Here is a 115,343-nt window from a genome sequence, read left to right as displayed (position 1 = left end):
TGGGTCATCAGCCGGTAGCGTTCGCGCAGCCGATGGCGCAGCGCCATCGCCAGCAGATTGAGCGACAGAATAATTGTCACCAGCAGCAGCGCCGTGGCGTAGACCAGCGGGCGATCCGCCTCGACGTTGGGGCTCTGAAAAGCGAGATCGTAAATCTGAAAGCCGAGGTGCATAAATTTGCGGTCAAGATGCAGCCAGGGAAAGACCGCGTCGACCGGCAGTTCCGGCACCATCTTCACCACCCCCACCAGCATGAGCGGCGCGGTCTCACCCGCCGCGCGCGCCACCGCCAGAATCAGGCCGGTCAGCATCGCCGGCAGCGCCATTGGCAGCACCACATGCCATAGCGTCTCCGCCTGGGTGGCGCCCAGCGCCAGCGAGCCCTGGCGCAGCGAGTCGGGGATGCGCGACAGCCCCTCTTCGGTGGCGACGATCACCACCGGCAGCGTCAGCAGCGCCAGCGTCAGCGACGCCCACAGCAGCCCCGGCGTGCCGAAGGTGGGATTGGGCAACGAGCGGGAAAAGAAGAGCTGATCGAGCGTGCCGCCTGCCAGCCAGACGAAAAAGCCCAGCCCGAACACGCCATAGACGATCGACGGTACGCCCGCCAGATTGACCACTGCAATGCGCACCAGCCGCGTCAGGGCGTTGCGCCCGGCATATTCATGCAGCCAGATGGCGGCGATAACGCCCAACGGCATCACCACCAGCGACATCAGCAGCACCATCAGCACGGTGCCGAAAATCGCCGGAAAGGCGCCGCTGTCGCTCTCGCCGTCTGCGGGCGAATCGCTGACGAAATGCCAGATCTGACGCAGCGTATGGGCCAGTTTTTGCTGCGCGTTCATGGCGTTAGGACGCCAGGCTTCGACCACCTGGGCCAGCGGAATGGCGTGCTCGCGATGTTGTGCGTCGCGCAGGATCACCACGTCACGCTGGCTCTCGCGCTGCAGGTCGGCCAGCCGGCTGCTGAGGCGGGCGAAGCGCCGCTGCAACGCCGCCTGGTTCGCCTCAAACTCCGACAGCGCGCGCGTATCAAACTGCTGCTGCTGCCGCAGCCGATCGGCGCGCGCATCCAGCGCCGCCAGTTGATCGTTGAGCCGCGTCAGTTCGACATGGCGAATGCGATTAATTTTATGCAGCATTTCACGCACCTGCCCCAACCGCTGATGCAGGAGCGCGTCGGGATTGCGCGCCGTCAGCGCCTCATTATCTTCGCGCAGGCCGACAAACCAGCCGTAGGCGTTGCCGCCGCTACGCCGCTGCAGCACCATCACCTCTTTCGGCTGGCTGACCGCGAGCGCCTCGCGCGCATAGATTACGCGGAAATCGGGTGCGTCCCAGTCGCGGTTGCCGGTTTTGATCAGGTAGCGGTGAACCTGGCTGACCGACGGTAGCGCCTCATCTTTCGCCGCAGGCGCGGGAAAGTGCGGCTGATGCTCCAGGGTTTCGCCCAGCAGCGCCGTGGTCTGATCTTCCGGCTGCGTCATCTGGTAGAGGTCGACGCGCTGCGGCCAGAAGGCGCGCATGCCCTGCCACGCCAGCAGCGCTATCAGCAGGGTGAAGGCCAGCAGGCAGACAGCGACCGCGCCTGCGGTCAGCCAGCGCCAGCGGTCGTTTTGTCGCATCGTCTTCATGCCTGGCCCTCATGCTGCCCGTATCGCTGGCGCAGGCGCTGGCGGATCAGCTCGGCCAGCGTGTTGATGATCAGGGTAAAGATCAGCAGCATCAGCGCGCTGAGGAAGAGTATTCGGTAGTGTGCGCTGCCTGCCGCGGCTTCCGGCATCTCGATGGCAATATTGGCGGAAAGCGCGCGCAGCCCGGAAAAGAGACCGCCCTGACTCTGCGGCGTGTTGCCGGTGGCCATCAGCACAATCATGGTTTCGCCGACCGCACGGCCAAAGCCGATCATCAGCGCGGCAAAAATTCCCGGCGACGCCCCCGGCAGCACCACGCGCGTAAGGGTTTGCCACGGCGTGGCGCCCAGCGCCAGCGATCCCTGCCCCAGCGCCGCAGGTACGCTGAACAGCGCATCCTCCGACAGGGTGAAAATCAGCGGCACCAGCGCGAAGCCCATCGCCAGCCCGGCCACCAGCAGGTTGCGCTGCTCGTAGTGCGGCAGCCACTCTGCGGCGTCGCGCATCAGAAAAGTCGGGACGATCAGCGTGCCCAGCGTCACAACCAGCAGCAGCGGGAGCAGCAGCATCACCTCGCGTCCCGGCTGACGCCAGCGCGGCGGCAGATGTCGGCTAAGCGCGCCGCAGATAAGCAGCGTGGCCGCCAGCGTCAGCGGCAGCAGCAAGACCCCGAGCAGCGCCTGGCTGATATGCGGCGCCAGCCAGAGTCCGGCGATAAGCCCGATCACCACGCTGGGCAGCGCGCCCATCATCTCAATCGCTGGCTTGACCCAGCGGCGCAGTCCCGGCGCCATAAACCAGGCGGTGTACATCGCGGCCGCCAGCGCCAGCGGCGTGGCGAACAGCAGCGACAGCGCCGCCGCTTTCAGCGTGCCGATGACCATCGGCATCAGGCTGAACTTAGCCTGATAGCTGTCTGCGGCGTTGGTGGACTGCCAGACCCAGTCCGGCGCGGGATAGTTCTCGTACCAGATTTTTTGCCAGAAGCTGCGCCAGCTGACGTCCGGCCAGGGGTTATCGATACGCAATACCTGCCAGCTTCCGGCACGCTCCAGCAGCAGCGCGTCGCCGCGCGGCGAGAAGGCCGCGCGCGTAACGCCAGGTGCCAGCTGTCGCTGCAGGATCGGGCCGGGCTGCTTGCTGGCGAACAGCTTCAGCGCGCCGTCAGGTTCCAGGGTGGCGAAAACGCGGCGCTGCGGCTCCGTGATGATAGCCGCGGTCGGGCTGCTGCCGACGAAGGTGCGAATTTCATGCAGCCGCGCGCCTTCCGCGCCGGTAATAGCAAACCACTGCGTTACGCCGCGTTCATCCTGAATGAGCAGGCTCCGCCCGCCAGCCAGCAGATGCAGGCTGCGCGGCGGCTGCGCCAGGGTTAAGGTTTCGCGCAGGGTCGCGCGCTCGTCGTCGAGCTGCCAGACGCGCAGCACATTGCCTTCGCTGGCATAAAGCAGATCGCCCTGCGGCGAGAGCAGCAAATGGTCGGCATGCGTCTGCGGTAGATCGATCAACCGCGGCGCCTGCTGAGAGGCCAGCGTCAGGACGCTGAGGCCCTGCTCGGTCAGCACGCCAATACGCCATTGGTTTTCATTCAGTGTCGCCAGCGCCATCGTTTCCACCGCGCCGCCAGGCAGGCTCAAAGGCGTATCGCCAAGCGGAAAGCGCCAGTCGCCCTCTGCAGGCTGCAGCAGCAGCAGTCCGCTTTGCGTGCTCAGCAACAGCGTGCGACCATCGGCGCTGCTCACCGCCTGCTGCGGCGTCGGACGCAGCATCAGCGGCGTTTCGGCAGGCTGACCGTTCAGCGGAATAAAGCGCGCCGTGCCGTCGCGTCCGATACGCCAGCCCCGATCGCCCTGATTACCGATTATCAGCGCCGGCTGACTGTCCCACAGCTGCTGTGTGGCCTGGGTATGAAGGCCCGGCGCGGCGAACAGCGGCAGGACCACCCAGATTAACCAGAAAAAGAGCAGCAGCATCAGCAGCAGAATAGCGATGCCGCAGGCGGTGACCATGCGCCGCGTAAAGCGATCGATAGCGCGGCGACGGCGGTCGCTGAAGTTGACGGGAATATGCTTTAGGCTCATGCGGCTCTGAATGCGATCGGTATTAAGCCGCTATGTTGCCCGTAGCTGGTTGATAAGACAACTATTGACGTTGGACAAGGTTGCCATACTCTCGCCATAATGATGATGGACACTGGTTCTTTAAGTCCTGCGAACGCGATATGGAGTCAGAATGGGTCAGGAAAAGCTGTATATAGAAAAAGAATTAAGCTGGTTATCCTTCAACGAGCGCGTTTTACAGGAAGCGGCCGATAAAACCAACCCGCTGATCGAACGTATGCGTTTTCTGGGGATCTATTCCAATAACCTTGATGAATTTTACAAGGTACGCTTTGCCGATCTGAAACGCCGCATCCTGATCGGTGAGGAGCAGGGTTCGCCGGGCCTGCCGCGCCATCTGCTGAAGAAAATTCAACAGCGCGTGATGAAGTCGGAACAGGAATTCGATGGTCTCTATAACGAACTGCTGCTGGAGCTGGCGCGCAATCAAATCTTCTTGATTAACGAACGTCAGCTTTCCGCCAATCAGCAGGTGTGGCTGCGCCACTATTTCAAACATGAGTTACGCCAGCACATCACGCCGATTCTGATTAATCACGACACCGATCTCACCGAATTCCTGAAGGATGACTACACCTATCTGGCGGTAGAGATCATTCGCGGCGACGATATTCGCTATGCGCTGCTGGAGATCCCATCCGATAAGGTGCCGCGCTTCGTTAACCTGCCGGCTGAATCGCCGCGCCGCCGCAAGCCAATGATTCTGCTGGACAATATTCTGCGCTACTGTCTCGACGATATCTTTAAAGGCTTCTTCGATTACGATGCGCTGAACGCCTACTCGATGAAGATGACGCGCGACGCGGAATACGATCTGGTGACGGAGATGGAGTCGAGCCTGCTGGAGCTGATGTCCTCCAGCCTGAAGCAGCGACTGACCGCCGAGCCGGTGCGCTTCGTCTATCAGCGCGATATGCCGGACGCCATGGTGGAGCTGCTGCGGAATAAGCTGACCATCTCCAACTACGACTCTATCGTGCCAGGCGGCCGCTACCATAACTTCAAAGATTTTATCGGCTTCCCGGACGTCGGCAAAAGCAACCTGGTGAACCGGCCGCTGCCGCAGATCCGTCACATCGGCTTTGACGGCTTCCGCAACGGTTTCGACGCCATTCGCGACCGCGATATTCTGCTCTACTACCCCTACCACACCTTTGAGCATGTGCTGGAGCTACTTCGTCAGGCTTCCTTCGACCCAAGCGTGCTGGCGATTAAAATCAACATCTATCGCGTGGCGAAGCGCTCGCGCATCATGGATGCGATGATACACGCCGCCTATAACGGCAAAAAAGTTACCGTGGTGGTGGAGCTGCAGGCGCGCTTCGACGAAGAGGCCAATATTTCGTGGGCTAAGCGCTTAACCGAAGCGGGCGTGCACGTTATTTTCTCCGCACCGGGCCTGAAAATCCACGCCAAGCTGTTCCTGATCTCGCGCCGGGAAGGCGACGAAGTGGTGCGCTACGCCCATATCGGCACCGGCAACTTCAATGAGAAAACCGCGCGCCTCTATACCGACTACTCGCTGCTGACTGCCGATGCGCGCATCACCAATGAAGTGCGCCGGGTGTTTAACTTTATCGAGAACCCCTATCGCCCGGTAAGCTTCGAGCACCTGATGGTTTCGCCGCAAAACTCGCGCCAGATGCTCTATCAGCTGGTTGATGCGGAAATCGCCAATGCGCAGCAGGGTCGCCCGAGTGGGATTACGCTGAAAATTAACAACCTGGTGGATAACGGTCTGGTCGATCGCCTCTACGCGGCGTCGGGCGCTGGCGTGAAGGTAAATCTGCTGGTGCGCGGCATGTGCTCGCTGATCCCTGACTTGCCCGGCATCAGTGAAAATATCCGCGTGATCAGTATTGTTGACCGCTATCTTGAGCACGATCGCGTCTATATTTTCGAGAATGGCGGTGACAAAAAAGTCTTCCTTTCCTCCGCTGACTGGATGACGCGCAACATCGATCATCGCATCGAAGTGGCGGTATCGATCCTCGATCCACGCGTGAAGCAACGCATTCTGGACATTATCGCTATTCTGTTTAGTGATACGGTGAAAGCGCGTATCGTTGATAAAGAGTTGGGGAACCGCTATGTTCCGCGCGGCAATCGTCGTAAGGTCCGCTCTCAACTGGCGATTTATGATTACATCAAGAAACTGGAACAGCCTGAATAATCTATGCCCATTTCCCATAAAAGTACGCCGAGGCCGCAAGAGTTTGCGGCAATCGATCTCGGCTCAAACAGCTTTCATATGGTCATCGCGCGCGTGGTCGACGGCGCTATGCAGGTGCTTGGCCGTCTGAAGCAGCGCGTGCATCTGGCTGACGGTCTCGACAGCAAAAATCGCCTGAGCGAAGAGGCGATGGAACGCGGGCTGAGCTGCCTGGCGCTGTTTGCCGAGCGGTTGCAGGGCTTTAGCCCCAGCAACGTCACCATTGTCGGCACGCACACGCTGCGTCAGGCGGTGAATGCGGAAGAGTTCCTGCAGCGCGCGGCCGAGGTGATCCCCTACCCTATCGAGGTGATTTCCGGCCATGAAGAGGCGCGCCTGATTTTTATGGGCGTCGAACATACCCAGCCGGAAAAAGGCCGCAAGCTGGTGATCGACATCGGCGGCGGATCGACTGAACTGGTGATCGGCGAGAACTTCGAACCGCAGCTGGTTGAGAGCCGCCGCATGGGCTGCGTCAGTTTCGCCCAGCTCTACTTCCCAAACGGCGAGATAAGCCGCGAAAACTTCCGCCGCGCGCGTCTGGCGGCGACGCAAAAGCTGGAGACGCTGGCGTGGCAGTATCGCCTGCACGGCTGGCAGTACGCGCTTGGCGCATCGGGCACCATTAAAGCGGCGTGCGAAGTGCTGCTGGCGATGGGCGAGAAAGAGAAGATGATCACGCCGGAGCGGCTGGACAGGCTTTACGACGAGGTGATGAAGCATAAATCCTTCAGCGCGCTGAGCCTGCCGGGTCTTTCTGAAGAGCGTAAATCGGTATTCGTGCCGGGTCTGGCGATTATCTGCGGCGTGTTCGATGCGCTGGCGATCCGCGAGCTGCGCCTCTCGGACGGCGCGCTGCGCGAAGGCGTGCTTTACGAGATGGAGGGCCGCTTTCGCCATCAGGATATTCGCAGCCGAACGGCGCAGAGCCTGGCGAACCACTACGCGATTGATAACGACCAGGCACGTCGCGTGCTGGATACCACCGATCAGCTCTATCTGCAGTGGCGCGATCAAAATCCTAAGCTGGCGAACCCGCAGCTGGCGGCGCTGCTGAGGTGGGCGGCGATGCTGCATGAAGTGGGCCTCACCATCAACCACAGCGGCATGCAGCGCCACTCCGCCTATATCCTGCAAAACACCAATTTGCCTGGCTTTAACCAGGATCAGCAAACGCTGCTGGCGGCGCTGGTACGCTTTCATCGCAAAGCCGTCAAGGTCGAGGATCTGCCGCGCGTGACGCTGTTTAAGAAAAAACAGTTTCTGCCGCTGCTGTTCCTGCTGCGCCTTGGCACCTTACTCAACAATCAGCGTCAGGCGACGACGCGTCCCGACTCGCTTAAGCTGACCACCGATGACGGCCACTGGACGCTGACGTTCCCGGCGGGCTATTTCAGCCAGAATAATCTGGTGCAGCTCGATCTGGAGCGTGAGCAGACCTACTGGACTGAGGTCACCGGCTGGAAGCTGATGCTGGAAGAAGAAGCCTGAGGAGATGGGCGCCTGCGCCCATCTGCTAAAAGCGAACCATGATCAAAGAAAACTATTTTGCCGAAACCTATGGCCTGACGCCGACCCACTCTGAAGTGCTGGCGGCGCTGCCGCATCTGAATCCAGGCAAAGCGCTGGATCTCGGCTGCGGCAACGGCCGCAACAGCCTGTTTCTGAGTCAGAACGGCTTTGACGTCACCGCCTGGGATCACAACCCCGCCAGCCTGGCGCGTCTTCAGCAAATCGCCGTGCAGGAAGGAATTTCCACTATCCATACCGAGCAGCGCGACCTCAACCAGACGCGTTTTAACGGCGGCTACACTTTCGTGCTCTCCACCGTGGTGATGATGTTCCTGCAGCCGGAAACCATTCCGCAACTGATTGCCGATATGCAGGCGAGCACGGTAAGAGACGGGCATAATCTGATTGTCGCGGCGATGAGCACTGACGATTATCCCTGCCCGCTGGCGTTTCCCTTTACCTTTAAATCGGGCGAGCTGAGCCACTACTACCGCAACTGGCACATCCTGAAATATAACGAACATGTTGGCCAGCTTCACAAGCGCGACGAGCAGGGCAACCGTATCAGCTGCCGCTTCGCCACGCTGCTGGCGCAAAAAGCCAGCCTGTAAAGCCGGGGCTGCGCACGCAGCCCTTTTAGCCTGCTCTTTTTTTTATCATTGATTGATTTTGACGCAGCAATATGACTAAATGTTGCCATCGCCCAACAGGGTCATTACAGGAAACAGCTCGCGTGAACAGCGCCATCCCTTCCCGAAGACGTGCCAAAACCAGTTCCTTTACCCGGATCGTTTTACTGATTAGCTTTATTATTCTCTTTAGCCGCCTGATTTTTATCCTGCCAGCCGCTTTTGAACATCATCAGCAGAAAAAAGCTGCGCCGGACGCCGCCCCGTTGAGCACCGCGATTCGCGACAGCCGCTAACCTTTTATCTCCTCTGCCTCTTCCCGCTAAACGCAGTCTAAACCGCGTCTTTTTTTGCGTCCTTTTGCGAGGCTAAACGCTACACTTCGTGCTGTAACTTTCAGACACAAAGGACTCGTTATGTCTGCCTCGCATACTCAACGTTTAAGTGAAATTCGTCATCGCATTCTGACGCTGCTGCTCAGTGAGCCAGATCTGGTGGACGCGCTGCTGGAGAAATCCGGCGATCGCAGCCCTGAACAGCAACGTGAAAATGCGACACATCAGGCTATCCTGGAGCAGGATATCGCTCAGCTGCACGCAGCGGATTTAGCCGATATTCTTGAAGCGCTGCCGGAAGAGGCGCGCCAGGCGCTGTGGCGGCTGGTCCCTGTCGCGAAACGCGGCCATGTGCTGGTAGAAGCGTCGGAAACCGTCTGGGCCAGCCTGACGGAAGGGATGAGCGATCGCGACATTCTGCGCGCCATCGAGCCGCTCGATATTGATGACCAGGTGTGGCTGGCGCGCTACCTGCCGCGCGATCTGACGGGGCGTCTGCTCGCCTCGCTGGAGCCAGGCCAGCGCGCGCGCGTGCTCAGCGTGGTCGATTTCGATCGCGATCGCGTCGGGCGCATTATGGATTTCAATATCCTGACGGTACGCGCCGACGTCACGCTGGCAACGGTGCAGCGCTATTTGCGCCACCGAAAAAGCATGCCGAACGGCACAGACAAGATTTTCATTACCGACGATAACAATCTGCTGCTGGGCGAGCTCTCACTGACCGATATTCTGCTTAACAAGCCGAAAAAACGCGTCGAGGAGGTGATGAACACCTCGCCCACCACCTTCCAGCTCAACGACAAGGCCGAAGACGCAGCAGGCGCTTTTGAGCGCTATAACCTTATCTCCGCCGCGGTCATCGACGCTAAAGGCAAGCTGATCGGACGCGTCACCATTGAGGACGTGGTCGACCTGGTCAACGAAGAGAATGAGAGCAATATTCGCCGCATGGGCGGCATCAGTCAGGAAGAGGATGTGTTCGCGCCGGTGCGCAAAGCGGTGCGCCGCCGCTGGGCCTGGCTGGCGATCAATCTCTGCACCGCCTTTATCGCGTCGCGCGTTATCGGTTTGTTTGAAGATACCATCTCGCAGCTGGTGGCACTGGCGACGCTGATGCCGATTGTCGCTGGCATCGGCGGCAACACCGGCAACCAGACCATTACCATGATTGTGCGCGCGCTGGCGCTGCATCAGGTCGAGCCGGGCAACTTCTCGTTTCTGATTGCGCGCGAGCTGGGCGTGGCGCTGCTTAACGGCCTGTTCTGGGGCGGCACCATGGGGCTGATCACCTGGCTGATGTATGACAATCTGGAACTGGGCGGCGTCATGATGCTGGCGATGGTGCTGAATTTGCTGCTGGCGGCGCTAATGGGCGTCTTGATCCCGTTGATCATGACCAAACTGAAGCGCGACCCGGCAGTAGGCTCCAGCGTACTGATTACCGCCATTACCGATACCGGCGGCTTCTTTATTTTCCTCGGTCTGGCGACGCTGTTTCTGCTGCATCACTGATTGCCGACCTCAGCGCCGGCGGCGAGGCAGTGCGCATAGCGCTGCATCGCCTGCTGCAGGTTGAGCCGCAGCGTTACCTGCGCCAGATCGCGCGTCCCGGCTGGAATAGCGTAGCTGCCGCGCTGCTCCAGCCATTCCAGCACGTCCGCCAGGTGCCAGAGCGCGGTTTTGCCGTCGTGTACCGGCGGTGGAAAATGTGGGCTGTGGTTCAGCATCAGCTTGCGCATATTCTGGCGGGAAACGCCGATAATGTCGGCCACGTCGGTCAGGCCGACAAAGTCGGGCGCCGCTTCGATAAGCTGCACGTCCGGCACCGCGCTCTGCACGTCCTTGATAGCGCTCAGCACCGCCCGCTTTGCGCTGGAGGCGTCACGCGTAAACTCCAGCGCCACTTTTCCCGGCACTCCTAGCCCTGGCAGCGCATCGTCGCAGCCCGCGTCGATGAGCCGCTGGAGCAGCTGCTCTTCCGGCAAAAGCGGTTTTGGCAGCTGAAAACGCAGCGTAAAGATATATTCCATGTTGGCTCCTTAATGCAGTTTGCGCACCGCAATGCACTTGTCGACCACCCGCCGCAGCGCACGCGCATGGTTAAAGGCGCTGCGCGGCGTGCTCCAGATGATGCTGATGCAAAACTCTCCGCAGCGGCATGCCGCCGAATGCATAGGGCAATACATTTTGCCCCAGCCATGGTGTGCCATCGTCACTATCTGCCATCCGTAGGCTTCGGCATGACGCAGCGCCGCCTCAATCTCTTTGTCTGGATGCCGTCTTCTTTCCATTTTGTCTGCACCTTACGCCAAACTCATCAGGTTGTCAATCGACAACCACGACAATCAATTCTGCCTGAGCAGCAGGATGCCTCAAACTCTTTTACAGAGGGGAATTGCATGGAAAATCATGGAAGAGGCGCCGCAAAAAATGTTATGCAGAGGCGTGTGCCGCGCCCTACACTTCCTTAAAACCCAAGGAGAAAAGCATGTTTAAACCCGATGATTTTGTGCAGTCTAAAACCGGCGGCCCGAAGATGCTGGTACTGCGCGTGGAAGGCGAAACGTTGTGGTGCGCGCGCGTCGATGACGCCACGAAAAAAGAGATCGAGGTAAAGGCGGACAGCGTCAACCTCTACCATGAAGAGGGCGATTTCGGCGTTTGCTGACGCCTGCGCCGGGCGTTAGCCCGGCGGGTTATCCTGCTGCACGTTGTCGCCGCCGATGCCGCCAATAAACGGCAGACGCAGGCGCAGCGGCGTAAAATCCACGCCCATATTCAGACCCAGCACATTCAGCTCAAAGCCCTCCTCCGCGCCGAGCGTTACGCCGGCGACGCCCAGTACGGAAACCTGAATGCCGCGCCCCGATGGCGGCAGGCCAACCGGACGCCACAGCGGCCGATAATCTTTGCCGAGCGCGTTAGCGGGCATATCGAGTTTCAGTGCCGGCACTTCACGTCCGATATGGGCGAGAAAGGTGTTGCTGTTCGGTCCCGGCCAGGCGTGATAGGTATTCGGCCAGGGATAGGAGCGGATCGCCGCCTCGATGCGCGGGATCATCGCCTGCGCCGCCTCGCCGCGATGCTCCACCAGCAGACGCGGTTTCGCCCCATACCAGTAGCCGTCTGGCAGATTGCTGTTGCGCCGCACTTTATCGCCGCTGCCCCAGCTGATCACTTCATAGCGGCTGTAGCGCGTCTCGCCTGCGCGCTTGAAGATAATCCACGGATGCACCGCCACCGCTCCTTTCCAGCCGTAGGTGGGCGCGGCGTAGACCTGCACGATCGCCTGCGAAGCAAAACGCTGCGGATCGGGCGCCAGGCCGGCGGAGTCGCGTCGCGCCGACCACCAGCCGCCCTGCCCGCCGGAGAGGTCGCCGTGGCGGGTCGCCTGCGCCAGGCTGGCGCCCAGCGACAGCAGGATCACCAGCAGAATGCAGAGGCTCACAGCCTTGAGTGGCAGCATAGATATGTCCTGGAGTGAACAGCGGAAAGAAAATCGCCAGCCTCTCTGACGACAGGCTGGCGAGGAATTAATCAACGCGCTTCAGTGTAAGCGGAAAGGTTATTCCCACTCAATGGTCGCCGGCGGCTTGCCGCTGATATCGTATACCACGCGGGAGATACCGTTGACTTCGTTGATGATGCGGTTAGAGACGCGGCCGAGGAAATCATACGGCAGATGCGCCCAGTGCGCGGTCATAAAGTCGATGGTCTCGACGGCGCGCAGCGAAACAACCCAGTCATATTTACGACCGTCGCCCATCACGCCCACGGAGCGCACCGGCAGGAAGACGGTGAACGCCTGGCTCACTTTGTTATAGAGATCCGCTTTGCGCAGCTCTTCAATAAAGATCGCATCGGCGCGACGCAGCAGATCGCAATACTCTTTCTTCACTTCGCCCAGCACGCGCACACCGAGGCCTGGGCCCGGGAACGGATGGCGATAGAGCATATCGTACGGCAGCCCCAGCTCCAGGCCGATCTTACGCACTTCATCTTTGAACAGCTCTTTCAGCGGCTCGACGAGGCCCAGCTTCATCTCTTTCGGCAGGCCGCCCACGTTGTGGTGGGATTTGATCACGTGCGCTTTGCCGGTCGCAGAGGCGGCGGACTCGATCACGTCTGGATAGATGGTGCCCTGCGCCAGCCATTTCACGTCGGTCAGCTTGCTCGCCTCTTCGTCGAACACTTCAACGAATACGCGGCCGATGATTTTACGCTTGGCTTCCGGATCGTTTTCGCCCGCCAGCGCGTCGAGGAAGCGCGCCTCCGCCGGAACGTGAACGATATTGAGGCCGAAGTGATCGCCGAACATATCCAGCACCTGCTCCGCCTCGTTCAGACGCAGCAGACCGTTGTCGACGAAGACGCAGATCAGACGATCGCCGATGGCGCGGTGCAGCAGCATTGCGGTCACGGAGGAGTCCACGCCACCCGACAGGCCGAGAATGACTTTATCGTTGCCGATTTGCTCACGCAGACGTTCGACCGCATCTTCGATAATTTTGGCCGGCGTCCACAGCGCTTCGCATTCGCAGATGTCGAGCACGAAACGCTCCAGCATGCGCAGACCCTGGCGCGTATGCGTGACTTCCGGATGGAACTGCACGCCGTAGAAACGCTTCTCTTCGTTCGCCATGATGGCGAACGGACAGGTTTCGGTGCTGGCGACGGTGACGAAGTCGGACGGAATCGCGGTCACTTTATCGCCGTGGCTCATCCAGACGTCGAGCAGCGGTTTGCCTGCGGCGCTGATGGCGTCTTCGATGTCACGGATCAGCGCGCTCGGGGTCAGCACTTCCACCTGCGCATAACCGAACTCGCGCTCGTTAGAACCTTCGACTTTGCCGCCCAGCTGCATCGCCATGGTCTGCATGCCGTAGCAGACGCCGAGCACCGGTACGCCTGCGTTAAAGACATACTCCGGCGCGCGCGGGCTGTTGAGTTCGGTGGTGCTTTCCGGGCCGCCGGAAAGGATGATGCCGTTCGGGTTGAACTGGCGGATCTGCTCTTCGGTGACATCCCATGCCCAGAGTTCGCAGTACACGCCCAGCTCGCGGACGCGGCGCGCGACCAGCTGCGTGTATTGAGAACCAAAATCGAGAATCAGAATGCGATGCTTATGAATATTTTCCGTCGTCATTGAGGCGTTTCCAGAGCGGGTAACTTGATAATGAAAGCGCCCGGCTGATGCCGGGCGATAAATCTCAGGGGATCAGGATCCCATACGGTAGTTCGGTGACTCTTTGGTGATAGTCACATCGTGCACGTGGCTTTCGTTGATGCCGGCGCCGCTGATGCGGACGAACTCCGCTTTGGTGCGCAGATCGTCGATAGTCTGGCAGCCGGTCAGGCCCATACAGGAGCGCAGGCCGCCCATCTGCTGGTGAACGATCTCTTTCAGGCGGCCTTTATAGGCAACGCGGCCTTCGATGCCTTCAGGCACCAGTTTGTCAGCGGCGTTATCGCTCTGGAAATAGCGGTCGGATGAGCCTTTGGACATCGCGCCCAGCGACCCCATGCCGCGGTAGGATTTGAAAGCGCGGCCCTGATAGAGCTCGATTTCACCCGGCGACTCTTCCGTACCGGCTAGCATGGAGCCAACCATGACGGCAGCTGCGCCCGCGGCGATCGCTTTGGCGATGTCGCCGGAGAAACGGATACCGCCGTCGGCGATAACCGGGATGCCGGTGCCTTCCAGCGCTTCGACCGCGTCGGAAACGGCAGTGATCTGCGGCACACCTACGCCGGTGACGATACGGGTTGTACAGATAGAGCCCGGACCGATGCCGACTTTCACCGCGCTTACGCCCGCTTCCGCCAGTGCCCGTGCGCCTGCGCCGGTCGCGACGTTGCCGCCGATGATCTCCAGGTCAGGATATTTTGCGCGGGTCTCGCGGATGCGCTGCAGCACGCCTTCTGAGTGACCGTGCGATGAGTCGATCAGCAGCACGTCAACGCCCGCGGCGACCAGCGCGTCAACGCGCTCTTCATTGCCCGCGCCTGCGCCCACTGCCGCGCCAACGCGCAGACGGCCCTGCGCATCTTTACAGGCGTTCGGCTTACGTTCTGCTTTCTGGAAGTCTTTAACGGTGATCATGCCAAGCAGATGGAAGCTGTCGTCCACCACCAGCGCTTTCTCGACGCGTTTTTCGTGCATTCTCTGCAGCACGACGTCACGCGCCTCACCCTCTTTCACCGTGACCAGACGTTCTTTTGGCGTCATAACGGCAGTAACCGGCTGCGCCAGGTCGGTAACGAAGCGCACGTCGCGTCCGGTGATGATGCCGACCAGCTCGTTGCTTTCATTCACGACCGGATAGCCCGCAAAACCGTTGCGCTCGGTCAGGGCTTTGACTTCCGCCAGCGTCGTGGTCGGCAGGACGGTTTGCGGTTCGGTTACCACGCCGCTTTCATGCTTCTTCACCTTGCGAACTTCATCCGCCTGGCGCTCAATCGACATGTTTTTGTGGATAAAGCCCAGACCGCCTTCCTGCGCCAGCGCAATAGCCAGGCCCGCTTCGGTTACAGTGTCCATAGCGGCGGAGAGCATCGGGATGTTGAGACGAATGTTTTTCGTCAGCTGAGTGCTGAGATCGGCCGTGTTAGGCAGAACGGTGGAGTGAGCAGGAACGAGCAGAACGTCGTCGAAAGTAAGGGCTTCTTTAGCGATTCTTAGCATGGCAATATCTCAACCTGGGGTGAATGAGAACAGATAAAATATTGCCGCGGCATTATACAGGCCGTAATCGTTTGCCTCCAGCATTATTTTAGAAAAAGTCTTGATCCTCGCCAACAGCCATGTAGTATCGGTTAATTAACCCTCTGATTTACTATTTGATCTCCATCACATGTCGCTACCCCCGATCGCCAATGTTTTTACCGTCAGCCGCCTGAATACGACGGTGCGTCAGCTTCTGGAACAGGAGATGGGCTCGGTGTGGCTGAGCGCGGAGATCTCCAACTTTTCTCAGCCCGCCTCGGGCCACTGGTACTTCACGCTGAAGGATGACGGCGCGCAGGTGCGCTGCGCGATGTTCCGCAATAGCAACCGCCGTGTCACCTTCCGTCCGCAGCACGGCCAGCAAATCCTGGTGCGCGCCACCATCACGCTTTATGAGCCGCGCGGCGACTATCAGCTGATTATCGAAAGCATGCATCCGGCGGGCGAAGGGGCGCTGCAGCAGCAGTTCGAGCTGCTCAAGGCGAAGCTGACGAGCGAAGGGCTGTTCGACCAGCAGCATAAACAGCCGCTGCCCGAGCCGGCGAAACAGGTCGGCGTGATCACCTCTGCGACCGGCGCGGCGCTGCATGATGTGCTGCGCGTGCTGCACCGCCGCGATCCTTCGCTGCCGGTGATTATCTATCCTACACCGGTCCAGGGCGCCGACGCGCCGGCCGCTATCGTGCGCGCGATTGAGCTGGCGAACCAGCGCGCAGAGTGCGACGTGCTGATCGTCGGCCGCGGCGGCGGCTCGCTGGAAGATCTCTGGAGCTTCAACGAAGAGCGCGTCGCGCGCGCTATTTTCGCCAGCCGTATTCCGGTGGTGAGCGCCGTCGGCCATGAAACTGACGTCACCATCGCTGATTTCGTCGCCGACCTGCGTGCGCCGACGCCGTCCGCCGCAGCTGAAATCGTGAGCAGAAATCAGACGGAACTGCTGCGACAGTTGCTCTCACAGCAACAACGGCTGGAAATGGCGATGGATTACTATCTGGCGCAGCAACAGCGCCGCTTCTCCCGTCTCGATCATCGCCTGCAGCAGCAGCATCCGCAGCTTCGCCTGGCGCGTCAGCAGACCGCCCTGTTCCGCCTGCAGCAGCGGCTGAACGAGGCGATGGAAAACCGGCTACGTCAGAGCCTGCGGCAGCAGGATCGGCTTTCTCAGCGTCTTGCCGCGCATCAGCCGCAGCCGCGGCTGTTTCAGGCACAGCGCCAGCTGGAGCAGATGCGCTATCGCCTGCAGCAGAGCATGGAGAAGATGCTTAACCGCGACAGACAGCGCTTTGCAACCCTTGCCGCGCAGCTGGAAGGCGTCAGCCCGCTGGCGACGCTGGCGCGCGGCTTCAGCGTGACGACCGATAGCAGCGGCCAGGTGGTGAAAAAAACCGCCCAGCTGCAGAGCGGCGATACCCTGCGCACGCGTCTCGACGATGGCTGGGTGGAAAGCCAGGTGACCAGCCTGCTGCCGGAAAAAAAACGCCGCCGTAAAACCGCTTCCTGAACAAAGACTATACTTTTTGGCACATTACTTGTGCCAAGGAGTCGGGTATGTCTTACAGCGTTATCCCCCCTTATATCTTGCGTAACATTGTGACCCACGGTTCCAGCCATCAGCAGGACTATGCGCGCCGCACGCTGATGCACGTTCAGCATCTGATGGCGGAGAACTGGCAAAAGCCGGTCGCGCCGCAGACGGCGACGGGCGGCCATGTCGAGCGCGAAATCTTTGACGCGAAAAACACGCAGAACCTGCCGGGCGAGCTGCTGCGCAGCGAGGGTCAGCCTGACACCGGCGATGTCGCCGCCCGGGAAGCCTGGGATTATCTTGGCGTAACCTATGATTTCTTCTGGCAAACCTATCAGCGTAACTCCCTCGACAATCAGGGGCTGAAGCTACTCGGCACCGTCCATTACGGCAAGGCGTATCAAAACGCCTTCTGGAACGGACAGCAGATGGTGTTCGGCGACGGCGACGGCGAAATCTTTAACCGCTTTACTATCGCCATCGACGTGGTAGCGCACGAGCTGGCGCACGGCGTGACCGAGACAGAAGCCGGATTGATCTATTTCGAACAGGCGGGCGCGCTAAACGAGTCGCTCTCAGACGTCTTCGGCTCGCTGGTTAAGCAGTTCCATCTGAAGCAGAGCGCGGACAAAGCTGACTGGATTATCGGCGAAGGTCTGCTGGCGAGCGGTATTAACGGACGCGGGCTGCGCTCGATGGCGGAGCCGGGCACCGCCTATGACGATCCGATGCTGGGCAAGGATCCGCAGCCTGCGCATATGGATCACTATATTAAGACGCGTGAAGACAACGGCGGCGTGCATCTGAATTCCGGCATACCCAACCGCGCCTTTTACCTGGCGGCGAAAGCGCTGGGCGGCTATGCCTGGGAGCAGGCGGGTCAGGCCTGGTACGACACGGTGTGCGACAAATCGCTGCCGCAGGACGCCGATTTCAGCACCTTTGCGCAGCTGACCATTCAGCACGGGGAACGCCGCTTTAACCGTTCAGTGGCGCAGTCGATCGAACAGGCGTGGAAGGAGGTTGGCGTGCCATGAGTTCTCTTCCCGAGCTGACCGACGACGCGGTGATTGAAGTCGAGCGCGAAGGCGGACTGGCCTTTATTCCCGGCCTGCGCGGCGCGCGACGTTTCGCGCTGGCTCAGCTGCCGCAGCCGCAAAAGCAGCGCGTCTGTCAGGTTCTGGAACAGGCGCTGCCGCTGGGCGAACCTGAAGATAAAGCGCCAGAGATCGGGCGTAGCGATCAGCGCTACTTCCGCATTCAGATCAGCTACGCCACGCACCGCGAAGTCGGCACTATCGTCTTGTTGATTCCGGAGCAGGTGGCGCCGCCGGAGCTGGAAGCGCTCTGGCGCGACGGCGACGAGCCGACGCAATAAAAAAGGCCGCCGCAGAGAGGGCGGCCTTATGAAGGCGCTTCAGGCCTGTCCAGTCAACAGCCGGTAAAGGCGGGGATCATTCCCCGCCTTCCGGTTGCTACTTACCAGATTCGTAAGCCATCGAAGCAGCCACCTCGCGCTGGTTGTCCCGGTAGCGGATTTCACACAGCGATTTCCGCGTCAGCCAGGTAAAGATTAAAAGTGTGAGACACACCAGTAATACGCAACAAACCAGCGTTAGCTGTGGCAATTTCATGGTCACTCCTCCTTGCGCAGAGCGCGGTAAGAGGCTACCCTGCTGTTGTTGGGACAGTTGGGCAGCCTCGTGGGTTAATGAAAATTAACTACGGGGCTTTCTCTTTTCTGCCTCACAACCAGCTTGCCGATCGCTCAAGGCAGAAACCTCAAGCGCCGCCGCGATTATACTCGCTCCTACCCCCTGCCCAACCGCCGTGCCGCGACTTAGCGACCTGCTTCCCAAACGCTTTTTGCAATTGCCGCCACGCTTACACTTTATTGTGCGCCAAATAAAAAACCCCACGCCGGAGCGCAGGGTTTTGTCAATAACGCTTCGCCGTTACGGCAGCGCGTAGGCAATAACGTAATCGCCGCGATCCGGCGACTGACGCGCGCCGCCTGCGGAGATCAAGATGTACTGTTTACCGTTTTTCGGCGAAACATAGCTGATCGGACCGCCCTGGCTACCGACAGGCAGACGGGCTTTCCATACCTCTTTACCCGTAGAGCTGTCGAAAGCGCGCAGATAGTAGTCCTGCGTACCGGCGATAAACACCAGTCCGCCCTGCGTTGCCAGCGTACCGCCCAGCGTCGGCATGCCGATCGGCATCTGCGCGTGCATTTTAATCCCGAATGGACCGGTATCCTGCACCGTGCCGACCGGCACCTGCCAGACGATTTTACGCGTCTTCATATCGATCGCCGACAGCGTGCCGAACGGCGGCGCCTGGCAAGGAATGCCCAGCGGCGACATAAAGCGGTTTTTGTTAACCGCGTACGGCGTGCCTTTCAGCGGCACCGCGCCCATGCCGGTATTGATCGCTTCGCCGCCGTTGCTGCCGCGGGAGATGTTGCTGGTATCTGCCGGGATCATCTGCACCCACAGGCCGAGACGCATATCGTTGACGAACATGTACTGGTTGTTCGGATCGAACGACATGCTGCCCCAGTTCATGCCGCCGAGCGAGCCCGGGAAGCTGAGCGACTTGTCGGTATCCGGCACGGTGAAGAGGCCGTTGTAACGCATCGATTTAAAGGCGATGCGGCACGCCAGCTGATCGAACGGCGTTGCGCCCCACATGTCGGACTCGGTCAGCGTCTGGTTGCCAATCTGCGGCATCTCGGTCGAATGCGGCTGCGTTTTCGTGTACTGCTCGTTCGGGATATGGCCCTGCGGCATCGGCAGCTCTTCGACTTTTGTCAGCGGCTTGCCGGTTTCGCGATCCAGCACGAAGATCATGCCGGTTTTCCCGCCGATAACCACCGCCGGTTTGGTGGTGCCATCCTTCATCGGGAAATCGACCAGGCTCGGCTGCATCGGCAGGTCGAAGTCCCACAGATCGTTATGCACGGTCTGGTAGACCCACTTCTCTTTGCCCGTGGTCGCATCCAGCGCCAGCACGGAGGCGCCATATTTATGGTCCAGTTCGGTGCGGTTTGCGCCCCACAGATCCACTGAGGAGCTGCCCATCGGGATGAATACCGTGTTCATCGCCGGATCGTATGACATCGGCGCCCAGGAGTTCGGGGTGCTGCGTTTGTAATCCTGGCCCGGCATCAGCACGGCGTTCGGATCGACATTGCCTGGGTCAAACGCCCAGCGCTGTTTACCGGTGATCACATCGAAACCGCGCAGCACGCCGCCCGGCATATCTGTCTGGACGTTATCCGCGACGCGTCCGCCCACCACCACCGTGGTGCCTGCCAGCGTCGGCGCTGACGTCAGCTGATATTTCGGATCCTGCGCTTCGCCCAGCCCCTCTTTCAAATTGACCACGCCGTGGTCGCCGAAGTTTTCGCAGAACTCGCCGTTGTCGGCGTTAATCGCAATCAGACGCGCGTCGATGGTGTTCATCAGAATACGACGCTGGCAGGTATCGCCTGCCGCCAGGCTAACTGCCGGTACCGGCGTCGAGCCAGGCTTGCTCGGCTGAGTCAGCGGTTTGGTGGCGTCAAAGTAGGCCAGCCCGCGGCAGCGCGGCCAGACTTCCGCTTTCGCGTTGATTTCGCGTTTCCAGATCTGCTTGCCGCTGTCCGCTTCCACCGCAATTACGTTGTTGTGCGGCGTACAGAGGTAGATCGTGTTGCCAATCTGCAGCGGCGTTTGCTGATCTTCCGCTCCGTTGCCGGTCGGGCTGATCGGCGTATCGCCAGTGTGGAAGGTCCAGGCTACTTTGAGATCTTTTACGTTATCGCGCGTGATCTGGTCGATAGCGGCAAAGCGGTCGCCGCCCGGCGTGCGGCCATAGTTATTCCAGTCCTGCTGCGGCTTGCTCTTATCGACCGGGATCAGCGGCAGCGCTTTGCCGGTAAAGGCCACGGTGGGATGCGGCTGGAACATCTGCACCAGCGTGCCGACCATACCGACGGCGATCACCGCTGACAGCACGTAAGAGACCTTCGCCAGCGAGGATTTACCTTCGCGCTTGCGCAGCGCAGGCCAGGTCAGAAATGCCAGCAGCATCAGACCCGACGGCACCATCAGGCGCGATACCAGCGGCCAGAAAGACCAGCCCGCGTCCGCCAGCGCCCAAATCAGCGTGCCGACGAAGACCAATATAAACAGCACGACGGCGGAGGACTTGCGACGGACGAACTGGATCGCCGACAGCAGCATCACGATGCCTGCAATCAGGAAATACCAGCTACCGCCCAGCGCGACCAGCTTGCCGCCGCCAATTGCAAAGAACAGGCCGATGGCCAGCAGCACCAGCCCCAGCAAAATCGACCAGATACCCAACCCTTTGCCGGATCGGGAGGATGTTTCAGCCATAACACTTACTCTCCTGAAAAAATAAAGCCACCGCGCCTCAGCCTTCTGAAGCGTGACGACGTCTGATGCGTCGGATATCGCTTTATTTTGATGCGTAATGGTACGGACCTGTGTCCGGGATGCAGGCATTGTGAGCAAGGTGACAATGAGGTGTGGTCGCGCCCGTCACAATACGGGGCGGGATTGTACCACCTGGTACATTGTGAGGTGAACATTTATAACGGGCTGTATACGCAGCAATAGCATTTTTGCTACAAACTTAGGGTTAACACGTGCCCAGGCACAGGCCTGACGTTAAGCGTAGAAGTAACCCAATGCGTAAATGGCGCGCCGTCTGTTTGCCGCCGCCGAAAACAACAAAGGGACCTTTCGGTCCCTTCGGTTTAACGCTTGTTCTTCTTCAGATGCGAAAGCAGGCGCTTACGCTTGCGCTGCTGCGTCGGCGTCAGAAGGTTGCGCTTGCCCGCAAAGGGGTTATCCCCCTCTTTGAACTGAATGCGAATCGGCGTGCCCATCACGTTAAGCGAACGACGGAAGTAGTTCATCAGATAGCGCTTGTAGGAGTCGGGCAAATCTTTCACCTGGTTGCCGTGTATCACCACGATCGGCGGGTTGTAACCGCCGGCATGCGCATACTTCAGCTTCACGCGACGACCACGCACCAGCGGCGGCTGATGGTCTTCGGCGGCCATGTTCATGATGCGCGTCAGCATAGAGGTGTTAACGCGTTTGGTTGAGCAGTCGTAGGCTTCGGTAACCGATTCGAACAGGTTGCCAACGCCGCTGCCGTGCAGCGCAGAGATAAAGTGCACGCGAGCAAAGTCGATAAAGCCGAGACGATAGTCCAGCGTCTCTTTGACCTCGTCTTTAATTTCCTGCGTCAGCCCGTCCCACTTGTTCACCACGATCACCAGCGAACGACCGCTGTTGAGAATAAAGCCGAGCAGCGACAGATCCTGATCGGAGATGCCTTCGCGCGCGTCGATCACCAGCAATACGACGTTGGCATCTTCAATCGCCTGCAGGGTTTTAATGACCGAGAATTTCTCTACCGTATCGGTGATTTTGCCGCGCTTACGCACGCCCGCGGTATCAATCAGGATATATTCCCGGTCGTCGCGCTGCATCGGAATATAGATGCTGTCGCGCGTGGTGCCCGGCATATCGTAAACCACCACGCGATCTTCGCCGAGAATACGGTTGGTCAGCGTCGATTTGCCGACGTTAGGACGACCGACGATAGCCAGCTTAATCGGCAGCCCGGTCGGATCGAACGCCTCTTCTTCCTCTTCTTCCGGTGCTTCACCGCTCTCTTGCGCCGCCAGCGCCGCCCAGTAGGCTTCGTTCTCGTCCTCTTCCGTCACTTCGCGCGGATCGATTTCGTCCATCCACGGCAGCAAAGCGGTTTCCAGCAGGCTGGTTACGCCGCGACCGTGCGATGCTGCGATAGCGTGGATCTCGCCCAGACCCAGCGAATAGAAGTCGACAACCGCTGAATCGGGATCGAGGCCGTCAGTTTTATTCGCCACCAGGAACGTCGGCTTCTGGCGTGAACGGATATGGTTAGCGATCTGCTTGTCTGCCGGCATCACGCCCGCGCGCGCATCGACCATAAACAGCACCACGTCCGCCTCTTCAATCGCCAGCAGCGACTGTTCAGCCATACGCGTTTCGACGCCCTCTTCAGTGCCGTCGATACCGCCAGTATCAATAACAATAAATTCGCGCCCTTCCACTTCGGCGCGACCATATTTGCGATCGCGTGTCAGTCCAGGAAAATCCGCCACCAGCGCATCACGAGTGCGCGTTAAGCGGTTAAACAGCGTGGATTTCCCCACATTGGGACGCCCAACCAGCGCGACCACAGGTATCATAACAGTGCCTCAATAAAAAAATTAATCGCCCGAATGGCGTGATTATAACGGTTTTAACCGCCGGGTTCAGGCTGAAGGCGCTAAGAATATCATGCCTGACTAAAAACGAAACGGCTCCTGACGCGTCAGGAGCCGTTAAACGGAAAGCAAATCCGGTGGCGCGTTAACGCGTAATCGCGTAAACCTCGCCGCCCTTAGCCTGAATGATCAGCTTGTCGCTGGCAACAACCGGCTCGCTCTGGAAGCCATCGCTGTCGACTTTCTGCTGCGCCACGAAACGACCGTCCGAAGTATTAATCCAGTGCAGATAGCCTTCGCTGTCGCCTACCACCAGATAGCCGTTATAGAGCACCGGCGCAGTCAGGTTGCGGTGCAGCAGATCGCTTTGACGCCAGATGGCAACGCCGCCGTCAGCGTTCAGCGCGATTACGCGGTCATCCTGATCCACCAGATAGATGCGGCCAGCATCGACAATCAGATCTTTCACGCCGCCGATTTCACGCTTCCACAGGATTTGGCCGGAGCGCAGGTCGAGCGCGGTCAGATTGCCGTTATACGCCAGCGCGTAAACCACGCCATTGACGATAACCGGCGTCGTATCGACGTCGTTCAGGCGATCGATTTCGGTCGCGCCGCTCGGCTGGGAGATACGCTGCTGCCAGATAAGCTGGCCCTGATTCATAATAACCGCGCTAACGCGGCCGTTATCGCCGCCGACGATTGCGCCGCCGAACGCGGTCGCGGGTGCAGATTCGCCGCGCAGCGACAGCGCAGGCATGTCGAGGTTAACGCTCCACTTCACTACGCCGCTGTTTTGATCCAGCCCCTGCAACATGCCGTTGCTGGTATGCACCAGCACCAGGCCGTCGCTCACCACCGGACGCGACAGCGCTTCGCCAGCGACTTTGGTCTGCCAGGCGATGCTGCCGTCGCTGCTGTTCAGAGCGAACAGCTGGCCGCGCTCGCTGCCGATATAAATGTGCTCGCCCGCTGCGGTCACGCCGCCAGAGAGCAGGGCCGAAATATTTTTCGAGAAGAAGCCGGTTTTCTCAGAGAGATCGACTTTCCATTTTTCTTTGCCGTTGGAGGCGTCCAGCGCTTTGACTACGCCGAAACGATCCGCCGCAAATACGGTATTGTCCTGCCAGGCCGGATGCAGGTTAGAGTAGAAATCGCCAATGCCGTCACCGACCGACGTGCTCCACACTTCCTGGGGAGTAAACTGGTTTTCCACCTTTGGCAGCGGGGCCATTTTCACTACATCTTCTTCGCCGCTGAACAGCGAACAACCGCTGAGCAAAGTGACTGAAATCAGTCCTGGCAGCAGGTATTTACGTAATTCCATGCGCTCTCTCTTGACTGGCTTAGCTTAAGTTATTCATCTTCATCTGCATCATTTGCTTCAGCGCCGGAGAAGCGTCTGACTCGACGCCTTTGCTCCACGCATCGCGCGCGCCCTGCTTGTCGCCTTTGCTCAGCAGCGCTTCGCCGCGAATATCCGCCACAATGGCTGTCCAGCCATCGCCCTTGACAGCATCGAGGGTTTTAAGGGCGGCATCCGCCTGATTTTGTTGCAGTTGAATGCGCGCCAGCCGCAGGTTGATAACCGCCTGCAGATTGGCATCTTTGGTATTCTTCAGACCGTTTTCCAGCAGGGAAGACGCTTTATCGAGCTGGTTGGCGTCGACATACTGCTTAGCCGCATCCAGCGCCGCCAGCGCGCCGTAGGTATTGCTGTTTTCGCTGACGAATTTCGCTACCGTATCCAGCGTGGCTGGCCGATCGGCTTTCATGGCGCTGGTCACTTGCTGATACTGGGCCGAAAGCGCTTTTGACGAGCCCTCTTCATGGCTGGCCCAGTAGCGCCAGCCGCCAAGCGCGGCAATACCGATAATCACGCCGACCGCCAGCGCCTTGCCGTTACTGGCAAAAAAGCGACGTAGCGCGTCAACCTGCTCGTTTTCATTGCTATAAACTTCCACGCGATCCCTCTCCTTTCTCTGGTTGGTGCCGTGCCACGCTTACTTCAGCAGCGTGCGCAATGCAGCAGCAGCCTCTGTCTGCGCCAGCGTTTGCTGATCGCCGCTGCGCAGATCTTTAACCACAACCTGACCGGCCTTCACTTCGTCCTCGCCGACTACCAGCGCGACGCGAGCGCCCCACTTGTCGGCGCGAGCAAACTGCTTCTTAAAGTTGCCGCCGCCGAAGTTGGTCATCAGCTTCAGTTCCGGCGCCTCATCGCGCAGTTTTTCCGCCAGCTGCATCGCAGCGGACTGAACGCCCTGGCCCGAAGCGATAACATAGACATCAACAACGCGCGTCGGTTCAAATTCAGGATTTACCGCCTGCACCAGCAGCACCAGGCGCTCCAGGCCCATGGCGAAACCGACCGCTGGCGTAGCACGGCCGCCCAGCTGCTCGACCAGACCGTCGTAGCGGCCGCCGCCGCACACCGTGCCCTGCGCGCCGAGGCTCTCGGTCACCCATTCGAAAACGGTGCGGTTGTAGTAGTCGAGGCCGCGCACCAGGCGCTGGTTGATGCGATAGGCGATACCGGCATCATCCAGCAGGGCGCACAGCCCCTGGAAATGCTGGCGCGATTCGTCGTCGAGATGATCCATCAGCTGCGGCGCGTCGTTAAGCAGCGTCTGCACGTCGGGATTTTTGCTGTCGAGCACGCGCAGCGGATTGGTGTACATGCGGCGCTTGCTGTCTTCATCCAGCGTCTCTTTGTGCTGCTCGAGGAACGCCACCAGCGCTTCGCGGTAGTTGGCGCGTGCCTCCAGTGACCCGATGGAGTTGAGCTCCAGACGCACGTGGCCGGCGATGCCCAATACCTTCCACCAGCGGGCCGTCAGCATAATCAGCTCGGCGTCCACGTCCGGCCCCTGCAGGCCAAACACCTCAGCGCCCAGCTGGTGGAACTGACGGTAGCGTCCTTTCTGCGGACGCTCGTAGCGGAACATGGGTCCCATGTACCACAGACGCTGCTCCTGATTGTAGAGCAGGCCATGTTCGATGCCGGCGCGCACGCAGCCTGCGGTGCCTTCGGGACGCAGCGTCAGGCTTTCACCGTTGCGGTCGTCAAAGGTGTACATCTCTTTTTCGACCACATCGGTGACTTCGCCGATGGCGCGTTTAAACAGCGGAGTCTGCTCGACGATCGGCATGCGAATTTCGCTGTAGCCGTAGCTGGCCAGCACCTGCTTGAGCGACCCTTCGATGCGTTGCCAGAGAGCCGTATCCGCCGGCAGGTAGTCGTTCATGCCGCGGATAGCTTGAATATTCTTCGCCACGTTAAAATCTCTTAATGCAAAAAAACCTGTCCGGCATCATACCTTATGAGGATGAAACCGCACAGGTTCATTGAACAAAGTCGCGCTGGCTGCGCCGACGCTTAGTTTTCCAGCTGCTGAACGTTGATGCGACGATTTTCGTCCAGCATGGTCGCTTTGGCGCGGATGCGCGCTTCCAGCTGGTCGATCATATCGTCGTTGTCGAGACGATCGCGCTGGCGTACGCCATCTTCATAGAAGCCGCTTTTCTTGTTGCCGCCGGTGACGCCCAGCGTCGATACCGTTGCTTCGCCAGGACCGTTCACCACGCAGCCGATAATCGAGACGTCCATCGGCGTAATGATATCTTCCAGCCGCTGTTCAAGCGCGTTAACCGTGCCGATAACGTCGAACTCCTGACGCGAACAGGTCGGGCAGGCGATAAAGTTGATGCCGCGCGCGCGAATGCGCAGCGACTTCAGAATGTCGAAGCCGACCTTCACCTCTTCGATCGGATCGGCCGCCAGCGAAATACGCAGCGTATCGCCGATCCCTTCTGAGAGCAGCAGCCCCAGGCCGATCGCCGATTTCACCGCGCCGGCGCGCGCGCCGCCCGCCTCGGTAATGCCGAGGTGCAGCGGCTGGTCGATCTGCTTCGCCAGCAGGCGATAAGATTCGACGGCCAGGAAGACGTCTGACGCTTTGACGCTCACTTTGAACTGATCGAAGTTAAGACGATCGAGATGATCGACGTGGCGCATCGCCGACTCCAGCAGCGCCTGTGGCGTCGGCTCACCGTACTTCTCCTGCAGATCTTTTTCCAGCGAGCCAGCATTCACGCCGATACGGATCGGAATATTGTGGTCGCGCGCGCAGTCCACCACCTGGCGGATACGCTCATTATTGCCGATGTTGCCTGGGTTGATACGGAGACAGTCGACGCCATATTCGGCGACTTTCAGCGCGATGCGGTAGTCAAAATGGATATCGGCTACCAGCGGCACGTTAACGCGCTGCTTGATGAGCTTAAAGGCTTCGGCGGCATCCATGGTCGGCACGGAGACGCGGACGATATCGACGCCGACGCGCTCAAGCGCTTTGATCTGATTGACCGTCGCCTCTACGTCGGTTGTGCGGGTATTGGTCATCGACTGGACGGCGATAGGCGCGCCGTCGCCGACAGGCACCTTGCCGACATAAATCCGGGTCGATTTACGACGGATAATGGGTGCTTCGTTATGCATATTCTTTCTCCACAATTGCCCCGGGCGCGATGCAGCGTTATTGCGCACCCAACGTCAGGCGAGCAACCTGGTTATTACGGATAAAACGACTTAAATCAACCGGCTGGTTCTGATATTGCACCTGCACCGCTCTCGGTGCGCCGATTTTCAGGCGATAGGGCGCAGTGCCGGAAAGGCTGAGTTTACCACCGCTGCGTTGCATTCCGCTGAAGAGTTTTTTACCGGTGGCGTCGCTCACTTCCAGCCAGCAGTCGGCGTTGAAATTCATGACCACGGTATTAGGATCGGCAGCCGCTTCACCCACGGCGGCGGCGCTGGTCGGCAGCTGACCGGCAGTGGCCGACGGGCTGGCCGCGTTATCGACCGGCGCCTGGCTCGGCGATATCACGGCGCTGTTCGCCGCAGTGGCGGCCGGCGCCGCGCTGTTCGCGGCGCTCTGCGCGGGCGCGGTGCTGGACGGCTGGCTGGCGGCAGGGGCCGCCGCGCTGGCGTCCGCGCTATTAGTTTCGTCTGGCGCAGCAGGTGCCGCCGTCTCGTCGCTGGCGCCGCCGTCGAGCGGAATAGACTGGCTCGCGTCGCCGCTGCTGCCGTTTTGATCGGCCATAGAAACCAGATCCTCCTGCGACGCCTTATGGTTTTGCCACCACCAGGCGCCGGTCAGGCCCACCACCACGAAGAGCACCAGCCAGGTGAAGATCATCAGCCAGCCGTCGCGCTTCTTGCGGCGTTTGCCCAGCGAGAAGTGCTGCATCGGTTCGATTTTGGCCGCACGCACCGGCGTCTGCTTCGCCATCATCGGCAGCAGTTCCTCTTCAGGAATGTGCACCAGACGCGCATAGGAGCGAATGTATCCACGCAAAAAGGTCGACGCCAGATCGGCAGGCGCTTTGTCCTCTTCGATATCGCGTACGGTCGTAAGTTTCAGGCACAGGCGTTCAGCCACGTTTTGCTGAGTCAGCCCCATTTTCTCACGGGCCAGACGCAGGCGTTCGCCTGTGGAATGTACTGCAGAGTTGTCTTGAGTGGCTTCAGTATTCATTAGCTAAATAACGCTGGTACTGTATCGATTGTGGAAAACTTCGCGCCAACCGGTCGCCATAACGTGTAACGTCAGCAGCGTTTCCCTGTTGCGCGGCGAAACGTATCTGTAACTCTAAGCTGCGCGCCGTAGCAGGCAGATATTGCTGATAAAGCTCTATTAACAGTAGAGCACGCGCCGGGGAGAGGAGCCGTTGTTTTTCCGCCTCGTCCAGCAGAGCGTCGCCTTTCGCGCGATCCGCCTTCAGCGCCTGACTCAGCGCCGCTCGCGCGGCCAGCGTCTCGTCTGCCTGAAGATAGCAATACCCCGACAGTTCCCACGCATCGATGCGCGCTTCATTTTCCGATGCGCTCATCGCCTGCTTAAACTGTTGATGCGCTTCGTCATACTGCCCTAAAGCGCAGAGAAACGCACCGTAATTGTTAGCAACAAAGCCATTTGCCGGTGCCAGCCGCTGCGCCTGCTGGTAGCTGCGCGCCGCCTCATTGCGACGGCCCTGTTTCTCCGCCAGGCGCGCCAGCGCCAGGGCCATTCGATAGTCGCGGGGCGCGGCGGCCTGCGCTCGCTGGAAATTGCGGCGCGCGCTGGCGTAATCCTCCGCCGCCAGATAGTGCATTCCCAGCGCCAGACGCGTTTCGGCCGCGCCGGAATGCGGCGGCTGGCTGACACACCCGGTTACAACAATCAGGGCCAGCAGGCTGGCCGGTAATCCTTTACCCATTTCGTTCTCCTGGTCGCAGAGAGATTGCGTGGCAGCAGCCTGCCACGCGTTGCGACCCGGTCAAACCGATCTGTCCCCGGTTTCAGAGCGCCTTCACAGATATGGCTTCGCCCGCCATTTTTTTACGCAGGGTACGCTTGGTGCGGTCGATCACGTCGCCCGCCAGCTGACCGCAGGCTGCATCGATATCGTCTCCGCGCGTTTTACGCACGATAGTGGTAAAGCCATATTCCATCAATACTTTGGCAAAACGGTCAACGCGGCTGTTGGAGCTACGGCCATAGGGCGCGCCCGGGAAGGGGTTCCAGGGAATCAGGTTGATCTTGCTCGGCGTATCTTTCAACAGCGCCGCCAGCTCGTGCGCATCGTCGGTGCTGTCGTTCACGTGGTCCAGCATCACATATTCGATGGTAACCCTTCCCTGATTGGCGTTCGACTTCGCCAGATAGCGCTTCACCGCACCGAGGAACATCTCAATGTTGTACTTTTTGTTAATCGGCACGATATCGTCACGCAGCCTGTCGTTCGGCGCATGCAGCGAAATCGCCAGCGCCACGTCGATCATATCGCCAAGCTTATCCAGGGCTGGCACTACGCCTGAGGTTGACAGGGTAACGCGACGCTTTGAGAGGCCGAAACCGAAGTCGTCCAGCATAATCTCCATCGCTGGCACCACGTTGTTGAGGTTAAGCAGCGGCTCGCCCATGCCCATCATCACCACGTTGGTGATAGGACGCTGGCCGGTGACTTTGGCGGCGCCGATGATTTTCGCCGCGCGCCATACCTGGCCGATAATCTCGGAGACGCGCAGGTTGCGGTTAAAGCCCTGCTGCGCCGTTGAGCAGAACTTGCACTCCAGCGCGCAGCCCACCTGCGAAGAGACGCAGAGCGTGGCGCGATCGTCTTCCGGAATATAGACGGTTTCCACCAGCTGATCGCCGACGCGTATCGCCCATTTAATGGTGCCGTCGCTGGAGCGCATCTCTTCCGCCACTTCCGGCGCGCGGATTTCCGCGATCTGGCTCAGTTTGCCGCGCAGCACCTTGTTGATGTCGGTCATCTGCTCGAAATCGTCGCAGCAGTAGTGATACATCCACTTCATCACCTGATCGGCGCGAAACGGCTTTTCGCCCATCGAGAGAAAGAGCTCGCGCATCTGCTGGCGGTTGAGATCGAGCAGGTTAATTTTTTCGCTTTTGGGGGCAACAGCAACGGGGGAAGCGGACGACGGCGTCACAATCAGTTCGGACATAATGTTCTCTGGCCTCGTTATTACACGTTATGGCTCTGGTTAAGGATAGAAAAAAAAGACGCCCTTGCTGAGACAAGCTCAACAAGGGCGCGATATTGTACAACATCTGCGGTGTGATGCCAGGGTAGAGGGCGACGCGTTAGCGAGAAATTTGTAAAGCGCGCGCGCTGCCTGGCCTCGACGCGATTAACGCGTGCGCGGGCAGATCTCGTTTTCGCCGAAGAAGTAGGCGATTTCACGCGCGGCAGACTCAGCGGAGTCAGAACCGTGGGTGGCGTTTTCGGTGAAGCTGTCGGCGTAGTCAGCGCGCAGCGTGCCAGCCAGCGCGTTCGCCGGGTTGGTCGCGCCCATCAGATCGCGGTGACGCTGAACGGCGTTTTCGCCTTCCAGCACAGATACCACAACCGGACCAGAAGTCATGAACTCGACCAGACCGTCGAAGAACGGCTTACCCTGGTGCTCAGCGTAGAAACCTTCCGCCTGCTCTTTGCTCAGCTGCAGCATTTTAGCGCCAACGATTTTGAAGCCAGCGCTCTCAAAACGGTTATAGATGGCGCCAATTACGTTTTTAGCAACGGCGTTTGGTTTAATGATGGAGAAGGTACGTTCGATTGCCATGTTGACCTCTGTCTTTAGCATCCTGAAGAAACCGGGAACCCGCTCCCGGTAAGAAAACGCGCCGATTATAGGGAGATCAACGGGCGTTGCCTATTAGCTATCGTATGATTTATTGAAAATTATTGATATTTGTCGATGCAGGCAGGCAAATAATGTGCATTGCGCCGCTTTCAGTCGCGGATAAAAGAGACAGCGGCCAGATCTCCCGCCTCATCCATGACCACCAGCTGGCAGGGGCCGGCATCGCGCAACGCCAGCTGTACGCGGCTCTTCTCCTCGCCCTGTTCTACCGGCTCGCCGTTTAAAAACCACCAGCGACGCTCGCCCTGTCCGCCCTGCACCGCCACCGGCACCATCAGCACGGCCTTGCCGGGCAGCGGCTGCAGATGCTGACCGTTGATGACGCCGGTTATCACCATCGGCGCCGCATTGCCCTGGCGCAGCGGCGGACAGGCGTCATCAACCGGCGGCAAACGCTGCGCGCGCTGCTCGCTGCTGGGCAGCCAGGGCTCCAGCGGCAGCGGCCACAGCAGCCGTTCGCGGCTCTGGGCGCCGGGGCAGTCCGCCGCCACCCGCCTTCCCTGCGCGTTTTGCCAGTAGCGCAGCCGCAGGCCATTCACGCCTTCCTGTCCCGGCGCCAGCAGCGTCGGCGGCAGGGTCTGATTCAGCACCCAGCTCTGTCGGCGCTGGCGACAGTTCTCATCTCCCGCAGGCAGCGGCTGGCCGCCGGGCCAGCAGATGCTCTGCGCGCTGACCGAGGGGGGACGCGGATCGCGCGGCGTGCCGCCGATCGGCATATGGCCCGCCAGCAGGTTCGCCACCTGATGCATCACCGGCACCGCCGAGGCGAAGCCGACCTGCCCCGCGACCGGCGTGGCGTCCGGTCTGCCGACCCAGACGCCGATGAGATAGCGCGGCGTAACGCCGATGCTCCAGGCGTCGCGGTAGCCATAGCTGGTGCCGGTTTTCCACGCCAGCGGCACGATGTCGCTCGTCGCGCCGCTGGCGACAGGCTGCGCGTCGCCCGCCAGCATGCGCCGCACGATCCAGGCCGCGCCCGGCGACAGCAGGCGACGCTGCCGCAGCGGCTGATCCGCAAGGTAGCGCAGCTGCGCGGCGTTGCCCTGTCGCGCGAAGGCGCTGTAGGCCGCTACCAGCTCATCCAGCCGCGCGCCGGTTCCGCCTAACGCCAGCGACAGGTTAGGCTCCGCGCCGGCCGGAAAGCGCAAATTCAGGCCCACGTTGCCCAGCCGCGCCGTCACGCTTTTTGGGCCGAGGGCGTCCAGCAGCTGGACGGCCGGCAGATTGAGCGAGCGCTTCAGCGCGTCGCTGGCGCTGACCGGCCCGTGAAAGCCGCTGTCAAAATTGCCCGGCCGGTAGTCGCCAAAGCGGCGCGGCACGTCCTGCAGCAGCGACTCGCCATGGATCAGGCCGTCGTCCAGCGCCATGCCGTAGATAAAGGGTTTCAGCACCGAGCCGGGCGATCGCACGCTGGCGACCATATCCACATGGCCGAAGCGCCTGTCGTCGCGAAAATCCACCGAGCCGACGTAGCCACGTACTTTCATATCGGTGTGATCCGCCACCAGGATCGCCAGCGAGGTGCGCGGGGGCAGCTGCGGCTTAAGGGCGGCGGCGAGGTTTTCCAGCTCGCGCTGCAGCGAGGGATCCAGCGTCGACACAATTTTAACGTCGGCCGAGAGCGACAGCAGACGGCGCGCCAGCAGCGGCGCGGTCTGCGGCATCTGACGCGGCGGCAGCCAGACCGGCTCCTGCAGGATCTCGTCGACCTCCTGCTGCGGCCAGACGCGCTGTTCTGCCAGCCGCCGCAGCACTTTATTGCGCGCCGCCTCGGCGCGCCGCGGCCAGCGATCCGGCCGCAGGCGGCCAGGCGCCTGCGGCAGCACCGCCAGCAGCGCGGCCTCGCCTTTCGTCAGCTGCGAGGGCGGTTTGCCGAGCCAGATCCAGCTTGCCGCGCCTACGCCCTCTACCGTGCCGCCAAACGGGGCGCGATTGAGATAGAGCGTCAGAATCTCGCGCTTCGACAGGTGCCACTCCAGCTGCAACGCCCGCCACGCCTGCACCACCTTGCCGGAAAAGGTGCGCGGCTGCGGATCGATCAGGCGCGCCACCTGCATGGTCAGGGTGCTGCCGCCGGAAACGATGGCGCCAGCGCGCAGATTCTGCCCGGCCGCGCGCAGGATGGCGATCGGGTTGATGCCGGGATGGCGCCAGAACCAGCGATCTTCGTAGTTGAGCAGCGCCTCAAGGTAGGCGGGCGCGACCTCCTCTATCGTGACCGGATAGCGCCAGACGCCCTGCTTATCAGCGAAGCGCCAGAGCGGCGTCCCCTCTTCCGCCACCACCACGCGCGCCGGCTGCACCTCGCGCAGCGGCAGCGGAAACAGCCGGTCGAGGCCGAAAAGCGCCAGCGCCAGCGCGAAAAAAGCAAGCGGCGGCCAGAGCCACCGCTTTTGTCCGCCTTTCCGCTTCATGCTTTAGCGCACACTGATTTTCTCCGGCGTCGCGCCCACGGCGCGCCACTCCGGCACGTACATCGACTCGACCTGCGGCGGCGGCAGGCGATAGCTGCCTGGGGTCACCGCGCGCGCCAGATAGAGCAGCGTCTCGGTTTTGTAGCCGCTCAGCGCCAGCGCCGCGACAAAGCGATCGTCGCGGAACTCGATATGGCGGATATCCGCCTGCTGCATATCCATCATGCTCTCCTTCAGCGCATCCGCGCCATCGCCGAGGCTGGCGCTGCTGTCGCTCAGGTTCTGGTTTTCCAGCTCCAGACCGGCCGGCAGCAGATCCACCACCAGCGCGTCGCTGACGCGTTTGCTGGAGGAGACCTTGAGCCGCACCACCAGCAGCTGGCCGCTGCTGAGGTTATTCAGATCCGCCGGTTTGCCATCGAGCGTGAAGTATTCGCGCGTCACGTTGAGTACGTAGCGCATCGGCTTCGGCGCGGCAAGCGGATAGCCCGTCACGCTGAGCGCGCCGTAGATCGGCACCTGTCCGCTGTTGGTCAGCGTGACGCCATGCTGCAGCCGGCTTTCATTTATGCCCTGCGTCAGCGGGCCGCTGCCCGCCAGCGGCTGGGCGTCACCCGCCAGCGTTGCCTGCCAGGCTTCGCCTTTATGCTGCTGCAGCGTACGCGCCGCCAGGAACAGAGCGTTATTCTCCTGGGTAGAGAACCAGGTCTGACCGTACGCCGCTTTCGCCAGTTCCGACAGCAGCGCCGACTGCATCTCCGGCAGCAGCTGGTTTTCCGCCAGCAGCGCCACCGTCAGCGCGCGATCGCGCAGCGCACTGCCGTAATCGCCCAGCCAGCCGTCTGCCTGGCGCGTCAGGCCGACGCCCTGCGCCAGCGCCAGCTGCGCGCGCTGCGGATCGCCCATCAGCTTCAGCGCCACGCCGAGCTGCACCAGCGCCAGCCCCGATTTGGCCTTGTCGCGCTTTTCATAGAGCGCGCGCAGCGCGCCGAGCGGCGCCTGCTGCTGACGCGCCAGCACCATGCCCGCATAGGCCTGCACGCTAAAGCGCATCGCCTCCTCGTTGCTGCTCCAGCGGGTTTCAATCTGCGCCGGGTCCTGCAGATAGCGCAGCAGCCGCTCGTCGGCGCGCGCGATGGTCTCCGTCGGCACGCTGTAGCCCGCCTCACTGGCGCGCAGCAGGAAGTCGGTAACATAGGCGGTCAGCCAGAACTCCTCTTCGCTCTCTTTGCTCCAGAGGCCAAAGCTGCCGTTGCCGCGCTGCATGCCCGCCAGCCGTGCGATGCCCGTATCGACGGCGGCACGCCGCGCCTCATCGCTGCTGGCTTTGATGCCCATCGCGGTAAGCTGCGCCTGGCTGGTGAAAATCGACGGCCAGATGCCGCTGGCGGTCTGCTCGAGGCAGCCGTACGGATAGGCGTAAAGCGCGCTGATATAGCGGCCGATATTGAGCGGCGGCTGATTGCTGAGCGAGAGCTGTCCGCTTAGCGTTTCAGGCTGCAGCGCGCTCAGGGCGGCGGCCTGAATCTGCCAGCTCTGCCCCGCCTGCATCACGCCGTCGAAGCTCAGCGTTTGCGCCGGATAAGCCGGACGCACGCCGATTTTCCAGCTGCGCTGGCTGTCGGCCAGCGCTTCACCCGCGACGGTCAGGCCGGAGACCCGCACCTGCACGGCCCCCTCGCCGAAACCGCCCTGCGCCTTCACCGGGATATGCAGCGTGGTGCGTGCCCCTTTCGCCAGCTGAACCTGTTGCGAGGCGGCGCCGCTCAGCGCGATCTGGCCCTGGGTCTGCACATCGACCTTCAGCGCCTGAGGCTGCTCCGTGAGGTTAGTCAGATCGAGCGCCAGCATCGCCCGGTCGCCGCTCGCCATAAAGCGCGGGGTTGCCAACTCGCTGATCAGCGGCGCGGCCACCACCACTTTTCGATCCGCCGCACCGAAGCTGTCGTCGCTCCACGCCTGCGCCATCAGACGCAGCTCGCCGTTGAACTGCGGGATCGGCAGCGCCAGCGTGCCCTCGCCGTTTTTATCCAGCGTGACCGGCTGAAGCTGTTGCGCCACGATATTGACCTCGGTGAGCGGCTTTTTGCCGCCGCGCGACGACGCTTCATCATCGCCGTCGCCGCCGAAACGCAGCGTCGCCAGCCGTCCGCCGCCTTCGATTAGCTGGCCGTAAACGTCATACTGATCGGCGTTGTAGCGCTTGCGGCCAAAGAACCCTTCCCAGGGATCGGGCGTTTTGTAGTCGTTGATAGCCAGTACGCCGCTGTCCACCGCCGACAGCAGCACCTGGACAGTCTGCGGCAGTTCACCGCCGACCCGGCTGGCTTTGACCTTAACCTTCAGCGTCTGCTCAGGACGAATCTTCAGCGGCGCGTCCAGCGTCAGCTCGAGGCGACGTGCGTCAGTCGCCATCGGCAGCGGCAGCAGGCCAACGGCGCGCTTCGGCGTGGCGCCGCTGGCCTTATCGCCGTCGCGCACCACGATGGCGCTGAGGTAAAGGTCATGGCGCTTCCAGCTGGCGTCAAGCGGCACATCGATCGTCACGCCGCCCGCCGGCACATCGATCGGCTGCCGCCACAGGGTGCCGCTGCTCGACTCCACCATCAGATAGCCTTTGCCCGCCGCGGGCGATTCTACCTGCACATGGGCGCTCTCGCCGGGCCGCAGCGCGGTTTTATCCAGTTTGAGCTTCACCTGGTCGGGCCGCAGCGCGCCGGTGCCGTTGGTGTTGTCCTCCCACCAGTAGCCCGCGCGGAACTGCACGCTGGAGATAATCTTCTCGCCAGCCTGCACTTCAAGCCGATAGGCGCCCCACTCGACCGGGAAACTCACCTTTCGGCTGCTGCCAGCGGCCAGCGAAATACGCTGCGCGTCCTCCTGCAAATCCTTCTCGTCGTGGCGCATCTGCCAGCCTTCGCTGTCGGAGAAGCTCCAGTAGTAGTCGCGCCGCTCGTGGATCAGGCGCACCTCCAGATCTTTTGCCGCCAGCTTCTCGCCTTTGCTGTTGGCATAGACGATATCGAAGTCGGCGATGCTGTTCTCCGGCACCGTCGGCTGCTGGGTGTAACGATCGTAGCGGTCGTCATAGACCGATTCGCTGTTGAACAGCGGTCGAATGCCGGGCAGCGCGGGCGCAGGCCAGATCGCCTGCATGACGCGCCGCGTGACCGGCCGCCCGCCCGTCTCCAGCAGGCTCGCCTGCAGGATAAGGTTAAGCGGCGAGTGGATCTGTGCCCATTCGCTCTCTACCGTCAGCTGCAGCTTGCCCTCTTCGTCCAGCGTGTCGTCGATATCGTCCAGGTTGCGTTTGCTCTCCTGCTCCATTACGTCACCGAATTGATAGCCCGGCAGCGCGGCGACCGCTTCGCGCGCTGGCCGCAGCATCAGCTGCGCCTGCAGTTCGTTGCCCGCCGCGGGCGCGCCGTAGAGGTAGCGGCCCTCGACATTGAACACAACGTCATCGTCAGGCGACAGCGGGCTGTCGCTGTTTTGCAACGTCAGCGCCATGCGCTCTGGCAGGAAATCTTCGACGTGAAAGGTCCAGCTGCGCGGCTGGCTGTCGCCGCTGTTCAGGCGCAGCGTCCAGTCGCCGGTCATCGCTGAGGAAGGCAGCGCAAAGCGCTGCTGATAGAAGCCGTTCTCGGGCTGCCAGAGAAAGGTTTGCGCCACTTCGCCGTTGGGCTGCACCACTTCCGCCTTCACCGGCTGCGCGGGCAGCGGCTTGCCGTCGGCATCACGCAGCAGCGCGTTGACGATAACCGTTTCGCCGGGGCGATAGAGATCGCGCGGGCCGAAAACAAACAGCTGCTTGTCGTAGCCCTGAGGACCGCCGACGGGAAACTCCGCCAGATCCAGCGCGGGCAGATTGAGATCGATAAGCGACGTTTCCTCTTTTTGCGTGGCGATTAACACCTTGCCTTTCGCCTGCGCCGGCAGACGCAGATAGCCGCTGCTGTCGCTGACTCCGCTGGCGAGCTGTTTTCCCTTTTCATCCAGCAGCTGCACGCTGACGCCAGCCAGCGGCGCGCCGCTCGCCAGACTTTGGGTAAAGAGCGCCATTTCGTCAGGGAAACGATGCAGCGACAGCCCGATATCGCTCAGGGTAAATAGCGTGGCGGGCAGCGTGTAATTGTAGGAGCCCGCCTGTTTCATCACCGCCAGATAGACGCCCGGCTGTTTCAGCGGCGCCACATCATTCAGCGGCAGCTGCAGTTTCTCTCGCGTATTGTGCGCCGGGTTCAGGTCGAAGCGCCCGGTGTAGACCAGGTCGGCGTGGTTAAGCAGTTCGCGCGACGACCAGTAAGAGAGATTGTTGCCGTAGTTCCACTGGGCGAGGAAATCATTTATGGAGGCGGCTTTCACGCGGAAGAAATCGACGTCGACGCGCGCAACGTTGAGTGCCAGCACTGGCAGACCCTGGGTCAGACGCAGCGGCAGCAGCGAACCGCGGCTGGCAAAACCGACCATCGGCTGAATATCGCGCGTGGTCAGTGACTGGCTAAAGGGCGTGGCTAAGGTGGCGCCGTTGGCGGCGCGCAGTCCGGCCTCTACGCTGACCGTCAGCTTGCGCGAGGGTTCCGGATGGCGAAAGCGCAGCGACTTGCCGTTCTGCGCCAGCTCCCAGCCGCCGTCAACCTTGCCGCTTTTGTCGTCGATAAGCGTGACGCGTCTGGCAAAATCCTGTTTGTCGTCGAGCGGCGTATTGAAGGTGAGCACCAGCGCGGCCGCGCCGTCCAGCTGAAGCTCAGAGAAGTCGATAACCGAGAGGGCTTTCGCCGTCGGCTGCGTCGCGGCAGGCTCCGCGGCGGCCAGCATAAAGGTGCCGCTGCTCAGCAGCGCCGCGCCCAGCGCGACGCCAGCGAGCAGACGTTTGATAACGCTTTCCATGGTAAATCCCTCGCCCGTTCCAGATGGGGTAATTTCGCCGCGCAATTTCACCGCAAACCCGCGATTTTAGCAATGCCGCCCTTGAGATAGCCTTCACATTCCCCGACACTGGACTTTTCCCGACGATAAGAAGAGGTTGCAATGACAGCCATATTTGTCTCCGCTGACTGGTTAAATGAACACTACGCCGACGAGAACGTGCAGGTACTGGACGCCCGCATGCTGCCGCCGGGCCAGGAGGCCGTGCGCAATATCACGGCGGAGTATCTGGCGGGCCACCTGCCAGGCGCGCCTTTCTTCGATATTGAAGCGCTTTCCGACCATACCAGCCCCTATCCCCATATGATGCCGCGCGCCGAACGTTTCGCCGTGGCGATGCGTGAGCTGGGCATCCACAGCGACAAACATCTGGTGGTTTACGACGAGGGCAACCTCTTCTCTGCGCCGCGCGCCTGGTGGATGCTGCGCGCGTTCGGCGTTGCGCAGGTATCGATCCTGGCGGGCGGCCTGCAGGGCTGGAAAGCGGCGGGTCTGCCGCTGGCGACCGGCCAGGTGGCGCTGCCTGAAGGCGAGTTTGAGGCAACGTTCGATGAGGCGCAGGTCCGGCGCCTGACCGATGTGCTGCTGATCAGTCATGAGGGCGGCGCGCAGATCGTCGACGCGCGCGCGGCAAACCGCTTCAACGCCGAAGTCGATGAGCCGCGCCCGGGCCTGCATCGCGGCCATATTCCCCGCAGCCTGAACGTCCCCTGGAACGATCTGGTGGCGAGTGGTACCCTGAAGCCGGAAGCGGAGCTGCGCGCGGTTTTTGCCCGAGCGGGCGTGAAGCTGGATGAGCCGGTGGTGGCGAGCTGCGGTTCAGGCGTGACCGCCGTGGTAGTGATCCTGGCGCTGACCGTGCTGGGCGCGCGCGACGTCACGCTCTATGACGGCTCCTGGGGGGAATGGGGCAGCCGGGACGACCTGCCGATCGAGAAATGATCAGGGTGCGGCGTTGCGCCGCTCCCGATTAGATAATGCGCGGGCTGCCTTTGAAGTCGCGCAGAAAACTGCCCCAGCGACGCTCATAAAAAGGCGTAATGTGGGCAGTGAAAAAGTGGCTGATGCCCTTCTCATCCGCCACGACTTCGCAGATATCGATCGGCGCATCGTCCGGCAGCGTATCGGTCGCAACGCTGCCCGCCGCCTGAATAATCGCCTCAATATCGCTTTCCGCCTCAATGCCGATCAGCAGATTCGGCTGCTGGTCCGCGCTTTCGCGAATACTGGCGATAAAGGCGCGGCGCACCTGTTTATATTTGCTGAACAGCTGCGTCAGCGAGTCGATCATCTGCGCGGGCGGCGTCGCCACCTCCGACAGCAGCAGCGCGTGGCCGCCTTCCAGCACGGTTTGCTGGCTTAGCGCGTCGCCCTCTTCGCCCAGCAGATGCGCAATCTCCGCCGGAGAAAACTCTTTGCCGGTGGGCAGTTTGGGATTGAGAAACAGCGTTTCGCCGCGCGTCATCTCAAACAGCGTGCGTACCGGCAGGCGCAGATAAGCCTGTTCGCCCGCGATCGCTTCGCTCATTGCCTCCTGCGAGGTAAAAAATGGAATGACGCTGCGGCCATCCTCTTTTTCCCAGTGTTGCAGATCGACCGGCGTATCCGCCGCGAACTGCGCCTCGGTGCTTTCGCCTGGTACCCAGACGTCGGCGGCCAGCAGCAGCTGAAAAAACTCCGGACGGTGCGCCGGCTCGGTTGCCGCCAGCTTCAGCACCTCTTCAAGACGGTTCATGTTTTGCCTTTCTCACTAAGGCGACGGTCAACGCCGTCGCCGGATCCTTTACTTGAGCAGCAGATTCGCCAGGGTACGCACGCCAATGCCGGTTGCCCCTGCCGACCACTGATCCACCGCACCTTTGCGGTAGGTCGCTGAGCAGTCGATGTGCAGCCACCCTTCCTGATAGCGGGTGACGAAGTGCGACAGAAACGCCGCCGCGCTGCTTGCGCCCGCTGAATGCGCCGCGCTGGCGATATTATTGAGGTCGGCAAAATTCGACGGCAGGTGGTTACGGTGGAACTCCGCCAGCGGCAGACGCCAGAACGGCTCGTTCTCGCTGGTGGCGCTGCCCATCAGCGACTGCGCCAGCACGTCGTCGAAGGTGAAGAGCGCGTGATAGTCGTTGCCCAGCGCGGTTTTCGCCGCGCCGGTCAGCGTTGCGGCGTCAATCAGCAGCGTCGGCTGCTGTTCGCTGGCATCAATCAGACCATCGGCCAGCACCAGGCGCCCTTCCGCATCGGTGTTCATCACTTCGACCGATTTGCCGTTGCGGTAGCGGATGATGTCGCCGAGGCGGAACGCATTGCCGCTCACCATATTGTCGGCGCAGCAGAGGAACAGCTTGACGCGCTGCTTCAGGCCGCGAGAGATCGCCAGCGCCAGCGCGCCGGTCAGGGTCGCCGCGCCGCCCATGTCGGACTTCATCGAGTCCATAAAGGCGCTCTGCTTCAGGCTGTAGCCGCCGGTGTCGAAGGTGATGCCTTTGCCGACCAGGCAGGCGTAGACCGGCGCGCTGTCGTCGCCGGTCGGGTTGTAGTCCAGCGCCAGCAGCACCGGCGGACGGCTGGAGCCGCGTCCGACGGTATGCAGGCCGAGATAGCCCTGCTCGCGCAGATCGTCGCCGCGCGTAACGCGATAGCTGACCGCCTCGCCGCCGACTTCGCGAATAAGATCGATAGCGCTGTGCGTTAGATCCTCCGGGCCAAGATCTTCGGCCGGCAGGTTAATAGTGTCGCGCACCCAGTCGATGATGCGCAGACGGCGGGAGAACTCCGCCTGCTCCTGTTCGTTAAGCGTCGGCCAGACGACGTTGCGCTCCCCTTTCGGGCTGCGATAGCCCTGCCAGAACGCCCAGCACGGCTCCAGATCCCAGCCTTCACCGCTCAGCGCGACGTGGCGAATGCCCTGGCCGTCGATCTTGCGCGCCGCGCGCTGGATGGTATTGAGCGGATCTGCGCCATGCAGGTGAATGGTCATGCCGCTGTCGTTGCTGGTCAGAATCGCTTTTTCGCCCCAGCGCGCATCAGCGGGCTGGTGGCTCAGCGTAATGTTCATCGGTTGTGTTGTCATCGCGAAACTCCATATGCGTTATAAGTATCATCCAGCCAGAAGCGCAGGCTTTAGCCGTTAAACGTCAGACCTGATAACAGATATTGCCGGGTGACGCCAGCGGATCCAGCTGGAGGCGCGCCGTTTCCGGATTTCCCCGGAAACAGGGCGCAGCCGTTAACGTGAGGCGGACACCGGCGCGCGCAGGCGAGAGACCACCTTTTGCACCAGTGAAATGGCGTAGTCGATCTCTTCTTCGGTGGTGAAGCGGCCGAGCGAAAAGCGCAGCGAACTGTGCGCCAGCGCCTCATCAAGGCCGATGGCGCGCAGCACATAGGAGGGTTCCATGCTGGCGGAGGTGCAGGCAGAACCCGACGAGAGCGCCAGGTCTTTCAGCGCCATAATCAGCGACTCACCGTCGACGCCAGCAAAGCTGATATTGAGAATAGTGGGCGCGCTCTGCGCCAGATCGCCGTTAAGCTGCACGCCGTCCAGCGCACTGAGCCCCTGCCACAGTCGCGCGCGCAGCGCCGCCAGGCGCGCCATCTCACTTTCCCGCGCCTCGCGCGCGAGCTGAAAAGCTTCGCCCATACCGACGATTTGGTGCACCGGCAGCGTACCGGAACGCATGCCGCGCTCATGCCCGCCGCCGTGCATCTGCGCGTCGATAGTGACTTTAGGTTTGCGTCGCACGTAAAGCGCGCCGATCCCTTTCGGGCCGTAGAGTTTATGGGCGGAGAACGACATCAGATCGACCTTGAGCTCGCTCAGGTCAATCGGCAGCTTGCCGACGCTCTGGGTAGCGTCGACATGGAAAAGAACGTCGCGCGCGCGGCACAGCTCGCCGATGGCGGCGATATCCTGAATCACGCCGATTTCATTATTCACATGCATCAGCGACACCAGCACGGTGTCGTCGCGCAGCGCGGCACGCACGGCGTCCGGCGTAATAATGCCGTTGGCGGGCGGCGTCAGATAAGTCACCGTAAAGCCTTCGCTCTCCAGCTGTTTGCAGCTGTCGAGCACCGCTTTGTGTTCGGTCTGGCTGGTGATGATGTGTTGACCGCGCGCGCGCTGGGCATGCGCGGCGCCTTTCAGGGCGAGGTTGTCCGATTCGGTCGCGCCGGAGGTGAAGATGATTTCACGCGGATCGGCGTTGACCAGCTCCGCCACCTGATTACGCGCCACGTCGACCGCCTCTTCCGCCTGCCAGCCGAAACGGTGCGAGCGCGAAGCCGGATTACCGAAGGTGCCGTCCAGCGTCAGGAACTGCATCATTTTGCTGGCCACACGCGGATCGGCCGGCGTGGTCGCGGCGTAATCCAGGTAAATCGGTAATTTCATTGCGCTAAAGCTCCGTATCAAAAATCATACGTCTTTATAGCAGATTCGGCCCTCACCGCGTTAGCAGTAAGGGCCGCACAGAAAGGGATCAGGAGGCGCGCAGATTGACGTTGATTTCCTGAACGCGGTTGTTCTGGAAACGACGATTGTCCTGAGAATTTTGACGGTCCGCCACGTCAAGGATCTCCTGATTGTTCACCAGCTCGGCCAGCGTGATGTTGTTCAGGAAATCGCTGATGCGCACGCTGAGGTCGCGCCACAGCACATGGGTCAGGCAGCGTTCGCCGCCCTGGCAGCCCTCTTTGCCCTGGCACTTGGTTGCATCGACAGACTCATCCACGGCGGTAATGACTTCACCTACCGCAATCGCGCTGGAGGCTTTGCCCAGCAGATAACCGCCGCCCGGGCCGCGTACGCTGGCGACCAGGCCATGTTTGCGCAGACGCGAAAATAACTGCTCCAGATAGGAGAGCGAAATGCCCTGACGCTCGGAAATATCAGCCAGCGGAACCGGCCCCTGATGAGAATGCAGGGCAACGTCCAGCATCGCGGTAACGGCATAACGTCCTTTGGATGTCAGTCTCATAGCGTACGACCTCAATAGCGTCCGGTTATCGGAGGATTAGCAGAAGATAGCCGAAGTCTGACATTCCCGAGTATTTTGGTCAACTATTTAACCGAGTAATTTACTCAACTACTCTTTTTCGCCTTTGCGCTTCTCAAACGAGGCCAGCATACCGCGCAAAATATTCAGCTCGTCGCGCTCTGGACGGGCGCGCGTGTAGAGGCGGCGCAGCTTGCTCATGACCTGTCCCGGGTTACCTTCGCGGATAAAGCCGCTGGTCAGCATCATCTGCTCCATATGCTGATAGAAGCGCTCCAGATCGTCCACCAGCGGGTAAGGCGATTCAGCGTAGACCGGCGCGGGCTGCGCATTTTCCTGCGCCGCCAGCCACGCCATACGCACCTCGTAGGCGATGATCTGCACCGCCATCGCCAGGTTGAGCGAGCTGTATTCCGGGTTTGCCTGAATGGCGACATGGTAGTGGCATTTCTGCAGCTCTTCGTTGGTCAGCCCGACGCGTTCGCGCCCAAAGACCAGCGCCACCGGCGCCTGCTGCCCCTCTTCCACGCTTTTTACGCCGCATTCGCGCGCGTCGAGCATCGGCCAGGGCAATGAGCGCGAGCGGGCGCTGGTGCCGACCACCAGGCTACAGCCGGCGATGGCCTCGTCGAGCGTGTCGACGATCTGCGCGTCGCCGATGACGTCGCTGGCGCCCGCCGCCAGCGAGATCGCCTGCGAGTCAGGCTTCACCAGCGGATTAACCAGATAGAGATTACTTAAGCCCATGGTTTTCATCGCGCGGGCCACGGAGCCCATATTGCCGGTGTGGGAGGTTTCTACCAGTACGATTCGGATGTTTTGCAGCATTAGGTTGGCGTCAGTGAGGAAATGATGGGCAGCATGCTAACATAAGTCGAGACATTTAAAGAATGCGCTGCTATACTCCGCGCCGTTTTTCCTCGTTCTTTAACATCCAGTGAGAGATACCGATGCATCCGATGCTCAACATCGCCGTGCGCGCTGCGCGCAAGGCCGGCAACCTGATTGCCAAGAATTATGAAACCCCGGACGCGGTCGAAGCGAGCCAGAAAGGCAGCAACGACTTTGTTACCAATGTTGACCGTGATGCAGAACGACTGATTATCGAAGTGATTCGCAAATCCTACCCGCAACACTCCATCATTACTGAAGAGAGTGGCGAACTGGCGGGCGACGATCAGGACATTCAATGGGTTATCGATCCGCTGGATGGCACCACCAATTTTATCAAACGCCTGCCGCACTTCTCTGTTTCAATCGCCGTACGCATTAAAGGCCGTACCGAAGTAGCGGTGGTTTACGATCCAATGCGCAACGAGCTCTTCACCGCCGTCCGTGGTCAGGGTGCGCAGCTTAACGGTTACCGTCTGCGCGGCAGCACCGCGCGCGACCTTGATGGTACAATTCTCGCCACTGGCTTCCCGTTCAAAACCAAGCAGCACGCACCGGCCTTTATGAATGTGGTCACGAAGCTGTTTACCCAGTGCGCCGACTTCCGCCGCACCGGCTCCGCTGCGCTGGACCTGGCCTACGTGGCTGCTGGCCGCGTTGATGGCTATTTTGAAATCGGCCTGAAGCCGTGGGATTTTGCTGCCGGTGAGCTGCTGGTGCGCGAAGCGGGCGGTCTGGTGACAGATTTTACCGGCGGTCACGGTTATATGCACTCGGGCAACATCGTGGCGGGCAACCCGCGCGTGGTGAAAGCGCTGCTCTCCAGCATGCGTGACGAACTGAGCGAAGCGCTGAAGCGCTAAGATGAAAAAAGGCGGCTTTAAGCCGCCTTGAACTCGCGCTGGAAATGTAAAAACGCGGATGATATGAAGCGAAGAGCAGAGCGTCCCGCGCCAGGGATGGCGCGGGCCGAGCGATCAGGGATGACTTGAGCGACTTTGCGATCGATTCATACCATTCGCGTCTGCACCAGACAAAATTAAAGGCGGCTTTTCAGCCGCCTTTTTTATTAGCCAAATCTCAATCTTAACGACGTTCGTGGCTCAGCACCTGACGCGGCTGAGTGCGACGACCGATGCGTCCCATCACGCCAGCCAGCACCGCTTCAATCAGCAGCATAAAGAAGGCGTACCAGCTCGCTTTCGCGGTTGCCGCAGCAGCCTGCTCAGCCGCCTCACGCGCTTTCTGTTCTGCCTGCTGCTTCAGCTGTTGATACTGCTGCATCGCTTTCTGATAGCTCTGTTCAGCCTGGTTTACGATCTGCTCAACTTCCTGATCGCTCTTGCCAGTGCGTGCCTTAATGATATTTTTCAGTGCGTCGCGGTCAGCCGCCTGCAGGGTATCGGCATGGCGATTCATCACGCCGCGAATCCAGTTAGTAATATCAGTATCAGCATTCTGTGGATTCTGCGCGGTATTTTTTGCCTGATTTTCGGCGTTATTCGCTTCGCTATTTGCATCCTGCTGTAAATTTTCCGGCTGCAGTTCCGGTTTGCCAGTCTGGCGCAGCGTAGTGGTCAATTCATTTTGCAAATCATCGAGGTTAATATTATTTTCCTGCAGCTTCTGCTTAGCAAAATCGGTCACTGCCGGTGCCGCTGCGGAAATACCGTTGCCTGCCGCCTGAAAGCCTGCGCCAATAATATTGAACGCGCCGCCGATCAGGCTGCTGGCGAGAGAAACGGCCAGCCAGATAGTAAATAATGTGCTCAGACCAAACATCAGCAGTCCATGCAGCGCACCTTCGCGCTGCGCCAGACGGCCCGCCAGATAGCTACCAACCGCCATGGCGATCAGCATGCTCAGACCGGTCCAGATCAGGGCGCCGGTGCCAAGATGCTGCAGTGGGTTTTGCTCCTGCTGCGGATCGACGGTAGTGGCGCCAATCGCGGTTCCGAGCAGCGTCAGTAAAATATGCACAATCAGCGCGCCAATTACGCCGGCAAATACGGCGCTCCATGAAATACGCTTTAACGGTAATCCCGCGTGCGTTTCAGTAATGGTTTCTGTTGTGCCATTATTAATCCGGGTTTCGTGCATGGTGGTTCTCCTCGCAACAGACAACGTTAAATAATCAATATTAAAAAGGACAATACATGTGGTTGTTGTTATTTAGCGTAGACGAGAAAACACTTTTCACCACAGTTAGCGTCAACATATTGCAATTGACGAAGCGTGAATGTTTTAGATAAGCAAAGCGGAATAAAGCAAGGGCGCAAGATACTATTTTTTGCGCCCTCTGTAGCAATTATTAACCGAACGGACGAAGGCCACCGCCCATGCCCAACGTAGCACTCTGCCACAGCGCCAGCCCTGTCGCGATCAGCAGCGCGCTGCCGACCAGTGCCAAAAGAGGCATCGCCAGCGCCGCCATCGAGGTCGTGCGGCTTTCACCGCTCAGCCGCTGCGCCAGCGTCCGGGCGCGCTGCACCAGCAGACCGATGACGGAAATGGTTAACGCGGTGCCCAGCGCCATGACTATGGCTGACACGACGCCCCAGAGATAAACGCCGATAACGCGCGAAAAGAGCAGCATCATAATCGCCCCTGAACAGGGACGCAGCCCCATCGACGCCACCAGCAGCAGTTGGGTTTTCACGCTGACAGCCTCAGCGACCTGCTGCGCATCCGGCAGATGCGCGTGGCCGCAGCCGCAGCCTGCATGATGATGATGATCGGCATGCAAGGCGCGGATTTTCATCGGCGCGCGCGGCCGCAGCTGACGTCGCAGCGTCTTAAGGGCGCGCACGCCGATCCCTGTCCCTAACCCGATCACCAGCAGATAGCTGCCCTTCTCCAGCCAGTAGCTGCTGAGATGCAGCTGGCGCGATGAGGTCTGCAGCACCACCAGCATCAGCGTCACCAGAAGAATGGCGACGCTGCCCTGCAGCAGCGACGCCAGCAGCGTCAGCCTGAGGGTGATAGCAAGGCGCGCCGGATGGGTCGCGAGGAAGGTGGTGATGACCACTTTGCCATGGCCGGGCCCCAGCGCATGCAGCACACCATAGGCCAGACTGAACAGCACCAGCAGGCCGCCAGCCTGCCCGGGCGCGCTTTTAACCTGCTGCAGCAGCTGGGCCATCTGCTGATGAAGCCCTCTCTGCCAGATGGCGCTTTGCAGCAGGATCTGCGGCCAGTATTGCCACAGCGCCAGCGCCCCTGCTGCCAGCGCCAGAGCCAGCAGCCACAGCGGCCAGATGCGACGCGCGCGGCGTTGAGAAAGTATCAATGACATGTCAGCGTTACCTTTTGCGCAAACTGACGCCCCAGATCCATCTGCTCAGGCGGCGCGTCGGCTTTATCGAGCGACAGCGCATACTGCTTCAGCGAGCTGTCAGGTTTCGGCGTCTGCAGCGCCACCTCACAGCGGCCCTGCAGCGCGGTCGGCAGGGTGAGCGCACGGGCGTCTCTATAGGTCATATCGACGAAATAGGTGGGATCGAACGTCAGGATTTCGAAACGCTGTCCGGCCAGCTGCGGCGGCTCTGCCAGCGGCAGCACAAACTCCAGCACCGCTTTGTTGCCGCTGCGCGATAGCGCGTAGGACGCTGGCAGGTTGAGGAATTTTACGCGCTGGCCGTTGTGCCAGACCTCGGAAAAATAGTGCTGACCCAGCACGTTCGCCATCACCTCCGCCGCCAGCTTTTTCCAGCGATCGCTACCAGGCTTCGCATCGCCCGCATCGTAAAGCAGATCGGCCGAGGTGATCTCGTCCATGGTCCAGCGCATTTTCAGCCCGGTCAGCATATCGCCGTTGGCAACCACTTCGGTTTGCATGTCGATAAAGCTGTGCGGATGCGCATGGCTGGCAGCGCTCAGCGTCATCAGTAAAGTAAAAAGCGCGCTTCTTGTGAGGTTAAAAAGAGACATACCAGGTTAAACGCTCCTGTGAATGACAAAAAAATTGTGACCCGCCCTGAAGCATTGCACAAAAAACCGGCCGAAAGCCGCGGCCCTGTTCACCATTGGCTATTCTTAGCGCAATACCGGACCGCTGGAATCCAGACTGATGAGTTCTGCTCCCTCCTTGGCACCACTCTTCACCCGTTCACAGCGTCGTTGTCATCTGCTGCTGCTACTGTATCTGCCTACTCCCGCGCTTACGCTCGAAAAACTCTGTCAGTTAAACGGGGTTGAGGCCGCTGTCGCCCGACAGGATATCGAAGATGTCAGGGATGAGATACAGCGTTATCACCAGCTGGAACTGCATCATATGGTGGACGGCAGCTTTCGCATTCACGGCACCGAGCTGGATCGGCGACTTTGCCTGCTGCACTGGCTGCGGCGCGGGCTGCGTTTGTCGGAAAATTTCGTGCGCGACCACTTCGCCGCGCCGCTGCGCCAGCGGCTGAGAGCGATGAAAATCGAAAAAGCGCTCTATGACGAAACCAATTTGCAGGCGCTGATTCAGCACTGCAGCCTGAAGCTCCGTCGCGACTTCAGCACGCGCGACCGCCTGTTCCTGCAAATTTTTATGAAATATGGCCTGATGCAGCGTCAGCCTGCGCTGTTCAACGAGCGTCAGCTTGCCTGGCTGCAGCAAAAGGTTGAGCGCGAGGCGGCGATGGACGTCATTCTGCACTGGCAAAAACGCTGCCACCTGGCGCCGCATATCAGCGAGGCGGAGTTCTGGACGCTGCTGTTCAGCCTGATCCACGCACCCGCGCCTGACCGGCTTGACTATCCCTGTAGCCAGCGGCTAATGCAGGCCACCAGGCAACTAGTCGCCGCCTTCGAGCAGCTGGCCGCCCTGCGCTTCAACGAGCCCGAAGAACTGACGGAGCAGCTTTATACCCATCTGGCGCAGGCGCTGGATCGCGCCCATTTTGGCATCGGTATTGATAACAGCGTCGCGCTGGACGTCACCAAACTCTATCCACGGCTGCTGCGCACCACGCAACAGGCGCTGAGCGGTTTTGAAACAACATATGATGTGGACTTTAGTCAGGAGGAGGTGAGCCTGATTGCGGTGATCTTCGGCGCCTGGCTAATGCAGGAGAACGCGCTGCAGGAAAAGCAGGTGCTGCTGCTGACGGGCGATAATGCCCGGCTTGAGCAGCAGATTGAGCAGCAGCTTCGCGAAATCACCCTGCTCCCGATAAATATCAAATATCAGGAGATGAGCGATTTTCAGCGCGAGGGCGCGCCGCGCGAAATCGCGCTGGTGATCTCGCCTTACGCCACTTCGCTGCCGCTCTATTCGCCGCCGCTGATCCACGCCGAGCTGCCGCTGAGCGAACACCAGCAGCAGCGTATCCGGGCGCTGCTGGAGGCTTAAACCGCGCGCGGCCGCAAGAAGAGCGCCGGTAGCGCCACCAGCGCCATTACCCAGAAGAGATGGCCCTGAAGATGCGCGAACAGCACGCCGCAAACCATGGTCATCACTGCGATGCCGCCGCCCATCGCCAGCGCTGAATAGATCGATTGCAGCCGAATCACGTCCGGGCCACGGCGCGCGGCGATAAAACGCATTGCCGCCAGATGACAGACGGTAAAGCTGCCGCAGTGCAGGATCTGCCCCACAATAAGCCACGGCAGCTCAACGGTCGCGCCCAGCAACGTCCAGCGCGCCAGCGCGCAGAGGCCGGAGAGCAGCAGCAGATCGCGCGCGCGCCAGCGGCGAAACAGGCGATTGCTCAGGGCGAAAACCACAATCTCCGCCACCACGCCGAGCGACCACAGATAGCCGACCACCGAAGCGGAATAGCCGCTCTGCTGCCACCAGATGGCGCTAAAGCCGTAGTAGGCGGCGTGCGCGCCCTGCATCAGCGTGACGCACAGCATAAAGCACCACACGCTGTTCTCGCGCAGCAGATCGCGCCACGCCTGCCAGCCGCCGCCTGTCGCGCTGTGCCGCTCCTCGCCCTGGGGTCGGGTATGCGGCGGCAACAGCATACCGCCCAGCATCGCCAGCACGCCAACGGAGAGCAGCGCCAGAATCGCCTGCGATGACCAGTGGTTTACCAGCAGCCCGGTCAGCGCAGAGCTGATGACGAACGCCAGCGATCCCCACAGCCGCACCGGCCCGTATTTGAGTCCGATCTGCTGCGTCCAGGTGGCGGCCAGCGCATCGCTGAGCGGTACCAGCGGCGAGAAAAAGAGGTTAAAGCCCACCATCACAAAGAGCAGCCACAGCCACTGCTGCCCTATCCAGTAGCCAGCGGCGAACAGGCAGGTCATCAGCGCCAGCAGGCGCAGCGCGGTAATCAGCTGCGCCGGATGCTTGACCTGTGAAGCAATGAGCAGGCTGCCCATGAAGCGCGCCACCATGCCGCAGCCCAGCAGCAGGCCGATTTTTTCCGCGTCAAGGCCGGTCTCTTTGAGCCAGACGCCCCAGAAAGGCAGATAAATGCCGTAGCAAAAAAAGTAAGTGAAATAGCCAAGACCGAGCCATTTCGCCGAGCCGATAGTCATTCTGCCTCCCGCAGCAAAGCGTCCATGGTAAGTAAGTGCGCGCGATTTTAGCCTAAAAAAGGCAATAAAAAAGGATGGCCGAAGCCATCCTCAGTCACGATCGCGCTGGCGTACGCTTAGGCGTAAACCGGCAGACGCGAGCAGATATCCAGCACTTTCTGTTTGGTGCGTTCGATAGTCGCTTCGTCGTTGACGTTGTCCAGCACGTCAGCGATCCAGCCAGCCAGCTCGCGAACTTCCGCTTCTTTAAAGCCGCGACGAGTGACCGCAGGCGTACCGATACGCACGCCGGAGGTGACAAACGGGCTTTTCGGATCGTTCGGCACGCTGTTTTTATTAACGGTGATGTTGGCGCGGCCCAGGGCGGCGTCCGCCTCTTTGCCGGTCATGTTCTTGCTCACCAGGTCGATCAGGAACAGGTGGTTATGGGTGCCGCCGGAGACGATGTCGTAGCCGCGCGCAATCAGCACTTCTACCATCGCTTTGGCGTTTTTCGCTACCTGCTGCTGGTACGCTTTGAACGCCGGCTCCATCGCCTCTTTGAACGCCACCGCTTTACCGGCGATAACGTGCATCAGCGGACCGCCCTGCCCGCCCGGGAAGACGGCAGAGTTAAGTTTCTTATAGAGATCTTCGTCGCCGCCTTTCGCCAGGATCAGGCCGCCACGCGGACCCGCCAGGGTTTTATGGGTGGTCGAGGTGACGATGTGCGCATGCGGCACCGGGCTCGGATAGACGTCAGCGGCGATCAGGCCAGCCACGTGCGCCATATCGACAAACAGGTAAGCGCCGACGCTGTCAGCAATTTCACGCATCTTCGCCCAGTCGCAGACGCCGGAATAGGCGGAGAAGCCGCCAACGATCATCTTCGGCTGATGCGTTTTCGCCAGTTCCGCCAGCTCGTTGTAGTCAATTTTGCCGCTCTCATCGATGCCGTAAGGCACGACGTTGTAGAGTTTGCCGGAAAGGTTGACCGGCGAACCGTGAGTCAGGTGACCGCCATGCGCCAGATTCATGCCCAGAATGGTGTCGCCCGGCTGCAGCAGCGCGGTATAGACGGCGAAGTTAGCCTGAGAGCCGGAATGCGGCTGCACGTTGGCGAAGTCGGCGCCAAACAGCGCTTTCGCGCGATCGATCGCCAGCTGCTCAACGATATCGACATATTCACAACCGCCGTAGTAGCGTTTTCCCGGATACCCTTCCGCGTATTTATTGGTGAGCTGCGAACCTTGCGCCTGCATTACACGTGGGCTGGTGTAGTTTTCAGAAGCAATCAGTTCAATGTGCTCTTCCTGACGCACTTTCTCTTGCTCCATCGCCTGCCACAACTCGGCATCATAATCGGCAATGTTCATTTCACGCTTTAACATCCGCATCTCCTGACTCAGCTAACTTTTTAACGGCGGTTTAGGCTCCCTTACGGAGCAAAGGCCAACAGTGTAAACCGTTTTGCCAGGTGACGGTAGCGCCAATTCCGCTTTACACGCAAACGATTGGCTTCGCGCTGGCAAAGGTTTTTTACGCTTTTGTATACGGCATACACATCACGATTTTTCGTCAGGTTGCGGGGCAGATTTTTTCAATTTGTACCAAAACCTTGCCAGCGCCCTGGCCCGATTTCGCAGCGGGTTATTTACAACCTCGAGGGTACAACTATAACATGCATTTAAAATACAACTTTACGCAGCCGGAGGTATTCCCATGCTTGACGCACAAACCATCGCCACCGTGAAATCCACGCTTCCCGCCGTTGCCGCCGTAGGACCGAAGCTTACCGCTCACTTCTACGATCGCATGCTGTCGCAGCACCCCGAACTCAAAAACGTCTTCAATATGAATAACCAGCGCAATGGCAACCAGCGCGAGGCGCTGTTTAACGCCATCTGCGCCTATGGTGCGAATCTCGATAACCTGGCGGCGCTGCTGCCCGCCGTCGAAAAGATCGCTCAGAAGCATGCCAGCCTGGCGATCAAGCCGGAACAGTACGCGATTGTCGGCGAGAACCTGCTGGCCACGATTAAGGAGCTGCTAAATCCAGGCGATGAGGTGCTGGCGGCGTGGGGCCGCGCTTACGGCGTGCTGGCCGATGTCTTTATCCAGCGCGAAGAGGCGATTTATCAGGAAACCGAGCAGCAGGAAGGCGGCTGGCGCGGCACGCGCCCCTTCCGCATCGCCGCTATCGACACGCAAAGTTCCGTTATCAAGAGCTTTACCCTGACCCCGGTCGACGGCGGCGCGGTTGCGGCGTTTAAACCAGGCCAGTATCTCACCGTGCATCTGCATCCCGCCGAATTTGAGTTTCAGCAGAATCGCCAGTATTCGCTGACCCACACCAGCAACGGCAAAAGCTACCGCATCGCCGTGAAGCGCGATGCGCAAGGCACCGTCTCCGGCTGGCTGCATGAAAAAGCGCAGGTCGGCGATGTGCTGGAGCTGACTGCGCCGCACGGCGACGTATTCATGGAAGCAGGTACGGAGACGCCGGTAGCGCTGATCTCTGCAGGCGTCGGCGTAACGCCGACGCTGGCAATGCTGCATGCGCTGGCCGAACAGCAGCATGCCGCACCGGTGACCTGGCTGCATGCGGCGGAAAACGGTGCGCAGCACGCTTTTGCGGAAGAAGTGGCTGAGACGGGCGCGCGCCTGCGCGACTTTGAGAAACGCGTCTGGTACCGCGTGCCGGAGGCGGCCGACGCTGGCCGTTTCGATGCCGAGGGCATGATGGATTTGGCTGCCGAATCCGCACGATTGCAGGATGCGCGCACGCAGTTCTGGCTGTGCGGTCCGATCGGCTTTATGCAGTTTATCGCCGGTCAGCTGCAAGACGCGGGCGTCGACGCTTCACGCATTCACTATGAAGTGTTTGGCCCGCATAAAGGGCTTTGATGCCGCTTCAGGAACCGGCTACAGACAGCACATAATGCCCGATAGCAGGTAGTACAGACCGGAGAGCAAAGCGTCCCGCGCCAGGGACAAAAACGCCGGGAGGGTTTTTGAATAACGTAACGCATTAGCCCGTTTACGGACGCACCTCAGGGATGAGGTGCGTAATCGCGCGGGCCGGGCTGGCAAAGATGCCGTATTTTGCGTCTTTGCGATCGGGCTATATCACCTGCGCTGGCACTCAGCTACAGACCAGGCCCGCAGGTTTACGGCGTTAAATCGCCTCTTCGTCCTCTTCGCCGGTACGAATACGTACCACGCGCGACACGTCGAAAACAAAGATCTTACCGTCGCCGATTTTACCGGTCTGCGCGGTTTTCATAATGGTTTCCACGCAGGTGTCGACGATGTCGTCGCCCACGACCATTTCGATTTTCACCTTCGGCAGAAAATCGACCATATATTCCGCGCCGCGATAGAGTTCGGTGTGACCTTTCTGACGACCGAAACCTTTTACTTCAGAGACCGTCATCCCGGTGATGCCGACTTCAGCTAAGGCTTCGCGCACATCGTCGAGTTTGAATGGTTTGATAATCGCATCAATCTTTTTCATGTCAGACCCTTTTCTCACTCCCTCCGTGGCCGGATGGGGTGCTGTAAGTATAGACCCGCAGCCGCTGGCTACAGGCGCATTGCCCGCAACGCATCCCGGCCGCCGGGGCATTCGTCGACGCTCTCAGGCGCTTCATCGCGCCAGAAAGCTACTCTTTAAAATCGCTGGCGTCCAGTTCATGTCGGGACAGCAGCTTATAAAACTCGGTGCGATTGCGCCCGGCCAGTCGGGCGGCATGGGTGACATTGCCTTTGGTCATCTGCAACAGCTTACGCAGGTAGTTCAGCTCAAACTGGTTGCGCGCTTCGACAAAAGTTGGCAATACGCTGTTCTCGCCGCTCAGCGCCTGCTCGACCAGCGCATCGCTGATCACCGGCGACGAGGTCAGCGCGACGCATTGCTCGATGACATTGACCAGCTGGCGAACGTTGCCCGGCCAGCTCGCCGTCATCAGCCGCTTCATCGCATCTACGGAGAAGCTGCGCACAAAGGGTTTATGCCGATCCGCCGCCTGACGCAGCAGATGGCCAGCGAGCAGCGGAATATCTTCCGTGCGCTCATGCAGCGCCGGCAGCTTAAGATTGACCACGTTGAGGCGGTAAAAGAGATCTTCACGGAACTCTTTCTTCTCCATCGCCTTCGGCAGGTCGCGATGCGTGGCGGAGATAATGCGCACGTTAATGTCGATATCGTGATTGCTGCCGAGCGGACGAATTTTACGCTCCTGCAGCACGCGCAGCAGCTTGACCTGCAGCGACGGCGGCATATCGCCGATTTCGTCCAGAAACAGCGTGCCGCCTTCCGCCGCCTGAAACAGCCCCTCCCGCGCGCTGACCGCGCCGGTAAAGGCGCCGCGAGCGTGACCAAACAGCTCTGATTCCAGCAGCTGCTCCGGCAGCGCGCCGCAGTTAATGGCGACAAAAGGTTTGCCCGCGCGCGGGCTGGCGGCGTGGATCGCCTGCGCCAGCACCTCTTTGCCGCTGCCGCTCTGGCCGTTAATTAAGACGCTAACGTCGGACTGCGCCACCATGTGCGCCTGCTCCAGCAGCCGCAGCATAATCGGGCTGCGGGTGACAATCGCTTCGCGCCAGCGGTCGTCACTGGCTGGCGCGCGCTGCGCCAGCGCGTCGTCGATCGCTTTATAAAGCGCGTCGCGGTCTACCGGCTTGGTCAGGAAGCTGAATACCCCCTGCTGCGTGGCGGAGACGGCGTCGGGAATCGAGCCGTGCGCGGTGAGAATAATCACCGGCAGGCTGGGGTTACGCTTCTGGATCTCGCCGAACAGCGCCAGCCCGTCCATCTCATCCATACGCAAATCGCTGATGACGAGATCGATCTGCTCTTTTTGCAGCAGGCGCAGCGCTTCCGGCCCGCTGGCGGCGGTAGTGACCTGGTAACCTTCGCTGCTGAGGCGCATCCCCAGCAGCTTCAGCAGGCTGGGATCGTCATCCACCAGCAGCAGACGTGCGGATTGTCTGGCCATTAAGGCTCCTCATGTGGCGAGGTTTCCGGCGCATGGCCGCTTTCGGTGACGTCCGGCGTTTTACGCGAAGAGAGCTGACGTTCGATATCCGTCAGGCGCTCCAGCTTATGCTGCGTGTCGTTAAGGGTCTGGCGCAGCTGCGTCTGCTGCTGACGCAGCGTGTCGAGCTGTGCATCGCTGCTTTGCTGCAAATGCGCAAAGCGCGTGCGCGTTTCGCTGAGATCGAGCTGCGCGACCTGGTTGCTGCGCCACAGCTGAATCAGCGGGCGCACCGCGCCGGGAAAGCGGGCACTGTACGCATCCAGCACGTCGACGTAACCGCGGCGTTCCAGCGGCGTAACGTTGCCGTTAGCCATCAGGATGCCGTTTTTAAAGGCGCGCGCCCAGCCTTCTACCGGCCAGCGATGCGCTTCCGCACGCGCCTCTGCGGGCGACAGGCGCTCAGCGCAGTCGATGGCGCGCAGCCAGTAGAGCGGATTCCCCGTTGCCGTCGCGCTTTCGTTGCGCCAGACGCTGGCGCAGTCGGTCGCCAGATAATCGGGAAGCCTGACCTCCGGCTCGGCGACGACGGCGTCGCGATGCGCGGACGAGGCGGCCGGGGAGGCGCTGCAGCCGCTGAGCGAAAGGCTCAGCAGCGCAGTAAAAAGTGAGGCGAAGACGATATTCATCTGTCAGTGATTCCCGGCTGTGTGATTCAGTACAATGCGAAAACAAACGTCGGCATCTTTGCTGTCGATCAGCAGCAGATCCCCCTGCATGCGGCGCAGACAGTCTTTGGCGATGCTCAGTCCCAGCCCGCTGCCCTTGACCGGCCCTTTGCGCTGCAGGCTCCCCTGAAAAAAGGGTTCGAATATCATTTCCCGTTCTTTAGCGGGAATCGGCGTGCCGCTGTTGGCGACCTCTATCCACACCTTGTCGCCGTGCAGCTGGCTGCGCAGCCAGATGCTACCGGATTCGCCGCCATAGTTCACGGCGTTAGAGTATAAGTTGTCAATAACGCGCATCAGCAGCATTGGCTCCGCCAGACAGCTTTTCACCTGAAGGTCGCAATGTACATGCATCAGCTTAGCGCGCGCCGGTAGCGCATGGGCACCGACCACCATATCCACCAGCTCGTCGATATCCACCCTCTCCAGCGTCGTCGGCCCCTCTGCCAGCTTGCGGTTGTAGTCGAGCAGCTGCTCAATCAGGCGCTGCAGATGACGGCTGCTGGTATCCAGGATCGCCACGACCTCTTTCTGGTCGCCGTTCAGCGCGCCCACCACCTCGTCCGCCAGCAGCTCCGTGCCCTCGCGCAGGCTGGCGAGCGGCGTCTTCAGCTCGTGGGAGAGGTGGCGCAGGAACGCATGGCGCTGCGTCTCGAGCCACGCCAGCCGCTCGCTGAGCCAGACGATGCGCTGCCCCAGCGAGCGCAGCTCACGCGGGCCGCGAAACGCCACGGTCGCGCCCAGCTCGCGTCCTTCGCCGAGCCGGTTAATCATGCGTTCGACGCTTTTTACCGGCCCGATAATCATGCGGGTAAACAGCAGCACCAGCGCCAGGCTGACGATAAACAGGATAAGCGCCTGCCAGCCGAAAAACTGGCCGCGATCGGCGATTTCGCGCTGCAGCTGCAGCCCGCGCGCGAACACCACTTCGCGCGTCTCCTGCACCAGCTGCGCATTCACGGCGGAAAAGCGCTCCAGCGCCTGCGAGGCCGCGTTGACCGGGTTGCCGTTATCGCACTTGAGTTCGGCGAGCTGCGGCAGCGTCGCGCGCAGGGTCTGAAACGCCGCCAGCTCAGGCAGGCTGGAGGCGTGAGCCTCGAGGATCTGGCTGTAGCGCACGCGCTGAGTCTCATAGAGGCGCGCCAGGGTGGCATCGCCCAGCACGCAATATTGCCGGTAGCTGCGCTCCAGCTCCAGCGCGGTGCGCGCCATCGCTTCGCTGCGGCGCACGTCGGTGAAGGTGTTGCGGTTGGTATCGACGGCCTGATCGCTTAACGCCGACAAACTTTCCCAGGCCTGCCAGGCCAGCACCAGCAGCGGCAGCAGCACCAGCAAAAACGCCATCAGCACCAGCTGGCGCAACGATCGGGGAAATAAACGCCATCTTCTCACGCGGTCGCTTCCTGTAAAAAAGGCTGTGAGAATGCTAGCGAAGTCCGCCGGTGGAAGATAGAGCGGAAATGAAAACGGCAGGCCTTTTGGCCTGCCGTGAGAGCGACGCCGCAGCATCGCCCGAAAAGAAGGTGGAGCCTAACTCAACGTTGCGCCCGATGCTTGATAACGTTGCAGAGCAAACGATTATCGGTTGGTGGACGGCAGGCTCCGTTTGGTGCGTCATTCAGTTTTTATGAGCTCTGCCGCCGACGCGGGGCAATCATAAACAGGAGAATGAGCCACGCGTTAATATTAGCAAAGTTCGTGCCAAAAAATAAATAGCTTTCTTTTTCATGAGGTTGCCAGCCTGCTTTGCTCTGTCCGTTGCCTGATGCACCTCTTCTGCTGTCGCTAAAACCCAACACATCGATACCCTGAGTATTAATCGCTGATTTATCATCAGGATAAATGTCTCCTTTTGGAGACAGCGAAAGGAGGCAGCTGTCGCCATTTGCCAACAGAGATAAAAAAGGAGACATCGCTGTCTCCTTGTGTCGTGCCGGGCGGGATTAGCCCAGCTGTTTACGCGCGTTGCGGAAGATGCGCATCCATGGGCTGTCTTCGCCCCACTCCGCCGGATGCCAGGAGTTGCTTACCGTACGGAAAACGCGCTCCGGGTGCGGCATCATGATAGTCACGCGGCCGCTTTCGTTGGTCACCGCCGTGATGCCGTTAGGCGAGCCGTTCGGGTTAGCCGGGTAGGTTTCGGTCACCTTGCCGTAGTTATCGACAAAGCGCAGCGCAACCAGTCCTTTGGACTCCAGCGCCGCCAGATGCGCGCCGTCGCGGACTTCCACAAAGCCTTCGCCGTGCGAGACCGCAATCGGCATATGCGAGCCAGCCATGCCGTCCAGCAGCAGCGATGGGCTGGCGGCCACTTCCACCAGGCTGAAGCGCGCTTCAAAACGCTCTGACTGGTTGCGCACAAAGCGCGGCCAGAGTTCGCTGCCCGGGATCAGCTCGCGCAGGTTGGACATCATCTGACAGCCGTTGCAGACGCCCAGCGCCAGCGTCTGCGGACGATGGAAGAAGTTCTCGAACGTGTCGCGCACGCGGTTGTTGAACAGAATGGATTTCGCCCAGCCTTCACCAGCGCCCAGCACGTCGCCGTAGGAGAAGCCGCCGCACGCCACCAGCGCCTGGAATTCCTCCAGGCCGCGGCGTCCCGCCAGCAGATCGCTCATATGCACGTCGACCGCCGTAAAGCCTGCGCGATGGAACGCCGCCGCCATTTCGACGTGGGAGTTGACGCCCTGCTCGCGCAGCACCGCAACGCGCGGACGCGCACCGGTGGCGATCATCGGCGCGGCGACATCCTCTTCCGGATTAAAGGTCAGATGGACGTTGAGGCCAGGATCGTTGTCATCTTTACGCGCTTCATGCTCCTGATCGGCGCAGAGCGGGTTATCACGCAGGCGCTGCATCTGCCAGCTGGTTTCGCCCCACCAGGTACGCAGCGTGGTGCGGCTTTCGCTGTAGACCGCGCTGTCGCCGGAGCGAACCACAAAGCGGTCACCGCGCTGTGCGCTGCCGATAACGTGGCTGCACGCTGCCAGCCCCTGCTCCGCCAGCACCTTTTCCACGGCCGCGCGATCTTCAGCTCTAATCTGAATCACTGCGCCCAGCTCTTCGGTAAAGAGCGCGGCCAGCGCGTCGCTGCCCAGCGCAGCAATATCGACCTCGACGCCGCAGTGGCCGGTAAAGGCCATTTCCGCCAGCGTCACCAGCAGGCCGCCGTCTGAACGGTCGTGGTAAGCCAGCAGCTTCTGCTGTGCCACCAGCGCCTGAATGGCGTTAAAGAAGCCCGCCAGCTGCTGCGCGTCGCGCACGTCGGCGGGCTTGTCGCCCAGCTGACGGTAGACCTGCGAGAGCGCGGTGGCGCCCAGCGTATTGGCGCCGTTGCCCAGATCGATCAGCAGCAGCAGGTTTTCGCCGTCCGCCTGCAGCTCTGGCGTGACGGTGCGGCGCACATCTTCCACGCGGGCGAAGGCGGTAATGACCAGCGACAGCGGCGAAGTCATTTCGCGCTGCTCAATGCCCTCCTGCCAGCGAGTTTTCATCGACATAGAGTCTTTGCCCACCGGAATCGTGATGCCAAGCGCAGGACAGAGCGCTTCACCTACCGCCTTAACCGCTTCATAGAGGCCAGCATCTTCGCCAGGGTGGCCTGCCGCCGCCATCCAGTTAGCGGAGAGCTTCACGCGCTTGAGATCGCCAATCTGCGTCGCCGCCAGGTTAGTAAGCGCTTCGCCTACGGCCAGACGGCCGGAGGCGGCGAAATCGAGCAGCGCAACCGGCGCGCGCTCGCCCAGCGCGAAGGCCTCGCCGTGATAGCTGTCGAGGCTGGCGGTGGTGACCGCGCAGTTTGCCACCGGAATCTGCCACGGGCCGACCATCTGGTCGCGCGCCACCATGCCGGTAACGGTGCGGTCGCCGATGGTGACGAGGAAAGTTTTCTCCGCCACGGTCGGCAGGTGCAGCACGCGGTTTACCGCGTCGCTCAGGGTAATGCCGTCGCGCAGCAGCGGCTCACCTTTGGCCTGCTGCGTGACCACGTCGCGCGTCATCTTCGGCGTTTTGCCCAGCAGCACATCCAGCGGCATATCAATAGGCGTATTGTCAAAGTGGCTGTCGCTCAGGCTCAGGTGCTGCTCTTCGGTCGCTTCACCAATCACCGCGTAAGGTGCGCGCTCTCGCTGGCAGAGCGCGTCGAACTGCGCCAGCTTCTCAGGCGCTACCGCCAGCACATAACGCTCCTGCGACTCGTTGCACCACACTTCGAGCGGGCTCATGCCCGGCTCATCGTTCAGGATGTCGCGCAGGTTAAAGCGGCCGCCGCGGCCGCCGTCGCTCACCAGCTCCGGCATGGCGTTGGAGAGGCCGCCCGCGCCCACGTCGTGAATAAACAGAATCGGGTTCTCTTCGCCCATCTGCCAGCAGCGGTCGATCACCTCCTGGCAGCGGCGCTCCATTTCCGGGTTGTCGCGCTGCACCGAAGCGAAATCGAGATCGGCGTCGGACTGGCCTGACGCCATGGACGAAGCCGCGCCGCCGCCCAGGCCGATATTCATCGCCGGGCCGCCCAGCACGATCAGCTTCGCGCCCAGGGTAATCTCCCCTTTCTGCACGTGATCGGCGCGGATGTTGCCGATGCCGCCCGCCAGCATGATCGGCTTGTGGTAGCCGCGCAGCTCGACGCCGTTATGGCTGTTGACCCGCTCCTCATAGGTGCGGAAATAGCCGTTCAGCGCCGGACGCCCAAATTCGTTATTGAACGCCGCGCCGCCCAGCGGGCCTTCGGTCATGATATCCAGCGCGCTGACAATGCGGTCCGGCTTGCCGAAGTCCTCTTCCCAGGGCTGCTCAAAGCCGGGAATACGCAGGTTCGACACAGAGAAGCCGACCAGACCCGCTTTCGGCTTCGCACCGCGTCCGGTAGCGCCTTCGTCACGGATCTCGCCGCCGGAGCCGGTCGCGGCGCCGGGCCACGGTGAGATCGCCGTAGGATGGTTATGGGTTTCTACCTTCATCAGGATATGCGCAGCCTCCTGATGGTACTCATACTCGCCCTTTTGCGCGTCGGCGTAAAAGCGCCCCACTTCCGAGCCTTCCATGACCGCAGCGTTGTCTTTATAGGCTGACAGCACGTGGTCCGGGGTGCTCTCGAAGGTGTTTTTAATCATTTTAAACAGCGATTTCGGCTGTTTTTCGCCGTCAATAATCCAGTCGGCGTTGAAGATTTTATGACGGCAGTGCTCGGAGTTGGCCTGCGCGAACATATAGAGTTCGATGTCATTCGGGTTGCGGCCCAGTTGCTGGAAAGCTGCCAGCAGGTAGTCGATTTCATCGTCCGCCAGCGCCAGCCCCAGCGTGCGGTTCGCCTCTTCCAGCGCCTGACGGCCGTTATTCAGCACATCAACGCTTTTCAGCGGCTGCGGCTCGTGATGCGCGAACAGCGCTTCCGCCTGCGACAGATCGCTGAAAACCGTCTCCATCATGCGATCGTGCAGCAGCGCCTGAAGCGCCTGCCACTGTGCCTCGGTCAGCTGCGGCGCCTGCACATAGAAGGCCAGACCGCGCTCCAGGCGGCGCACCTGCGGCAGATCGCAGTTGTGCGCGATGTCGGTCGCTTTGGATGACCAGGGCGAAATGGTGCCGGGACGCGGCGTCACCAGCAGCAGGCGGCCTTGCGGCGCGTGTTCGGCGAGAGAAGGGCCGTATTTCAGCAGGCGCTGCAGGCGCGCTTTTTCATCAGCGTTCAGCGGTGCGCTGACATCGGCAAAATGGACGTACTCGGCGTAAATGTCACTCACCGGCAGGTGAGCGTCCTGAAAGCGGGTCAGCAGTTTGTTTACACGAAATGCCGACAGGGCGGGCGAACCACGCAGAATTTCCATCATTTAATCTCTCGTCAGAGCGCCGTGCGACGCTTCAAGGGGCACAACAGCAGAAAACGGGCGGTATTATAGAGAAACACCCCGCTCGACGAAACCGTTTGCGCATAATTTCTCTGCCTGCGGAATTGCCTGAATTTTGCGCAAAACCTGCTTTATAAGTTGCTCTACGCTGCCGAGTTGCGCAAAATGCCCCTCGCTCTGGGAGTTCAAAAAAGATCAATACTGCCTTTAAAAGACAGAGGCCTTGGAGCCAGCGAGAGACAACTATTTGAAACGCCTAAAATTAAACTATCTGCTGATCGGTCTCGTCACCCTGCTGCTGGCGATGGCGTTATGGCCATCGATCCCGTGGTACGGCAACGGACAGGATGCGATTTCGCAGATAAAATCGCGGGGAGTGCTGCGTATCAGTACCATCAATTCCCCGCTGACTTACTACACCATCAATAAAGCCCCGGCCGGTATGGATTACGAGCTGGCGAAGCGCTTTGCCGACTATCTGGGCGTTAAGCTCAAGGTCACGGTGCGCCCAAACCTCAGCGATCTGTTTGACGATCTCGACGACGGCAAGGCGGACCTGCTGGCAGCGGGCCTGATTTACAATGATGAAAGGCTGGCGCGCTATAAAACCGGGCCGAGCTACTACTCCGTGTCCCAGCAGATGGTCTATCGCGTTGATAAGCCACGTCCGAAGAACCTCGGCGATCTTAAAGGCGAGCTCAGGGTAGCTTCCGGCTCCGCCTATCTGTCGTCGCTGAAAACGGCGCGCGATAAACAGTTTCCCGATCTCAACTGGGTGATCTCCACCGATCAGTCGCCGAAAGCGCTACTGGAGGCGGTCGCTGACGGCAAGCTCGACTACACCATCGGCGATTCCGTCACCATCGCCCTGCTGCAGCGCATCCACCCGCAGCTGGCGGTGGCGTTTGACGTTACGGATGAAGAGCCGGTGACCTGGTATGTGCCACACAGCGACGACAGCAGCCTGAACGCCGCAATGCTCGACTTCTTCAGCTCAATGGGTGAAGAAGGCGTGATGGCGCGGCTGGAGGAGAAATATCTCGGCCACGTCGGCACCTTCGACTATGTCGATACCCGCACCTTCCTGCGCGCCATTGACGTGACGCTGCCGGAGATTAAACCGCTGTTTGAGAAGTATGCGGCCAGTATCGACTGGCGGCTGCTGGCGGCGATCTCCTATCAGGAGTCGCACTGGAATCCGCTGGCGACCTCGCCCACCGGCGTGCGTGGCATGATGATGCTGACGCGCAACACCGCTGACAGCCTGAACGTTGAGGATCGTACCGACACTGAGCAGAGCATTCGCGGCGGCAGCCTCTATCTACAGCGCATGATGGAAAAGGTGCCCGCGACCATTCCCGAAGATGAGCGCATCTGGTTCGCGCTGGCGGCCTACAATATGGGCTACGCCCATATGCTGGATGCGCGCAAGCTCACGGCGAAACAGGGCGGCAATCCTGACAGCTGGGCCGACGTCAAGCTGCGGCTACCGATGCTGAGCCAGAAACGCTACTACGCGCAGACCACCTACGGCTACGCGCGCGGCCACGAAGCCTATAACTACGTCGAGAATATCCGTAAGTATCAGCTGAGCCTGGTAGGCTATTTGCAGGAGCAGGAGAAACGCCTGGCCCAGCAGGCGGCGCAAGAGGCGGAGCTGGGCAGCGGCTATCCGGCGGTGGCGCCGGAAATCGCCATGAATTAGGCAAGGCGTAAAGCGCGGCGTTGAGGCCGCGTTAGTTCGTTCCGCGCTGCGCCTGACGCAGCGCTTTTTTTTGCTCGCGCCGCATGCGGAAAAAGTCGCTCAGCATCGCCGCGCACGCCTCCGCCAGCACGCCGCTCTGCAGCACGACCTGATGATTCATGCCGGGATGGCCGAGCACATCTATCAGTGAACCCGCCGCGCCGGTTTTCTCATCGCTGGCGCCGTAGACCAGCCGCGCGATGCGGCTGTGCACCATCGCGCCGGCGCACATCACGCAGGGCTCCAGCGTCACGTAGAGCGTGGTATCCAGCAGGCGATAGTTCTCCAGCACCTTGCCGCCCTGACGCAGCGCCATCATTTCGGCGTGGGCGGTCGGATCGTGCTGGCCGATGGGCCGGTTCCACCCTTCGCCGATAACGCGATCGCCCTGCACCAGCACCGCGCCGACCGGCACTTCGCCCTGTTCCCAGGCGATGCGCGCCAGCCGCAGCGCATGGCGCATCCAGTATTCGTCTTGAGATTGATTCACGCAGGCTCACTCCCGGCAGCAGCAAAGCGGCGCATTATAGCGATCCGGCGCGCAGAATCGAAGATGCAACCCTACTCCAGCTGCTGAAGTTCGCCGCGCGGCGTGACGCGCCAGCGGTGCTGGCAGAAAAAGAGCAGCGGATTATCCTGCTTACTGTCGCTGTAGCCGCTATAGAGCTGCAGCGGCGTGCCGATCTGCTCTTCGAGCTGAACCACTTTCTCATGGCCGAGGCAGCGCATCGCCAGCACGCGACCGCCGAAGCCGCGCCGCATCTGGCTGGCAATCAGTTTGACGCGCGGCAGAAACGCCGAGTCGAAGTAGACCTGCTCTACCAGCGGCTGCGGCGAGCCGGTAATCAGCCAGACGTCGGCATCGTCGCTGCTCAGATAGTCGGTCAGGCGCTGCTGCACCACCGGAAATGCGGTCACACGCTGGCGAAACCACTGCGCAAAGGCTGCTTCGCGGCGCAGCAGCGTGCGCTCCGAGCGGCCAAAGGTGATCGACCAGAGCAGCAGGCTCATCGGCCAGCGCGCCGCGCGCCCTTTAATCAGCAGTCCCAGCCCGACCACCGGCAGCAGCGGCACCACCAGCAGCAAGTTGAGCGGCTGACGCCAGAGCAAATAGCGCATAAAGGTGCCGAACATATCCTGCTGGTGCAGTGTGCCGTCCAGATCGAAAAACACCACGCGACGTTGTGTACCCTTGGTCAAAAAACGCTCCTTTCTGTTTTGTTCGCCCTATGGTTTTTTATTGTAGCCATCAACCGCGGCAGCGGCGAAGACAGCTATTTTTAATTCCAGTGGCTACAATGCCAGGTGAATAGTTTATTCTTCAGCAGAGACAAACATCTTACGGCAGGCTACCTAAACGAGGACCAGGCATGAGCTCATTGCTGCGCATTCGTCAGCTCTATCCGCGTCTGGCGCTAAACGAGCGTCGGCTGGCGGACTTTCTGTTGTCACAGCCGGATCGGGCGCGCCATCTCAGCTCGCAGAAGCTGGCTGAAGAGTCGGGCGTAAGCCAGTCGAGCGTGGTGAAATTCGCGCAGAAGCTGGGATACAAGGGCTTTCCGGCGCTTAAGCTGGCCCTGAGCGAGTCGCTGGCGGCTCGCGACGCTATTACCGTGCATAATCATATTCTCAGCGACGACTCGTTAAAAACCGTGGGTGAGAAGCTGCTTACCGAGAAGCTCTCGGCCATTCGCGCTACGCTCGATATCAACAGTGAAGAGAAGCTGAACCAGACGCTGCACTTGCTGAAAAATGCCCAGCGCATCGTATTGGTAGGCATTGGCGCGTCGGGGCTGGTAGCGAAAGACTTTTCCTGGAAGCTGATGAAGATTGGCATCAATGCGGTGGCGGAGCAGGATATGCACGCGCTGCTGGCCAGCGTGCAGGCGATGCGTCCCGGCGACGTGCTGCTGGCGATCTCTTATACCGGCGAGCGTAAAGAGATCAATTTGGCGGCGCAGGAAGCCGCGCAGATCGGCGCCTACGTGCTGGCGTTTACCGGCTTTACGCCCAACAGCCTGCAGCAGACCGCAACCCACTGTCTCTATACCGTCGCGGAAGAACAGAGCACGCGCAGCGCCGCCATCTCGTCGACCACGGCGCAGCTGGCATTGACCGACCTGCTGTTTATGGCGCTGGTGCAGAACGATCCAGAGCGCGCCGCCAGCCATATCCGCCACAGCGAAGCGCTGGTGAAAAAGCTGAACTAGGCGGCGAACGCGAGTATAATGGCGCCGTTTTTAGCTAATCAGGTGAAATCATGGCGCTGCTGATTACCGCCAAATGCATTAATTGCGATATGTGCGAACCCGAATGCCCTAACCAGGCGATTACACTCGGCGCGGAGATCTACGAGATCGACGCCAGCCGCTGCACCGAGTGCGTCGGGCATTACGATGCGCCAACCTGCCAGAGCGTCTGCCCTATCGATAACACCATTGTTATCGATCCACAGCACATCGAATCGCGCGATGCGCTGTGGGAGAAGTTCGTGGTGCTGCACCACTAGTTTTCGATAATCACCGTTGCGCAGGCGTAATGACGTTCATCCGCCAGCGTGACGTGAACCTGCCTGACGCCCAGCTTTTCCGCTACGTCGCTGGCGTGGTGGAAAAAGCGCAACCCCGGCTTGCCCAGCTCATCGTTGTACACTTCAAACTGATTGAACGCCAGTCCACCGCGAATGCCGGTGCCGAAGGCTTTGGCCGCCGCTTCCTTGACGGCGAAGCGCTTGGCCAGGAAGCGCACCGGCTGCTGATGACGCTGATATTGCTGCCACTCGGCTTCGCTCAGCACGCGCCGCGCCAGGCGGTCGCCAGAGCGCTCAATCACGCCGGCGATACGCTCGATTTCGACGATGTCGGTGCCCAGTCCGAGAATAGCCATTAGCGACGCGCTTCCCGCATCAGCAGCTTCATCTCTTTTACCGCGTCGGCCAGACCGCTGAAGAGCGCGCGGCCGATAATGGCGTGGCCGATATTCAGCTCGTGCATCTCCGGCAGGGCGGCGATCGGCTGGACGTTGTGGTAGGTCAGGCCGTGGCCGGCGTTGACCTTGAGGCCCAGGCTGGCGGCAAAGGTGGCGGCGTGACGGATGCGCGCCAGCTCAGCCTCGCGCGGCAACCCTTCCGGCGCCTCGGCGTAGGCGCCAGTATGAATTTCGATATAGGGTGCGCCGCTGGCGACCGCCGCCTCAATCTGGCGATGATCGGGGTCGATAAAGAGCGAAACCTGGATGCCCGCGTCGCTCAGCTGTTTCACCGCCGCGTTGATTTTTTCCTGCTGGCCCGCCACGTCGAGGCCGCCTTCGGTGGTCACCTCTTCGCGCTTCTCCGGCACCAGACAGACGAAGTGCGGCTGGATATCGCAGGCGATGCCTACCATCTCGTCGGTAACCGCCATCTCCAGGTTCATGCGCGTCTGGATGGTGTCGCGCAGAATCCGCACGTCGCGATCGGTGATATGGCGGCGATCTTCGCGCAGGTGCACGGTAATGCCTTCCGCGCCCGCCTGCTCGGCGACGAAAGCCGCCTGAACCGGATCGGGATAGTGGGTGCCGCGTGCGTTACGTACCGTGGCGATATGATCGATGTTGACCCCTAACAGCAACTCAGCCATGACAATCCTCAGCTTAACTATGTCGAAAAATCAGAGTGTACCGCGGCGCGCGGCGCAGGCACAGCGCTATGGGCTGGCGGCATCGGGCCGCTTTTTCGGCACGAACTGGCGAAACAGCTCGGTGCTCTTCAAGGGCTTGCCGCCCAGGTAGGGTTTCAGCGCGATGCGGGTAAAGCGCTTGGCGGCGCGCAGCGTGTCGGCATCGGGAAAGTCACGTTCCCACAGCGCGCGCAGCTGGCGGCCGGTGAAACTGCGCTGACCGGCGACCAGACTGGCGATAAAGCCCTTCTCTTCGCGGTAGCTGTAGGTCATGTTGTCGGTGACCGGTTCGCCGCTGCCGGCGCAGTGCAGAAAGTCGACGCCGTAGCCGAGATGACCCAGCAGCGCCAGCTCGAAACGACGCAGCGCCGGTTCAGGCGAGCTGGTGGCCGCCGCCAGCGTTTGCAGGCAGTTCAGGTAGTCGAAAAAGAGTTCTGTGAAGGGAAATTCCTGCTCCAGCACGCGCGACACCAGCTCGTTAACGTAGAGGCCGCAGTAGAGCGTAATGCCGCTGAGCGGCAGCGACAGCGAAACCGCTTCGGCTTTGGTGAGGGTTTTGACCTCGCCGCGCCCGGTCCAGCGAACCAGCAGCGGCGTGAAGGGCTGCAGCGTGCCTTTCAGCTGCGAGCGGCGCGCGCGCGCGCCTTTCGCCAGCACCCTGACCCGCCCATGACTTTCGCTGAAGAGGTCGAGCAGCAGGCTGGTTTCGCTGTAGGGGCGACTATGCAGCACAAAGGCGCGTTGCCAGCCTTCCATGGGATCAGAGGTCGTCTACGTAGCCCAGGCTGCGCAGCGCACGTTCGTCGTCGGCCCAGCCCGATTTCACTTTGACCCAGAGTTCGAGATGCACTTTGGCCTCGAACATCTCTTCCATATCTTTGCGCGCTTCAATGCCGATGGTTTTGATTTTGGCGCCTTTGTTGCCGATCACCATCTTCTTCTGCCCTTCGCGCTCGACGAGGATCAGGCCATTGATATCGTAGCCGCCGCGATCGTTACTGACGAACTGCTCGATCTCCACCGTCACCGAGTACGGCAGCTCAGCGCCAAGGAAGCGCATTAGCTTCTCGCGGATGATCTCCGACGCCATAAAGCGCTGCGAGCGGTCGGTGATGTAATCTTCCGGGAAGTGGTGGTCCGCCTGCGGCAGACGCTTGCGCACGATCGCCGCAATCGTATCGACGTTCTTTCCGCTTTCGGCGGAGATGGGCACGATGTCAAGGAAGTTCATCTGCTGGCTAAGGAACTGCAGGTGCGGCAGCAGAATGCTTTTATCCTGAATGTTGTCCACTTTGTTGATGGCCAGCACCACCGGCACTTTGTTGTCGCGCAGCTTGTTGAGCACCATCTCATCGTCCGGCGTCCAGCGCGTGCCTTCGACCACGAAAATGACCAGCTCGACGTCACCGATAGAGCTGCTGGCCGCGCGGTTCATCAGACGGTTGATGGCGCGCTTCTCTTCCATGTGCAGCCCGGGCGTATCCACATAGATGGCCTGATACTCGCCTTCGGTGTGAATGCCCATAATGCGGTGACGCGTGGTTTGCGGCTTACGCGAGGTGATCGACACCTTCTGCCCCAGCAGCTGGTTCAGTAAGGTGGATTTGCCGACGTTGGGTCGGCCGACAATCGCGACAAAGCCGCAATAGGTATTCTGTTCGCTCATTCGAGTCCTGACTTTTTCAGCGCCTGTTCAGGCGCCGGGATGTTGCTATTCGAGACCAAGCTTAATTAGCGCCTGTTCGGCGGCAGCCTGTTCTGCTTTACGGCGGCTGGAGCCTACGCCCACCACCGGTTCAGCCATGCCACTCACCTGACAGTGAATGGTGAATTCCTGATCGTGGGCTTCGCCACGCACCTGCACCACCAGATAGGACGGCAGCGGCAGATGACGCCCCTGCAGATACTCCTGCAGGCGGGTTTTCGGATCTTTTTGTTTGTCGCCTGGGCTAATCTGCTCAAGGCGCGACTGATACCAGTCAAGGATCAGCTTTTCCACCGTCTGGATATTGCTGTCGAGGAAAATGCCGCCGATCAGCGCTTCTACCGTATCCGCCAGGATGGATTCGCGGCGAAATCCGCCGCTTTTCAGTTCACCCGGTCCCAGGCGCAAACATTCGCCGAGGTCAAACTCTCGCGCCATCTCCGCCAGCGTGTTGCCACGCACCAGCGTCGCGCGCATGCGGCTCATATCGCCCTCGTCGACGCGAGGGAAGCGATGATAGAGCGCGTTGGCGATCACATAGCTGAGAATGGAATCGCCAAGAAATTCGAGACGCTCGTTGTGCTTACTGCTGGCGCTGCGGTGCGTTAGCGCCTGTTGCAAGAGTTCCGGATGAGTAAAAGTGTAGCCCAGTTTGCGCTGAAGCTTATTAATGAGGATGGGGTTCATGCGATTCCAGTTCTTTTGTGCGTCTGTGACTCTGCATACGAAACAGGGCTGGCTTTCCAACACATTCTGTTTCGTGTGCAGTGGCCCCCCGCAGGAGGCCAACCGTTTTGCCCGTTTATCCGGGCCAGATGACTCAGTGAATGCCGCCGATACGGCTCAGGCGTACGCCCGTCGGCCACTGACCTTCCTGCTTGTCAAAGCTCATCCAGATGGCAACCGCTTTGCCGACCAGATTGCGTTCCGGGACAAAGCCCCAGTAGCGACTGTCGGCGCTGTTGTCGCGGTTATCGCCCATCATGAAATATTGACCCTGTGGCACGACCCAGGTCGCCTGCGGCTGGCCCGGCTGCTGATAATACATGCTCGCCTGACTCTGCGCTTCGTTTACCAGCAAAATATCGTGCGTGACGTTGCCCAGCGTCTCTTTACGGGTACCGAGACGCAGTCCGCCGCGCATGGTTTCGCCCTGCGGCACCTGATAGAAACCGTTGCCCGCCTCATTGCCGTCAAAACCGCTAAAGGTCTGGATGAAGTTGCTCGGCTCGATATTGGTGTAGGTGATCGGCAGCGCGCTGGCACAGCGCTGGCCAGCGGCGCAGTTCGGGCTGACGGTCAGGGTTTTGCTGTAGGGATCGAACACCACTTTGTCGCCCGGCAGGCCGATGACGCGCTTGATGTAATCCAGGCTGGGATCTTTCGGGTATTTAAATACCGCAATATCGCCACGCTGCGGATGCCCGGTCGGGATCAGCGTCGTCTGGGTGATCGGATCTTTGATGCCGTAGGCAAACTTCTCCACCAGGATAAAATCGCCGATCAGCAGCGTCGGCATCATGGAGCCGGACGGGATCTGGAATGGCTCATAGATAAACGAGCGCACCACGAACACCACCAGCAGCACCGGGAAGACCGACGCGGCAGTCTCTACCCAGCCAGGCTGGCCGTTGACTTTCGCCAGCGTTTTTTCGTCGAGGGTATGGCCGGCCGCAGCCTGCGCTTCCGCTCGTTTAGCCCGGCGCGCCGGCGCCCACTTGACGCGATCGATACACCAGATAATGCCGGTAATCAGCGTCGCGAGCGCCAGAACCAGGGCGAACATATTAGCCATTAGGTATCCTTATTTGCTGTCCTTGCCGACATGCAGAATAGCGAGGAAGGCTTCCTGCGGCAGCTCGACGTTGCCGACCTGCTTCATGCGCTTCTTGCCATCTTTCTGCTTCTGCAACAGTTTCTTCTTACGGCTGACGTCACCGCCATAGCACTTGGCGAGCACGTTTTTACGCAGCTGCTTCACGGTCGAGCGCGCGATGATATGAGTGCCGATCGCCGCCTGGATCGCAATGTCGAACTGCTGGCGAGGGATAAGATCTTTCATCTTCTCAACCAGCTCGCGGCCGCGATACTGCGAATTGTCGCGGTGGGTAATCAGCGCCAGCGCATCGACGCGCTCGGCGTTGATCAGCACGTCGACGCGCACCATGTCGGAAGCCTGGAAACGTTTAAAGTTGTAATCCAGCGAGGCGTAACCGCGCGAGGTCGACTTCAGACGGTCGAAGAAGTCGAGCACCACTTCCGCCATCGGGATGTCGTAGGTCAGCGCGACCTGGTTGCCGTGGTAGACCATGTTGGTCTGCACGCCGCGCTTCTCGATGCAGAGCGTAATGACGTTGCCCAGATACTCCTGCGGCAGCAGCATATGACACTCGGCGATCGGCTCGCGCAGCTCTTCAATATTGTTCAGCGGCGGCAGCTTAGAGGGGCTGTCGACGTAAATGATTTCGCCGCTCGTGGTCTCCACTTCATACACTACGGTCGGCGCGGTGGTGATTAGATCGAGATCGTATTCACGCTCCAGGCGCTCCTGGATGATCTCCATATGCAGCAGGCCCAGGAAGCCGCAGCGGAAGCCGAAGCCGAGCGCGGTAGAGCTTTCCGGCTCATAGAACAGCGAGGCGTCGTTCAGGCTCAGCTTGCCGAGCGCGTCGCGGAAGGCTTCGTAGTCGTCAGAGCTGACCGGGAACAGGCCGGCATAGACCTGCGGCTTCACTTTTTTGAAGCCTGGCAGCGCTTTATCCGCCGGGTTGCGCGCCAGCGTCAGGGTATCGCCCACTGGTGCGCCAAGGATATCTTTGATGGCGCAGACCAGCCAGCCTACTTCGCCGCAGTTCAGCTGCGTGCGGTCAACCTGCTTCGGGGTGAAGATGCCGAGGCGATCGGCGTTGTACACCTGGCCGGTGCTCATGACTTTGACCTTGTCGCCTTTGCGCAGCGTGCCGTTTTTCACGCGGATTAGCGAGACCACGCCAAGGTAGTTATCGAACCATGAGTCGATAATCAGCGCCTGCAGCGGACCTTCCGGATCGCCTTCCGGCGGCGGAATATCACGCACCAGGCGCTCCAGCACTTCCGGCACGCCGACGCCGGTTTTCGCCGAGCAGCGCACCGCATCGGTGGCGTCGATGCCGACGATATCTTCAATCTCCTGCGCCGCGCGTTCCGGATCGGCAGCAGGCAGATCGATCTTATTCAGTACCGGCACAACTTCCAGATCCATCTCAATCGCGGTATAGCAGTTCGCCAGGGTCTGCGCCTCGACGCCCTGTCCTGCGTCCACCACCAGCAGCGCGCCTTCGCAGGCCGCCAGCGAGCGCGACACTTCATAAGAGAAGTCGACGTGCCCTGGGGTATCGATGAAATTGAGCTGGTAAGTTTCGCCGTTGAGCGCTTTGTAATCGAGCGTCACGCTCTGCGCTTTGATAGTAATGCCGCGCTCGCGCTCCAGGTCCATTGAGTCGAGAACCTGCGCCGCCATCTCGCGATCGGTCAGGCCGCCACAGATTTGAATCAGGCGGTCAGAGAGCGTCGATTTACCATGGTCAATGTGCGCGATGATGGAGAAGTTTCTTATGTGCTTCATTTATATGAATATCTTCACGTAGAAAAACAGTTGAGAACCTGAGCACAGACACATTCAGGAAGATCGCTCTTTACCTACAATCCTGTCAGCCTCATTAATGACGACGCATATTACACTGTTAAGGCCGCGCATAAAAGAATGGAACGTTGCGGAATCACAACACTTTTTGACGAGAAACAGGCGCTAAAAGGCCGCGATATACGCGGCCTGCAGAGGATTAGGCTTCGCTTTCCACCCGCAGGTCGTCAGGCGGCAGCGCCACGCTCAGAATGACGGGCTGAAAAGCGGCGCGATCGCCGACTTTCAGGGAGACGCCTTTGGCGACGATAAAGCCGCCGATGCCGCCGAGCAGCGCGCCGCAGGCTGCCGCCAGATCGCTGTGAAACAGCACCTGAAACAGGCCCGCCAGCAGGAAGAGCCCAAACAGCGGCGTCATATAGACCAGCAGCGCCGAACCGAGCAGGCTGCTCTCTCTGATGCCGAGTTCGATACGCTGACCGGGCTGAAGCGGCGTCGCGCTGGCGATTTCCATCACGTGAGCATCTTTCGGCCCCAGCTTGTTCAACATATGGCTGCCGCAGCCTTTGCGTGCCGAGCAGCTGTTGCAGGAGGTTTTCGCCTCTGTATGCAGCGTAGCGATGCCGTCACGCCATGCCACGACCGTGGCCCACTCTCTCATCATCGTTGCGACCCCAAATCAATACTGTCCGCTATGCGTTTTGCCGTTGCGGGCGGCAGTTCGCCCACCACGGTAATCTCGCTATTATTGCGCACTTCGGTCTGCACCGTACGACGTCCTGTGCGCAATGTCTGCGTGACGCTGCTTTTGTCGGCTGGCGTAATATTGATGGCAAAGCTGAACAGGCCGTCGCTGTACAGACGCGATTCAACGGTTTTATTCATCGCCGGAATATCGCGTCGGCTCTGGGACACCAGCTTCATGCCCGCCGGCACCCAGGCTGGCTGCCAGCTGAGGTTTACCTTCTCCCCTTCAGGCACCGAAAGCGACGGCGGCAGATTCGCCTTTTGCAGACCCTGCATCAGATTGCGCACGCCTTCGTCGACCGCGAAGCTAATCACGCGGAACTGCTCCAGCGTTTCGCCGTCGCGATCCAGCAGATCGATACGCAGCGGCAGTTTGGTGTCCACATCGAGCCAGACGACATAGCTGTAGCGCGTGCCGTCGCGCGAAACGATGCGAATTACCTCGCACAGCTGATCGGCGATGCGCGAACGCCCTACCGGAATAAAATCCCACGCGCTGGCAAGCTGAGCGAAATCAGCAAAGATGGGCGACGGCAAGGCGTCGATAATATTTTGACCGGGCAGAGAGAAAGGATCGAGGCCGGGTTCGAAATAGCTGATATCGCCGCCGCGCTGGATCACCTCGCGGCGCGGGCCGTCCATCTGCAGCAGCTGCGCATAGACGCGATTATCGATCACCGCGTGACGATAACGCAGCGACTCGATGCCGATGCGCGAGACGTTGATATAAGCGAATTCGTAGTTAAGGTTCTGGCTTGCCTGCTCCATCTGCTGTAACAACGCCCCGGACGCAGATATCTGCGCCGGGGCGGTAGATGACCAAAGCAGGCTGCCTGCCAGCAGGCTAACGGCGCACCAAAGCTGCTTCATTACTGCTGTTGCGTACCTAAGGACTGGTTGCCGGGAACGTTCGCCTGTGCCTGCTGCGGCGAGTTAGTTTCGAACTGCAGACGATCGGAGTGCAGACGGCGCTGCAGCTCGTAATCCTGCAGCATCGCGTTAACGCGACGGCGCTGCTCCTGAACCTGCTGGCTGGAGCCGCTGGTGTCAAAGGCGTCAGACGGCACGCCAAGGCTGACCGGCGATGCCTTGCCCATCATCGGCAGCGTGTTGAACACCGGCGAATCAGACGGTTCCGCGCTGGTGCCGCTCGGCTGGTTGTAGTGCTGTACGCCCACAATAACCGCCAGCGATACGCACGCCGCTACACCAACCTGAGTCAGCTGCGCTGCCCAGGGGCGCATTTTGCGCCAGAAAGGCATCTTCGCAACGCTGGCCGGTTCGGGCTGAGATTCAACGATCAGCGGCGTCACCTTGCGGGCCGGCTCTTGTTCAAGGGCCGCCGCAACGCGCGCGGAGATATCGAAGTGCAGCACATCGCCTACATCACCGCGCACGGTGTCGCGGATAAGATGATAGCTAGTCCAGCGCTGTTGCAGCTCTGCATCCTGAGATAGTGCTGACAGCAGCGCGTTATCGAGCGCCTCGCCATCCATCAAAGCGGAAAGTTGTTCTTTCTGCATGCCTAAGTACCCTTCCAGTAGCCGTTATCACTGACGTTGGATAAGCGGTTGAACTTTATTATCAATGGCCTCTCGCGCACGGAAGATACGTGAACGCACCGTACCGACCGGGCAATCCATGATGGCGGCGATCTCTTCGTAGCTCAGCCCGTCCAGCTCCCTGAGCGTGATTGCCATACGCAAATCTTCAGGGAGTGCCTCAATGGTGCGAAAGACGATTTGTTTCAATTCGTCTGACAACATTAAGTTCTCAGGGTTCGAAATTTCTTTTAACGCGCCAGCACTTTCGAAATTTTCCGCATCGATCGCATCCACATCGCTGGATGGCGGACGACGCCCCTGAGCAACCAGATAATTTTTTGCGGTATTGACCGCGATACGATAAAGCCAGGTGTAGAACGCGCTGTCGCCGCGAAAGGATTCCAGCGCGCGATACGCTTTAATAAAGGACTCCTGCACGACATCAGGCACGTCTCCCGACGGGACGTAGCGGGAAACCAGGCTCGCCACTTTATGCTGGTAGCGAATAACCAGGAGGTTAAATGACTTTTGATCTCCTTTCTGCACCCGCTCTACGAGTACCTGATCCGTTAACTGCTCGCTCATCCGAGGTAATGTCTCCCCAAATACTTTTAAATGCGTAAAGGAACTGCCAGCACATCTTCATGGTTCTGAGCAAGCATGCGCTTAGAGTCGTGGTGCGGCAAAAAGTTCACTTAACGCGCTGATGATGACTCTTCCAGAGGCGCTGTCATTTGTTTTTCATTCTCAAGACAGTGTAATCCAGACTGCGGCTATCAACGCAGAATTCCAGGCAGAGTACCTTATGACAGAGGCTTTTTCATCTTTAAATCCTGCCTTCGCCCCAGGTTTTATATAAAAAACGGGTTTTCGCTACGCCTTTGACTAATTTGCTCCTTTTACTGCTCACTGCCGGTTTATTGATCGCAACAGGCCGCCTTCACGTTTAAAATACTTCACAACAGTGTGTAAAAAGCCTATTCTCAAACCACCCTTGTTTAGTAAATTAAACACCATGGCACACTCATTCTCTCCCGATTACCAGTGCGATGTTTTGATTATCGGCAGCGGCGCGGCGGGCTTATCGCTGGCGCTGCGGCTGGCGGCGCATTACGAGGTGCTGGTACTGAGCAAAGCGCAGGTCAGCGAAGGCTCTACCTTTTATGCCCAGGGTGGCATCGCCGCAGTGTTTGATGAGACCGACAGCATTGAGTCGCATGTGGAAGATACGCTCATCGCCGGCGCTGGCCTGTGCGAGCGTGAAGCGGTCTCGTTTGTCGCCAGCAATGCGCGCCACTGCGTGCAGTGGCTGATCGACAACGGCGTTGCCTTCGATCGCGATCCGCAGGCGGCAGGCGATATGCCCTACCATCTGACGCGCGAAGGCGGCCACAGCCATCGGCGTATCCTTCACAGCGCCGACGCCACCGGGCGCGCCGTCGAAACCACGCTGGTGAGCCAGGCGCTGAGTCATCCCCGCATTCATATTCTTGAGCGTAGTAACGCAGTCGATCTCATCCTGTCAGACAAGCTGGGCCTGCCTGGCCCACGCCGCGCTGTCGGTGCCTGGATCTGGAACCGCAACCTTGAGCGGGTGGAAACCTGTAGCGCTCGCGCGGTGGTGCTGGCGACCGGCGGCGCGGCGAAAGTCTATCAGTACACCACTAATCCCGACGTCGCATCCGGCGACGGCATCGCCATGGCATGGCGCGCTGGCTGCCGCGTCGCCAATCTTGAGTTTAATCAGTTCCATCCTACGTCGCTGTTTCATCCTGACGCGCGCAGCTTTCTGCTGACCGAGGCGCTGCGCGGCGAAGGCGCCTGGCTGCTGCGGCCCGACGGCAGCCGTTTTATGCCCGACTTTGACGCGCGCGCCGAACTGGCGCCGCGCGATATCGTGGCGCGCGCCATCGATCATGAGATGAAGCGGCTCGGCGTCGACTGCGTCTACCTGGATATCAGCCACCAGCCGGCGGCGTTTATCCGTGCTCATTTTCCGACGATTTATGAAAAGCTGCTGACCTTCGGCCTCGACCTGACCCAGGATCGCATTCCCATCGTGCCAGCCGCGCACTACACCTGCGGCGGCGTGATGGTCGACGCGCGCGGACGCACGGACGTCGACGGGCTCTACGCTATCGGCGAAGTGAGCTATACCGGGCTACATGGCGCAAACCGCATGGCCTCTAACTCTCTGCTGGAGTGCCTGGTCTACGGCTGGTCGGCTGCTGAGGATTTGATTGAGACGCTGTCGCAAAAAGTTGCGCCCGACAGCCTGCCGCCCTGGGATGAAAGCCGCGTAGACGATGCGGACGAGCGTGTGGTCATCCAGCATAACTGGCACGAGCTGCGGCTATTTATGTGGGATTACATGGGGATTGTTCGCACCACGCGCAGGCTGGAGCGCGCGCTGCGCCGCATTAACCTGCTGCAGCAGGAGATCAGCGAATACTACGCGCATTTCCGGCTCTCCAGCGATCTGCTGGAGCTGCGCAACCTGACGCAGGTGGCCGAACTCATGGTGCGCTGCGCGCTAGCGCGCAAGGAGAGCCGTGGGCTCCATTTTACCCGCGACTATCCCGATATGCTGCCCGAAGCGAAGCCAACCATCCTTATGCCCTCTTACATAAAGAGGTAAAAGTCGCGGGTCAGGCTGCGCCAGGCTTCTGAATAGTGCGTATCCTGGTTGCGGATCGCCATGCGTTCCAGCAGCGTTTCGCCCGCGCTGGGGGAGAAACCGAGCAGCACGCGATGCGGCGGCCGGTGCGCATATTCCGCTACGTCGATGCGAAAACGCAGATGCCAGCCCGATGCCTGCGCCAGCGTAATCATATTTTGTCCCACCGTTTCGGGCAGCACGACGCAGAAGAAGCCCTCTTCGTCGATCAAACGCGCCGCATAACTTAGCAGGCTGGCATGATCCAGCGTCGCCGTCGAGCGGGCCGCATCGCGTTCCGGCGTGGCGCAGGCAACATCAGGTGGATAATAAGGTGGATTGCTGACAATCAGCGAATAGCGCTCGCCGCAGTTCTCCGTAAAAGCGGCGATATCCTGCTGATGGACGCGAATGCGTGCTGCCCACGGCGACTGCGCCACATTCTCCTGCGCCTGCTGCGCGGCGGCAACATCCAGCTCAACCGCGTCGATAAGCACCGCATCGGAGGTACGCTGCGCCAGCATCAGGGCGATAAGCCCGCTGCCGCTGCCGATATCGAGCACGCGGCGCGCGTTGGCGACCGGTGCCCATGCGCCCAGCAGAATGGCGTCGGTACCGACTTTCATGGCGCAGCGGTCGTGCGCCACGAAAAATTGTTTGAAGGTGAAACCGTTTCTTTTTAATACCGGCCGCACATGCGGCTTGTCCTGCGTCATACTCTGCAACCATTACCCTTTTTCCTGCCGTGCGGCAGCGCGTCAGTGTAACGTGACGGCGTGAGGAATACACGTAATGGGCTGGACGGCGCGGATTAACAGATGAAGATTGCGTGCGATCTGTCTATAATCAGCGCCCCAAACTGAGGTAGACCATGACAGTAACCACATTCTCCGAACTCGAACTCGACGAAAGCCTGCTGGAAGCCCTGCAGGATAAAGGCTTCACGCGCCCTACCGCCATTCAGGCCGAGGCGATCCCGGCCGCGCTGGAGGGCCGCGACGTTCTGGGTTCGGCGCCTACCGGCACCGGGAAAACCGCCGCGTACCTGTTGCCGGTACTGCAGCATCTGCTCGATTTTCCGCGCAAGAAATCGGGGCCGCCGCGCATCCTGATCCTGACGCCAACGCGGGAACTGGCGATGCAGGTTGCCGATCACGCGCGCGAGCTGGCGAAGCATACCCATCTCGATATCGCGACCATCACCGGCGGCGTGGCCTATATGAACCACGCGGAAGTGTTCAGCGAGAACCAGGATGTGGTCGTGGCGACCACCGGACGTCTGCTTCAGTATATTAAAGAAGAGAACTTCGACTGCCGCGCCGTCGAGACGCTGATCCTTGACGAGGCGGACCGCATGCTGGATCTCGGCTTCGCGCAGGATATCGAAACCATTGCGGGCGAAACCCGCTGGCGTAAGCAGACCATGCTCTTCTCCGCGACGCTGGAAGGCGACGCGATTAAAGATTTTGCCGAGCGTCTGCTTAACGATCCGGTTGAAGTCGAAGCCGACCCCAGCCGTCGCGAGCGTAAAAAAATCCAGCAGTGGTACTATCGCGCCGACGACCTGGAGCATAAAACCAGGCTGCTGATCCACCTGCTGAAGCAACCGGACGCTACGCGTTCAATTGTGTTCGTGCGCAAGCGCGAGCGTCTGCACGAGCTGGTGCAGTGGCTGCACGATGCGGGGATCCGCTGCTGCTATCTGGAAGGCGAAATGGTGCAGGCTAAACGCACCGAAGCGATCAAACGTATTACTGACGGCCGCGTCAATGTGCTGGTGGCGACCGACGTCGCCGCACGCGGCATTGATATCGAAGATGTCAGCCACGTCATTAACTATGATATGCCGCGCACCGCCGATACCTATCTGCACCGTATCGGCCGTACCGCGCGCGCCGGACGTAAGGGCACCGCGCTGTCGCTGGTGGAAGCGCACGATCATCTACTGCTGGGCAAGATCAGCCGCTATCTGAATGAACCGCTGAAACCGCGCGTGATCGACGAGCTGCGTCCGGTAACGCGCGCGCCAGCCGCCAAAACCACTGGAAAGCCGTCGAAAAAGGCGCTGGCGAAGCGTAAAGAGCGAAAAGAGAAAGAGGCGGAAAAACCGCGTGTGAAAAAGCGCCATCGCGACGCCAAAAACGTGGGCAAACGCCGCAAGCCAAGCGCTGCCGCGCCAGCCAGCGGCGATGCGGAATAAATCAGCATCGCTATAAAAAAATCGCCTCGATTGAGGCGATTTTTTTTAGTTAAGCAGGTAAAACAGCGATGACTCGCTTCGGATAAAGGCTAATAGCCAAAGCGCCCGATTATTACTGCACCGCCAGGGTTGAAAAGGTTAAATATCCATTCCTCTCAATAACCTGCCATTAACAATCCAGTGGGCGCTTTTTCTTCACGCGTTCAAAGTTGCCAGGTTACAGGCTTTCGGTAAAGGTGCGCGTAATTACGTCACGCTGCTGCTCCGGCGTCAGCGCGTTAAAGCGCACCGCGTAGCCTGAGACGCGAATTGTCAGCTGCGGATACTTCTCAGGATGCTTTACCGCATCTTCCAGCGTTTCACGGCGCAGGACGTTAACGTTCAGGTGCTGACCGCCTTCGATACGTACCTGGGGTTTCATCTCCATTGGCACTTCGCGCCAGGCAAATTCGCCCAGCTCTCTCACGGCGACAACCTGATCTTCTTCGTAACCTGCCTTCGCGCACAGGCAGCGTGCTTCCGCTTTTTCATCGTCGATCAGCCAGAAAGAGTGCAGTAGATCAGGGTTATTGGTTTGAGTAATTTGAATGCCAGTGATCATAATTAGTTCTCCAGAACATGGCGCTATCCTGCTCAGCGCGGTGAGTAAATCAAATTATCGCCCTGATATAACACTCGCTTCTCGCGATGGTTTTGACCTCGGTCAATTTTCACAGCCACGTTTTTCACTGCTAATTTCAATTAATTGATTCAGATAAATTTTTGGCTAAAAAATACTTTGTAAATTTCAAATATTTTTACCTTCAACCTGGTGCGGGGAACCGTTAAGCTAATCGCATCGATCTATAAGGTAGCAGACCATGACGGATAAACTGACCTGGCACGACGTGCTGGCCGAAGAGAAAGAGAAGCCTTATTTCACCGAAACCCTGAAGCTGGTGGCGAATGAACGGGCGGCTGGCGTGACGGTTTATCCGCCGCAGAAAGATGTTTTCAATGCCTTTCGCCTCACCGAACTGGGCGACGTCAAGGTGGTGATTCTGGGCCAGGATCCCTACCACGGCCCGAATCAGGCGCACGGCCTCGCCTTCTCGGTACTGCCCGGCGTGCCGGTACCGCCCTCTTTACAGAATATGTATAAAGAGCTGGAGCAGGAGTTTCCCGACTTTAAGCGTCCGCAGCACGGTTTTCTCGAAAGCTGGGCGAAACAGGGCGTGATGCTGCTAAATACGGTATTAACCGTGGAGGCGGGCAAGGCGCATTCCCATGCACGCTTCGGCTGGGAGACCTTTACCGATAACGTCATTGCCGCGATTAATGAACATCGCGAAGGCGTGGTATTTTTGCTCTGGGGATCGCACGCGCAGAAGAAAGGCAGCATTATCGACCGCCAGCGTCATCACGTTTTACAGGCGCCGCATCCTTCTCCGCTTTCCGCTCATCGCGGTTTCTTTGGCTGCGGCCATTTTGCGCAGGCCAATGAGCTGCTGAAGCAGGCGGGCGAGCAGCCCATCGACTGGATGCCGCAGCTGCCCGCCAGCTGAGCCGCAAATAAAAACGGCCGCCTCACTGGGCGGCCGTCTGACGTGCGTTGACTGCTTAGCTTTTCGCTTTCGCGACAGCCACCATCGCCGGACGCAGCAGGCGACCGTTCAGGGTATAGCCGCGCTGCATCACCATCATCACATGGTTAGGCGCCACGTCATCTGACTCCATCATTGACATCGCCTGATGGATTTCCGGGTTGAACGGCACATTGGTATCGCCAACCACTTCAACGCCAAATTTGCGCACGGCGCCCAGCAGCGATTTCAGGGTCAGTTCGATCCCTTCAATCATCGACGCCAGCTCCGGGTTCTCTTTGTCTGCGACTTCCAGCGCGCGCTCAAGGCTGTCGATAACCGGTAGCAGCTCGTTCGCAAATTTTTCCAGCGCGAATTTGTGCGCTTTCTCTACGTCAATTTCGGTGCGACGACGGATATTTTCCACTTCCGCCTGCGCGCGCAGCTGCGCGTCACGTACGCCGGTCTGCAACTGTGCCAGTTCAGCTTCCAGCTGCGCAATACGCTCATCACGCGGATCCACCTCTACTGCCGTCTCCGCTTCCTGAGGTTGCTGCTGATCCTGTTGAATTTCGTCTGAGACTTGCTCGTTTGGGGTGTTCTGTTCTTTACTACTCATGAATTTCTCCGCGTTTTGCACATTCATCTCGCCAGTCCGCTTATTATGGGGATCGGTTTGACGGTTTCAAGGGAACCCATCACATTGCCTTGCCGTTTTGGCTTATGAGGAAAGACCCACCAAATGAACAAACACTTTAACTGCATTGGTATTGTAGGCCATCCGCGTCACCCTACCGCTCTCACCACGCATGAGATGCTGTGGCGCTGGCTGACGTCCAAAGGTTATGAAGTGATTATTGAGAAGCAGATCGCGCAGGAGCTCAATCTTCAGGATGCCCAGACCGGCACGCTGGCGGAGATTGGACAACAGGCGGACCTCGCCGTGGTGGTCGGGGGCGACGGCAATATGCTTGGCGCGGCGCGCGTGCTGGCGCGCTACGATATCAAAGTGATTGGCATTAACCGCGGTAACCTCGGCTTTCTCACCGACCTCGATCCCGACAACGCGCAGCAGCAGCTGGACGAGGTGCTACAGGGAAACTATTTCGTCGAAAGCCGCTTTCTGCTTGAAGCGCGCGTCTGCAAAGATGAGTGCTCGCCGCGCCTCGGCCTGGCGATCAATGAGGTGGTGCTGCACCCCGGCAAAGTGGCGCACATGATCGAGTTCGAGGTCTATATCGACGAGGTGTTCGCCTTCTCGCAGCGTTCTGACGGCCTGATTATCTCTACACCGACCGGCTCGACCGCCTATTCGCTGTCGGCAGGCGGCCCGATTTTAACCCCTTCGCTCGACGCCATCGCGCTGGTGCCGATGTTCCCGCATACCCTGTCAGCGCGGCCGCTGGTGATCAACAGCAGCAGTACTATCCGCCTGCGCTTTTCGTCACGCCGCAGCGATCTCGAAATCAGCTGCGACAGCCAGATCGCCCTGCCCATTCAGGAAGGCGAGGATGTGCTGATCCGCCGCAGCGAGAACCATCTCAACCTGATTCACCCTAAAAACTACAGCTATTTCAACACGCTAAGCTCAAAACTAGGCTGGTCGAAAAAATTGTTCTAATTTAAGCGCGCCCTCTTTACTGGATAAAAAACCAGTTTATACTGTACGAAAAACCATATCTGTTTTTCCATACAGGTGATTCTATGCTGGCACAGCTGACCATCAGTAATTTCGCTATCGTTCGTGAGCTCGACATTGATTTCCAACGCGGTATGACGGCGATTACCGGTGAAACCGGCGCGGGTAAGTCTATTGCCATCGACGCGCTCGGTCTGTGCCTGGGCGGTCGCGCCGAGGCGGACATGGTGCGTCAGGGTGCCGCGCGCGCTGACCTCTGCGCCCGCTTCAACCTCAAGTCCTCGCCCTCTGCGCAGCGCTGGCTGGAGGAGAATCAGCTGGATGACGGCAACGAGTGCCTGCTGCGCCGCGTCATCAGCGCCGACGGCCGCTCACGCGGCTTTATCAACGGCACCGCAGTACCGCTGTCGCAGCTGCGCGATCTGGGCCAGTTGCTGATTCAGATCCACGGCCAGCATGCTCACCAGCTCCTGCTTAAATCCGACCATCAGAAACACCTGCTTGACGCCTACGCTGGCCATGACGATCTGCTGCGCCAGATGCGCAGCGACTATCAGGCCTGGCATCAGAGCTGCCGTAATCTGGCGCAGCATCAGCAGCTGTCGCAAGAGCGCGAGGCGCGCCGCGAACTGCTGCAGTATCAGCTGAAAGAGCTCAACGATTTTGCGCCGCAGGCGAACGAGTATGAGCAGATCGACGAGGAGTACAAGCGCCTCGCCAACAGCGGTCAGCTGCTCTCTACCAGCCAGCAGGCGCTGCAGCTGCTCGCCGACGGTGACGACAGCAACCTCAACAGCCTGCTCTACACCGCGCGTCAGATGGTGACCGAGGTCGTGACGCTGGACGACAAGCTGAGCGGCGTGCTCAATATGCTGGAAGAAGCGGCGATTCAGCTCAGCGAGGCGAGCGACGAGCTGCGTCACTACGTTGACCGGCTCGATCTCGATCCCAACCGCCTGTATGAGCTGGAGCAGCGCATTTCGCGCTATATCGCGCTGGCGCGTAAACACCACGTCGCGCCGGAAGGTCTGGCGGAGCTGCATCAGCAGCTGTTGACGGAGGCAGAACTGCTTTCGCAGCAGGAGAGCGATCAGGAGAGCTTGCAGGAGTTAGTGAGTGAACACTATCAGTCTGCACTGCGCAGCGCTGAGCATCTGCATCAGCAGCGTCAGCAATATGGCGCCGAACTTGAGCAGCTGATTACGCAAAGTATGCATCAGCTCTCTATGCCTCACGGCCGTTTTACTATTGCGCTGGCGTTCAATCCCGACCACCTCACGGCGGACGGCGCCACGCGTATCGACTTCCAGGTGACCACCAACCCAGGCCAGCCTCTGCAGCCGCTGGGTAAAGTGGCGTCAGGTGGCGAGCTGTCGCGTATCGCGCTGGCCATTCAGGTGATTACCGCGAAGAAGATGGAAACGCCGGCGATGATTTTCGACGAAGTGGATGTGGGCATCAGCGGTCCGACTGCCGCCGTCGTCGGACGTCTGCTGCGCCAGCTGGGCGAGTCGACCCAGGTGATGTGTGTAACCCATCTGCCACAGGTGGCGGGCTGCGGCCATCAGCACTTCTTTGTCAGCAAAGAGACCGATGGCGCGATGACCGAGACCCATATGCAGGCGCTGGACAAGCGTGCGCGCCTGCAGGAGCTGGCGCGTCTGCTGGGCGGCAGCGAGGTCACGCGTAATACCCTCGCGAACGCAAAAGAACTTTTAGCGGCGTAACAGCCGCACTTTCTTCCCGCTGCGTGGTCATATGCTTGCTCTGTCGATGTAGAGGTTTCCAATAGCGAAAAGGTTTATTATCATCGGCTACTTATGTCGCCTGAATAATAAAGCCTGCCGCAGGCAGAGTTCAGAATTTGATGGCAAAAAAACAGCCTGAGAAAAAGGCGTTTGGCCCCAGAAAAGGAATGTAGAGATGCGCTGTAAAACGCTGACTGCCGCGGCAGTGGTAATGTTGATGATGACCGCCGGATGCTCCACCCTTGAGCGCGTGGTTTACCGCCCAGATATCAACCAGGGCAACTATCTGGTCGCCAACGATGTGGCGAAAATCCACAACGGCATGACGCAGCAGCAGGTCGCCTATACGCTCGGTACGCCGATGATGCGCGATCCGTTCGGCAGCAACGTCTGGTATTACGTGTTCCGTCAGGAGCCAGGCCATGAAAACGTGAAGCAGCAGACGCTGACCCTGACTTTCGACAGCAACGGCATTTTGACCAATATCGACAACAAGCCGAATTTGACTGCAGCGAAGGACTGATCGAACTCGCAACAAAAAAGGCGCCGCTGGCGCCTTTTGCTTTTCTGGCAGTCTGTGCTGACCGTTGCTATTTCTTGCCACCAGCTGAACGCTCAGCGCGCTGACGACGCAGCTCTTTAGGATCGGCGATGAGCGGACGGTAGATCTCTACCCTGTCGCCTTCCTGCAGCGTATCGCCCAGCTTAACCGGGCGGCTAAATACGCCCACCTTGTTTTGGCTGAGGTCGATGTCGCGGCGCAGCTCAAGCAGGCCGGATGCGACGATCGCCTGCTCGACGGTGCTTCCCTCTTCCAGCGTGACCACGCGCTGATACTGCTTCTCCGGCAGCGCGTAAACCACCTCAACGGAAATCTCAGGCACTGTAGACCTCTTTAGCGCGCTGAGTGAAAGCCTGCACCATGCTGTTGGCCAGCTCTTTGAAGATGCGGCCGAACGCCATCTCCACCAGCATGTTGGTGAATTCAAAATCGAGGCTCAGCTCAACCTTGCAGGCGTCATCGCCCAGCGAGATAAACTGCCATCCGCCGGTAAGCTTGCGGAACGGCCCGTCGACCAGCTGCATATGGATGCGCTGATTATCGGTAAGCGTGTTGCGCGTGGTGAATGTCTTACTAATGCCCGCTTTGGAGACGTCTACCGAAGCCGTCATCTGATTTTCAGAGGATTCCAGCACGCGACTACCGGTACAGCCCGGCAAAAACTGTGGATAGGCATCCACATCGTTGACCAGTTGGTACATTTGCTCAGCGCTGAAGGGCACCAGCGCTGAACGACTAATCTGAGCCATAATGGTTCCTGTTCATCACAAAACCGCTGAATTGTAGCATTTCCAGCGATCAAACAAAAATTCCCCGCATTGAGAGGTGTGCTAGAATATCCCGTTTCCCGGTGCCCCGCTGGACAAGGGGTGCGATGGCCGCCTAAGTGATGTAAAATACGCCGCACTATGACAAAGAAAAAAGTACATAAACCCGGTTCTGCCACTATTGCCCTTAACAAACGCGCCCGTCATGAATACTTCATTGAAGAGGAATTCGAAGCGGGATTGTCGCTACAAGGATGGGAAGTCAAATCGCTCCGTGCGGGTAAAGCTAACATCAGCGACAGCTACATTCTGCTGCGCGATGGCGAAGCTTATCTGTTCGGCTCAACCTTCCAGCCGCTGGCCGTCGCCTCGACGCACGTTGTCTGCGATCCGACGCGCAACCGTAAGCTGCTGCTTAACCAGCGCGAACTCGACTCGCTCTATGGCCGCGTTAACCGTGAAGGCTATACCGTTGTCGCACTGTCGCTTTACTGGAAGAACGCCTGGTGCAAGCTAAAGATTGGCGTGGCGCGCGGTAAGAAAGAGCATGACAAGCGCGACGACATTAAAGAGCGCGAATGGAAGCTCGATAAAGCGCGCATTATGAAAAATCGAAACCGCTAATCGCTGGATAGTTTTCAAGTTTTTTGCTAGAGTAGTTGGTTCCTGGGGCTGATTCTGGATTCGACGGGATTTGCGAAACCCAAGGTGCATGCCGAGGTGCGGTAGGCCTCGCTAAAAAACCGCAAAAAAATAGTCGCAAACGACGAAAACTACGCTTTAGCAGCTTAATAACCTGCTTAGAGCCCTCTCTCCCTAGCCTCCGCTCTTAGGACGGGGATCAAGAGAGGTCAAACCCAAAAGAGATCGCGTGGATGCCTTGCCTGGGGTTGAAGCGTTAAATCTAATCAGGATAGTCTGTCAGTGGCGTGTCTGTCCGCAGCTGCCAGGCGAATGTAAAGACTGACTAAGCATGTAGTACTGAGGATGTAGGAATTTCGGACGCGGGTTCAACTCCCGCCAGCTCCACCAAAATTCTCCATCGGTGATTACCAGAGTCATCCGATGAAGTCCTAAGAGCCCGCATGGCGCAAGCCCTGCGGGCTTTTTTGTGCCCTCAATTTGTCCCCCGAAGTCCGAACTCAACTAATTAAATCCGAACCTTTTAGGCACCTTGTTAGGCACCTCATAAAGCTCTATTGTTTTTGAGGTGCCTAAAACTATGGAACCCCGGCAATGGCAAGACAAACCAAACCTCTCTCCGTCAAGGAAATCGAATCTGCTAAACCTAAGGAAGCGGACTATGTGCTCTATGATGGCGATGGCCTTGAGCTACTGATCAAATCCAGCGGGAGTAAAATCTGGCAGTTTCGCTATATTCGCCCTGTCACCAAGAAACGTGCGAAGAAGAGCATAGGTCCCTACCCGGCAGTTACGCTTGCCGATGCCAGAAACTACCGGGCAGAGTCTCGTTCTCTTCTGGCGAAACAAATCGATCCACAGGAGCACCAGCAAGAACAATTGCGTAGTTCGCTGGAAGCTAAAACCAATACTTTCCAGCTTGTAGCTGAACGTTGGTGGAATGTGAAGAAAGCCAGTGTGACCGAGGACTACGCAGAAGATATCTGGCGCTCCCTTGAGAGAGATATCTTTCCTGCGATTGGTGACGTCAGCGTTACAGATATTAAAGCTCATACACTGGTTCAGGCCGTTCAACCTGTTCAGGCCAGAGGAGCACTGGAAACCGTCCGCCGTCTTTGCCAACGTATCAATGAAGTTATGATATATGCCCAGAACACAGGCCTGATTGATGCGGTGCCCAGTGTCAACATTGGCAAGGCATTTGAGAAGCCACAGAAGAAGAACATGCCCAGCATTCGGCCGGATCAGCTACCTCAACTGATGCAGACGATGCGAACAGCCAACATTAGTCTTTTCACACGATGCCTGTTCATGTGGCAACTTCTCACAATTACCCGCCCTGCCGAAGCGGCTGAGGCCCGCTGGGAAGAAGTTGATCTGGAAGCACGAGAATGGAAAATTCCCGCATCACGAATGAAAATGAACCGTGACCATACTGTCCCATTGTCAGATGAAGCTGTGGCTATTCTGGAGATGATTAAGCCGTTAAGCGGCAACAGGGAGTTTATCTTCCCTAGCCGTATCAAACCAAACCAGCCAATGAACAGCCAGACTGTTAACGCTTCACTAAAACGCGCAGGTTTCGGTGGGGTCCTTGTATCACACGGTCTGCGATCTATCGCCAGTACAGCCCTAAATGAACAAGGCTTTTCGCCTGATGTAATTGAGGCAGCACTTGCGCATGTGGATAAAAATGAGGTCCGCCGGGCCTATAACCGCAGTGATTATCTTGAGCAGCGCCGCCCGATGATGCAATGGTGGGCTGATTTTGTCACGAATGCAAATGATAATAGTAGGATTGGAGATGGAGTAAAAGTAATGAGAGTAATAGGTTGATTTTAAAGATTTAAACATCATCTTGTTTACAGGCTAGATAACTTTAATTTTAAACATCAATACACTTCACAAATGCAAATAAAAAATTCAAAAGAAATATCCAATTAGGTACTAACTGAGTTTATAAAAAATATGGCTTTTTATTGATCGCTCAACGCAGATTAAATGTAATGCTGCATTAGATGCATTGAAATTAAAACATCACCGCCTTCAATGAAGGCGGAATTTTTAGATTTAATTCGCGTCAATAGCTGTCCGTGCTTCTTCCATAAAGTTGATTCTACCGGCTGACATGCCAAATTTCTTGTATTTATAACGAAAATAGGCCGACATACGTTCTTCATGTGTTGACATAATTATTTGGCGATCTCTGAATTCGGTGCGTAATAATTCAACAAAACCTGCCACATTAATTTCATCTAAAGTCTGAACAGGATCATCCACCAGCAACAAAGAGTGTTTGGCGTATCGCTGATTCAAGGCAAGTGTAAATGATAACACTAATGCTGAAAGCTGCCCCGAACTCATGGAAAAGACGGCATCATGCTCATGACCAGGCGTTTCGTTAAAAGCGATAGAATTACCATCATTTTCAATGAAGATACCCAGTCCTTGCTGATAACTTTGCATAAGCCTACCTGAATAAATATGGAAAAGAATCTCAATTTCTTTAACTATAGACTCGAGATACAATTTCTTTTCGCTTTCATAGATTTTTTTTATTTTCTGCAAATGCCCTTTCAGTTTTTCGGCCTTTTTGATTAGTAACTCACAATTATTATATTCCATCTCACATTCTGAAACATATTTAGACGATGCAATAGATTGCTGCTGCCCTAAATAATTTTTTTTTGATTCAATTTTTTGGATCGTTACACCTTTAACAACTAGAGGATCGTTATTAAAGACTTCGCGGAAAATCCTCTCAAAATCATCATGGATACGGCTATCGTCCACTCGTCTAATTCTTTCACGAATCCGACCTTCAAGTTCATCTATCGCATGTTGCGTTACAGGCTCAAAATTCTCGGACAATAACCCTTGAAGATTAATACCCGCAGCCACTAGTTGTTTGTAATAATTTTCTAACCACTGAATTTGTTCTTCTGACAGGGTCATTAATTGGCGCTTACGTTCAATACCTTCTTTCTTTTGCTCAATATATGTCCGCAGTGCAGCTTCAACTGGCTCCTGCCAATCGCGTCTAAAATTAGCTAATGCTTGTGAGAATTGATCATTCTGTTGCTCGGCTAACAATTCAAGTGTTATACGTTGGTTTTCAATTCCTCTAAACAATTCATCTGCCGTCGGCCAAAGATGCCCACATGTTGGACAAATATTCGTTAAATCACAGTGAGATTGATGTTCTTTGAAAACGCTGATCATTTGCTCACGTGTCTGGAGCAAATTCGCATAACATTCCTGAACTTTATTTGCACTAGCTAATTTTAACTTGAGCCCAGCAACCTGTTCATGAAATTTCTCTGGCAATATGGTTTCCGGGAGGAGCGTGAATAGCGGAGCAGTGATCGCCAAACGATCTTCACTAATGGCCTTAATTGTGTCTTTAAACGCGTCACTTAGTGCCGAAGCAGATTCAAAACAAGTAACTTCGTCCTGCCACTTGTTCCTTTGTTCAAGAGACAGATAAAACATCAAAAATCGTTGTTGTAACTCCTGTTTGGGAAGAAGTTTTTTCAAGAATTCATTGTTATAAAGATAATTTTCATAATGTTCGAAGTTCTCAATAAAACGTCGAATTCGAAACAACTCTCCATCTGCTGATAACCACTGTTCGAATTGTTGTGCATCAACCTCCACAACATCACGGTCCCATGGCTGATTTGTAATCTTAATCATCTTTTCATATGCAACCGAATTACCTACTGGTAACAACTTCTGTTTAGCCGATTCCCATTTATCTCTGAGTTGGTTTAATGCTGCATATTTCTGTGAATTACATAGCTTACCAATTTTTGTTGACGCCAAGTTTATGTTACTAATTTTCTTCTGAATATCGCCAATATCGAACAGGTGTGCAATCTGGCACTGCCTATCTTTTTCCTTTTGTTTTAGTAACCGGGTATTTTCTTCTTGCTCTACATAATGAAACAATTCAAAATCACGCTGATATTGCTCTCCGAGCAAGGCAGAAAAATATAACTCTTCCTGTGAAATAGCTTCGCCTCGCTCCGCGTTAAAATCAGCTAATTTATAAAGAGGAATTTTTAAATCAGCAACGCCTTTATGTTCATCTAACATTACTTTGCTGGCAGCTCTCTCGAGAAAACAACTCGCACCATCAATCAATATTTCGGCACGGATTGAAAGCCAAGCATCATCTCTTGCTTGTTTGAATAACCAAGGGCAACCCATTTTCAAGCTACGTCTATCTACTGTAAGTTCTTCTAGTTCAATATAGCGCCGAATTTTTCCTGTAAGTAACAGTTCCAGAGCATCAAAAAAAGATGATTTACCGAAACCATTTGGGCCATCAAGAATGACGAGATGTTCACTTTCAAGGGTTAAATCTAGTCTCTCAAAGACTTTAAAATTACGAACTCCTAGGCGTTTAACGATCAATTTCATAGCCTGCCTCCGATAATTTATCATCCATGAAGCTCAATAATTCTTCCGGTAACACATCTGCAGATATAATCTGTTCAGCTAAAGTGTCAATAATTGAGTCGATTGTAGTTAGTAGAGCAGGATTATCTGCACACTGAATTTTTTCATTAATACTTCGTTCAAGGATATTTAAATCAGAATTACCGAAAGAATTAATTGCGATAAAAGGCAGTTTTATTGCAAGCCTGTACAGCAGGCTTTGCCATCCACCTTGTAGATAATGGGATTTATATTCGGTAAAGGTGTTAGGAAAAGTAATTAATTCACGAAATACTGTCGCGAACCCTTGAATAGCCACTTGCTGATATAAGGCTTCAAGCTCTAAAGTGGTATAGGGAAGTACGTGTTTCTTGAAGAAGTAACTATCTTCTTCCGCATGATGAACTCTTTTACTAGAAAGTACACTTGAACTGTCAGTGTTCCATACAATCAATAAATTAATATTTTTCTCGAGCGCAGGATCAGATGTTGCTTTTTTACATTCATTCAGCCACCCAGCTTGAATTTCAGGTGTAATTATTGGCTCGCCAAAAACTACTAACCAGAAATTTTTCTTTCCCGGTATACTTTGTTCGTATAAGGCCAAGTCTGTAGAGAGGTTACGCGTCAATCCCTCTGATTCCATTAATTTCTCAATCAGGTTCTGCATCTTTTAAACTCTCAGGTACATTGCTCAAAGAAACCATAGCTACCTTCTTATAATTCCCAATGCGGTTTTCCCTTAGTAATTCATGTTCAGCGGTATCTACCCCTTCAGTGGCGTCGATACCTACAAGGACATTTGAGATTGAAGGTCTGTCTATAGCGCTGGTGATAAGTACACCGCATTCGAATAAACACTCTACATCTTCGCTAATTGCCTGTTGCATGATGTCATGACAGATACTTTCCTGATGCTCTGCAGCATGGTGAATACCTGTTGGATAGTAGAAAATCCCATCATCTAGCCAAGAGAATGCGACATCAGAGCCCTCATTTCGTGCAGCCTGAATTAGGGTACTGAAAATCGTAAACATCCCAAGCCGCATTGCATCACGATCAAGTGATTGGTCCTTAAATTCGCTAAGTGTTTTAAAACGCCCCTTTTTATGCGGCATAGTTGCTCGCAGAAAGGCCTTCATTCCTTCAACATCTAGCGCAGCGATATCAGCCAGATAGTCGTCTAACTTTTGACATGCAGCCTGGGAGAGATCGCCTAGGCATTCACAAAACTCATGGTAGTATGTGCCAATATCAATCTGCAGACGGCTAAGAAAAAATGCCTCATTCTCAAACGGAGCATAATCATCTGCTTCGATTACACCATACAGCTCAGAAAACTCGATGAATTCGCTGGCTGCGATTGTGGCCTGATGACGAACAGACTCGTGTATGCGACTGTGAGTCATGATGACCTTTGAATTTACTATAGCTTCAAGCGAGTTCTGAATATTTGAAACGAGATTGATTTTCCAAGCGGGCAGTACTGCAACGTCAGAAAGTAGGCTAGCAAGTTTATTCCGAATCAATCTGTCCACCTCTATCAGTGGGCAAAAGGATTGTGTGACATCCTCTTTTATGTCAGGCGGAATCGGGTAAGTATAAAATCTCACTGGTCCATAATCAGCCTCAAATGTTGCCGGAATGTTCGTTACTGCGCGAGCCACATGAAAATAAGCGAGCGGTACTCCTCGCTGCCTCGCATTATCCCGTTGAGTTGTAATGCCATCGCTGTAGGTTGAAAAGCGCGTATCTTTGTAAGCTTTGACCTGATGCATGGATAGACATTGCTGGTGATGAAAAATCGCGAAGTCATCTTGGCTTTCTAACTGCAGTTTCAAGCCCCGACTCGCTTCATAATCTGAAGACATAATTTTCAGACAATGGTACAACGCCACTTTACCCTGATAGACAAATCCGCTCCACGTAGAAATAGCTGTGTGTGGAAAAACTTGAGGAGCTACTGCCATGAGATTCCTTATCATTTTAGACTCGCATCAACTGAGACATTTCAGCACGGAAATCCTTCTAACCCAACAGCAATTTTTAAGTGTATAACCTATTGACAGTTAAAATACTCCTAAAATCTGCTCAAGTGTTGATCTACTTCCTGAATTTACATGCTGGTGAGTTATCATATCCTTACATAGAATCTTCGCTGTCTTAGTGAGTGCCACTGGCTTGCTCGCCACTAGAATTAGTAAAACAAAACATTTGCCATAAGCGCCCCTAAGAAATGAACATGCCAACCCGGTAAAGCACGAGCAGTAGCACTAATCCTTGAACTAAAACCTTGTAGCAATCATAATGCCCGGTTGCATACTTTTGATTTGTTACTAGGCCCCAGTACATGAAACACTCCGCTTACAACTCCATTCAAGAAAAACGTTTTCAGCCCTGGAAGGGAGAAGAAGAGGTCCGGTTTGCTTGGAACAAAGCCTTAGAAGACGCAACAGGTTTACATCTTTTTGCAGAACGTGATCGTAATGATGCCAGTTACAATCACGTCATAATTGAATACAAAGCGCCGGGATACTTTAGAGGCAAAAAAGATAGCCCTGCGTTTCTCAATGCCACTAAAGAGCGACTGCTACCTTACATAGTAAAAAAAGCAGCAGAGACAAAAATCCCTGAGTCAGACTTTATTGGTATAGCGATAGATGGCGAGCATATTTGTTTTGCCCAAGTCATCGACGGTGAGATCAATACCCAACACTTGATGCCATTTTCTCCAGAATCCGTAGAAATGGTAGTTGATGCTCTTCGATCAGATACTCGTAAAGGACTTACCACAGAAAACTTACTCGCTGATTTTGGTCATGGCTCTGCTAACGCGCGAGCTTTCATGCAGCAGCTCTCCGATGGTCTTGCTCAACAACTTGCCATCAGCGGAAATAACAAACTAAAAATGCTCTTTGCCGAATGGCGCACTTTGTACGGTCAGGTTGCTGACCTCTCTATAGTGCAAGCTGAAGCCATTGCAAAAGAGCTGAAATTTAATTGGTCTGGATCACCATCAGATTCGATCCCCGCCCGGCTCTTTGTTCTTCATACCTATAACTCAATGCTGATCAAACTTTTGGCTGCAGAGATAATATCAGCGCATGGGCTGACCTCAACAGAACAACCCGCGCAAAGCATGGCTGCACTGAAAAATGACGCTCAGATGCTTGAATTCCTCGGTTCGGCTATAGAACGCTCCACTATTTTCCAAGAAGCGGGAATTAATGGCTTCGTTGAGGAGGCTATATTTAGTTGGTATCTCGATATAGCCCGTCTGAATACGGTCCCTGAGCTACTTCCAACTTTAAGGCGTTTACTTTCAGTCTTGTCTTTGTATCGTCTTGACCGGCTCTCCCAAACACGCGATGTATTACGCGATCTTTATCAGGGATTGGTGCCAGGTAAATTACGCCAAAGCTTGGGTGAGTTTTATACACCTGACTGGCTAGTTGACTTTACTTTGAATAAAGTCAGCGATCAGAGCCTTTTGACAAAAAGAGTCCTTGACCCAACTTGTGGGTCAGGGGCTTTTTTGCTGGCGGTTATCCGTAAGAAGCGTCAATTGGCCAAAGCGAAAAATCTCAGCGCTAAAGAAACATTGAAACTTATCTGTGACACCGTATGGGGTTTTGATCTCAACCCACTTGCTGTACAGACAGCAAGAGTAAACTTTCTTATTGAAATCGCCGATCTGTTATCGCAATGCCCGGGCCAAGAATTGGAGGTTCCGGTTCTGATGGCTGATGCGATATATTCTCCAGCAGCGTCACCCAAAACATCTGACGCCATCATTCAGTATCGTATTGGCAGTCAGTTTGCAAAGCTTGATATTCACTTGCCAGCGGCACTGGCACTTGATCGCGTCAACCTTGACATCATGTTTAATCGCATGGGTAAGGATGTCGAGCTGGGACTCGATTTTGATGAATCTATGGAGAAGGTTAGGAAAGGACATTACTTTCCAGATGATTTGCTCAAGGAATGGGATGTCCCTCTGCGTTACACATACGATCAAATATTGAATCTACATCGCCAAAATTGGAATGGAATATGGTTCAGGATTGTCAGAAACTTTTTCTGGTCGGCCACTGCAGGGCAATTCGACTTAGTCATCGGTAATCCGCCCTGGGTCAGGTGGTCGAAATTACCAGACTTATATCGTGAGCGTGTAAAACCGACCTGTGAGCAATACGGGATTTTCTCGAATACTCGAATGCACGGTGGCAATGAGCTCGATATTTCCGCAATGATCACCTATACAGTTGCGGACAAATGGCTTAACGCCGGGGGACATCTGGCATTTGTTATCACAGGAACGTTGTTCAAAAATCCGTCATCGGCAGGCTTTAGAACATTCAAAATTGAGCCTTCACGCGAAGATTCGTTATACATTCAACCGATATCAGTTGATGATATGAAAAATCTCAAGCCTTTTGAAGATGCCAGTAACCATACGACGATTGCTGTATTTGAAAAGTCAAAAAATAAGCCAGAATATCCCGTCTCATATCGGGTTTGGGGTCCTAGTGTCGGTAAAAAACGGGCTATAAAATCTTCGCAGACTCTTGAAGAGGTCATGAGTACTATCCAGTATGAAGAAAAAGAGGCTTTCCCTGTTAATGAACTCGGTTCACCATGGGCGATATTAACGCCAAGCCGATTTGAAGCTATTAAATATTTATCTCGTCAATGCTCATGGACTAAGGGTAGAAAAGGAATTACGACTGACCTTAACGGTGTTTTCTTCGTACCTATCCTCAATGTAAATGAAACTCATGTTCAAATTCGAAGTCGGCCCGAGGCAGGTAAAAAAGATATTGGCCCGGTTAAACAGGCTTGGGTAGAGCCTGCAGATCTTTACCCCCTCATTAAGGGAGCAGGCGATTTTGAAGAGTGCTATCTTAAAATCGATGCCCCTGATTTCGACAACAAAGACCGTCTTTTTACATTTGTTCCCAATACTGGGATATCAACTGCCGAATATGCTGAAGCAGAAGAACGTCTGAATAGACATGAACTGAGAAAAACTGCATCTTGGTTCGATTCATTTGAACCAGTTCTGCAAGCACGTTCAACTTATCGCAGACAAATGAAAGGTGCACCATTCCATGCCGTATACAATGTTGGCGATTACACATTCAAGCCATGGAAGGTCATCTGGCCTGAGATGTCCTCGTCATTCTATGCTGCTGTCGCCGGAAGTGCTGATGTTCCCTTGGTAGGAACACGCCCTTACATACCTGATCATAAAGTTTATTTTTCATCTTTTAATGATAAAGAGACAGCCCACTACTTATGTGGGCTTCTAAACTCACCTACAGTTCAGGAGTGGATTAATGCACATAATGTTTCTATACAAGTTGCCGACGTGTTTAAACACTTAGATTTACCTGAGTATCGTAAAGATGATCAAAATCATATTCTTCTAGCCCAAAAAGTAATGTTAGCTCATCGAGAACATGATAGAAATATTCGCAAAAACATTGTGGAAGAAATAAAAAAAATTGCTGAAGAAATACTTACCAGTTGGAGTAAAAACTTCTCCTAACATGAGTATATCTCATCATGAAATTTTAAATGGCATTCTATTAAACGCCTCGGCAGGGCGTTTAATATTCTAAATCACACATCTAATAACAATTAATATAATTAATTATCATTTACTCTAGGCAAATTGCCTTCTTTTTTTAATATTTATGTTAATAAATTCTTATCCATTTCATCATTCCTTGAGCAGAAGAAAATGGTTCGATGCAAATAATTGAACATCAATCCAGCTGGCTCACTCCGCCTGTTAATACACAGCAATCTTGGTAAAGCCTACATCACAGTAAGAAAGATTGTGAACTTTCACTGCTCACTCTAGCTGATACAGTACAACATAACGGCAGCTCCGTGCTAGCAGAAGACGTTGCTTACAATTAATTTGATTACAGAAGTGTTGGATAAATGTTTATATTTATAAGCCTTAGGCAGAGCATTGCTCTGACTACAACGCCCATTCTTCATACGCTGATAAGTAATAGAATATACTCGTTAATACTAGTGTCACTTCAGGCAGTGCGCGGTGCTACAATATCGTCAGGCCCTAAGTAGTCTACTTCTATGTTTGACTGCTTGCCCACTTTAACCCTCATTAGCCCTTTTCTTTTTGTATTGATCACGCCGGTGAGGCTGGCAAGTGGCGTGCCGTCTTCTGCAAGAAGATAGTTAATCCCATCCATCTGATAAAAATGAAGCGGCGTTCCTGGGCTAGGTATAGTCCCAGTCCAGCTCACACTGCCGGTATACTGACGAAGGCTCCAAGTTTGATTCTCAGAAGGACTTGCAGCTTGAGTAAAATCAAGCCACATTTTATGGGTTTCCGGAGTCGGCCAATCTGGAAACTGGCCCCATGCGATAACAAGGTCAGATCTTAACCATTCACGAAGTCCCTGTCCGGACTGGAAGCTGGCCATGGTGTCTGTTACCGCCTTAATTGCTGCATGTCTTGAGTTAAACCCAGCCTGAATCAACAGTGACGCCGCTCGGTTGAGCGTGCCGGTTTCAACTGCCGCAACAGCCGGACCAAGTTCAAAAGTATCCAGCGTCAACCCTTCGTCATCCAAGGTGTCGCCATTCGCGATAGCACGAACCCGGATAGCTTCCATCGCCCAAGGAAGGCGATAGGTGAGGCCATTTTCTATAAACTGCAGCATTTCCGTCGTTACAACGTCGGCGAAAGCAGTAGTAGGCTCGCCGGATAGCCAGGCACGTAGTATCGCCTGCCAGTCATCGGGAAGGGGGTCTGGTTGAAAGGGATAAAAATTAAAGACCCTGTCTGCCAAAGCCGTCAGGGAGGCGATTGCTCCTTCTTGATCACCCGCAATAATCGCGGCGTTAGCCTCTACCAAGAGACGATTCGCCTCCGGTGCGATGGCATCGAGTTGCTGACCGGTTTTCAGCCCTACCCCTGAAAGAAAGTAACCCCGACGGGCGGATGGCGTTGAGTTCTGCCAGATATGGTGACTGCGGGACAGCAGTCCGGATTTGATCAACCTACGAATATTATCATTGGGGTAACGTTGAAGGCTTCTTTGCCACAATGAGGAGTTCAAAATGTCATCAAGAGTGGCCTCAATTTGATCTTTGGGAACATCATTTTCGCCAATCAGGCTGAGGATAGCCGTGTCCAGGGTAGCTATTTGTTTTTCCCAGAGAGTAAGGGCTCTCACGCTTTCATTAGCATTCTCCCCGGCCTTAACAGGGAATCTCCAAGTTCTCGCATTGTTCAGGACATAGTCAGTGAGAGTGTTAATGTCATTACCTACTTGCAGGCTCATGCGCTTCAGTAGTGAAATAACAAGCTGGATCAAGCCGCTTTGCATTTCTCTGGCACCGGTGTCCTTGGTCAGCTTATTCCAGTTTCTCAGGCGTTTACGGGCTTCGTCAAAAATGGGGTAAATAACGAGCCCTTCTACGTCAACATAGGCACGTCCAGCACGACCAATAACATTTCTAAATTCAGAAATATTGATGAGTTCGCCATTTCGGTGCAGCGAATGCATCACTATCGCTGTGGCAGAGAGATTGAGCCCCTGCGCAAGCGTAGGTGACGAAACGGTCACTTTCAGCACACCATCGCGGAGCAGGCGCTCCACTTCTTTTCGATAAGCTGCAGGCAGCGCGCCATGATGGAGGGCCACCCCCAGGCGAAGACAGGTGAGTATTGGGCTCTGAGCGCCCAGCCACTCCTCCCCAAGCGCAATAGCCCGATCAAGTACATCCACATCCCCCTCGAACAATGAGCGCAGTAATCCCCGCTGGTTAAGGTCAACTATAATGTCAGCAAAGGGCTCTACGCTTTTGCGAAGCGGGCAATAAATCAGCACGGTCTGTCCATCTTCAACAAGTCGCCATGCTGTTGCCAGACAGAGTTCATTGGACGTACCGGGGAAGATTTTTTTACGCTGCTTTTTCCCCCGCAGTTTAACCACAGGTGGTTCGACAGAGACCAAGAATCGTGAAACCCATGGCCGTTCATCCCCCACGCTGAGATTGAGTCTGGCGGCTGCGCCAGCCCAGATGACTTCCCCAAAACGCAGACTGGTGGGCCGCCAGTCGTTCCTAACGACACCGCCGGGCTTGTCACGCCGTAACCAGTTGGCAAAATCATCCAGCTGATTTCCATCGGGCAAAATGGCCGACAGACAAACGATTCTGCGCTCATTAGCATCAGAGCGGCGTAACAGTCGCTGGATCTGAATCTCGTAACGGACCTCGCGCTCTTCGGCCCCAATCATGTGTCCTTCATCAAAGATGAATAACCCGACATCATTGATTAGAGCCGGATCGTTGCGCAATGCAAAATCGAGCTTTTCAGGCGTAGCCACCACAATATCGCGCAGACGAATGGCGTCCTCATCCATTCCACTAACACCAATGCTGCCATAGAGCGCAGAGATCGTCTTTCCTAGAGGATTGAACGTTCTGGAGAGTGTGGCTTCTGTCTGTGCGGAAAGCGCGCGAAGTGGAGTAATAAAAACAATCCGTTTTCCTCCTGCCAGACAGCGGAGTATGCATAGCTCAGCTATTCGCGTTTTACCTGCGCTGGTGGGCAAGGAGACCACCAGATCATCCGCATCGTTTACTGCACGCATCGCCGCTTCTCTCTGCGATGGCCAGAGGTCGACTTCCGCCTTGGGACGCTGATGAAGCAATACGATGAACGACTCACGAAGTTCATGCCATGCTTCAGCTTCCCCCCCAGCAGTGTCGAGTGGCAACAGTTCATGAAACGTATCAGACCAGAGGTCTGACAGCAGATGGATGGTAATAAAAATAACCCACCACTGAGGCAGCATATTAAAGCGTGAGCAGACCGTCAGGCCTGCCTGGAGCTTCTCGATAGCTCTGGTCAGATAGAGGCGCTCTCCTCTTTCGATAGCAAGAATATAGAGAGACATCGCGCTCATATAGGTGTCGGTCAGCGCAATATCCAGCCCTTCAAACAAAGCGTTGTATTCTGTTCCAGCAACAACATCTTCGCTATCGTCTTCAGATGCACCCTCGCCTTGGGGGCCAGCATTTGCACGCATGTCATCAATGATTCGCTCCTCACTGCCCTCCCCCCGCACGCGATAACTGAGAACACTGGATCGAAGGGTATGAAAATCTCGTCGGATGAGCTTCGTCAGTGCGCGTTCGATCGGGGAAAAATTGTCATCATCATCCACCATCGCGAGCAGTGAGTAAGCGCGGGCGGAGAGGTGGGCCAGGTGATAACTGGCGGCAGCCATAACGAAGTGAAAATCACTGTCAGAACTGTTCCTAGCACCTTTCGCAATCACTGATTCAAGGGCAGTCGCCGCATATTCAAACGCCAGTCGCGAGTAGTAAGCATCCCCATTCAGTTTTCGAAGACCAAGCCCAAGGCTAATCAATGAGTAAGCATAACCTTGCAGGTCTTCACTGAGCTGAGGAGTAAATTCCGGTGCATCCTCAGGCAATTTACCGTTACGCCAGATCATAGCCCGAGCCTGGCCCCGAGCAAGAAGTCGCCCACGAAATCCGGTAGCAGTTGCAGCACGTATGGCTTCAATAATTTCTTCTGGCGTTTCAAGCATGCCGAATTACCGTTTCAAAGATTTGCTCAATAAATTCACCGTGCCGGGCGACCATAACGGTGACGCCCATCTGCTCAATGTTTCCCTGATATGCTTTCATGGATGTTGTCAGTAAGTCGTCTGAGACATTGCCTGACAGCAAAAATATAAGATGCCGGACGTGGCCGGGCAACACTCCTTGAGATAATGATGCCCTGAGAATAGCCTTCCCCAGCTCTTGTTGCCCCGTTTCAAGCAAGCGCGTGGCTATGAACGAAAGAGCATGAGGAGTGGGCAACCCCTGTTCTTTATTTAAGTTATTCCGGGCTTCCGTAACTATGCTGGAGCTCATTTTGACACGACTCTTTGCTTCCGTTTTTAGGAAAAACAAGGTCTGTAAATCTGGGGAAGTATAAATGCCAATTACATCTTCACCACGCATAGCCAAATTTCGGTGGTCTTTCCAACGCAGCCGATTTAGAGGCACGATGTACCCGTTGCTCCGCGCATTAATCCATTCGGTAGCCAGAATTTCGCCAATATCACCCGACCGGGTTTGCTTCGAGATAGGGAGAAACTCTTTTATATATCCCGCTACGCCTGGCTTGCCGAGAATCTCGAAGGCAACTGCGATGTTTTCAGGAGAGGCATAATGATGAGGTACAACCTCAGCGATCGCCCTAACACCATTATCGAAATCAGTAGCTCTTGCCGTAAGTACCTGAAGAAAGTGCTGCCCTACATTACTGTCATTTGAATCACACCATTCATTGAAATTTGCCATGCTATTCCCTTACCTAACGGCAGCTGCGGTGATCAGCGCAACGCACCCATCCTGCAGCTCACATTATGAGTGCTATCGCCCATAGGTAATGCCATAAGCTCGTGGGCTCAGACGGATACTGATGAATGAAACAATTCTATTGGTTCTACTTTGAGCAAGTTATAACACTGTTAATGGAGAGGCAACAGCTAAAAATAGCAGAATAAATAAAAAATTGATTTGTTTGTTTAGGATCAAAAATGATAGCTTTGCAGCTTCCAACAGCACCGAACTTCCGCTCTTCGTTCATAGCGGACATAAGCCTCCACGCAACTCCATTTAATGCTTATATATCGCTATATTAAACAATAAAGATAGCAATTATCTCTAGCAGCTAACATATCTGATCTTCCTAAATATAGCTGCGTGAAAAACAAAAAATGTTGTCGCGGCACACCGATTTTGCGAAGGCGTTCACCTATGTATGGAACCGGTGGGATGGGCTGAAATAATGTTCCAGCTATGGCTGGGCATAGCTGACCTACAACCTGGCGGAAAATATGCTGTGCACGGCACGCCCGAGACTTAATAACTGCCTGTTCTTTGACTTTGCTCACGGCTGCAATTGTGGTACGCAGCTGTACTTGTCAATCGGCGGGTAACGCTTGAACAATGTTGAACCTGAGCACTATATTCGCCGTTTGCTATCAATTGTCGTCGAACAGCCATTCTGCTGTCATGATGTGTCGTCCTGCCCAGGGAATAATTTTCGAGTCATCCTGTCAATACGGTATTCGCTATAATCTTAACCCTAATTTCTAAACCATTACATTTTTCCTTTATTTATTTTATTGCGAACCTTAGTTTAACACCATCTCCCTCTTGCCTGACAACACCAACCAATAAGCATAATATTACAACCAGCGAGCAATTAATCACTTAACAATAAACACCATAAAAAATCAAGAAACCACAAGGCTATTGAAAACCGATCTAATTAAATCCTCCTCTTTCATCCATCTATAAATTGTTGCATCGAGGTTCTCCCAATTCAAAATAATCTTATCAGACTCACTCTGATGGTTCTGCCTTCCCATCCCTACCGCCTCTTTTTCTACAAATTTAAACAGCTCCCCTTCAATAGCTTTAATTGCTTCATCAATGCTCCCCCATCCTGAACAAGGCGCTTTTTCAAAAAGCAACCTTATAAGCTCAACCTTGACCGGTAGAAATATTTTCGCCCGTTCTCTACCACCAAGCCTACCATCCTCTTTCTCCTTCACCCTTCTATTTATCTCAACCTCACTGGCCTCCACCTCATATCTATTTTTAATTTTTGCACCAAGCCATAAACCCAGCAAAAATAAAGCATCAAATAAATGAGATATACTTTCATCAGGCTCATCGTAATTATCAAATAAATATTTTCCAAGTTGCTCGCTAATAATAGCGTCCCTTAACAACAAATCAACATTCCCATGAAGGTTTATCTCAACCAAAGCATTTGAGCGGATACCTTGATTACCAATTGACTCATCTGAATATGGTTCATTACTGAATACATTAACTGAATAATCACGAGCATAATGACGAAGTTCATGAATTACCTCAGGACTAATGTATATCTTTGAATGTTTGATATTATCTTCAAATTCTCCACACAACTTTTCGAACAGGATTCGATCACTTTTGCACATGACATTCATTCTTCCATCTGACTTTGATGAGGCATTATAAGCCACATTACTAATCTTTTCACATTCATTGCCATGAAAAAACACTTAAAATTCATAAAGTTGAAAAATAACTTTGGCATATAAAAAAATACTTACCCTAGGTACGTAGTTGTGAGTCTATAAAAAAATTACCTTGAATGCCATACGAAGAGGCTGAAGAGGAGCAACTTAAGTGCCTGTATCCACAATTAAAGTTCTGCGCCTTACGCAACTTATGTGCAAAATTGGCGTGAGCCGTTCAACTATCTACGATTGGTTGAATCCGAAATCACCTCGTTATGATGCAAATTTTCCTAAGCAACTGCGCATGGGGAGGCAATCGGTAGGGTGGCTGGAGTCCGAAATTGATGAGTGGTTATTAAATATCTGCACATATGTAAAAAAATCGGACTAACTATTTTCAATTTACAATGCGTTTAATCGCAGTGGCGCAAGCATAATCAGTTTGTAATCACGCATGCATTTCAGAAGAATTGCTAGTTTATGCCTACGTAATTAAGGACAAAGCAAATATTATTTAAATAGATTTATTGCATCGATTCCTATTAGCTAGAGGATCTGAATAGTGGCTATCTGTAAAAGGGATAACTGCAACTCTGTTATGGGTAGCAGTGATGACGAAAGAAAACACCGGCTATGTCCAAAGCATTATTATGGGATGATCGCCAAAATCAAAAAAAGAGAGAAAAAGGCAACGGCAACATGTGACTATTGTAGCATCAGCATTGCGCAGTCACGGAACAATAAGTTCTGTAGTGTAAACTGTCGAAACAGGGCAAGACGTATAATTGATGATAATGACATTGTGAATTTGCATAATCACTCATGGTGGATCAGTCTTGAGTCAATGGTCAAGGCTAATCCGAAAGGTTTAGGCAGTATTTCGGGCCTGAATGATATTTATGAAATGATGGGGTTATATTTCACTAAATCTAACTACCAGAAACCCTACAACATGTTTAACGGGGTGTTTATCACTGATGAATACGGTGAGCGTATTAAACGTTTTATTCACTGGTTTCCTCTTGAGTTGAGTCATCGTTACCCAAATTCAAAAGGAGGAGCAAATACTGCAAAAAATATTTTGATTGCGCCCAGCCTGATCAACCGGATGATCAAAGACAACCTCCCTTTTTATGAAGAAGGAAACCCGTACAATGGCATTAAAGCTCATGGAAGCGGTTATAGCATTAGCAAAACTCTGTTAAGGGCACTGGTGGAAAAGTTCGGCAAAACGGCGGTAAAAGAGGCCCTATGGTCCGTGAAAAAAATGCCTTTTGCTGACATAACCCGACCTAAAAACCTGATACTCAACACCACTTCGCAGCCATTAACAGTGCTGTTGCTTGCAGAATTGGGTCGTCTGCATTTGAGTGAATTACGCGCCGCTATGAAAGCCATTTCCGAGTCACCCCGTATCTGCACTGATTTCCTGGATGCAGAATTAATTGCCGCTTCATGTTTTCATGCTTTACTTACGGGTGATAAAGACGGATTTCTAGATGAGCTGATGCAACTCGACGCAGCATGCCTTGACGCGAATAGAGCCACCGACATTGAAGGTCAAATTAATAGCTTTACCAAGACGCACTCGCGATATATGAAGAAATATTTCCATGTCAACATGCGTTCTGAGCGCGATAGAAGAAATCTGTACAACCGTTTTTTCAACCACCCACCAACGTATTAACACGTTCGAAAACTTTAATTCATGGCCGCAGTAAATGCGGCCTTATTTCTTTGGAAATCTAGAAAAGTTAAGACGAATATTCCTCCATGATGAAAATATGACCTTCTCATTTCCCGTAATACGCAGATTTAAAAGCCCGTCCAGTTTTACTTGAGCTGCAGAAAGGAAATAGGCCATCCAGGCTGAGCTAAGCACGGGACTGAATTAATGAAAAAATTCAAAAAAAATCAACAGATTGAATAAATAATTATAAATCGCACTACCTTTTTCTAGAAGAGGACTGAGCTAGTACATGAGTGCTATCAGTATCGCTTATAAATAACGGCTGCCCCCTGAAACCTTGGCGCGCCCTCTCTGAATTAAGCAAATAAAAAAATTTCAGGCATATATAACAAATACGAATCTCGGCAGATTACATGAGCCTAAATCTCATTACATATGCCAGCTCAGGCCGTTAATTACACCCTCATTTTTAAATTTTGGTTTCACTATGAACGTGTATCACAGCAGCAGATTGCTCTGTTTATTCATCACCGGACACGTTATGGCCGTTTCTTATTAACTGATACGTCACTTGTCTTTCGGGCGGCCACAACCGTGCATAGCTATCTGCTAGTGTGTATTTCAGCACGCATCAGCCGGAGCAATTGGCTGATAAAGTCGTCATCAGGTTACAAATATCTACCCGATATCATTCAGCCTAGGGAAATTAATTATCATGTCTGCGGAAGACAGAAAATACGATCGTATGGCCGCAAGGCTTGCGCTCATCATCAGTCGATTGTTTATGGGGGAGCGGCTATCAGTGCATGCGCTGTCGCAGGAGTTTATGGTGTCGGAAAGAACGCTCAGGCGGGATTTCAGGGAGCGATTGAGCTGCCTGTCACTGGATTACCATCAGGGGGCCTGGTCGTTATCGGGCCTGAATGAGGGGGTGCGTACTGACCGAGACATTTTGCGCTTTGCCCGTGTCACCAGTGCGGACCAGCTTTTTCCTGTCATGGACAGTAAGCTCATTTCGGTCCTCACGGATAACAGCATTGAGTCCCCATTTATTGTCTGGCAGGTTCCCCCAGAGCGCAAGCCTTCTCACCCAGCCAGCTTCTGGCGCATCACGCAGGCCATCAGGGACAGGGTGCTGTTGGATGTTACCACTACAGGGCAACTTTATCGTTGGTTTGCTCCTTACCGACTAGTTTTCTTTGGTAGCTGCTGGTATTTGGTGGGTGAACATGATCACCAGATTCAGGTGTGCGTGCTGAGCGACATCTCAGACGTGTCACTTACCCACAGAAGGTTTCTGCGCAGGCGGTCCGTCGATGAGCTACTCGCAAATGCGGACTTCATTAAATCACTCCCTCACTTTCAGTACGTCAAGAAGGTGCTGACGGAAACCGCCACGCCCCGCTCTGCCTAAGCAAGGCTAAGCCAAACACAACAAAATACATTACAAACATGAGGAATTATGTTTTTGATGATTACTGGCCTGATATGGCTTGCCACCGGCGTCGTGATGTATCGCTCGGAACGGAAGCCCGATCCTGACACGCGTTTTGACCGCAGTACCCGCGCTGAGGCGGCGGGGCTGGCACTGCTGTGGCCGCTGGTGCTGTGCATCATGCTGCTCTATGGCGTAGCCGGCAGAGTTCACCGGCTTATCCGCAACAAATCACACTGAGCCTTTTACACCGTGCCTTCCAATTAATGAGGTCTTAAATGAAATACAAAGTACTGCTTGTGCTAGCAATTCTGCTGTTGTGCGCCTGTGAGGATGAGGAGCCCGACATACGCATAGAAACATATAACCGAGTAAATCAGTTTATAAATCTTTCGTATGTCAGCGTAAGTGTGGTTGCACTGGTTGATGATATTGAAATTGAGAAAATCATCGTAAATCGGGGTAACTGCAGGATGGAAAATCAGCGCTTCAAGGGGCTGGATAATGGGATGACGAAAATACCTAAACGCCTTAAATATGGAGAGGTAGTAACACTGGACTTCTCAGGGCCCTGTAAAGCCTCGCAGGTGGACGTGGTGACCAGCAGGGGCAGCTGGTCACAGTCTTATCAGTAACCTGTTCTATTCCTGCCTTTTATTCTGAAAAAACACGTACAAAGTGTGTTAATACTGCGTATTAACAGCCGTTATAAACCTCCCATCTGTAAGGTTTCCCTCCTTAAGGAATTTTAACCATATTATTCACCTCCCGTATTTTTTAAAAACCATCTCATCAGACAGAGCAGGCTGCCTTCAGCCTACTCTTTTTATTGAAAGGAAAAAAATGGAAAATATCGCACTCCCTCTCCCACTCACATCAAACCGCACGATAAAACGCGCTTTGACGTTACTGGAAAATCATCTGCGCGAACCGGGCGTGGCATTTACCTCTACCCCCTTTTCACGCGACTGGGTCCGCTTACAGCTAGCCGGTCAGGAGCGGGAACTATTTATGGTGCTGCTGCTCGATAATCAGAACCGGCTGCTGGCGCACGAAACACTGTTTCATGGCTCCATCACCAGCACGGAAATTCATCCCCGCGAGGTGGTTAAAGCCGCATTACGGCACAACGCCGCCGCTGCCATTTTTGCCCACAACCATCCCTCCGGATATGCGGAGCCCAGTAATGCCGACCGTCGCATCACCGAACACCTGAAAAAAGCGCTGGCGCTGGTCGACGTGCGCGTACTGGACCATCTGATTGTCGGCAGCAAAGAGATTGTCTCGTTCGCCGAACGCGGCTGGTCATGAAGGAGGATATATGCATTCTAAACAATGGGGACTGGCGTGCGGTAAAACGCCGTGTTTCGGTGCGAGACTGGTGCAGGATGGCAACCGGCTGCACTTCTTGGCTGATCGGGCCGGGTTTACCGGCGACTTCAGCAACGATGAGGCACTGCGCCTGGACCAGGCTTTTCCACTGATAATGAAACAGCTGGAACAGATGCTTTCAGCCGGTGAGCTGAATTCTCGCCATCAGCAACGCGTAACCCTGCATCACATCGGACTGAGCTGCGAAGCCGATACGTTCGGCTCACACGGTTATGTTTACATCGCGATTTATCCCTCTTCAATTGTAACCAGCTGACCGGCCACCTCCAAAAACAGGACACAATAATGCAAACTTTACCGTTACCCGAGCCACGGGCGGCTGAGCCATGCCCGTCGCCAGTGCAGGTCTGGCAGCTGCTGCTCGCACATCTGCTGGATAAACACTATGGCCTTACGCTCAACGACACGCCGTTTGGCGACGACAGCGTGATTCAGGCGCACATCAACGCCGGTATCTCCCTGTGTGATGCTGTCAATTTCATTGTGGAAAGGTATGAACTGGTGCGCACCGACCATAGCCGTTTCAGCCTCACCGAACGCTCTTCACTGATTGGTGCCATCGACATTCTGCGTGCCCGTCGTGCAACCGGACTGATAGTAAGCAGCGGCTACAGCACCATAACCCGCATCACAACGGGCCGGTATCAGGGAAGAGAAGTACAGTGAAAATAGATCTGAACATCAGCGCTGACAGCATCAGCGTGCTGGCACTGAACATGGCGAAAATCGCGGTCGATGTTGACTGTATCGAGATCGCTGAGCTGATGGCTGCCGTTAATGCTCAAGGGCTTACGCTGCGTATCGCTGAGGAACCCGGCTAAGTGATTGTCGAAACTAGCTCTCGCCTTCTCCTAAGCAGCCTTGTAAGATAAGGCCAAGCGGACCGATAAAATGAAAATTAGTTTTAGGCACCTTCTTAGGCACCAAAGAATAATTGAATTGAATAATTAATTTTTTAATTCAGATGGTTAGCGGACCAATTCAGACTCCGCCAGCCCAAAATTCTCCATCGGTGATTACCAGAGTCATCCGATGAAGTCCTGAAAGCCCGTATGGCACAAGCCCTGCGGGCTTTTTTGTGTCTGTCGCTCTTCATACATAGCTTCCTACTCTCTCTCCGGTTTGTTTCTAATCACCTCACAGGTGCATTTCTCAGCGCCATTTAGAGTGAAGCTGGCTCCTCATAAAGTGAACTCAAGTCCTTATCCATCACGCTTCCACAATGACAAACAATCCCTCGTAAACGTCGTCTTCAGGCAAGCGCCTAACGTATAATGCTCAAAATCTTTACCCTCTTTACAAAAAATTCTTCAGAATGGAATGCTGATGAAAGATCAAAAAGACAAAAATCTTCTGCTGCTAAAAGAGTCTTTGCAGAAAGAAGTGATGATGAACACTAAGCCTTTCTCATTGTTCAGCGTTATTCACAAAGCCGTCAAATGCCCAAGACGACGTTACTATTTCTGGTGGCGCATCGCCTCCTACTGGTATCAGAACAAAACGGGCGTTTTGAAACAGGCCGCGCTTCGAATTAACCGGAAGCTGACGATGAAATATGGTACAGAGATTGAGTTAGGTGCGAGAATATTACCCGGACTTGTGATCACTCACCATCAAGGGATAGTCATTAACGGGTCTGCCGTTATCGGGCATTCATTCCGTATCAGGCAGAACACCACGATTGGCATAACAGGCAGCAATCCTTCTAAGCTGCCGATTTCAATCAAGATAGGCAACAACGTGACTATTGGTGCTAATAGCTGCATTATCGCTGACCAGATTGTTATTGGAGATAATGTGGTGATTGGAGCCATGTCATTTATTAACAAAGATGTGCCTGATAACAGTAATGTGATAACCGAGAAAACGATGAGGCTTAATGTAAGAAAAACTGAATCGCTAAATTCAAAGAGTGTAAGAGATAGTTAGGCTGGATTCATCTGGTAAGCTCTGGTGGATGTCGCTGCGGATTCTTTAATGCTGTTGAGCGGCTTTATAATTGTCCGCCGCGGCCAGCATTATTCTGTACTTGTCCCCACTCTTCCTTCGACGCGCCTTCGCCCGTCTCAGCCCGCTCATGTCCTGCGCCTGGCTGTCCCGGACGCGGATAACTATCGCGCCGTCGCTCATCGTCGCCTTTGCTACCGGGCTGTTGCTGTGGTTCGCCCTACCATCAGCCCGTTCGCCATGTTCCCGGCAAACTGACCCGCGATGCTGCCCCCGGTGCTGATGCCCGCGCTCTGGTGCTCCACCTTATAGTCTGCGTGGTTCTCAATGTCATTCCAGCCCAGCGTCCCCGTTTCCAGCCGGTTTTTATCCGCCGTCGCGGCCGGGCCGATGACCGCCCTCTTCAGCTGAACGATTATTTTAGGCTTGTGTTTACTACCGAACCTTATTTTTCTTCTCTTCATAATCTTGTAAATATTTCTCAATAGGATACGCAGTCCCAAGCTCATGAACTTCGCCAGTATCCTTGTCTATTATAAAGGGCGCATTACCTGCAAGCTAAGTAGAAAAATCCCCTGTTTCAAGATACTCTCGAGATTCAAAACAAAAAACCATCCTTCAGAAAAACGCCCCTTAAGTGTAATGATAACTGGAATATCGTTATTTCTTAAATAATCACAAGCCTTCTCGACAGCCTGTTCAAAATTAACCATTAATTTACCCTCAACAATTGAAATGATTTTAACTGATTAAGGTCAGCAGACTTTCCCGATTGCCCATCAAGGAACCGAACTATTTCTTTTTAATTTACAACGTTAAATACATGTCCCGGTTGTCCAGGCCCATATGCCCCCCCCTTGAACCAGATCCTGCATGTTTCATCTGCTGCGTAATAGTTTTTGATAAAGAAAAATACTTAAACTTAGTACCCTAATATTACAGTGCACCACCAAAAGAAGAGATAAACGAAGTACGGCTTGAAAAATAATCCTTTTTTTCGAGAAGTGTCGCAATATATTATTTAGCTTTAAGCGAGTTTTTGCGACAAAAGATGTATATTTATACAGGTCACAACGGAACGGGAAGCACGAAACAAGAGATTTTTTAGCGCGGCTGGAGCGGGCGGCAACCCGCAGCAGCCGCTGACCACAACCAACTGATAAGGAGTTGATTATGGCTGATACACATCATAAGCCAGAGACCTGCACGCCTACAACCGCCGCGCATTATTACAAAGTCGGATATCGGCCCAACAGGGGCCAGCCGAACCCGCTGCCACAGTTAACCATTAAAGGCCGCTGGCTAGAGGCGCTGGGATTTAAGATCGGGCAGAAGATCGAGGTGATCACCGGACCGGGACAGTTGATCATCCGGCTGGCGACTGAAGGATAACCGGCTGGCGTATAAAGTAAAATCCCGGCACTAAGGCCGGGATTTATTTTTCGAATCATCTGTTATTTAGATCTTATTCCCAAGCGGAACCTTTCAGTTGGGAATAAAGGTTGCAGTATGATTTCATCATTAAAAATGAATAATTTCGGTGATAATGCTGTAACAGCATAAATATTTTCAGCAATCAAACTCAAGTTTGTCCTGAAAATAGGAATATTTTCATCATCTGCGAGAACGAATACATTAACGTTTTCCATGAGGTTTACATTTAATAAACTATCAATATTCTCATAATCATAATATTCAATTCTCGACCACAGAATAGCCCCACTTTCAAAAGGATATTTATTAAAAATATAAACCACTTCTTTCTTTTGTTGGTCCTCAACGATACCAAAATCAGCACTAAGTGCTTCTTGACACTCTTCAAATAAAGTCATGTTATCTACCTGTTTAGCTGCTTCAATATCGTTTCAAAGGCTTTTTCGTTACCCTCAAATGGTATTACCTGCTTAACTGCTTTTCCTGGATCATAATCAACACGCCAACCAACTTTACCATCGCTAGATTACCGACCAATAACTTTCCCATTTCCAGCACTTACTTCCAACCGTCCAATCACAGGTTTAGAATCAGAACCTAAATTACCGACAATATCCAATGCTTTATTTCGGGCGCTCTCCCAATTTTTCTCAGGGGAAAGTGTTTGTTCAATTCTATTTCTTGATTGTGCACCGGATTTAGTTTTCCCGATTCCAGCAGCGATTCCCGCCGCGCTGGTTCCGGCCACCTGAGCCAGGGAGTTGATCGCAAGTTGCTTCGCTTCCTCCGAATCACCGGACACCAGTGCATTATGGATCGCCGCGTTTCTGTCTGCCTCAAGCTGGATAGTTGTCACCTGAAGTACTGACAACTCATTTTGCTCTGCCGGACTCAGACCGCCTTCAGCACGCGCTTTTTCCAGCAACTCACTGGTACGGCGGGCATAATCAGCCCGCAACCTGCCAACCTCATTCGCTTTATCAACACAGTCCCTGGCACCCGTACACTCCACAATGCTCTTTTGTTGTTCCGCTGAGATTTGCTTGTACTTCTCTGTGACTGTTCCTTCGCAAGCTTTGTTGCCCTGGCATTGTGACATTTCCTCAGCACGAGACTTGTTTTGTGCTACGTTCAGCGCATTATTCTCAACCGCATTCCTTCCCGCCTGCGCACCCGCCACCGCACCCGCCGTGCCGTCTCCGGCCACGCCGCCCGCCAGCCCCGCCGCCAGCGTTCCCAGCGCGCTTATCGTCTGGCGCTGCTCCTCCGTCAGGTCATTGCGGTCCACGCCCGGGTACATCTGCTGCGCAATATACTCGCCCATCGCCGCGCCCGAGGCGCCCGCCAGCGCGCTGTTGCCCGCCGCGTAAGCCGTTACCGCGCCCACCACCGCGTGCGCCATCAGGTTCGCCTCGACGTTCACCACCTCTTTGCCGTTCGCATCCTTCGTGGTGGTCATGTCGTGGATGACCTCCGCCAGGTACGGCGCCGCCGCCCCGCTGGCCGCCTGCGCCAGGTTGCCCCCCCGCCAGACCCTGCACCGCCGCCGTCGCCGCCTGAATGCCCTGCTGGATGGCGCTGCCGGTTCCCCACTGCTGCTGCGCCGCTTTATAGCTGTCCGTCGCCGTCAGCTTCTCGTTATACCTTGCCCACTCGTCCTGCGACGCACCCTCTCCCCGCTCTGTTATGCCGTTCTTCGCCAGCTCCGCCTTACCGGCGTTCGTGGCCCGTATCTGCCCCTCAGTCCGGGCAATATCCGCCGCCTGATTGCCAATCTCACCAATCAGCTGCGCCTCCTGCAGCCGGTTCTGCTCACGCTCCTTGTCGAATATCGGCGACAGCGTCTGGTTCGCATGCTCCACGTCCCGGCTCAGCCCGCTCACGTCCTGCGTCTGCTTCTCCCCGTCGCGGATAACTATCGCGCCCTCGCTTACCGCCCCGTCCAGCTGCTGTGCATCTTGTCGCGCGAGCGTTGACGTTTGCAGAGCCAGTCATCAAGCTGGTGAAATGCGCCCTGAAATCCCAGCAATACTCCTAAAAGAAACTGCTGGCAAAAGGGAGTTTTTGACAAATATGCCTGCGACTGACGCTATTGAGCACACGCAAAAAGTGATAAGGTTAGCGGCTAAAAGTAAACTATAAGCAAAAGTTACTCAGTAAAGGCCACGACTGTTGCTAATTTGCAGCTTCAAAAAAACCATCAATTTCACTTTTTGTTAGTTTTCTTAGATATAAATGAACAATGTTATTTTCATCATCTACCCCTAGGTAAAAATTATCATCACACTTTATCCAACTAGTTGCCTCTGTATTTTCATCAATCTCCAACAACATAGAATTCAATGTTATTTTTACTTGAATGCTTACACTAAAATCATCGACAAAGCGCTGACTGAAATTATTACTACTTGATTCATCCCATAGCCCTTTATTAATAACCGGAATTCCTTCTACACTTTCTGACAAATTAACTGACAGGCAGTCAACTTTATGGATTGAGCCTGGCTCTATCATTACTAATGTTATAGCTGATAAAAACCCGCTTTCTGGTAATACAGCAAACTCAAGGAGACTTGCATTACCGTTTCCTGCTCGCCAATACAGGGGAGGTAACTTTAGAGCATCAAGTATTTTTATATCAAGCGGAGCGTAACCATCAATCGAAATGGCTACACTCCCAGTCTCATTAATCACGTCATCAACAGTTAATTTCATTATTTATACAACGCATGTTTCAATACTGGATAAGGGTCTGTAGGCCGCTGGCTAAATACCAGTTCCCAGCGCCCCACCTGCATTTTCTCGTTAAACTTAAGCCCCTGCGAAGAAGCATTTTCAACAGCCCCCTTAAGGCTGGTCAAAATAGCCTGACTTCCATCAGTTGTACTTTGAGACAAGCCATTTCGTGTTAAATACTCACCCATATGTTTAGTTGCATTTGGATTTACCCAAATGATTTGCCCATTAACATTTAACTCAAAAGATTTTGGAATAGACGTCCCTGGTATTGCAGGCTGAGTCGCTTTAATTGAATCAAAAACAGTTCCTGTTTTAACTACATCAGGGCCAGCTTTAACCGCTGCTGATTCAACCTTACCTGCAACCTTAGCAACTACTTTCTCCGTCAGTAACGCACCACCTTTCACCACCCCGGCACCGCCAGCCAGCAATCCTGCTATATCCGTAACCAGCTTGCCGCCTTCAACGCCCGCGTTAAACGAGCCGCTGGCCCCGGCTTTCTGGTACTCCACTTCCATCCGGTTAATACGATCAATATAAGACTGCTTCACCGCATCCGAAACGTTACCCAACACATCGCCGCTGTTAAACAGCGTTTTCAGTGCTTCGTAAGTTTCAACCGGACTGCTGGCCGCTTTGACAATCCCGTCAACGGCATCATACAGCCTCGCCGGAACCCCGGCTATCATATCGGCTGCAAAGCCCCCGTCCTGCCCCGGGTCGATCGCTGTCCATTTGGCCTGTACACCGGCTCTACAGGCTATTGTTTGACACTCAGCGATTTATTTATTGTTTCGGGCCTGCTGTTTTGTGCTCAAATAGTTATTTTCAACCGTACTCCTGCCTGCCTGCGCACCCGCCAGCATGTCCAGCATGTCCAGCATGTCCAGCATGTCCAGCATGTCCAGCATGTCCAGCATGTCCAGCATGTCCAGCATGTCCAGC

99 protein-coding genes, 1 other RNA gene and 3 pseudogenes (1 of these 103 running past the window's edge) are annotated in these 115,343 nt (G+C 56.4%); 37 read left to right on the top strand and 66 right to left on the bottom strand.

Going from position 1 to position 115,343, the window contains the following annotated elements; all coding sequences use genetic code 11:
- Both pstA and ACR6A7_RS14585 read right to left on the bottom strand, forming a co-directional pair.
- Positions 1 to 1,637, bottom strand: partial view of a phosphate ABC transporter permease PstA gene (pstA, locus tag ACR6A7_RS14590; protein ID WP_434125645.1) — the 5' portion only. 4 nt of this gene lie to the left of the window's left edge; only the first 1,637 of its 1,641 coding nucleotides appear in the window; its start codon is at positions 1,635 to 1,637; its stop codon lies beyond the left edge, outside the window.
- A complete protein-coding gene (locus tag ACR6A7_RS14585; protein WP_434125643.1) occupies positions 1,634 to 3,718 on the bottom strand; it encodes an ABC transporter permease subunit in 2,085 nt (694 codons plus the stop codon). The genes pstA and ACR6A7_RS14585 overlap by 4 nt, the downstream gene beginning before the upstream one ends.
- A 151-nt stretch (positions 3,719 to 3,869) precedes the next feature.
- Between ACR6A7_RS14585 and ppk1 the strand changes: the two genes are divergently transcribed.
- The 5 genes from ppk1 to mgtE all read left to right on the top strand — a co-directional run bounded on the left by ppk1 (position 3,870) and on the right by mgtE (position 9,960).
- Positions 3,870 to 5,930 (top strand): polyphosphate kinase 1, encoded by a 2,061-nt coding sequence (gene ppk1, locus ACR6A7_RS14580; protein WP_434125642.1) that lies wholly within the window; start codon positions 3,870 to 3,872, stop codon positions 5,928 to 5,930.
- 3 nt (positions 5,931 to 5,933) lie between these two features.
- Positions 5,934 to 7,460 carry an exopolyphosphatase gene (gene ppx, locus ACR6A7_RS14575; RefSeq protein ID WP_434125641.1) on the top strand — a complete coding sequence of 509 codons (1,527 nt, stop codon included), beginning with the start codon at positions 5,934 to 5,936 and terminating at the stop codon, positions 7,458 to 7,460.
- Positions 7,461 to 7,498: 38 nt separating this feature from the next.
- Positions 7,499 to 8,092, top strand: a complete 594-nt coding sequence (tehB, locus tag ACR6A7_RS14570) for a tellurite resistance methyltransferase TehB (RefSeq protein ID WP_434125639.1) — start codon at positions 7,499 to 7,501, stop codon at positions 8,090 to 8,092.
- Positions 8,093 to 8,214: 122 nt separating this feature from the next.
- Positions 8,215 to 8,406 carry a YfgG family protein gene (locus ACR6A7_RS14565; protein ID WP_033753871.1) on the top strand — a complete coding sequence of 64 codons (192 nt, stop codon included), beginning with the start codon at positions 8,215 to 8,217 and terminating at the stop codon, positions 8,404 to 8,406.
- Between the two features lie 120 nt (positions 8,407 to 8,526).
- The gene (mgtE, locus tag ACR6A7_RS14560) at positions 8,527 to 9,960 is read left to right on the top strand and encodes a magnesium transporter (RefSeq protein WP_434125638.1); all 1,434 of its coding nucleotides are present in this window, start codon (positions 8,527 to 8,529) and stop codon (positions 9,958 to 9,960) included.
- On the opposite strand, the gene ACR6A7_RS14555 is transcribed toward mgtE, so the two are convergent.
- Both ACR6A7_RS14555 and ACR6A7_RS14550 read right to left on the bottom strand, forming a co-directional pair.
- Entirely contained in the window at positions 9,954 to 10,478 is a 525-nt protein-coding gene (locus ACR6A7_RS14555; protein WP_434125636.1) for a helix-turn-helix transcriptional regulator, read from the bottom strand. The genes mgtE and ACR6A7_RS14555 overlap by 7 nt on opposite strands.
- A gap of 9 nt (positions 10,479 to 10,487) precedes the next feature.
- Positions 10,488 to 10,739 (bottom strand): hypothetical protein, encoded by a 252-nt coding sequence (locus ACR6A7_RS14550; RefSeq protein WP_434125634.1) that lies wholly within the window; start codon positions 10,737 to 10,739, stop codon positions 10,488 to 10,490.
- Positions 10,740 to 10,936: 197 nt separating this feature from the next.
- On the opposite strand from ACR6A7_RS14550, the gene ACR6A7_RS14545 reads away from it, so the two are divergent.
- Positions 10,937 to 11,116, top strand: coding sequence for a hypothetical protein (locus tag ACR6A7_RS14545; RefSeq protein WP_033753879.1), 180 nt, complete (start codon positions 10,937 to 10,939; stop codon positions 11,114 to 11,116).
- A 15-nt stretch (positions 11,117 to 11,131) separates the two neighbouring features.
- On the opposite strand, the gene ACR6A7_RS14540 is transcribed toward ACR6A7_RS14545, so the two are convergent.
- The 3 genes from ACR6A7_RS14540 to guaB form a co-directional block, all read right to left on the bottom strand.
- Entirely contained in the window at positions 11,132 to 11,914 is a 783-nt protein-coding gene (locus tag ACR6A7_RS14540; RefSeq protein ID WP_434125632.1) for a DUF3750 domain-containing protein, read from the bottom strand.
- Positions 11,915 to 12,013: 99 nt separating this feature from the next.
- Positions 12,014 to 13,594, bottom strand: coding sequence for a glutamine-hydrolyzing GMP synthase (gene guaA, locus ACR6A7_RS14535; RefSeq protein ID WP_033753883.1), 1,581 nt, complete (start codon positions 13,592 to 13,594; stop codon positions 12,014 to 12,016).
- A gap of 72 nt (positions 13,595 to 13,666) precedes the next feature.
- Positions 13,667 to 15,133: an IMP dehydrogenase gene (gene guaB, locus ACR6A7_RS14530; RefSeq protein ID WP_434125631.1), complete on the bottom strand. Its 1,467-nt coding sequence runs from the start codon at positions 15,131 to 15,133 to the stop codon at positions 13,667 to 13,669.
- A gap of 169 nt (positions 15,134 to 15,302) precedes the next feature.
- Here guaB and xseA point away from each other — a divergent pair, with 169 nt between their 5' ends.
- The 3 genes from xseA to ACR6A7_RS14515 are packed head-to-tail and all read left to right on the top strand — an operon-like array spanning position 15,303 to position 18,078.
- On the top strand, positions 15,303 to 16,676 hold the full coding sequence (gene xseA, locus ACR6A7_RS14525) for an exodeoxyribonuclease VII large subunit (protein ID WP_434125629.1): 1,374 nt from the start codon (positions 15,303 to 15,305) through the stop codon (positions 16,674 to 16,676).
- Positions 16,677 to 16,723: 47 nt separating this feature from the next.
- Positions 16,724 to 17,737, top strand: coding sequence for a M4 family metallopeptidase (locus ACR6A7_RS14520; RefSeq protein ID WP_434125627.1), 1,014 nt, complete (start codon positions 16,724 to 16,726; stop codon positions 17,735 to 17,737).
- The gene (locus ACR6A7_RS14515) at positions 17,734 to 18,078 is read left to right on the top strand and encodes a protealysin inhibitor emfourin (RefSeq protein ID WP_434125626.1); all 345 of its coding nucleotides are present in this window, start codon (positions 17,734 to 17,736) and stop codon (positions 18,076 to 18,078) included. The genes ACR6A7_RS14520 and ACR6A7_RS14515 overlap by 4 nt, the downstream gene beginning before the upstream one ends.
- Before the next feature lie 97 nt (positions 18,079 to 18,175).
- Here ACR6A7_RS14515 and ACR6A7_RS14510 read toward each other — a convergent pair whose 3' ends face one another.
- From ACR6A7_RS14510 to ACR6A7_RS14450, 13 genes are all read right to left on the bottom strand, one after another.
- Positions 18,176 to 18,334: a type I toxin-antitoxin system Hok family toxin gene (locus ACR6A7_RS14510; protein WP_081141507.1), complete on the bottom strand. Its 159-nt coding sequence runs from the start codon at positions 18,332 to 18,334 to the stop codon at positions 18,176 to 18,178.
- A gap of 321 nt (positions 18,335 to 18,655) precedes the next feature.
- Positions 18,656 to 21,088 (bottom strand): glucose/quinate/shikimate family membrane-bound PQQ-dependent dehydrogenase, encoded by a 2,433-nt coding sequence (locus ACR6A7_RS14505; protein ID WP_434125624.1) that lies wholly within the window; start codon positions 21,086 to 21,088, stop codon positions 18,656 to 18,658.
- A 383-nt stretch (positions 21,089 to 21,471) separates the two neighbouring features.
- A complete protein-coding gene (der, locus tag ACR6A7_RS14500; protein ID WP_434125622.1) occupies positions 21,472 to 22,962 on the bottom strand; it encodes a ribosome biogenesis GTPase Der in 1,491 nt (496 codons plus the stop codon).
- A 163-nt stretch (positions 22,963 to 23,125) separates the two neighbouring features.
- A complete protein-coding gene (gene bamB / locus ACR6A7_RS14495; RefSeq protein ID WP_434125620.1) occupies positions 23,126 to 24,307 on the bottom strand; it encodes an outer membrane protein assembly factor BamB in 1,182 nt (393 codons plus the stop codon).
- Positions 24,308 to 24,326: 19 nt separating this feature from the next.
- Entirely contained in the window at positions 24,327 to 24,944 is a 618-nt protein-coding gene (locus tag ACR6A7_RS14490; protein WP_434125619.1) for a YfgM family protein, read from the bottom strand.
- A 39-nt stretch (positions 24,945 to 24,983) separates the two neighbouring features.
- Positions 24,984 to 26,258, bottom strand: a complete 1,275-nt coding sequence (gene hisS, locus ACR6A7_RS14485) for a histidine--tRNA ligase (protein WP_434125618.1) — start codon at positions 26,256 to 26,258, stop codon at positions 24,984 to 24,986.
- A gap of 101 nt (positions 26,259 to 26,359) precedes the next feature.
- On the bottom strand, positions 26,360 to 27,481 hold the full coding sequence (gene ispG / locus ACR6A7_RS14480) for a flavodoxin-dependent (E)-4-hydroxy-3-methylbut-2-enyl-diphosphate synthase (RefSeq protein ID WP_434125617.1): 1,122 nt from the start codon (positions 27,479 to 27,481) through the stop codon (positions 26,360 to 26,362).
- Positions 27,482 to 27,518: 37 nt separating this feature from the next.
- The gene (rodZ, locus tag ACR6A7_RS14475; protein WP_434125616.1) at positions 27,519 to 28,520 is read right to left on the bottom strand and encodes a cytoskeleton protein RodZ; all 1,002 of its coding nucleotides are present in this window, start codon (positions 28,518 to 28,520) and stop codon (positions 27,519 to 27,521) included.
- Positions 28,510 to 29,241, bottom strand: coding sequence for a type IV pilus biogenesis/stability protein PilW (gene pilW / locus ACR6A7_RS14470; RefSeq protein WP_434125615.1), 732 nt, complete (start codon positions 29,239 to 29,241; stop codon positions 28,510 to 28,512). The genes rodZ and pilW overlap by 11 nt, the downstream gene beginning before the upstream one ends.
- An 82-nt stretch (positions 29,242 to 29,323) precedes the next feature.
- On the bottom strand, positions 29,324 to 30,493 hold the full coding sequence (rlmN, locus tag ACR6A7_RS14465) for a dual-specificity RNA methyltransferase RlmN (protein ID WP_434125614.1): 1,170 nt from the start codon (positions 30,491 to 30,493) through the stop codon (positions 29,324 to 29,326).
- Positions 30,494 to 30,679: 186 nt separating this feature from the next.
- Positions 30,680 to 31,111, bottom strand: coding sequence for a nucleoside-diphosphate kinase (gene ndk / locus ACR6A7_RS14460; protein ID WP_003848684.1), 432 nt, complete (start codon positions 31,109 to 31,111; stop codon positions 30,680 to 30,682).
- Positions 31,112 to 31,281: 170 nt separating this feature from the next.
- Complete coding sequence (pbpC, locus tag ACR6A7_RS14455) at positions 31,282 to 33,606, bottom strand: peptidoglycan glycosyltransferase PbpC (RefSeq protein WP_434125613.1); 2,325 nt, start codon at positions 33,604 to 33,606, stop codon at positions 31,282 to 31,284.
- A 3-nt stretch (positions 33,607 to 33,609) separates the two neighbouring features.
- Entirely contained in the window at positions 33,610 to 38,496 is a 4,887-nt protein-coding gene (locus tag ACR6A7_RS14450; RefSeq protein ID WP_434125611.1) for an alpha-2-macroglobulin family protein, read from the bottom strand.
- A 141-nt stretch (positions 38,497 to 38,637) separates the two neighbouring features.
- Between ACR6A7_RS14450 and sseA the strand changes: the two genes are divergently transcribed.
- Entirely contained in the window at positions 38,638 to 39,477 is an 840-nt protein-coding gene (sseA, locus tag ACR6A7_RS14445; protein WP_434125609.1) for a 3-mercaptopyruvate sulfurtransferase, read from the top strand.
- A 28-nt stretch (positions 39,478 to 39,505) separates the two neighbouring features.
- Here the strand turns inward: sseA and sseB are convergent, their stop codons facing one another.
- The 5 genes from sseB to trmJ all read right to left on the bottom strand — a co-directional run bounded on the left by sseB (position 39,506) and on the right by trmJ (position 44,360).
- Entirely contained in the window at positions 39,506 to 40,270 is a 765-nt protein-coding gene (sseB, locus tag ACR6A7_RS14440; RefSeq protein ID WP_434125608.1) for an enhanced serine sensitivity protein SseB, read from the bottom strand.
- 48 nt (positions 40,271 to 40,318) lie between these two features.
- Entirely contained in the window at positions 40,319 to 41,605 is a 1,287-nt protein-coding gene (gene pepB / locus ACR6A7_RS14435) for an aminopeptidase PepB (RefSeq protein ID WP_434125607.1), read from the bottom strand.
- Positions 41,606 to 41,761: 156 nt separating this feature from the next.
- On the bottom strand, positions 41,762 to 42,928 hold the full coding sequence (locus ACR6A7_RS14430; protein ID WP_434125606.1) for an IscS subfamily cysteine desulfurase: 1,167 nt from the start codon (positions 42,926 to 42,928) through the stop codon (positions 41,762 to 41,764).
- Between the two features lie 88 nt (positions 42,929 to 43,016).
- The gene (gene iscR, locus ACR6A7_RS14425) at positions 43,017 to 43,514 is read right to left on the bottom strand and encodes a Fe-S cluster assembly transcriptional regulator IscR (RefSeq protein ID WP_033791843.1); all 498 of its coding nucleotides are present in this window, start codon (positions 43,512 to 43,514) and stop codon (positions 43,017 to 43,019) included.
- 108 nt (positions 43,515 to 43,622) lie between these two features.
- On the bottom strand, positions 43,623 to 44,360 hold the full coding sequence (gene trmJ, locus ACR6A7_RS14420; protein WP_434125605.1) for a tRNA (cytosine(32)/uridine(32)-2'-O)-methyltransferase TrmJ: 738 nt from the start codon (positions 44,358 to 44,360) through the stop codon (positions 43,623 to 43,625).
- 122 nt (positions 44,361 to 44,482) lie between these two features.
- On the opposite strand from trmJ, the gene suhB reads away from it, so the two are divergent.
- The gene (suhB, locus tag ACR6A7_RS14415) at positions 44,483 to 45,286 is read left to right on the top strand and encodes an inositol-1-monophosphatase (RefSeq protein WP_434125603.1); all 804 of its coding nucleotides are present in this window, start codon (positions 44,483 to 44,485) and stop codon (positions 45,284 to 45,286) included.
- Positions 45,287 to 45,509: 223 nt separating this feature from the next.
- Here suhB and ACR6A7_RS14410 read toward each other — a convergent pair whose 3' ends face one another.
- The 3 genes from ACR6A7_RS14410 to ACR6A7_RS14400 form a co-directional block, all read right to left on the bottom strand.
- Positions 45,510 to 46,523 (bottom strand): TIGR04086 family membrane protein, encoded by a 1,014-nt coding sequence (locus ACR6A7_RS14410; RefSeq protein ID WP_434125602.1) that lies wholly within the window; start codon positions 46,521 to 46,523, stop codon positions 45,510 to 45,512.
- Between the two features lie 211 nt (positions 46,524 to 46,734).
- Positions 46,735 to 47,718 carry a nickel/cobalt transporter gene (locus ACR6A7_RS14405; protein ID WP_434125600.1) on the bottom strand — a complete coding sequence of 328 codons (984 nt, stop codon included), beginning with the start codon at positions 47,716 to 47,718 and terminating at the stop codon, positions 46,735 to 46,737.
- A complete protein-coding gene (locus ACR6A7_RS14400) occupies positions 47,709 to 48,308 on the bottom strand; it encodes a DUF1007 family protein (protein WP_434125727.1) in 600 nt (199 codons plus the stop codon). The genes ACR6A7_RS14405 and ACR6A7_RS14400 overlap by 10 nt, the downstream gene beginning before the upstream one ends.
- A gap of 184 nt (positions 48,309 to 48,492) precedes the next feature.
- Between ACR6A7_RS14400 and csiE the strand changes: the two genes are divergently transcribed.
- Entirely contained in the window at positions 48,493 to 49,761 is a 1,269-nt protein-coding gene (gene csiE / locus ACR6A7_RS14395) for a stationary phase inducible protein CsiE (protein WP_434125598.1), read from the top strand.
- On the opposite strand, the gene ACR6A7_RS14390 is transcribed toward csiE, so the two are convergent.
- Together ACR6A7_RS14390 and glyA are read right to left on the bottom strand one after the other, a co-directional pair.
- Entirely contained in the window at positions 49,758 to 50,897 is a 1,140-nt protein-coding gene (locus ACR6A7_RS14390; RefSeq protein WP_434125597.1) for a 3-phenylpropionate MFS transporter, read from the bottom strand. The two genes, csiE and ACR6A7_RS14390, sit on opposite strands and share 4 nt — an antisense overlap.
- Before the next feature lie 116 nt (positions 50,898 to 51,013).
- The gene (gene glyA, locus ACR6A7_RS14385) at positions 51,014 to 52,267 is read right to left on the bottom strand and encodes a serine hydroxymethyltransferase (protein ID WP_434125596.1); all 1,254 of its coding nucleotides are present in this window, start codon (positions 52,265 to 52,267) and stop codon (positions 51,014 to 51,016) included.
- A gap of 331 nt (positions 52,268 to 52,598) precedes the next feature.
- On the opposite strand from glyA, the gene hmpA reads away from it, so the two are divergent.
- Complete coding sequence (hmpA, locus tag ACR6A7_RS14380) at positions 52,599 to 53,783, top strand: NO-inducible flavohemoprotein (protein ID WP_434125594.1); 1,185 nt, start codon at positions 52,599 to 52,601, stop codon at positions 53,781 to 53,783.
- Between the two features lie 271 nt (positions 53,784 to 54,054).
- Here the strand turns inward: hmpA and glnB are convergent, their stop codons facing one another.
- From glnB to purL, 6 genes are all read right to left on the bottom strand, one after another.
- The gene (gene glnB, locus ACR6A7_RS14375) at positions 54,055 to 54,393 is read right to left on the bottom strand and encodes a nitrogen regulatory protein P-II (RefSeq protein WP_033753971.1); all 339 of its coding nucleotides are present in this window, start codon (positions 54,391 to 54,393) and stop codon (positions 54,055 to 54,057) included.
- Positions 54,394 to 54,541: 148 nt separating this feature from the next.
- A complete protein-coding gene (gene glrR, locus ACR6A7_RS14370) occupies positions 54,542 to 55,876 on the bottom strand; it encodes a two-component system response regulator GlrR (protein WP_434125593.1) in 1,335 nt (444 codons plus the stop codon).
- A complete protein-coding gene (qseG, locus tag ACR6A7_RS14365) occupies positions 55,876 to 56,544 on the bottom strand; it encodes a two-component system QseEF-associated lipoprotein QseG (RefSeq protein ID WP_434125591.1) in 669 nt (222 codons plus the stop codon). The genes glrR and qseG overlap by 1 nt, the downstream gene beginning before the upstream one ends.
- Before the next feature lie 3 nt (positions 56,545 to 56,547).
- Positions 56,548 to 57,975, bottom strand: coding sequence for a sensor histidine kinase (locus ACR6A7_RS14360; RefSeq protein ID WP_434125590.1), 1,428 nt, complete (start codon positions 57,973 to 57,975; stop codon positions 56,548 to 56,550).
- A gap of 233 nt (positions 57,976 to 58,208) precedes the next feature.
- The gene (locus ACR6A7_RS14355; protein ID WP_434125588.1) at positions 58,209 to 58,496 is read right to left on the bottom strand and encodes a hypothetical protein; all 288 of its coding nucleotides are present in this window, start codon (positions 58,494 to 58,496) and stop codon (positions 58,209 to 58,211) included.
- Between the two features lie 30 nt (positions 58,497 to 58,526).
- Complete coding sequence (purL, locus tag ACR6A7_RS14350; protein WP_434125586.1) at positions 58,527 to 62,417, bottom strand: phosphoribosylformylglycinamidine synthase; 3,891 nt, start codon at positions 62,415 to 62,417, stop codon at positions 58,527 to 58,529.
- A 265-nt stretch (positions 62,418 to 62,682) separates the two neighbouring features.
- Here purL and mltF point away from each other — a divergent pair, with 265 nt between their 5' ends.
- The gene (gene mltF / locus ACR6A7_RS14345; protein WP_434125585.1) at positions 62,683 to 64,140 is read left to right on the top strand and encodes a membrane-bound lytic murein transglycosylase MltF; all 1,458 of its coding nucleotides are present in this window, start codon (positions 62,683 to 62,685) and stop codon (positions 64,138 to 64,140) included.
- A gap of 31 nt (positions 64,141 to 64,171) precedes the next feature.
- Here mltF and tadA read toward each other — a convergent pair whose 3' ends face one another.
- Positions 64,172 to 64,669 (bottom strand): tRNA adenosine(34) deaminase TadA, encoded by a 498-nt coding sequence (gene tadA, locus ACR6A7_RS14340; protein WP_434125584.1) that lies wholly within the window; start codon positions 64,667 to 64,669, stop codon positions 64,172 to 64,174.
- A gap of 71 nt (positions 64,670 to 64,740) precedes the next feature.
- Complete coding sequence (gene yfhb, locus ACR6A7_RS14335; RefSeq protein WP_434125583.1) at positions 64,741 to 65,379, bottom strand: phosphatidylglycerophosphatase C; 639 nt, start codon at positions 65,377 to 65,379, stop codon at positions 64,741 to 64,743.
- Between the two features lie 170 nt (positions 65,380 to 65,549).
- Here yfhb and ACR6A7_RS14330 point away from each other — a divergent pair, with 170 nt between their 5' ends.
- Together ACR6A7_RS14330 and ACR6A7_RS14325 are read left to right on the top strand one after the other, a co-directional pair.
- Positions 65,550 to 66,389 (top strand): MurR/RpiR family transcriptional regulator, encoded by an 840-nt coding sequence (locus tag ACR6A7_RS14330; protein ID WP_434125581.1) that lies wholly within the window; start codon positions 65,550 to 65,552, stop codon positions 66,387 to 66,389.
- Positions 66,390 to 66,439: 50 nt separating this feature from the next.
- Positions 66,440 to 66,688 (top strand): YfhL family 4Fe-4S dicluster ferredoxin, encoded by a 249-nt coding sequence (locus tag ACR6A7_RS14325; RefSeq protein WP_033791866.1) that lies wholly within the window; start codon positions 66,440 to 66,442, stop codon positions 66,686 to 66,688.
- Here ACR6A7_RS14325 and acpS read toward each other — a convergent pair.
- From acpS to rpoE, 11 genes are all read right to left on the bottom strand, one after another.
- Positions 66,685 to 67,065: a holo-ACP synthase gene (acpS, locus tag ACR6A7_RS14320; protein WP_434125580.1), complete on the bottom strand. Its 381-nt coding sequence runs from the start codon at positions 67,063 to 67,065 to the stop codon at positions 66,685 to 66,687. The two genes, ACR6A7_RS14325 and acpS, sit on opposite strands and share 4 nt — an antisense overlap.
- Entirely contained in the window at positions 67,065 to 67,796 is a 732-nt protein-coding gene (gene pdxJ / locus ACR6A7_RS14315; RefSeq protein WP_033754003.1) for a pyridoxine 5'-phosphate synthase, read from the bottom strand. Before pdxJ ends, acpS begins: the two co-directional genes overlap by 1 nt.
- A gap of 66 nt (positions 67,797 to 67,862) precedes the next feature.
- Positions 67,863 to 68,591, bottom strand: coding sequence for a DNA repair protein RecO (gene recO, locus ACR6A7_RS14310; RefSeq protein ID WP_434125578.1), 729 nt, complete (start codon positions 68,589 to 68,591; stop codon positions 67,863 to 67,865).
- 4 nt (positions 68,592 to 68,595) lie between these two features.
- Positions 68,596 to 69,501, bottom strand: coding sequence for a GTPase Era (gene era / locus ACR6A7_RS14305; RefSeq protein ID WP_103794383.1), 906 nt, complete (start codon positions 69,499 to 69,501; stop codon positions 68,596 to 68,598).
- Between the two features lie 45 nt (positions 69,502 to 69,546).
- Entirely contained in the window at positions 69,547 to 70,227 is a 681-nt protein-coding gene (rnc, locus tag ACR6A7_RS14300) for a ribonuclease III (RefSeq protein ID WP_033754012.1), read from the bottom strand.
- A 133-nt stretch (positions 70,228 to 70,360) separates the two neighbouring features.
- On the bottom strand, positions 70,361 to 71,335 hold the full coding sequence (gene lepB / locus ACR6A7_RS14295; RefSeq protein WP_434125576.1) for a signal peptidase I: 975 nt from the start codon (positions 71,333 to 71,335) through the stop codon (positions 70,361 to 70,363).
- A gap of 9 nt (positions 71,336 to 71,344) precedes the next feature.
- Positions 71,345 to 73,144, bottom strand: a complete 1,800-nt coding sequence (gene lepA / locus ACR6A7_RS14290; protein ID WP_434125574.1) for a translation elongation factor 4 — start codon at positions 73,142 to 73,144, stop codon at positions 71,345 to 71,347.
- A 217-nt stretch (positions 73,145 to 73,361) separates the two neighbouring features.
- Positions 73,362 to 73,826, bottom strand: coding sequence for a SoxR-reducing system protein RseC (gene rseC / locus ACR6A7_RS14285; protein ID WP_434125572.1), 465 nt, complete (start codon positions 73,824 to 73,826; stop codon positions 73,362 to 73,364).
- Complete coding sequence (gene rseB, locus ACR6A7_RS14280; RefSeq protein WP_434125570.1) at positions 73,823 to 74,779, bottom strand: sigma-E factor regulatory protein RseB; 957 nt, start codon at positions 74,777 to 74,779, stop codon at positions 73,823 to 73,825. Before rseB ends, rseC begins: the two co-directional genes overlap by 4 nt.
- Positions 74,779 to 75,432, bottom strand: a complete 654-nt coding sequence (rseA, locus tag ACR6A7_RS14275; RefSeq protein WP_434125569.1) for an anti-sigma-E factor RseA — start codon at positions 75,430 to 75,432, stop codon at positions 74,779 to 74,781. The genes rseB and rseA overlap by 1 nt, the downstream gene beginning before the upstream one ends.
- A 27-nt stretch (positions 75,433 to 75,459) precedes the next feature.
- A complete protein-coding gene (rpoE, locus tag ACR6A7_RS14270) occupies positions 75,460 to 76,038 on the bottom strand; it encodes an RNA polymerase sigma factor RpoE (protein ID WP_010617748.1) in 579 nt (192 codons plus the stop codon).
- 430 nt (positions 76,039 to 76,468) lie between these two features.
- On the opposite strand from rpoE, the gene nadB reads away from it, so the two are divergent.
- The gene (gene nadB, locus ACR6A7_RS14265) at positions 76,469 to 78,091 is read left to right on the top strand and encodes an L-aspartate oxidase (RefSeq protein WP_434125567.1); all 1,623 of its coding nucleotides are present in this window, start codon (positions 76,469 to 76,471) and stop codon (positions 78,089 to 78,091) included.
- Here the strand turns inward: nadB and trmN are convergent.
- Positions 78,076 to 78,825, bottom strand: a complete 750-nt coding sequence (gene trmN / locus ACR6A7_RS14260) for a tRNA(1)(Val) (adenine(37)-N(6))-methyltransferase TrmN (RefSeq protein WP_434125566.1) — start codon at positions 78,823 to 78,825, stop codon at positions 78,076 to 78,078. The genes nadB and trmN overlap by 16 nt on opposite strands.
- A gap of 155 nt (positions 78,826 to 78,980) precedes the next feature.
- Between trmN and srmB the strand changes: the two genes are divergently transcribed.
- Positions 78,981 to 80,309, top strand: coding sequence for an ATP-dependent RNA helicase SrmB (srmB, locus tag ACR6A7_RS14255; RefSeq protein ID WP_434125565.1), 1,329 nt, complete (start codon positions 78,981 to 78,983; stop codon positions 80,307 to 80,309).
- 217 nt (positions 80,310 to 80,526) lie between these two features.
- Here srmB and grcA read toward each other — a convergent pair whose 3' ends face one another.
- Entirely contained in the window at positions 80,527 to 80,910 is a 384-nt protein-coding gene (grcA, locus tag ACR6A7_RS14250; protein WP_434125564.1) for an autonomous glycyl radical cofactor GrcA, read from the bottom strand.
- Positions 80,911 to 81,169: 259 nt separating this feature from the next.
- Here grcA and ung point away from each other — a divergent pair, with 259 nt between their 5' ends.
- Positions 81,170 to 81,853, top strand: a complete 684-nt coding sequence (ung, locus tag ACR6A7_RS14245) for a uracil-DNA glycosylase (RefSeq protein ID WP_434125563.1) — start codon at positions 81,170 to 81,172, stop codon at positions 81,851 to 81,853.
- A 55-nt stretch (positions 81,854 to 81,908) separates the two neighbouring features.
- Here ung and grpE read toward each other — a convergent pair whose 3' ends face one another.
- Complete coding sequence (grpE, locus tag ACR6A7_RS14240) at positions 81,909 to 82,490, bottom strand: nucleotide exchange factor GrpE (protein ID WP_033754166.1); 582 nt, start codon at positions 82,488 to 82,490, stop codon at positions 81,909 to 81,911.
- A gap of 123 nt (positions 82,491 to 82,613) precedes the next feature.
- Between grpE and nadK the strand changes: the two genes are divergently transcribed.
- From nadK to bamE, 3 genes are all read left to right on the top strand, one after another.
- Positions 82,614 to 83,492, top strand: a complete 879-nt coding sequence (nadK, locus tag ACR6A7_RS14235; protein WP_434125562.1) for an NAD(+) kinase — start codon at positions 82,614 to 82,616, stop codon at positions 83,490 to 83,492.
- An 83-nt stretch (positions 83,493 to 83,575) separates the two neighbouring features.
- The gene (gene recN, locus ACR6A7_RS14230; RefSeq protein WP_434125561.1) at positions 83,576 to 85,237 is read left to right on the top strand and encodes a DNA repair protein RecN; all 1,662 of its coding nucleotides are present in this window, start codon (positions 83,576 to 83,578) and stop codon (positions 85,235 to 85,237) included.
- Positions 85,238 to 85,433: 196 nt separating this feature from the next.
- Positions 85,434 to 85,781 carry an outer membrane protein assembly factor BamE gene (gene bamE, locus ACR6A7_RS14225; RefSeq protein WP_048786769.1) on the top strand — a complete coding sequence of 116 codons (348 nt, stop codon included), beginning with the start codon at positions 85,434 to 85,436 and terminating at the stop codon, positions 85,779 to 85,781.
- 67 nt (positions 85,782 to 85,848) lie between these two features.
- Here bamE and ACR6A7_RS14220 read toward each other — a convergent pair whose 3' ends face one another.
- Together ACR6A7_RS14220 and ACR6A7_RS14215 are read right to left on the bottom strand one after the other, a co-directional pair.
- On the bottom strand, positions 85,849 to 86,142 hold the full coding sequence (locus ACR6A7_RS14220; protein ID WP_033754051.1) for an RnfH family protein: 294 nt from the start codon (positions 86,140 to 86,142) through the stop codon (positions 85,849 to 85,851).
- Entirely contained in the window at positions 86,135 to 86,569 is a 435-nt protein-coding gene (locus ACR6A7_RS14215; RefSeq protein WP_033754055.1) for a type II toxin-antitoxin system RatA family toxin, read from the bottom strand. The genes ACR6A7_RS14220 and ACR6A7_RS14215 overlap by 8 nt, the downstream gene beginning before the upstream one ends.
- A 159-nt stretch (positions 86,570 to 86,728) precedes the next feature.
- Here ACR6A7_RS14215 and smpB point away from each other — a divergent pair, with 159 nt between their 5' ends.
- The 3 genes from smpB (at position 86,729) to ACR6A7_RS14200 (ending at position 89,065) form a co-directional block, all read left to right on the top strand.
- Positions 86,729 to 87,211: an SsrA-binding protein SmpB gene (smpB, locus tag ACR6A7_RS14210; protein WP_033754058.1), complete on the top strand. Its 483-nt coding sequence runs from the start codon at positions 86,729 to 86,731 to the stop codon at positions 87,209 to 87,211.
- 44 nt (positions 87,212 to 87,255) lie between these two features.
- Positions 87,256 to 87,619, top strand: a transfer-messenger RNA (tmRNA) gene (gene ssrA / locus ACR6A7_RS14205).
- A 204-nt stretch (positions 87,620 to 87,823) separates the two neighbouring features.
- Positions 87,824 to 89,065 (top strand): integrase domain-containing protein, encoded by a 1,242-nt coding sequence (locus ACR6A7_RS14200; protein ID WP_434125558.1) that lies wholly within the window; start codon positions 87,824 to 87,826, stop codon positions 89,063 to 89,065.
- A 234-nt stretch (positions 89,066 to 89,299) separates the two neighbouring features.
- Here the strand turns inward: ACR6A7_RS14200 and ACR6A7_RS14195 are convergent, their stop codons facing one another.
- Genes ACR6A7_RS14195 through ACR6A7_RS14185 form a run of 3 tightly spaced genes read right to left on the bottom strand, consistent with a single transcriptional unit; the run spans position 89,300 to position 93,642 of the window.
- The gene (locus tag ACR6A7_RS14195) at positions 89,300 to 91,654 is read right to left on the bottom strand and encodes an AAA family ATPase (RefSeq protein ID WP_434125557.1); all 2,355 of its coding nucleotides are present in this window, start codon (positions 91,652 to 91,654) and stop codon (positions 89,300 to 89,302) included.
- Positions 91,638 to 92,342: an ABC-three component system middle component 1 gene (locus ACR6A7_RS14190; protein ID WP_434125556.1), complete on the bottom strand. Its 705-nt coding sequence runs from the start codon at positions 92,340 to 92,342 to the stop codon at positions 91,638 to 91,640. Before ACR6A7_RS14190 ends, ACR6A7_RS14195 begins: the two co-directional genes overlap by 17 nt.
- Positions 92,326 to 93,642 carry an ABC-three component system protein gene (locus ACR6A7_RS14185; RefSeq protein ID WP_434125555.1) on the bottom strand — a complete coding sequence of 439 codons (1,317 nt, stop codon included), beginning with the start codon at positions 93,640 to 93,642 and terminating at the stop codon, positions 92,326 to 92,328. The genes ACR6A7_RS14190 and ACR6A7_RS14185 overlap by 17 nt, the downstream gene beginning before the upstream one ends.
- Positions 93,643 to 94,022: 380 nt before the next feature.
- Here ACR6A7_RS14185 and ACR6A7_RS14180 point away from each other — a divergent pair, with 380 nt between their 5' ends.
- Positions 94,023 to 97,223, top strand: a complete 3,201-nt coding sequence (locus ACR6A7_RS14180) for an Eco57I restriction-modification methylase domain-containing protein (RefSeq protein ID WP_434125554.1) — start codon at positions 94,023 to 94,025, stop codon at positions 97,221 to 97,223.
- 505 nt (positions 97,224 to 97,728) lie between these two features.
- Here the strand turns inward: ACR6A7_RS14180 and ACR6A7_RS14175 are convergent.
- The 3 genes from ACR6A7_RS14175 to ACR6A7_RS14165 all read right to left on the bottom strand — a co-directional run bounded on the left by ACR6A7_RS14175 (position 97,729) and on the right by ACR6A7_RS14165 (position 103,764).
- The gene (locus ACR6A7_RS14175) at positions 97,729 to 101,280 is read right to left on the bottom strand and encodes a DEAD/DEAH box helicase (protein WP_434125553.1); all 3,552 of its coding nucleotides are present in this window, start codon (positions 101,278 to 101,280) and stop codon (positions 97,729 to 97,731) included.
- Positions 101,273 to 102,043, bottom strand: coding sequence for a Hachiman antiphage defense system protein HamA (locus tag ACR6A7_RS14170; protein WP_434125552.1), 771 nt, complete (start codon positions 102,041 to 102,043; stop codon positions 101,273 to 101,275). Before ACR6A7_RS14170 ends, ACR6A7_RS14175 begins: the two co-directional genes overlap by 8 nt.
- Before the next feature lie 941 nt (positions 102,044 to 102,984).
- Entirely contained in the window at positions 102,985 to 103,764 is a 780-nt protein-coding gene (locus ACR6A7_RS14165) for a beta/alpha barrel domain-containing protein (protein WP_434125551.1), read from the bottom strand.
- Positions 103,765 to 103,930: 166 nt separating this feature from the next.
- On the opposite strand from ACR6A7_RS14165, the gene ACR6A7_RS14160 reads away from it, so the two are divergent.
- The 10 genes from ACR6A7_RS14160 (at position 103,931) to ACR6A7_RS14115 (ending at position 110,207) form a co-directional block, all read left to right on the top strand.
- Positions 103,931 to 104,152 carry an AlpA family phage regulatory protein gene (locus ACR6A7_RS14160; RefSeq protein ID WP_434125550.1) on the top strand — a complete coding sequence of 74 codons (222 nt, stop codon included), beginning with the start codon at positions 103,931 to 103,933 and terminating at the stop codon, positions 104,150 to 104,152.
- A gap of 171 nt (positions 104,153 to 104,323) precedes the next feature.
- Complete coding sequence (locus tag ACR6A7_RS14155) at positions 104,324 to 105,448, top strand: hypothetical protein (RefSeq protein ID WP_434125549.1); 1,125 nt, start codon at positions 104,324 to 104,326, stop codon at positions 105,446 to 105,448.
- 718 nt (positions 105,449 to 106,166) lie between these two features.
- A complete protein-coding gene (locus ACR6A7_RS14150) occupies positions 106,167 to 106,865 on the top strand; it encodes a WYL domain-containing protein (protein ID WP_346818427.1) in 699 nt (232 codons plus the stop codon).
- A gap of 48 nt (positions 106,866 to 106,913) precedes the next feature.
- Positions 106,914 to 107,126 (top strand): hypothetical protein, encoded by a 213-nt coding sequence (locus ACR6A7_RS14145; RefSeq protein ID WP_346818426.1) that lies wholly within the window; start codon positions 106,914 to 106,916, stop codon positions 107,124 to 107,126.
- A 38-nt stretch (positions 107,127 to 107,164) separates the two neighbouring features.
- Positions 107,165 to 107,521 carry a hypothetical protein gene (locus ACR6A7_RS14140; protein ID WP_346818425.1) on the top strand — a complete coding sequence of 119 codons (357 nt, stop codon included), beginning with the start codon at positions 107,165 to 107,167 and terminating at the stop codon, positions 107,519 to 107,521.
- Positions 107,522 to 107,729: 208 nt separating this feature from the next.
- On the top strand, positions 107,730 to 108,197 hold the full coding sequence (gene radC / locus ACR6A7_RS14135) for a RadC family protein (protein ID WP_434125547.1): 468 nt from the start codon (positions 107,730 to 107,732) through the stop codon (positions 108,195 to 108,197).
- Positions 108,198 to 108,207: 10 nt separating this feature from the next.
- Positions 108,208 to 108,534, top strand: coding sequence for a type IV toxin-antitoxin system YeeU family antitoxin (locus ACR6A7_RS14130; RefSeq protein ID WP_434125546.1), 327 nt, complete (start codon positions 108,208 to 108,210; stop codon positions 108,532 to 108,534).
- Positions 108,535 to 108,563: 29 nt separating this feature from the next.
- Positions 108,564 to 108,944: a TA system toxin CbtA family protein gene (locus tag ACR6A7_RS14125; protein WP_434125545.1), complete on the top strand. Its 381-nt coding sequence runs from the start codon at positions 108,564 to 108,566 to the stop codon at positions 108,942 to 108,944.
- Positions 108,941 to 109,099 (top strand): DUF5983 family protein, encoded by a 159-nt coding sequence (locus ACR6A7_RS14120; protein WP_434125544.1) that lies wholly within the window; start codon positions 108,941 to 108,943, stop codon positions 109,097 to 109,099. The genes ACR6A7_RS14125 and ACR6A7_RS14120 overlap by 4 nt, the downstream gene beginning before the upstream one ends.
- A 505-nt stretch (positions 109,100 to 109,604) precedes the next feature.
- Positions 109,605 to 110,207, top strand: a complete 603-nt coding sequence (locus ACR6A7_RS14115; protein ID WP_434125542.1) for a serine acetyltransferase — start codon at positions 109,605 to 109,607, stop codon at positions 110,205 to 110,207.
- A gap of 212 nt (positions 110,208 to 110,419) precedes the next feature.
- On the opposite strand, the gene ACR6A7_RS14110 is transcribed toward ACR6A7_RS14115, so the two are convergent.
- Positions 110,420 to 110,734 carry a hypothetical protein gene (locus ACR6A7_RS14110; RefSeq protein ID WP_434125733.1) on the bottom strand — a complete coding sequence of 105 codons (315 nt, stop codon included), beginning with the start codon at positions 110,732 to 110,734 and terminating at the stop codon, positions 110,420 to 110,422.
- Positions 110,661 to 110,938 (bottom strand): annotated as a pseudogene (locus ACR6A7_RS14105) (YrhB domain-containing protein). The gene ACR6A7_RS14110 and the pseudogene ACR6A7_RS14105 overlap by 74 nt, the downstream one beginning before the upstream one ends.
- Before the next feature lie 460 nt (positions 110,939 to 111,398).
- Here ACR6A7_RS14105 and ACR6A7_RS14100 point away from each other — a divergent pair.
- Entirely contained in the window at positions 111,399 to 111,617 is a 219-nt protein-coding gene (locus tag ACR6A7_RS14100; RefSeq protein ID WP_434125540.1) for a SymE family type I addiction module toxin, read from the top strand.
- Positions 111,618 to 111,679: 62 nt separating this feature from the next.
- Here the strand turns inward: ACR6A7_RS14100 and ACR6A7_RS14095 are convergent, their stop codons facing one another.
- The 4 genes and pseudogenes from ACR6A7_RS14095 to ACR6A7_RS14080 form a co-directional block, all read right to left on the bottom strand.
- Positions 111,680 to 112,057, bottom strand: coding sequence for a CDI toxin immunity protein (locus tag ACR6A7_RS14095; protein WP_434125538.1), 378 nt, complete (start codon positions 112,055 to 112,057; stop codon positions 111,680 to 111,682).
- A 5-nt stretch (positions 112,058 to 112,062) separates the two neighbouring features.
- A pseudogene (locus ACR6A7_RS14090) lies at positions 112,063 to 113,596 on the bottom strand (VENN motif pre-toxin domain-containing protein); the annotation flags it as partial.
- Positions 113,597 to 113,834: 238 nt separating this feature from the next.
- Positions 113,835 to 114,374 (bottom strand): hypothetical protein, encoded by a 540-nt coding sequence (locus tag ACR6A7_RS14085; protein ID WP_434125537.1) that lies wholly within the window; start codon positions 114,372 to 114,374, stop codon positions 113,835 to 113,837.
- Positions 114,374 to 115,267: pseudogene (locus tag ACR6A7_RS14080) on the bottom strand (VENN motif pre-toxin domain-containing protein); the annotation flags it as partial. The pseudogene ACR6A7_RS14080 and the gene ACR6A7_RS14085, both read right to left, overlap by 1 nt.
- Positions 115,268 to 115,343 lie beyond the last annotated feature (76 nt).

Origin of the sequence: Pantoea phyllosphaerae, assembly GCF_051025595.1 — a bacterium.
In the GTDB taxonomy this organism is placed as follows: domain Bacteria; phylum Pseudomonadota; class Gammaproteobacteria; order Enterobacterales; family Enterobacteriaceae; genus Pantoea.
This window is presented reverse-complemented; position numbering and strand designations above follow the sequence as displayed.

Bases quoted from the DNA above. Each gene is read 5' to 3' on its own strand.
- ACR6A7_RS14200 (WP_434125558.1), top strand. From the start codon at position 87,824: ATGGCAAGACAAACCAAACCTCTCTCCGTCAAGGAAATCGAATCTGCT.
- glrR (WP_434125593.1), bottom strand. From the start codon at position 55,876: ATGGCCAGACAATCCGCACGTCTGCTGCTGGTGGATGACGATCCCAGC.
- glnB (WP_033753971.1), bottom strand. From the start codon at position 54,393: ATGAAAAAGATTGATGCGATTATCAAACCATTCAAACTCGACGATGTG.
- ACR6A7_RS14540 (WP_434125632.1), bottom strand. From the start codon at position 11,914: ATGCTGCCACTCAAGGCTGTGAGCCTCTGCATTCTGCTGGTGATCCTG.
- rnc (WP_033754012.1), bottom strand. From the start codon at position 70,227: ATGAACCCCATCCTCATTAATAAGCTTCAGCGCAAACTGGGCTACACT.
- ACR6A7_RS14185 (WP_434125555.1), bottom strand. From the start codon at position 93,642: ATGGCAGTAGCTCCTCAAGTTTTTCCACACACAGCTATTTCTACGTGG.
- pilW (WP_434125615.1), bottom strand. From the start codon at position 29,241: ATGGGTAAAGGATTACCGGCCAGCCTGCTGGCCCTGATTGTTGTAACC.
- ACR6A7_RS14355 (WP_434125588.1), bottom strand. From the start codon at position 58,496: ATGTCTCCTTTTTTATCTCTGTTGGCAAATGGCGACAGCTGCCTCCTT.
- ACR6A7_RS14325 (WP_033791866.1), top strand. From the start codon at position 66,440: ATGGCGCTGCTGATTACCGCCAAATGCATTAATTGCGATATGTGCGAA.
- csiE (WP_434125598.1), top strand. From the start codon at position 48,493: ATGAGTTCTGCTCCCTCCTTGGCACCACTCTTCACCCGTTCACAGCGT.
- ACR6A7_RS14550 (WP_434125634.1), bottom strand. From the start codon at position 10,739: ATGGAAAGAAGACGGCATCCAGACAAAGAGATTGAGGCGGCGCTGCGT.
- ACR6A7_RS14410 (WP_434125602.1), bottom strand. From the start codon at position 46,523: ATGCACGAAACCCGGATTAATAATGGCACAACAGAAACCATTACTGAA.
- acpS (WP_434125580.1), bottom strand. From the start codon at position 67,065: ATGGCTATTCTCGGACTGGGCACCGACATCGTCGAAATCGAGCGTATC.
- tehB (WP_434125639.1), top strand. From the start codon at position 7,499: ATGATCAAAGAAAACTATTTTGCCGAAACCTATGGCCTGACGCCGACC.
- ACR6A7_RS14330 (WP_434125581.1), top strand. From the start codon at position 65,550: ATGAGCTCATTGCTGCGCATTCGTCAGCTCTATCCGCGTCTGGCGCTA.
- mgtE (WP_434125638.1), top strand. From the start codon at position 8,527: ATGTCTGCCTCGCATACTCAACGTTTAAGTGAAATTCGTCATCGCATT.
- radC (WP_434125547.1), top strand. From the start codon at position 107,730: ATGGAAAATATCGCACTCCCTCTCCCACTCACATCAAACCGCACGATA.
- ACR6A7_RS14520 (WP_434125627.1), top strand. From the start codon at position 16,724: ATGTCTTACAGCGTTATCCCCCCTTATATCTTGCGTAACATTGTGACC.
- ACR6A7_RS14085 (WP_434125537.1), bottom strand. From the start codon at position 114,374: ATGAAATTAACTGTTGATGACGTGATTAATGAGACTGGGAGTGTAGCC.
- ppx (WP_434125641.1), top strand. From the start codon at position 5,934: ATGCCCATTTCCCATAAAAGTACGCCGAGGCCGCAAGAGTTTGCGGCA.
- trmJ (WP_434125605.1), bottom strand. From the start codon at position 44,360: ATGCTGCAAAACATCCGAATCGTACTGGTAGAAACCTCCCACACCGGC.
- guaB (WP_434125631.1), bottom strand. From the start codon at position 15,133: ATGCTAAGAATCGCTAAAGAAGCCCTTACTTTCGACGACGTTCTGCTC.
- guaA (WP_033753883.1), bottom strand. From the start codon at position 13,594: ATGACGACGGAAAATATTCATAAGCATCGCATTCTGATTCTCGATTTT.
- ACR6A7_RS14450 (WP_434125611.1), bottom strand. From the start codon at position 38,496: ATGGAAAGCGTTATCAAACGTCTGCTCGCTGGCGTCGCGCTGGGCGCG.
- rodZ (WP_434125616.1), bottom strand. From the start codon at position 28,520: ATGAATACTGAAGCCACTCAAGACAACTCTGCAGTACATTCCACAGGC.
- ACR6A7_RS14115 (WP_434125542.1), top strand. From the start codon at position 109,605: ATGAAAGATCAAAAAGACAAAAATCTTCTGCTGCTAAAAGAGTCTTTG.
- rseA (WP_434125569.1), bottom strand. From the start codon at position 75,432: ATGCAGAAAGAACAACTTTCCGCTTTGATGGATGGCGAGGCGCTCGAT.
- ppk1 (WP_434125642.1), top strand. From the start codon at position 3,870: ATGGGTCAGGAAAAGCTGTATATAGAAAAAGAATTAAGCTGGTTATCC.
- ACR6A7_RS14180 (WP_434125554.1), top strand. From the start codon at position 94,023: ATGAAACACTCCGCTTACAACTCCATTCAAGAAAAACGTTTTCAGCCC.
- nadB (WP_434125567.1), top strand. From the start codon at position 76,469: ATGGCACACTCATTCTCTCCCGATTACCAGTGCGATGTTTTGATTATC.
- smpB (WP_033754058.1), top strand. From the start codon at position 86,729: ATGACAAAGAAAAAAGTACATAAACCCGGTTCTGCCACTATTGCCCTT.
- ACR6A7_RS14175 (WP_434125553.1), bottom strand. From the start codon at position 101,280: ATGCTTGAAACGCCAGAAGAAATTATTGAAGCCATACGTGCTGCAACT.
- ACR6A7_RS14585 (WP_434125643.1), bottom strand. From the start codon at position 3,718: ATGAGCCTAAAGCATATTCCCGTCAACTTCAGCGACCGCCGTCGCCGC.
- iscR (WP_033791843.1), bottom strand. From the start codon at position 43,514: ATGAGACTGACATCCAAAGGACGTTATGCCGTTACCGCGATGCTGGAC.
- srmB (WP_434125565.1), top strand. From the start codon at position 78,981: ATGACAGTAACCACATTCTCCGAACTCGAACTCGACGAAAGCCTGCTG.
- ACR6A7_RS14170 (WP_434125552.1), bottom strand. From the start codon at position 102,043: ATGGCAAATTTCAATGAATGGTGTGATTCAAATGACAGTAATGTAGGG.
- recN (WP_434125561.1), top strand. From the start codon at position 83,576: ATGCTGGCACAGCTGACCATCAGTAATTTCGCTATCGTTCGTGAGCTC.
- ACR6A7_RS14430 (WP_434125606.1), bottom strand. From the start codon at position 42,928: ATGAAATTACCGATTTACCTGGATTACGCCGCGACCACGCCGGCCGAT.
- rpoE (WP_010617748.1), bottom strand. From the start codon at position 76,038: ATGAGCGAGCAGTTAACGGATCAGGTACTCGTAGAGCGGGTGCAGAAA.
- nadK (WP_434125562.1), top strand. From the start codon at position 82,614: ATGAACAAACACTTTAACTGCATTGGTATTGTAGGCCATCCGCGTCAC.
- ACR6A7_RS14215 (WP_033754055.1), bottom strand. From the start codon at position 86,569: ATGGCTCAGATTAGTCGTTCAGCGCTGGTGCCCTTCAGCGCTGAGCAA.
- pbpC (WP_434125613.1), bottom strand. From the start codon at position 33,606: ATGAAGCGGAAAGGCGGACAAAAGCGGTGGCTCTGGCCGCCGCTTGCT.
- hmpA (WP_434125594.1), top strand. From the start codon at position 52,599: ATGCTTGACGCACAAACCATCGCCACCGTGAAATCCACGCTTCCCGCC.
- ispG (WP_434125617.1), bottom strand. From the start codon at position 27,481: ATGCATAACGAAGCACCCATTATCCGTCGTAAATCGACCCGGATTTAT.
- ACR6A7_RS14130 (WP_434125546.1), top strand. From the start codon at position 108,208: ATGCATTCTAAACAATGGGGACTGGCGTGCGGTAAAACGCCGTGTTTC.
- ACR6A7_RS14555 (WP_434125636.1), bottom strand. From the start codon at position 10,478: ATGGAATATATCTTTACGCTGCGTTTTCAGCTGCCAAAACCGCTTTTG.
- pdxJ (WP_033754003.1), bottom strand. From the start codon at position 67,796: ATGGCTGAGTTGCTGTTAGGGGTCAACATCGATCATATCGCCACGGTA.
- lepA (WP_434125574.1), bottom strand. From the start codon at position 73,144: ATGAAGCACATAAGAAACTTCTCCATCATCGCGCACATTGACCATGGT.
- qseG (WP_434125591.1), bottom strand. From the start codon at position 56,544: ATGAATATCGTCTTCGCCTCACTTTTTACTGCGCTGCTGAGCCTTTCG.
- pepB (WP_434125607.1), bottom strand. From the start codon at position 41,605: ATGACAACACAACCGATGAACATTACGCTGAGCCACCAGCCCGCTGAT.
- era (WP_103794383.1), bottom strand. From the start codon at position 69,501: ATGAGCGAACAGAATACCTATTGCGGCTTTGTCGCGATTGTCGGCCGA.
- ACR6A7_RS14505 (WP_434125624.1), bottom strand. From the start codon at position 21,088: ATGGCTGAAACATCCTCCCGATCCGGCAAAGGGTTGGGTATCTGGTCG.
- ung (WP_434125563.1), top strand. From the start codon at position 81,170: ATGACGGATAAACTGACCTGGCACGACGTGCTGGCCGAAGAGAAAGAG.
- rlmN (WP_434125614.1), bottom strand. From the start codon at position 30,493: ATGTCCGAACTGATTGTGACGCCGTCGTCCGCTTCCCCCGTTGCTGTT.
- ACR6A7_RS14390 (WP_434125597.1), bottom strand. From the start codon at position 50,897: ATGACTATCGGCTCGGCGAAATGGCTCGGTCTTGGCTATTTCACTTAC.
- bamE (WP_048786769.1), top strand. From the start codon at position 85,434: ATGCGCTGTAAAACGCTGACTGCCGCGGCAGTGGTAATGTTGATGATG.
- rseB (WP_434125570.1), bottom strand. From the start codon at position 74,779: ATGAAGCAGCTTTGGTGCGCCGTTAGCCTGCTGGCAGGCAGCCTGCTT.
- ACR6A7_RS14400 (WP_434125727.1), bottom strand. From the start codon at position 48,308: ATGACGCTGAGCGCTGCCAGCCATGCGCATCCGCACAGCTTTATCGAC.
- xseA (WP_434125629.1), top strand. From the start codon at position 15,303: ATGTCGCTACCCCCGATCGCCAATGTTTTTACCGTCAGCCGCCTGAAT.
- trmN (WP_434125566.1), bottom strand. From the start codon at position 78,825: ATGACGCAGGACAAGCCGCATGTGCGGCCGGTATTAAAAAGAAACGGT.
- ACR6A7_RS14145 (WP_346818426.1), top strand. From the start codon at position 106,914: ATGTTTTTGATGATTACTGGCCTGATATGGCTTGCCACCGGCGTCGTG.
- ACR6A7_RS14515 (WP_434125626.1), top strand. From the start codon at position 17,734: ATGAGTTCTCTTCCCGAGCTGACCGACGACGCGGTGATTGAAGTCGAG.
- ACR6A7_RS14190 (WP_434125556.1), bottom strand. From the start codon at position 92,342: ATGCAGAACCTGATTGAGAAATTAATGGAATCAGAGGGATTGACGCGT.
- sseB (WP_434125608.1), bottom strand. From the start codon at position 40,270: ATGAACCGTCTTGAAGAGGTGCTGAAGCTGGCGGCAACCGAGCCGGCG.
- ACR6A7_RS14110 (WP_434125733.1), bottom strand. From the start codon at position 110,734: ATGAGCTTGGGACTGCGTATCCTATTGAGAAATATTTACAAGATTATG.
- ACR6A7_RS14195 (WP_434125557.1), bottom strand. From the start codon at position 91,654: ATGAAATTGATCGTTAAACGCCTAGGAGTTCGTAATTTTAAAGTCTTT.
- ACR6A7_RS14150 (WP_346818427.1), top strand. From the start codon at position 106,167: ATGTCTGCGGAAGACAGAAAATACGATCGTATGGCCGCAAGGCTTGCG.
- ACR6A7_RS14125 (WP_434125545.1), top strand. From the start codon at position 108,564: ATGCAAACTTTACCGTTACCCGAGCCACGGGCGGCTGAGCCATGCCCG.
- sseA (WP_434125609.1), top strand. From the start codon at position 38,638: ATGACAGCCATATTTGTCTCCGCTGACTGGTTAAATGAACACTACGCC.
- suhB (WP_434125603.1), top strand. From the start codon at position 44,483: ATGCATCCGATGCTCAACATCGCCGTGCGCGCTGCGCGCAAGGCCGGC.
- ACR6A7_RS14545 (WP_033753879.1), top strand. From the start codon at position 10,937: ATGTTTAAACCCGATGATTTTGTGCAGTCTAAAACCGGCGGCCCGAAG.
- lepB (WP_434125576.1), bottom strand. From the start codon at position 71,335: ATGGCTAATATGTTCGCCCTGGTTCTGGCGCTCGCGACGCTGATTACC.
- bamB (WP_434125620.1), bottom strand. From the start codon at position 24,307: ATGGAATTACGTAAATACCTGCTGCCAGGACTGATTTCAGTCACTTTG.
- ACR6A7_RS14140 (WP_346818425.1), top strand. From the start codon at position 107,165: ATGAAATACAAAGTACTGCTTGTGCTAGCAATTCTGCTGTTGTGCGCC.
- ACR6A7_RS14095 (WP_434125538.1), bottom strand. From the start codon at position 112,057: ATGACTTTATTTGAAGAGTGTCAAGAAGCACTTAGTGCTGATTTTGGT.
- ACR6A7_RS14510 (WP_081141507.1), bottom strand. From the start codon at position 18,334: ATGAAATTGCCACAGCTAACGCTGGTTTGTTGCGTATTACTGGTGTGT.
- ndk (WP_003848684.1), bottom strand. From the start codon at position 31,111: ATGGCAATCGAACGTACCTTCTCCATCATTAAACCAAACGCCGTTGCT.
- der (WP_434125622.1), bottom strand. From the start codon at position 22,962: ATGATACCTGTGGTCGCGCTGGTTGGGCGTCCCAATGTGGGGAAATCC.
- recO (WP_434125578.1), bottom strand. From the start codon at position 68,591: ATGGAAGGCTGGCAACGCGCCTTTGTGCTGCATAGTCGCCCCTACAGC.
- rseC (WP_434125572.1), bottom strand. From the start codon at position 73,826: ATGATGAGAGAGTGGGCCACGGTCGTGGCATGGCGTGACGGCATCGCT.
- ACR6A7_RS14405 (WP_434125600.1), bottom strand. From the start codon at position 47,718: ATGTCATTGATACTTTCTCAACGCCGCGCGCGTCGCATCTGGCCGCTG.
- purL (WP_434125586.1), bottom strand. From the start codon at position 62,417: ATGATGGAAATTCTGCGTGGTTCGCCCGCCCTGTCGGCATTTCGTGTA.
- glyA (WP_434125596.1), bottom strand. From the start codon at position 52,267: ATGTTAAAGCGTGAAATGAACATTGCCGATTATGATGCCGAGTTGTGG.
- grpE (WP_033754166.1), bottom strand. From the start codon at position 82,490: ATGAGTAGTAAAGAACAGAACACCCCAAACGAGCAAGTCTCAGACGAA.
- grcA (WP_434125564.1), bottom strand. From the start codon at position 80,910: ATGATCACTGGCATTCAAATTACTCAAACCAATAACCCTGATCTACTG.
- ACR6A7_RS14100 (WP_434125540.1), top strand. From the start codon at position 111,399: ATGGCTGATACACATCATAAGCCAGAGACCTGCACGCCTACAACCGCC.